Origin of the sequence: Planktothrix mougeotii LEGE 06226, from assembly GCF_015207485.1 — a bacterium.
Classification (GTDB): Bacteria; Cyanobacteriota; Cyanobacteriia; order Cyanobacteriales; family Microcoleaceae; genus Planktothrix.
In genome coordinates this window covers 1-115,343 of the sequence record NZ_JADEWU010000004.1, presented here as the reverse complement: position 1 = coordinate 115,343, position 115,343 = coordinate 1, and the positions used below count along the sequence as shown (strand labels likewise).

The following is a 115,343-nucleotide window of genomic DNA, read 5'->3' as shown; positions in this document are numbered from 1 at the left end:
AATCCATTGTTGCTGAGGGTTGTATTCTCAAAGAATGTCGGATTGATCATTCTGTTTTGGGCTTACGTTCCCGTGTGGAAGCTGGATGTGCCATTGAAGATACCCTGCTTATGGGTTCAGACTTTTATCAACCGTTTTCAGAACGTCAATCGGGTTTACAAGAAGGTGAAGTACCATTAGGGATTGGTTCTAATACCTTAATTCGTAAGGCAATTGTTGATAAAAATGCCCGCATTGGTCGCAATGTTAAAATTATCAACAAAGATAATATCCAAGAAGCCGAACGGGAAGATTTAGGATTTTATATCCGCAGTGGGATTGTTGTTGTTCTTAAAAATGCGGTGATTCCTGATGATACCGTGATTTAAGGCGACTTCAAAAATAAAACTTAACCCATTGTATTCAGAGGACTTCCTGAAAATCAGGAGTCCTTTCTTGCATAGATTCCTGTTCAAAATTGGCTGATTGCAATGACAATGCTCTACAATCAAAACAGTTTTTTTAGATAACTTTATCCTGTTGTGTTTACAACTTTTCCGTCTGAATTCTTGTTTGCCCTTGCGGAAGCGATGCCTTTACTGGGAAATGTTGGGCTAGATGTTCTGGTTCTGACCTTCATGCTGGTTCTCTCTGCCTTTTTCTCCGGTTCCGAAACGGCTATCACCGCCCTCGATAATTTAAAACTGCGAGCTTTAATTAAAGAACAAGGCGACCCCAATGGAATGTATACCTTGGTTTTGGAAAAACGGGCAAGATTTATCACAACGTTGTTAGTGGGAAACAACTTGGTGAATAATTTCTCGGCTATTCTTACCAGTAATTTATTTGCCATTTGGCTAGGGAATGCAGGAATAGGAATTGCAACGGCTGTTGTTACCTTCTTAGTCCTAATTTTTGGAGAAATCACTCCTAAATCCTTTGCCATTAACAACGTTTTACCCATTTTTAAAGCTATTGTTCGCCCGATTTATTGGTTATCGATTGTTCTGTCTCCGGTAATTGTTTTATTAGAAACCATTACTCAAAGTATTATTCGTCTGTTTAGTCCGGGTGGTGCCCAGCAGGGATTATCGGTACAAGATTTACGACTGATGATTGAAATTTTAGGGGGTCGAGGTCAGTTAGACTGGCAAAAACATCAACTTTTAAATAAAGCGTTGATGATGGATTATTTAATGGCGCGAGAAGTCGTTAAACCTCGAATTGAGATGCGAACCATTTCCCACCAAGCCACTTTACCGGAAGTGATTGAGTTATGTTTAGAAACCGGATATTCGCGAATTCCCGTTCAGGGAGAATCCAAAGATGAAATTGTGGGGATTGTTCATTTAAAACGGGCGTTACAATTGGCTCATACCCACGAGGAGGAACGCAACACCATTTCGGTTACAGAAGCCATGAGTCCTCCGGTTTACGTTCCCGAAACCAAACGGGTCGGGGATTTGCTCAAGGAAATGCTACAACAGCGCCTCCACCTGGCGATTGTGGTTGATGAATATGGGGGAACCGTTGGGTTAATCACCTTAGAAGATATTTTAGAGGAGTTAGTCGGGGAAATTTACGATGAGAGCGATTTTCCGAGCCGCACCCAACGTCCCCGCAATCCCTCCCGTCCAAACCGAACCCCTGAACAATTCCGCAGACTCCCGAATCGTCAGGGTTTTGAGCCTCCTTCCTCCTAATGAAAAAAAAGTTTTCCAAACCCCTAGACATTTCCTGAGATTGTGCTACTATATAAAATTGTTGAATAAATGGGTCGATGCCCGAGCGGTTAATGGGGGCGGACTGTAAATCCGCTGGCTACGCCTACGCTGGTTCAAATCCAGCTCGGCCCACCTCTAAAATTAAACCTTAGAGATTAGGAACTTCCAAGTTTTAGTTCTTAATTCTTAATTTTTTTTGCCCGTGTAACTCAGTGGTAGAGTACCTCCTTGGTAAGGAGGAAGTCACGAGTTCAATCCTCGTCACGGGCTTATGTTCTTTCGTTCACTCTAAGCACTTGCTGACAAGGCTGACATCCTGACTTCAGCCTTACGCAAGGGAGATTCTACCACTGTAGCCCATATTGTCTTTAAAAGCGCTCTCCCATTAACCGTTGTCGCATTCCTTCGGCGATTTTTTGGCCAAGATATTCAGGAATCAGACTTTCATTCGGCCCTAAGAGATATAAAATTAATCGGGTTCGTCCCCGCCAAACTAATAAATTGGCATTCACAACTAATAAATCTTCTTGCCAGATCGCATACATGACTTTATAAAAAAGTCCAGGTTGGTTGTCGGCTTCAATCAATAACGCTGGGAGGTGAAACACCGGGTCAACATAAAACTCCGTTGCGACATCTTCTAAACCTGCATCCAGGTTAAATTCTACCGCTAACATTTCTTCCACCTCGAAATGTCCGGCCAAAGCTTCTCGGACAGCCCGACAGACGTTTTCTGAGGTTTTCTCGCTGAGAGCTTTACCCCCACGAGACAGCACCAACTTAATAAACACCAACATGGGCGGGTAAATTTGGCCATACAAACTGAGACTGTGAATCGTCAGGCCATAAGCAGCCAAAACCCCGAAAATATCACTGAGTAAAAACGACTGATTCCGATAGGCAAAATGCAGGGCGCTTTTATTGCCATCGGGCTGAATTTCAATTACCGCTTGTTTCGTTTTATAAACTTGATAGGCGAGTTTCAAGTTTTGCAATTGAATTTCACTACTGACAAATTGCTCATAAAACTGTGGAAACGCCCGGTTGAAGCGTTTTAGGAGTTCCAAAGTTGAAGGTTTTAAGCCAGGAGCCATAATTCAGGTGAAGGTACGGGAGATATACTATCTAGTACAGTGATTCATCATCTATTACCATAACCACGCCTGCATGGGTTTTTGGAAAAACTTGTTTAGCAGTTCGGATTCCTCTTCCTCATTCTCCCAGATAGCGGAGTATGAGGCATACGAGGTTGGAGGCGAGGAGTCAGTATTTCTCAACTCTCGCCCATCATCGAATAATAATGGTCGCATTTTTTTTAGCACCGATCGGGACATTGATTTATATGAGTTGGAAGAACTTTGCAGTGCAGTCGGTTGGTCTCGGCGGCCCCTGCGTAAAGTCAAAAAAGCCATTCAGTATAGTTTCCTTGTCGTTTCCATGTGGCAAATTCGGGGCAACCAGCGACGGCTGATTGGTTTTGCTAGAGCTACATCCGATCATGCGTTTAATGCGACTCTCTGGGATGTGGTCGTTCACCCAGATTTCCAAAGTAAAGGTCTGGGTAAAGCCTTGATGAAATTTATCATCAAGAAACTCCGTAGCGATGATATCAGCAACATTACTCTATTTGCTGACCCTCATGTTGTGGATTTTTACCGAAATTTGGGTTTTATATCCGATCCAGAGGGGATTAAAGGAATGTTCTGGTATCCAGATTAGGCTGAGGGTGTTAGGTGTTAGGTGTCAGGTCTCAGGTCTCAGGTGTTAGGGAAGAAGTGTTGGGATGGGAAAAACAGCTTAAACCCGAAACCTGAAACCCGAAACCTGAAACCCAGCTTTGTGATCAATTTTGCAATTTTTAATCCCATCCGTGCAAATTTAGGTTATACTAGGAAAAGATTTAACGGGATGTAGCGCAGCTTGGTAGCGCGCCTGCTTTGGGAGCAGGATGCCGCAGGTTCAAATCCTGTCATCCCGATTCGACCACGACACCTTTAATCAAAGCAGTTACACCACCAAGCTGCGCTACATCCCGTTGCTTGTATCTAGTGTTTCTACCTTAAGGATACAAGATAGAAACAAGATAGGCAATGTTTAGCTCTCTCTGGAGTAAGGTCTCAAGCTCAAATCTCTATCACATCAATTCACAATTGTCAAATCCCATCAATATTATTCTGGGGTACAATCCCTTTAGACTCCCTAGATTTGAGTTTTGTCTGTTTTAATAATTTGGCGATCGCTGCGACTAATTTATCCGGTTCAACGGGTTTAGATAAGTGCATTTGAAATCCAGCCGTCAAAGCTTTTTTCTGATTGGTTTCTCCCGCATAAGCGGTTAAGGCGATGGCGGGAATTTTCCCCCCTTTTTCTAAAGGTTTGTTTCTAATTTCACTCATCAACATATAGCCATTCACGTCTGGCATTCCAATATCACAAATCATCACATCAGGTAAGGATTCATTTAATAACAATAAAGCCTCTTGAGCCGAATCCGCTAACTGCACAGAAGCCCCCGCTTCTTCCAAGAAAAATGCAACTAACTCCCGCATATCTGCTTCATCATCAATAGCCAGAATTTTAATCCCGGTTAAATCAATAACATCTAAGATTAATTCCCCATCAAAATCCGTCTCCTCCCCCTCCATCATTAAAGGTAATCTCACCGTAAACGTAGCCCCCTGTCCGTCCCCTGGACTTTCAGCCCAAACCATCCCCCCATGTAACTCTGTTAAATACCGAACAATGGCTAAACCCAATCCCAACCCCCCAAACTGCCGAGTAGTGGTACTATCCGCTTGACGAAAATAATCAAAAACATGGGGTAGAAAATCCGGTGTAATTCCTTGGCCCGTATCCTGAACCCTAACTTGACCCTGGTTATTCACCGTTTCTAAATAGATATCAACCCGACCCCCCGGATCGGTGAATTTAACCGCATTAGAAACCAGATTCCAAATAATTTGTTGTAAACGACCTAAATCCCCTAACACTGGGCGTACATTTGGTTCTAGGTGGGTATAAAGCCCAATTTCCTTAGCATCGGCGGCTAATTGTACCGTCTCTAATGCCGCATGAATCGCATTGTCCAAATGTACCGGAAATGTGCTTAACGCTAACTTTCCCCGTAAAATCCGAGACACATCTAACAAATCCTCAATCAGTTGCGCCTGTAACTTAGCATTACGTTCAATAATTTCTAAAGCACGATGGGTTGTTTCCTCATTAATCTTCCCCGTCCGCAATAAACTCGCCCATCCTAAAATCGGATTTAAAGGCGATCGCAACTCATGGGACAAAACCGCCAAAAACTCATCCTTAATCCGATTTGCGGCCTCTGCTTCTTCCCGCACTGTTCGTTCTCGCTTCAGAAGTTCTTCCCGTTCAATTTCGGTTTGTTTGAGTTCAGTCAAATCCAAGACAAAACAAAGCCAAGTCAGGGGATTTTCTTCTAATAAAGTTGCCCCGATTAAAATGGGAACCCGACTTCCCGACGAGTGAATATATTCCTTTTCAAAGGGAGGGCATTTTCCGGTATTGCGAAGTTCTTCTAACCCTTGTTCATCCACATCAAGATATTCAGGTGGTGTTAAATTGAGCCAACTAATTTCACCCGCTATTAATTGTTCACGGGTATAACCCACCATCTGTAAAAATACATCATTGGCTTCCACAATCTTATCTAAATTGCAAACAATCACCCCAATAATATTGGCATCAACTAAACGCTTAAACTTGGCTTCACTGACTCGCAAAGCATCTTCCAGGCGTTTGCGTTCGGTAATATCAAAGGACATTCCCCCCAGCAAATGACGACCCGCAGCATCGGTGATGGGAAATTTAAACGACATCCCATAGAACTCAACCCCATTACGGGTGATACATTCCAAGAATTCCGCCGCTTGAGCGGAACTCAGAACGGCTTGATCATGTTGTTGAAACTGGGATGCTATTTCTGGGAATAACTCAAAATCCGTCTTACCAATAATATTCTCTAGGGAACTATCGACTAATTGGGTCGCCACCCAATTCGCATAAATATAACGACCTTGTTCATCCTTGATATAAGCGATGGCTGGAATATGTCGCATGAACCCTTCAAACAAGATCTGGCTTTCTTTTAAGGCTTGTTCAACCCGTTTCCCTTGGGTAATATTCTGAAAAATAGCAACGGCGGCGACAATATCTCCTTGTTGATCTCGAATGGGAGCAGAATTCACGGAAATAAAGACTTGATTTCCATCAGTTCGTTCTAAACGGATTTCCTCGGCGGTGACAATTTCTCCCGTTGAGAGCGATCGCATTAAGGGCCATTCATCCGGTGCGTACCGTTGACCATTCGCCCGAAAACCCTCGAAATCTACAATTTGATCATATTCTTCAAGTTTGGATTCTGTCTCGTAGGAATAGCCAATAATTTGACTCACCTGTTTATTTGCTAAAATTAGTTGACCAGATTTTCCATCCGCTAGTAATACCCCCGCAGGCATTTGTTGTAATACAGCCTCAAGTCGGGTACGTTCGGTTTCTAATTGTTGTAAAAGGTTTTTTCGTTGTGTATCTTCCTGAGCAGGGGTATTAACCCGTTCTAAAGTCGTTTCCGTTACTGTTGTAAAAATACCACCAATACTTCCGGTTTCCGTCCAAATCGGACTAGAAGTGAAGGAGAAATAACAGGTTTTAACATCCCCATCTCGTTCAATTTGTAGCGGTTGGTTGAGGATTTGGGCAGTTTCTCCCGTTGTGAATACGGTCTGAAGACAGGGGTGAATATAGTTCCACAATTCCCCCTCAACTTCAGAAGCTGGTTGTCCTAAACTTAGTTTGGGATCGAGAATTTTCCATAATAAACAATAGGCATCGTTATACAGTTGAATAAAGTTTTCACCCCAAAACACAATCATGGGTAAAGGAGATGTCAAACTAATATTCAGGGCTGTGCGTAAACTCTGTGGCCAAGTCGAGATACTGCCCAGAGAGGTTCCATTCCAATCAATAGCAGATAAGAGCTTACCGATTTCACCACCTTTGGCCAAGATATCTTCAAATTGAGATATCTTTCCCCCTTGATTCACGATTGTTACTCCTGTAGTTTTGGGTTTCCGATATTAGGTGTTAGGTTTGGCGTTTTGATTCGGGTTGCAGTGGTAGGGGCGGGTTGATTAAGGTATAGTTGGTTCAGCAGGGACTCATAGAACTCGCCTGTATCAGTTAAGAGTTAAATAATTAATATATCACAATTTGCCTATTCTATTATTAACTTTTTTTGTAGCGTGGTTTACAATCAAACCGTAATTAAGCTTAAAACATTGCTGTTTATTTTTGTTTTCGGAGATCGATATACCAGAGATAAATCCGATCTTTAAAATAAACCTTATCCCCATAAATCATGATAGCTTTGGCTATCAAAAAATTGTTAATAAACTTATTTAATAATATCCCCAATTGTAGGGTGTGTAAGCGCAGCGCACGCACCATTTATACAGCATTAATTAAATCTTTTCTGTTATTGAATTCATCCTATTTTAATTAGTGCTTTTGCCTAGCTTTGACATATTGCGGCACCACCGGATTTAAAGTAAAAAAAGTTATTTTTTCCCGCTCTTGTGTCTCCAATAAAAATCGCATACACAGGGACTTTATTGCATTAATTAATTCAGAATGAGATAATTGTGTTTTGTTTAATATTTCTGCTAGAGTAACTACCTCTGTTTCTTGGGAAAGCTGAGTCATTACCGTAACTTCTTCCTCTGTTAATCTTCCCAAGAGTTGTTCTAAACGCAATTGTAATGATTGATCTAAAAGGGGCATATCATATTGCAAAAAATCAGTGACTTTACCGCTAAATAATTCTCGAATCAGGGCAGCCGTTATATTTAACCAAAGGGGGTTGCCTTGATAGATATTAATTAGAGTTTCCCAGGTTTCTGCCTCTAATAATTGATATGAGCTTAAAATCTCTTTTGCACCTAGACCTAAACTCCCTAAAACTAAAGAATGAATGGGGGAATTTGATTTTTCTAATTCAGCAATTTCTCTAGGTTTTTCGGAACTAATTAATAGAAAACAACTATTATGATTAACTTCGCTAATTTGTTTAAAAAATAACTGATAATCTTCATAGCCTAATTTATATTGTCCAGCAAGTTGATTACTGCTAAAAAGTGTCTGCACGTCATCAAGAATAATCAGACATCGGTATTTTCGCAGATAATCGAGAGTTTGGGAAATTTTGGTTTCGATATTTTGGGGTATTTCTGATGATTCGGAGAAAATTCTTAGGATTTTGGAAAGATATTTTTCTAAGGGAGGGGAAAAGCGGAGACTTCGATAAATGATGTAATCAAATTGGGTTTTGATTTGGTCTATTAGGTGAAGGGCAAGGGTAGTTTTGCCAATACCACTGATTCCTAGAAGTGCGATTAAGCGTGTACGATCTTGTGTTATCCAGTTTTCGAGGGTGGAGAGTTGGGAAGTGCGATCAAAAAAGCTGAATATTTCCGGTGCGTCGCCTAAGTCTATGTAGGGTTGTTTGGGAGTTTGTTGGGAGTTTGGGGTTTCTGTTGGACTTCGCGCCCTTTCTTGACAAACATTAAGGTTATTATTAACTGTTCCATAATTTTCACTAATAGCTGATGAATAACTATTATAAAATTTGGCTCTTTCCAGTATCGATCTCACATTAACTTTACTAACTTCTTCTCCGAATACATCTGAAAGTATGTTCCAAAGATCAGCCGCAGCAACCCTAACATAACCCTCAGTACAATCACGATCTTGGGCAATCTTGGCATATTTCCGACCGTGGAATGTTTCTTTTAAGATCGCCTCTTGCAAGTCATCTAGGTGTTTCCCGGTTTTGGCAAACACCTTTTCATCAGCAAATCTTAAAATTTCTTTAAGCTCCATAGATCGTGTTTGGGGTGATTTTTCGTTATTATAACTTATTTTTTATAACTTTTTAGATAATATTATATAACATTTTATAACACATTTAAGGTAATGGTGGTCAAAAGCGGTCATGGCAGAATGTTTCAGTAAGGTTAAAAACAGTGGGGCTTGCTGTATTACAAACTGATTGGGTCAGTCCAAAAGTAGATATTAAGCCAATGCAAAACCAGAAAAGGGATACCAAGACTTCTTCTCCAGTTCAAAGGATCTTCTGGCAATGCGCTGGAGCCAACGAGGAGATTCTAAAGAAGGAACAATGCGCTACCGATAGAGCTAAATATGCTTCTATTGGAGCCATAGTTCTGTTTATTTCAACCCTAGCCTCTTTCTCCATGGGCTACGCCATCTTTGTCGTCTTTGAAAATATAATCCTGTCAGTGGTGTTGGGTTTATTATGGGGATGGGGAATCAGATCACTTGATCGACTATTCATCATTAGTATTAAGAAAAAATATCGGGCAAATTTTGGTGAATATTTGGTTGGATCTGTAGTACAGACTATTACCGCACTCCCACGCTTAGGTCTGGCTTTGGTATTAGGTCTGGTGATTAGTAAGCCTCTGGAAATCCAGATATTTAATAAAGAACTTGAAGCCGAAATAGCCAAAGTTAATGAGGTGGAGATCAAAAATCTACGAAAAAAATTGTATGACGATGAGATGCGGGCATTAGATATAGAGAAAAAGCGTTTAGAAAACGATATAAAGCTGGAAAATGAAAAAAGGGATAAAGCTCACAATGAATATATTTGTGAAACGCGGGGCACATGTGGAACTGGCAAACCTAATGAGGGCCCAGTAGCTCTGGAAATAAAGAAAGAAGTTAAGCGAATTGATGAAAATATTGCTAAGTTAGGGCGTCAACAACAAGAGGTTCAGCAAAAAATCGATGAAGCCAACAATCGATTAAACAAGAAAATTCAGCAATTAAAGAGTAAAGATGATGGAGCAGATGGTCTTCTTAAACGGATAAAAACACTAGAAAATTTAGGTAGAGTAGATCCCGACATTGCCAATATAAATTTCTTTGTCACCCTAATTTTTATTTTACTGGAAACCTCACCTATTTTTGTCAAAATACTCTCTGGTTATGGGCCTTATGATGCCATCATTGAAAGGGAAGAACTGAAAACAGTCGGTGGAACTGCGCGAGGTATTAAAGAAGCTAAACATGAGCTAGAATTACTGGACAAGCTGTTAAAAGATAAAGGGATGATTAGATACGAAATATATCACCTCAAAAAGATAAAAAAAATTGAATTAAAGGGAAATGTAGACGAAGCACAAAGAGCACAAGATACCTTTGATGAAATTCAGGAAAAAGTATGGGAAACTTTGCAAAAACAGTTGAACCAAATCTTGGCTGAAATGGCTAAGGATCAAGGAGAAAATTTACTAGAAATTCGGAGTAAAATTTTAATAAAAATGGAGAAAAAAATCGAAGAACAACTGTTACAATTTACTGATGAAATTAGTTTGACCGGAAAAGAGTTGCATGAGATGCTCAATAAAGTTAAGACTGACCTTTTACAAGAAGCCTTGTCCAACCGAGTTAGAGGTATTACTAATGAAAAAATAGTTCAAGAGGTGGAACAACAAGTTGAGGAGTTTAAAGCTCAAGGCTTTCAAATTAAACAAGAAATTAACAATGAGAACAACGGCTCAAATCATAAATCAAACTAAGTTTTTTAGGTGATTGATGATTCAGACTAAATTCTCAAATTACTAAATAAAATGGAGACCAACAATGACTGACTTTAATGATAACTTAGAGAAATCAAGTGCTTTAGTTGCACGCAGTTTACAAGAAACTGACTCATCAACCGTGATTAAAGCTACAGAATATGCCGATCAGATTATGAGAAATCTCAAGAGTGGTCGAGGTTCTGGTATGTTGCCTGATTCAGTAAAGACGGCAATTATTCAGGGTGATGCTTCGTTAGTGCAAGCTGAATTTGAGTTTCTCAGACAAGCATTAACAATGGTTAGAAAGACGCAACTTGATAACCTGCGCGAGTCTTGCAATCAACATTTACTGAGAATGAAAGCAGACCGTCGTGGAAAGGATGCCCAGTTTTTATCCAACAGAATTACCGAACTTCTCAAAGAAATAGATCGTAATACTGATGATGTTTTCGATTTTATTGATCAGAAATTACAAGAGGCTGAGAAACTAACAAGTAGTAAACTTCGGGAGAAACGAATTAAAGAACTGGAACAAAAAATAGATGACTTTCAGGATAGTCAAAACAAGTTAGTTAAAAAGGTTTTGAGTATCACAGACGAAAGCCTTTAAACATTGACGATATCATGTTAAGCGCGATCGCCCTTAATTTTCAAAAGTGCGATCGCCTTTCTTTTCCCTTCTAAAAATACTCCCTCAAATTCTCAAATTCTCCAACACTAAAACGGTTAATTCGGGTAAAGAAGGCAACCGGGCATCATTTGTCAAAAAAAATGAAGCACCCTCACAGATAGCTGTAGCCATTTGAATAGCATCGGGCGATCGCAAACTATAAATTGCCCTCAGTTGTGCTGCTTTTTCAGCAATATCTGGAGTTAATTCAACCACAGTTAAACCTTCTTGATTGAGCAATATTTCACGATATTCTTGAGCCAAAATAGTGTTTTTTTGTTGCAGGGGATGAACTAGCACTTCCACTAGGGTTACTGTTGATGTCACCAGCCTAAAATCACCGCGATCAAACGCTCTAAAGAAAAGCCGCATCATCTCTAAATAGTTTGGATTTCGCTCAATAAAATAAATCAAAGGCGCGGTGTCTAATCCCACAACTTTTCCCTGTAACTGAGCTATCCATTCCATGAATTTCGTTCGTGATTCACATATTCTTGAGCATCAATCCCATGCCAAATTTCCTCACCCAACCCTTCTAATTCTAAAATACTACGCTTAGGTTTAGGCTGAAATCGGTGACGAACATATACTAATAATTCAGAAATGAGTCGCAGTTGCTCATCGGGTGAAAGTCTTAGAACCTCAGTCAATACTGTGTTGTAAATAGACATAAATTCTTGATTAAGATTTTTGGGTTGGTTGTTATTATAACAATTTAAGATATAGGGAAATGCGATCGCCCTTATTTCCCCAAAATGCGATCGCCCATTCTTTTACCTAATCAAATGGATTCAATATAGTTAACCCATTAACGCGCTTAAAATCCTTAGCATTACGAGTTACCAAAACACATCCTTCAACTAAAGCACAGGCTGCAATTACACCATCTCCTAGTTTCAAGCGATAATCTCGACGAATCTGGGCTGCACGATCTAAAACTGATTCTGTCAATGATACGCAGTTAAGAAGCCTCAAAAATTTTCGCATCTCATTCGCTTCTTCTTCTGTTAATTCTGGGTAACAAAGCAACTCTACCCAACTAATCGGACAGTAAAATGCCTCTGCATCTCCAGCTTCAATGTCATCAAATATAGACTGAACTTCTGACCCATCATTGAAGTAGTAAATCAAGATGTTGGTATCGAGAAGATATTTATTAATCATCCCATTCTTCTCGAATTTGCAACTGGAATTCCAAAGCATCGACACGAGATGGCAAAAAACCGCGCCATCTCTTTAAATTTTTTCCGGCTAATTTTTCACTGTTACCCTGAGTCTGGGTTATTACCCGATCGCGCATCAATGCTGACAATACTTCTAAAAGTTGTTGTTGCTCGTCAGGAGTGAGATTTTGAGCCTGACTCAGTACCTCGCTATAAGTAGACATTATGCTTGATGTTGAGATTTTTGGGCTGATTGTTATTATAGCAATTTAGGATCGAGGGAAATGCGATCGCCTTTAGTAGTAAGCCCTTTAGGGCTAGGAGGCGTGAACGCCTCACTACTTTTTAATATTTTCGTTCCTCTAGTAAGCCCTTTAGGGCTAAGAGGCGTGAACGCCTCACTACTTTTTAATATTTTCGTTCCTGGGGTTCAAATAACGTTATTTTGACCGGACGATAAGCTAAATCAATACCCGCAGGGGAATAATACGCTAAGGTATGTTTGAGGAACAGTTCATCATTGCGTTGAGGATAATCTTCTCGACTGTGAGCACCTCGACTTTCTTGACGATTTAAGGCTGAAGTTAAAATTAGATTTCCTACAATCATCAAGCTTTTTAATTCTAACGCTTCAATTAATTCGGTATTCCAACATTTGCCTTTATCATCTAAATAAATTTGTTGATATCGATTTTGTAACTCTTGAATTTGACTTAACCCTTCTCGCATGACGCTATCATTTCTAAACACACCACAATGAGTGGTCATAGCATCTTGAAATTCTTGACGCAGTTGCCCAATTCGGCAGTCTCCTGATTGATCTAATAATCCTTGTAATTGCTCTTGGGCTTCTTTTAAATACCGTTGTTCATCAATCATTGGTAACTTCCGATTTTGCACAAATTCTGCAATTGCCGCCCCGGTTCTTTTCCCATAAACCACACATTCTAATAAGGAATTACTGCCTAAACGATTTGCCCCATGTACCGAGACACAAGCCGCTTCTCCGGCTGCAAATAATCCATCCACTAAACTATCTGCACTGCTTAAAACTTGTCCATCAATATTAGTCGGAATTCCCCCCATAGAATAGTGAACCGTTGGACGCACTGGCATCGGTTCTACAACTGCATCAATGCCTAATAAACGATGAGCTTCTTCCCAACAAAAAGGAATCCGACTCATAATTTTTTCCCGTCCTAAATGTCGTAAATCCAAATAAATATAAGGCCCCCCAGCACTGCCATCGGGGTTAATTCCTCGCCCCGCCCGAATTTCTAAAGTAATAGCGCGAGAGGTAATATCTCTGGGTGCTAATTCCATCCGACTTGGGGCATAAGTCGCCATAAATCGTTCCCCATTACTATTAATTAAATAAGCGCCTTCCCCCCGTACAGCTTCGGAAATTAATACCCCTACCGGATATAAACCTGTGGGATGAAACTGCACAAATTCCATATCTTCCAGGGGTACTCCCGCCATCGCCGACATCGCCAACCCGTCCCCCGTTGAGGCGTAGTCATTAGAAGTGGTATTAAACGCCCGACCATAGCCCCCCGTTGCGAACATGACCGCCTTCGCGCGAACAACCGTTAACTGTCCGTCATTGATACGGAACATGACAACGCCCTTGGCCTGTCCTTCTTCCAATATCAACCGCATGACGTACCATTCATCATAGATATGAACGCCATAGCGTCTGAGGTTATTGACCAGTTCATGTAAAATAGCATGACCTGTTTTATCGGCGGCGTAGCAGGTACGGTTGTGGGAATGTCCGCCAAAGGCCCGTTGAGCAATACGGCCATCGGGAAGACGGGAAAATAATACCCCTAAATGTTCTAAATCAATAATCACATCCGGGGCTTCTTTCGCTAAAATTTCAACAGCATCTTGGTCTGCGAGATAGTCTGAACCCTTGACGGTATCGAAAGCATGGGCTTCCCAACTATCGCTTTCATCGATATTTTTTAATGTAGCAGCGATACCCCCTTGGGCGGCGACGGAATGGGAACGAATGGGGTGAGTTTTAGCAACAACGGCTATATTTAAGCTGGGGTTAGTGCGGGCAATTTCTACCGCCGCCCGACATCCAGCTAACCCGCCCCCAACAATAATCACATCATGTTCTAGCATCTTAATCAGTTATCAGTTATCAGTTATCAGTTATCAGTTATCAGTTATTAGTTATAGGTCTGTAAGGGTGGGGGAACCCCGCCCCTACTGGTATAGCTCTTACACTGATAACTGATTACTGTATGAGTTGAATTTATTCTAACTCGCCACTGGCACCGTTTAAGAACTGGGAAGTTCAGCGCGGCTCGGTTCGTCTTCAATGGATGGGTCTACAGATAGAATTTCGATATGGTTAAATAAAGTGGTGACAAATGCAAAGAGTAAAAAAGGTAAAGACAGCACAACAATTAAGCCCACCGTTGCTAACGCATAAATTTGACGGGTTGTACTCCACAGTGCTAATGAAGTCGCTAAGGCAATAAAGATGACAATTAGCCAGACGATAATTTGGCTATAGATATCGCCATAGGTAAGTGTGCATCGAATACGATACTTTTTCAGATCTTGCATTGGCCCTCTCTCGTAATATTCCTTTAAACTTCTAGGTTAAAGGGTTGATTCAATTTTGGAAAAATTTTAAACATTTTAATAAGAGTTGTAATTTAACTTTACGTTCGGTCATACTTCAGCAGGCAGCAAACCGGATAAAATTCTGAATTCTTGATTTTTTCAGGAATTCTTAACATTGATTGTTCAGCATTAACCCTCTTAGGGAATAGCTAAAAGCGATTTGAGAGACTCTTCCGCACCCTACGCCTGTGTTTTATCTCCTTTCTCCAAAATCAGGGAAGGGGTGAATACTCTAATCATCTGATCTAAAAAATAATAAATTCGGTAAGGCTAACCCTACCGGAATTCCTAATGTCATTAATAAGGCGGTTCCAGCCATCACTATCGTATTAGCAATTAAAGAAATATCGGAATTGATACCTAATTTCATCATTAAAATTAAACCACTTCCGGCTCGAAACATAAATATTCCAGGGATCATTCCAACAACTGCCCCAAATGCAATAGCCGCCGAAGGCACTTTAAATCGTCGAGAAAAATAAACTGTCATTAATCCCACAACCATTGAAGCCAAAAGATTTCCCCAAATAATTCCTAATCCGATATAAATCGAAAAAAATCGCATTCCATAACCGACAATTCCACAAAGAATACAAACCCAAAGAATTCCTTTAGGAACATTAAATAAAATCGCAAATCCAGCCGCCACAAATCCAGCAAATAAAATATTTTCCGGCTGTAATAGAGGGGGTTTTGTCGAATTAACGGCAACAGAAATATCCATTAAGCTTCCTGACAATAATAAGCCAAATAAAATAGAAATTAACATCACCAAACTAAAATTTAATCGAGCAATTCCTGTAATTTGATGGTTATAAACCATATCTAAAACTGCATTAATTAAATGAACCCCTGGGACTAACATCATGGACGGAACTAATAAACAGGGTTCTGGCGTTGTTGTCCAACCGAGTTTAATTCCAATTGCACTGATACACCCGCCCAAAAAAGCAGCAAAAAATGTAATAATAAACCCATTAAACTTGTGTTTAGCTAATTGTTGTCTTAAGATTAGTCCCAGGGCTGTTGCTAAACTCACAATCAAAAAAGTAGACCAATCTCCATGAAAAATTTTAGCCAAACTTCCCCCCGCAATTCCTAGCATTAAAACTAAAAACCATTGCGGATAATGATGAGGAGCATGGTGATTAATCAGTTCTAACTCATCTGTAACTTCTTCTAAAGTTTTATGTCCTTGTTGAATATCATCGACTAAGCGCATCACTTGAGTCATGACCATCATATTAATTTTCATCGCCGGAATGGGGGTACTAATGCGCGAATAAAATTGATTATGAATTTTGGTTGTTAAGGTGATAGCTTCATAAGATACTAATAACCGGGCTTCAATTCCTAAACTATCTGCTAATTGACCAGTTACCCGATGAACTCGTTCTGTTGCAGCACTATTTTGTAGAAGAAGTCGGGCGGTAAGTAGAACCAGGTGAAACTTTTGATCAATCTCTTGCAGGACTGTTGGTGTCATCTGGGTTTTTCCTTAAACGGACATCTGATGCTATTAATAGTATGGGATTTAGGCTTAATTTTATGGATAGTTGGGAATTAGTACAACGAAAAGCCACAGGGGAATGGAATTTTAAAGAGGTGGATTTAAGAGGCGCTGATTTACAAAGTTTGGATCTCAGTAAATTAGTCTTTATTGGGGCCGACTTAAGTGGGGCAAATCTCAAGGGCGCGAATTTGAGTCGTTCTTCCTTACGCGGTGCTAACTTAATGGGGGCTAATTTAAGTTATACGATTTTAGAACAAGCTAGTTTATATGGGGTACAAATGATGGGGGCAAACCTCTCCCATGCTAACTTGAATGGAGCCAATTTAACCCACGCTAATTTAAGCTATACTAATCTTTATCAAGCTAATTTAAGCGCTGCCAACCTTTACGGGTGTAATTTAGAAAATGCTTGGTTAGTCGGGGCTGATTTACGAGATACGGATTTAGAAAAAGCTAATTTTAAAGCCGTTAATTTAACCGATGCTAATTTAACGGATTCTATTGGATTTAATCAAAGCGATGCCATCATTTGTAATACGATTATGCCCAATGGTGAATTGATGTTATCCCTGCTCTAAATTAACCGTTAAAGTTTTCCCCCTAATCAATACTTGATCCCCAGTTATTAATTTTCTTCCTCGTCGAGTTTCAATTTCACCATTAACTCGAACTTCACCGGATTGAATCATAATTTTAGCTTGTCCTCCGGTAGAAGCTTCACCGATAAATTTAAGAAATTGATCGAGTTTAATGGTTTCAGACATGATTTGATAGGCTCTTAATAGAGAGTCAGGTATTTAATCTATTATAATAGAATTGAGGATTTTGAGCAAGGCTAAATCAGGTTAATTTAATAAACGTTAAATAAGGAATAAAAAAATAATTACACTGACCTAGATAATTTTGACACAGATGGGCATTCCGTCTCAAAAACTGTCATAATATAAAAACAGACGTAACATTTCTTAAATACAATGGCGAGAGACTTAAGAGGCTTTTTAAAACTGTTAGAAGAACGGGGACAATTACGGCGAATTCAAACCTTAGTTGATCCTGACTTAGAAATTGCTGAAATTTCTAACCGAATGTTGCAATGTGGTGGCCCAGGGTTATTATTTGAAAATGTTAAAGGTTCACCCTATCCGGTGGCGATCAATTTATTAGGGACAGAACAACGGGTCTGTTGGTCAATGAATATGGAAACTCCCCAAGAGTTAGAGGAATTGGGGAAAAAATTAGGAATGTTACAACAACCTAAACCGCCTAAAAAAATCTCCCAAGCCATTGATTTTGGCAAGGTTTTATTTGATGTCGTCAAAGCTAAACCTGGGCGCAATTTTTTCCCTCCTTGTCAACAGATTATCATTGAAGGGGATGATGTTGATTTAAACCAAATTCCCATGATTCGTCCCTATCCTAAAGATGCGGGGAAAATCATTACGTTGGGATTAGTGATTACGAAAGATTGTGAAACGGGAACCCCCAATGTTGGGGTTTATCGCTTACAATTACAATCTAAAAATACCATGACCGTCCATTGGTTATCGGTGCGAGGGGGTGCGAGACATTTACGCAAAGCGGCGGAGAAGGGAAAAAATTTAGAAATTGCGATCGCATTAGGAGTTGATCCCTTAATTATTATGGCGGCGGCGACACCTATTCCGGTTGATTTATCCGAATGGTTATTTGCGGGATTATATGGGGGGTCTGGGGTACAATTAGCCAAGTGTAAAACGGTAGATTTAGAAGTTCCGGCGGACTCGGAATTTGTATTAGAAGGAACCATAACTCCTGGGGAAATGTTACCCGATGGCCCCTTTGGGGATCACATGGGATATTATGGTGGCGTTGAAGATTCTCCGTTGATTCGATTTCAATGTATTACCCATCGTCAAGACCCGATTTATTTAACTACTTTTAGCGGTCGTCCTCCTAAAGAAGAAGCGATGATGGCGATCGCATTAAACCGGATTTATACCCCGATTTTAAGGCAGCAAGTCTCGGAAATTGTAGACTTTTTCTTACCTATGGAAGCCTTAAGTTATAAAGCTGCAATTATCTCCATTGATAAAGCTTATCCCGGTCAAGCAAGACGGGCTGCTTTAGCGTTTTGGAGTGCCTTACCTCAGTTTACTTATACCAAATTTGTGATAGTCGTAGATCAGGATATTAATATTCGAGATCCGCGACAAGTGGTATGGGCAATTAGTTCAAAAGTTGACCCGTCCAGGGATGTTTTTATTCTTCCTGATACGCCTTTTGATACCTTAGATTTTGCCAGTCAAAAAATTGGATTAGGGGGAAGAATGGGCATCGATGCAACGACAAAAATCCCTCCCGAAACCAATCACGAATGGGGAGAACCTTTAGAGTCAGATGTTGATGTTGCTGAAAGGGTAACCAAACGTTGGGCAGAATATGGATTAAATGATCTGAATTTAACCGAAGTAGACCCCAATAAATTCGGTTATGAGATAAGATAGTTGTAACGTGCTACTATCTAAAAAAAACTCAAATTTTTAAGGAGACAAGAATGTGGGTCGAAAGCGTAACTCTAAATAACATTAAATGCTTTAAAAACGAGGAAATTATTTTCACTCGGACTGCCGTTAATGTTTCCAATCATCGCCTAAAACCCTATTCTTGGATTTCCTTATTAGGGGAAAATGGTGTTGGTAAAAGTACATTACTGCAAGCCATTGCCTTACTTTTAGCAGGGCCAGAAGCAGCTAAAGAACTGCTACCTCGCCCTACGGGTTGGGTTTGTGATTCTAAAAAGCCGGGAAAACTAAGTATTACTTTAAATCAAGAAGAAAATGATGCTATAATTTTTGGTAAGGAAAAAATCAGAAAAAAATTTTCCTATTCTTATTTTGTTACAGCAGATAAAGCCGTCAAAGTCGGTGAAGAAACTTATACAGAACCTGCATTAATTGAAGAAAGTTCAAAAATAGTAAGTTGGTTGAGAAAGAATGCGTTTGCATCCGATACAAAAGGATGGTTTGCTGCTGGATATGGTGCATTTCGTCGTCTAACGAGAACCAGTCAAGTTTTAATTCCTAGTTTAGAACCAGCAAAACGATCTAGCAATTTTGCGACTCAGTTTAATGAAGATAGTGCTTTGAGTTCATTTGAAAGATGGATGGTTTATTTAGAATTTAGGATTGCCAAAGGAGATCCAACTGCACAAAAAATGCGAGACATCGGGATAAATGCGATTGAAAAACTACTCCCTGGAAATACAAAAATTGCTGAAGTGAGTATCGAGGGTTTAATTAAATTTGATGTCAATGGTCAAAGGGTTTCAACGATTGGTTTATCAGATGGATATCGTAGTATTATTGCCTTAGCAGGAGATTTAATTTGGCGCTTACTTCAAACCTTTCCTGATTTAGAAGATCCCACTCAAGCATCAGGTGTTGTTTTAATTGATGAATTAGACATTCATTTACATCCTTTTTGGCAACGATGGATTGCTGAATGGCTACGCGAAGTTTTTCCTAACCTTCAGTTTTTTGTTGCAACTCATAGTCCTTTTATTGCTGCCGGAGCCGGAGAAGATGCTTTAACTTTACGTTTAGATATTGTTAACGGAGAAACTAAAATTACACCCGTTGAAGACATCTCAGCTTATGATGTTGATTACATCCTCAGAAGTCCTGCTTTTGGTTTAGAGTCTACTTATTCCCCCTCCACACAGGAGAAAATTCAGCGATATCATGAACTCAGAATCAAAAAAGATAAACTGTCTAAAGAAGAAGAGCAAGAATTTAACCAATTGAAACTGTTTATGCAGGATAAACAACCTATGTCTCTGCCTGAACCCGGAAGTTTAGATGATAGAATTAATGCGTTTTTGGAGATGAATTTACCTTGATTCCCGTTTCCCGATTAACTCAAGTTCCTCAGATTTTGCAAACCAAGGCTAATCAATGGCTAACTGAACTCAAAACGATTAAGGCGAATCCTAATGCAACAAAATCACAGCGTGAGAACGCTATTAATAAATATAGACATTCTGAAGTCAAGCAGGCTTTAGTTGGAATTTTTCACGGGAAATGTGCCTATTGTGAGAGCCAGATTTTAACCGTTGGTTATGGGGATATTGAACATTTTTATCCTAAAAGCAAATACACTGATTTAACCTTTGAGTGGACAAACCTATTATTATCTTGTACCATTTGTAATAATCCTCAACATAAAGGGACAAAGTTTCCCCTAGATGTTAATGATAAACCTTTGCTAATTGATCCAACTGATGAACAAACAGATATTTTTGAACATCTTCAATTAACTTGGGATCAAACTGCTAACCAAGCCTGGATTGATGGGCTTACGGATAGAGGTAAAACTGTTGTAAATATTTTTGATCTAAATGATCAAAGAGGTACAAGGAAAGAGTTGATTCGAGAAAGAAGTAAAAAAGTTAAAACAATGCTTGCTCTTTTAACGATGGCAACCAGTGAAAAAATTGATGATATTAATAGAAAAGAGGCGATTAATTTACTCAAAGAGTCTTGTAATATTGAAGAACCCTATCTAGCTTTTGCCTTATTTTATATTTTACCATTTTTGGCTCATCACTATCAAGATTTAGATGCCATTGATTTATTAAAAAAAGTAGGTAAACGGAGTTTTGGCTATAGCCTATTTGCCAGAATTAATCAATTACCGGATTAACTGTAGGAGGGTTATTAATATTTACATCAATCTCGGTGAACCCGCCCCTACAGTCAATTAATTTCTGATCCAAAATTCTAACTTTTCACATGAGAAACCTGATGACTCAACTGTTGATAATCTGAACGAAACCACTGCGGTAAACGGGAAATATTTTGAATTTGCAATTGTCCGGGGCGACAATATAATAATACCGCTAATAGGTATTTTATCTTGTCTATTTCATTGAGTCCTTGATTCATTTTAGAAGCTAATGTTTTGATAAATTCCTGTTCTGAAGCCGTTAACACTTCTTGAGAAAAACCACTATGTAATAACGTTCGATAAGCTTGACCCACTGAACTTTGATAAATTGATTCTAATGTTGGAGATTCCAAACCCAACCAAAAATTAGCTAATTCTTGACGAATTTGACGTAACTCTTTAACAATATCAACATTAGACGGATCAATTCGATATAAATTTACACATCCGACTAACCGTTTTTGGAAAGCTTCTGTTTCAGATAACGCTTGATTTTCTGGAACAGAAACAGCCGTTTTTAATGCCGTTGATAGTTTGACTGTTTCCAGGTTTGAGGGATTTTCAAACACCCGTTTATAATCTTTCAATAACCATTCAGGTAAACGATGATCTGCATTAGCAACTAATATCTTACCCGGAGGATAATATAACATCAACACCATCAAAGAGTTTAAAGAATCAGACTGTTTGAGTCCAATCGCCTTTTGAGTTATCTCATGGAGAAACTTTTGTTCTTCTGGGGTTAAGGCTTCCCTTTGAATCCCTCGATTTAAAAGAATTTGATAACCTTTTCCTAGATTCATTCTATAGGTTTGTTCTAAATGTTCAGGTGAAATTTTTAACCAGTGCTGCGCCATAAGTTTCCGAATTTCTCGCAACTCATCAATAACGGATTCATTATTTCTTTCTAAATCATAACGATTGACTGCATTAACTAAGCAAGATAAATACTGTTGTATTCCTTCTCGGCTATTCGCTTGAATAAATTGCTGATTTTGCTGCCAATTTTGAAATAATTGCTGAAAGATTACACCGATTTTAGCCGAGTAGGTTCGACTATCCAAAAATTCAGGATTTTGCTGCATTTTGTGTTGAATTTCCTGGCGTTTTTGTTGTCGGAGTTGCGGGTTATTAGCTAAGGTAATAGCTAAGTTAATATAGGCTGCTTCGCTATTAGCAATTAAATCAGGAATAGAGAGCGATCGCAACAATGAGGCAGCCATCAAAGACCGGAAAGATCCTCCATCTCTGGGTACAATTATCTGACCTGCTTGGGACGTTTCCGAAGAATAAGAAGGAATAGAATCTCCATCTCGAACAATGGGAACTAAACCAACTTCTAAGGGATCAAGTAAAGATGTTACCCCAGAAAACGGATAGGAATCTAAATAAATATCCGCTAATTTTAAATATTCTTTAATATCTGAACGACTGGGTTGTTTTTGTAAGAAAATTAAGCGACGACTTTCTACCCCATATTGGGCAAGAACGCTTTGAAATTGTTTAATAAAAGGAACCGTTGCATAGCGAGAACTCCAGTTCGGGTTAAAGGGATATAAGACCAAGAAAGAGTTAGGAACTGCTGCTAAAATTTTAGCCCACGTTTCTTGGACTTCAGGAATAATTTTATAAAAATTTGATCCTGAAATAAACATAATGGAATCATCAGGAATTCCTAACAAAGAACGATTAGGAATGCGTTGCGGTGCTTCAGGAGGAATTGCAGAACAACTAAAACAATGGGCAGTCCCCGGAATTAACATTAATTTTTCTCGATATTGTTCTTGAGCATTTTCTTGAGGTTCGGTTAAAACGCCTGAGATATAATAATCCATACTTCCCATCCCACTGGTAACACAGGATGGAGTGGTATTAACTTGAATTCTGGCTAATTTATGTAATGCTAATAAAGTGACTGGATGAGAAACTGCGGTAATATTACTCCCAATGAGTAAAATATCTAAATCATGATTTCTAATTAAGTTTACTTGTTCAGTTACATGACTCGGAAGTGGAACTAATTGATCAACGCGACTTCTGCAATACTGTTCTAAAGGATGATTATTGGCGGTTACAGTATATAAAATTACTTCAAATTGATTTCTATCTAAATATTCAAAAGTAGGTAATATGGCATAAGTTTCTGTTTGAGGATTAAAATGATTACTGAGAATTCCTAAACGAATTTTTTGACGACTGTGAGGACGTTGAGGAAACTCATAATCTAAAGCATGACCTAAACTTTTTAGGGCGAACTCCATAATTTCTGCCCGTTTAATATAAATCTCTTTGAGATTTGCCGTATTAAAATATAACGGAATAAAGTTAGCCATTTGGGTGAATTTCCAGGCTAATTCTTTCCAAATTGGAAACTCAGGATTACTCATAAACCGCCCATGAGTATAGTTAATCCAATTTTCTACATAACGATAATAACGGTCAGCTTCTCCGACTTCCTGGAAAAATTGAGGAACTGCTAACATAAACTTAAAATAATCCTCTAAAAACCATTTAGGAATAGGAGCTTGAATATACCAGTCTTGAGGGAGGTGATACGGATAACAATATAAAGTTAGGGCTAATAAATACTGTAAGCTTTTGGGCTGGTTTAGTCCTGTTTTTAAGTAAGTACACCAGTCTTGAATGTGAGTTTTTTCTTGAGGGGTTAAAGCTTCATTTTTAAAACTACTATTCAATAAAATTTTATAAGCTTGACCGATTTCTCCTAAATAAACTTTTTCTAAATTTTGAGTTTCTAAACCTAACCAATATTGAGCCAAAATCTGCCGAATTTGACGTAAGGGATTGATAATAGTGTTTGAATTAGGATTTGTTTTATATTCTTCAGTTAAACGGAAAACTTCTGCTAAAATTTGAGCCGGAGTCAGGGTTTTTATCTCTACTTTTGGTTGTTTCGGAGGAGCAAATAAGGCAATAATTGCTTGTTTAACTATATCAGATTGACTACAATTTAAAGCGGCTTGAATTTGAGCAATAACGGCTTTAGCGTCTCCCTGAGTTAACATTTGTTGGGCGGTACTAATGGCATATAAACCATAATGCTCTTTGGCTTTATTCGATAAATCTATTGCTTGATGTTCAGGAAGATAAGATTGAGAAATTTCAATTGATTTTAAGGTATCTGTAATATTTTCTCCCCCTTGAATTAAGCGAGATGTCCAAGAACTTAAATGCAAACGGTAAGCGGCTAAAATTTGAGGTTCATAACCGATAGGATAATGAGCAGAAATTCTTGTCCACATTTCCCAATCTGCTGCTGATTTGGCTTGGGGACAAAACCCCCCTAATTGTTCATAAATACTCCGTTTTACCACCATTGAAGAGGGTTGAATGCGTTGGGAAATGGCAATGCGTTCGATCCAGTTTTCTAAAATTCCGGGTGTTTCTCGTTCTAAAGTAGAGATAGACCGTTGATGATTCTCACTATCTACATAATAATGACGACAAAATGCAGCCCCAATCTTAGGTTCTTTTTCTATAATATTTCTTAAGGTTTGATAAAATCCAGGTAAGACAAAATCATCATCATGTAATAGATGAATCCACTGTCCTTGAGCCCGTTCTAAACATAAATTAAAGATAGCCGTTTGACCAATATTAAGTTGAGAATGGCGATAAAATTTGATGCGATTTCCGCCTACTTTTTTAACAATTGCTTCTAGTTCAGCTTGTACTGCACTATCAGGACAATCATTAATCACTTCAATTTGCATTTCATCTTCCCCTGGTGCTTGTTCCAGAACACTTCTCAGGGTTTGTTCTAAATATTGAACTTTATTAAAGGTCGGAATCATCACTGACCAAAAGGGTCGCTTTAGATTAGAATTGAAAGGAGAAATCTGGGGAAAATTCCAGGGAGATTGAGAAAGACGAGTTAAACTCGGTTGAGTTTCTATTGTTTTAGGTTTTTCCTTTACAGACGTTGATTGCTGATCAATTTCTTCTAAATTTTTAGCTATTTCTAACAGGGTTGAACTCACAATATCAGCCATTTTTTTCCAAGAGAATTTTTTAGCTTGTTTAAATCCGGCTGCAATTAAAGCGTTTCGTCGTTCAGAATTCTGTATATTTTTAAGTTCCTGAGTCAGTTGATCAATATCATCTTCGTTGACATAAATAGCGGCGTTATTCGCAACTTCAACAATAGAACTATTCCGACAGGTGATCACGGGACAACCGCAAGCCATTGCTTCTAAAATCGGTAATCCAAACCCTTCATATTTTGAGGGGTAAACTAAAGCGATCGCACCACAATAAGCTAATCTTAACGCTTCATCATTTAATTTTAAAAGATGAATATTACTATCAGAAATATATCCCTGAAGTTCTTTTTCTAACTGAGTTTTTCCCCCAATACAAAGAATATCATAGTTTTGAAAATTATCTAACCGGGATAAAGCTTGAAACAATAAAATCGAGTTTTTATAACCCTTGGGACTAATGCGATCGCCAATAATAATAAAATAGGGTTTTGATACATGATATTGCTGTTTAAATTGTTCAATTTCGGTTAAAGTTGCGGGATTAAAAATTTCATCGACTGCACTATGAGCAACTTGAATGGGTTTATTAGCAACCTGTGGGAAAATTTTAACTAAATCCTGGGCGGTATTTTGAGAAATGGTAATAAACCCTGAAGCGTGTAAAATTCCACGATGTTTTTCTCGCCACATCGGTTCATCTAAATTTAGACCTATGACTTCAGGAATCATATCATAACCCATAAATACTGATGGGGTACTGATGGGAGTCGTATAATAAGTTGAAATGAATAAATCAGCTTTTTCTTGATCACAAATGGCTTGTAAGAGTTGGCGATCGCGATTTGTATTTCCATAGTCATATAAAGGAATAGATCGATACATAATTCCCGGAATTTTCGGTGCAGTTCCTTGCCGATCTAAGACAATAATTTGTTGACAAAAATCTCCGGTTGACCATTCTGTGAGTAACGCTTTCCAAACTCTGGCAATTCCGGTATTATTAAATTGAAAAAAGACCCCATCAATAATAATTTTAAATAACTTAGACTTTTGAGAAAAACCTTGATCCTTTGAACTTTCGGTTTTCATTTCAATACTATTAGAGCTACTTTCCTTGCGGAACCAAACCCCTGTATAGTCAATCTGATGAAGTCTAAAAGATTCTTGTTTGAGGTTTTCAAACTCATGAATTGCCTTTTTACACCCTTCCCAATGACCATAATCATCGATTTGAATCATTCCCAAAGGAACAACATTATCATAGAGATTATTGAAGATATCTAAAGTAGAATCATACCAATCTCCATCCGCGTGCAGAAAGGCAATATCACCAATTTCTTTACGATATAAAGGCAATGTTTCACAAAATAAACCGGGGACGGCTTTAATAATAGATTGGACATCTAAAATCTGACAAACCTTGTCTAAGTTATCCCGAATTGGAGCACCTAAAGTCCCAGCACCAAAACCTGTTTGATTGGCTGGAATTCCATCATGAAGATCAGCATCACTCGGATCGGGCATTCCTTCAAATGTATCAAAAGCATAGACAAAACGGGGGCGCAAAGTGTAACGTTTAATCACCGTTGCCAATAAAGCCGATCCTCCCCCTTTATATACCCCACATTCAACAAAATTGCCTGGAATATCTTCTAAACATACTTTTTTTGCTAAGGAATAAAGAGAAAATAATCGTTCATGACTTAACAGAGTATAAGGTCTGACAATAGACAAAATTTCTTGAAATTCCTGTTCTGAATTATCAATAGCTCTATCGCTAACCCGATAATTCATTAAATGGGTTGGCAATTGCCAATTCACGTTAGAATCTGGTTGGTGCATCACAGGTTCTACATTTCCTCGCCAAGCCACTCCCATAATTTGCATGGTTTGATATATCATCGTATTCCATCCTTTATCTCTCAAATAATGCAAGCCTTCAGCTACATCAGGAGAAGCCAAATCATGAAATAGAATCATGGCATTTTCTTCGGCATACTTTTCACAGGCGATCGCATCCTGAAGCGGGCCAGGAGATTCATGATTTCCATCAATAAAAATTAATGACCATTTCTTTTGGGATTGGTTTGCGAGTTCCTCGACTTTTTGGGGACTATAACCCGCCCATAAATTAATCTGATTTAGAACCCCACTATTTCTCAAACAACTGGTTACACTGTTATAAATCTCTGCATTATTAAGGATTGGATCAATCACATCTAATTCGACTCCAGCCAATCCTAAATGACAAGCTGACCATCCCATCCAACACCCAATTTCTAAGGCATTCTGATGCTTAAATTTTAGGGCTGTGTTGTAAAGAATATGAGCTTCATCCCGACTTAAAAATCCTATGGTTGGTTGCCGACGATCTACATACCAGTTATGAGGAATATCCCCTCGCAAATAGGGCCAAGAACATCGAGCCGGATTTCCGACTATCATATTAGGAAAATATTGATCGGGTTGAACAATTTTTAATCCAGGCGAAACATAATCTTTTTCCGGTAATAAAGCTTGTTCGATCACTGAAAGGGTTTCCTGAATCATTCTTTCTTCCTTAAACATTTTTTCGGCTCGCTTTTTACAATTCATTCCGATCATTTGGCGTAACTCTGGGTTCATTGCCCAATTTTTGAGAACGTCACCAAGCTCTCTAACCGTAGCTTTCGGGTCATGTTTTGGGTCAGCAATTAATTGACCTGTGTTTCCTAATTCTTCAGGAATTCCACTAACGGCTGTTGCAATTACAGGCAATCCTTTAGACATAGCTTCCATAACTGATAAAGGCATTCCTTCTAATTCTGAAGTTAGAATAAAAATATCAGCTACATCTAACAATTCGGAAACATTCTCTTGCTGTCCCAAAAGCTTAACTTTATCCGTAATTTTTAACCGTTTAACTGTTTCTTGAAGTTCAGTTTCAAACTCAGGTTCAAAAACCCCTCCTCCTACCCAGATAAAATAGAGATGATTCCATACAGGTGTGGATCTCAACTGTTCAATAGCTTGCAATTGATACTGATAACCTTTGCGTTTTTCGATCCGGGCAGAGGTCAAACAAACCACCGCATCTAAAGGAATTTCCAGTTTTTGGCGTAAATTTTCATTAATTAATGCGTTACGAGGGGTAAAGTAATTTGAGGGTCTGCCGTAGTAAATCACTTGCCCTTTATTTTCGGGAAGCCTAAACAGTTTGTGGAGTAAACTTAGATTATTCTCAGAAACAGCAATAACGAATCGAGCTTTGTTGTAGTGATAAAATAATTGATCTAACTGGTGATTAACTTGAACGGCTAGATGAGGGTCAACCAATCCTTCTACAATAATATAAGGAAGATTGATTTCTATAGCAATCTGTTTTATAATTAAATTAGAAAAAGGATTAGAATTACTACAAATCAGTAAATCGGTTTTTTCAAGTTGTTTTCGGATTATTAATCGTAAATTTTGACTGTCCTGAGATAAATTGGAATAATCAATCCCAATCTGTTTAATACCCAGTTCTTGCTGTTGAGTTACCAATGGAGTATAGGTTTGATGGTAGGGTGAAGCGTGTAGAGATGTGACCTCAAAACCGGTTTTAGCTAATTCACATAAAAGCGAGTGATTATACTGAGCAACGCCACCGACTCCGGGATCATCTGTAGATAATAAAATTCTCTTCATGCCCACACCTACTCAAAAAATTTGCTGAATCATTGAAAACTGAAAACCTCAAGGGAAATTAATGGACAAAAAATTGCTCCATCCCCACCCTATATCTTAAATGAAGCTCACATCCCCTGATCACAGGATCTCTAGCCTTACCCCCTACCTGGATGAAAAATACGTTAAGATTAGTAACAATAGCATAACAATACCAGAGTCCTGTGGACTCAGAGCAACAGTAGGAGGATAGACCTCGGTGAACAAACGCTGGAGAAATGCAGGGTTATACGCCCTGCTCGCCATTGTCGTCTTAGCATTAGCAACCGCCTTTTTTGACAAACAGCCCCAAACGCGGGAAAGCTGGAAGTATAGTACCTTTATTCAAGAAGTCAAGAGTAATAAAGTTGAACGGGTCAGTCTGAGTTCTGATCGTTCCAGAGCCTTAGTCACGGCTCAAGATGGGAATAAAATTTTAGTGAACCTCCCTAACGATCCTGAACTGATCGATATCCTGACTCAAAATAATGTTGATATTTCGGTTCTACCCCAGAACGATGATAGCTTTTGGTTTAAAGCCCTCAGCAGTCTGTTCTTCCCCGTTTTGCTCTTAGTGGGTTTATTCTTTTTATTGCGTCGCGCTCAGAATGGCCCTGGTAGTCAAGCCATGAACTTTGGCAAGTCCAAAGCCAGAGTGCAAATGGAACCCCAAACCCAAGTCACATTTGGGGATGTGGCAGGTATTGAACAAGCCAAACTCGAACTCAGCGAAGTGGTAGACTTCCTGAAAAATGCTGATCGGTTTACGGCTGTCGGTGCGAAAATTCCCAAAGGGGTGTTATTAGTCGGCCCCCCAGGAACTGGGAAAACCCTGTTAGCTAAAGCGGTTGCGGGGGAAGCCGGAGTTCCCTTCTTCAGTATTTCCGGTTCAGAATTTGTGGAAATGTTCGTCGGGGTCGGGGCGTCCCGGGTTCGTGACCTGTTTGAACAAGCCAAAGCCAATGCACCTTGTATTGTCTTTATCGATGAAATTGATGCCGTTGGTCGTCAACGGGGGGCTGGTTTAGGCGGCGGTAACGATGAACGGGAACAAACCCTGAACCAGTTATTAACAGAAATGGATGGGTTTGAAGGCAATACGGGAATTATTATTATTGCCGCGACCAACCGCCCCGATGTCTTAGATGCTGCTTTAATGCGTCCGGGTCGCTTTGACCGTCAAGTTGTGGTTGACCGTCCCGACTATAACGGCCGTTCAGAAATTCTCCGGGTTCATGCCCGGGGTAAAACCTTGGCTAAAGATGTGGACTTGGACAAAATTGCCCGTCGGACGCCTGGGTTTACCGGAGCGGACTTATCCAATTTGTTGAACGAAGCCGCCATTTTAGCCGCCCGTCGCAACTTGACGGAAATTTCAATGGATGAAGTTAATGATGCCATTGACCGGGTGTTAGCGGGGCCAGAGAAGAAAGATCGGGTAATGAGCGAAAAACGCAAAACCCTGGTGGCTTATCACGAAGCGGGTCATGCTTTAGTCGGGGCCTTAATGCCAGACTATGACCCCGTACAGAAAATTAGCATTATTCCTCGCGGTCGGGCTGGGGGTTTAACTTGGTTCATGCCCAGTGAAGAACGCATGGACTCCGGTTTATTCAGTCGCTCTTATTTGCAAAATCAAATGGCCGTCGCCTTGGGCGGTCGGGTGGCTGAAGAAATTATCTTTGGGGAAGAAGAAGTTACGACAGGCGCTTCTAATGACTTACAACAAGTCACTCGTGTTGCGCGTCAAATGATTACTCGTTATGGGATGAGCGATCGCCTTGGCCCGGTGGCATTAGGTCGTCAACAAGGTAATATCTTCCTGGGACGGGATATTATGTCAGAACGGGATTTTTCCGAAGAAACCGCCTCGGCCATCGATGAAGAAGTTCGTCAACTGGTGGATGAAGCTTATAAACGGGCTAAACAAGTATTAGTAGAAAACCGCCATGTTCTGAATCAATTAGCGGATTTGTTAATTGATAAAGAGACGGTAGATGCGGATGAACTGCAAGACTTATTAGCCAATAATGATGTAAAAATGGCTGCGATCGCTTAATTCAAAAGTTTACTATTAAAGCGATTTAAAAAGAACAGGGCTGGATTTTTCAACCGAAAAACAGCCCTGTTTTTTATTAAAATTAGTCGGGGGTTTTGATCAGACTTTAACCGCGTTTGAATTAACGTAGAAAGCAACTCACAAGCCACAAAATCGTAAAAGTGATTAGAGAAATAAACTGTTCTACTGCTAAGGGTGTTCCAATCAATGAACTGAGTAAACTCCCCAACAACAACCCCGTAATTAAACCTGTCACCGTTAATAAAACGGCTCGACCAAACTTATTTTCTTTGCGGTTAAGAAAATACAAACAAGATCCAACCCCCAAGGCTAAGGTCAGCGTTAAAATTGAGTCGGGCGAACCGGGATATAAACTTAAACCCCCTAACGCTGCATAAATTCCCGATGGCCATAGCAGATCAGCACGGCTAGGAGTATCCAGCAGTTGTTGTAACCAATTGGGTTTTTTGTTCGCTGGAGGTTGCAAACCGGGCGGGGGAGTTGGGGTCGCTCGTTCAGGAAAACGAATCCGTTCAGGGACTTTAATTTTGCCCTCTTGTCGCAGTTTTAGCCGATCCATCAAAATGGCATCATAAGCTGCTTCAATGGATTCCAGCAGCTTACGTTCACCACTATATTGTTGTTTTAGGCGATCCCGGGCTTCCTGAATTTCATCAAAGGAGGCATCAACGGTAACCCCAAGCTGTTCGTAGGGACTTTGCTCGCTCATCGGACTTTATATTTATACCGTTTTATTAACTGTAAGCTTAACTCAATCTCTCTCCAAAGCGTTGCTCTGTTCAGAGACTTTCTACTCTGATTTCCATATTAAATGATTTTGCCGTAGGGGTGGCGTCCCTCCCAACCCTCTTGACCTTTGGGGTGGAAGCAACGCTCCTATATTATTGACTGACAATTCCTGACCATTGCACTTTTTTTAAGTTGTCTCGGCGGTAGGAAAAGAAGGCATTGGGGTCTTGATAGGTACAATAGGGAGCGATGGCGATTTGGTCGGGTGTAATCCCTAACTGTTCTAGTTGTAAGCGATTAAACCGTCGTACATCTAAGCGAACTTTATGGGGTTCAGGGTCGGGAAGTAAGGGGGAATTGGGGAGTTGATAGATGGGTTCTAATCCTTCTGCTTCGGTGTCGAAAGCCAGACTTTGAGCTAACTGTGTGGCGACATCTAAAGAAACTTGATACACTTCCCCGGAAATAGCTGGGCCTAATGCTACTCGTAAATCCTCTAATTGACTGCCTTCTGTTTGGAAATTAGCGATCGCTTCTGGAACAATTTTAGCAGCCGTTCCTCGCCATCCGGCATGAACCGCCGCCACTTTTCCGGTTTGAGCATCCGCAATTAACACCGGAACACAGTCTGCTGTCGCCACCCAAACCGCTTCTGAGGAATTTTCGGCAAATAAACCATCGGCTTCCAAAAGGGGAAGATCTTCTGCGGAAGAAGGCTCCAGAGGGTCTACCGTTCCCGTTTTTAATACTACATTTCCATGCACTTGTTTAACTCGATACACGGGAATTGCAGGTTGTAAAACATTCACTAAATCGGAGGGTGTGCGAGGACTAAAGGAACGGGTAAAAAAGCCATGTTGCCAATCTTTAAGCAAATTACAAGTTAAATAAGGTAATCCATCCCAGCTTTGCCAGTGCCAAGTGTGCATAAAATTACGATTAGGAGATATTGCTACTAAAAACTGCTTTGATTTTAACTGAAGTTAAACAATTTGCTGTGACCCTAAATTTATCCCGTTTACAATCCGCTTTACAAACTCTTATGGAGACGCGCCATGGCACGTCTCTACCGAGAATTCATTATTTTGATACCTTAGTTTCTACGAATCAAACGGCTTGGGAACTGTTAGAACAAGGTGAACCAGCAGGAACCGTTGTCATCGCTGGACAACAAACCGCCGGACGGGGACAATGGGGCCGACAATGGCAGTCGAGTCAGGGGGGGTTATTTTTATCAAAAACCTTGGATCTCAAGCTTTCTGTGACTCAACAAGCCCAATTAACCATCTGTTCTGCGTGGGGTATAGCAACTATTTTGCGCGATCGCGGTTGTCCGGTTCAACTCAAATGGCCTAATGATTTAATTTTAAATCAGCGCAAATTGGGGGGAATTCTCACCGAAACCAAAATTTCTCAACATTATATTACTCAAGCGGTGATCGGAGTTGGCATCAACTGGAGTAACGTTGTTCCTGAAATCGGGATTAATTTACAAAGGTTTTTTGCTGATTCTGCAACAGCCTCTTCGATTCAATCCCTAGAATTTTTAGCAGCATTAGTTTTACTGGGATTAGATTTAGGCATTCAACAATTATCTAGTGCTACTATTAACAAAGTCTTAATGGATTATACCCATCTGTTAACCTGTATCGGCAAGCCGATCTCGATTGCAGATCAACAAGGTGTGATTATCGGGATTTCGGAACAGGGAAACCTGCGAGTGGGTCTGTATCCCCAAACCGAAATCGGGTTTTCTCAAGAAATTGACCTGAAGCCCGGTACAATAAGTGTCGGCTACAGTTAAAACGGTTAGATCATCATTGGTTGTGTGAGGACGATGACGGAACCCAGTTACCCCCCTAAAAAATATTCATCCCCCAAAACCCGACCAGGGCATTTACAGCAGTGGTCAGGACGTTATGCTCTCTTGGGTTTAAGTTGTCTGAGTGGTTTAGTGCTCTTGAGTAGCCGTGTCATTGCTACGGATGAGTTTTCGATTCCTGTAGAGAGTGAACCGATGGAAACCGTTGCTCCCGTAGCACCTGAAACGACTACAGAATATAGTGATCCTGCCTTTGTTCCTGATGCTGAACCCCCGGTTGAACCGGAAGTCACTTATAGTGAACCTGCACCCGTTACCGATAACTTTATAGAACCTGATCCCTATTATTCTGAACCCGCCCCAGAATCAACTTATTATCCTGAAACCGAATATAATTCCGAACTATCGGAACCGGAAATTCCTAATATTGTCCCGCCACCGCCAGAAGAAATTGTTTTACCAGACCCACCCCCCGCAGCAGATTCTCCGGCGAATGCTTATATTGATCCAACGGAGTACCAAGTGGGTGCAACGGATGGGTATGAAGCTCCCTCTAGTGTTGTATTTTCAGAACGTTCAACCGGATGTGAAACGGCGTTACAGTTGGGACAATCGGCGGGAGATTTATGCTCCCCAGTCTACCCGTCTGAACTTTATCAAGCAGAAAATAATCCAGTTCCCAATATAGAAAATAGTCCCTATATTGGTAATACTCCCTATATTGGTAATACTCCCTATATTGGCAATACTCCCTATATTGGTAATAGTAATAACTCAATTCCTAACCCCTTAGTTAATCCGGGAACGGTCGCTTCTGACTCTAATGGGTTTGTTGCTAACTCCTCACCGACGTTTGCGGGAGGTTCTGAAGAAAGTTATACCTCTTCTTGGCAACCTGAACCTGTTGATTATGGTTATGGTGGGTCATATTCTGGAGAAGTTGCTGTTAGTGGGTTTAGTCCGATTCAAGTCGGCCCACTTGCAGTCAGCAGCATGAGCAATTCGGGTTTGGCTTATTATAATCGCACCCAACGACCTGCGGCGGTTCGGGGAAATGGCGATACTAGCGTTCTTTTTCCCTTGAGTATTCCAGCACCGATTACTTCGTTGTTTGGTTGGCGAGAACATCCGGTTCTCGGTTATGGCCGTTTTCACACGGGGATTGATTTAGGGGCTGATGAAGGCACTCCTGTTGTGGCGTCCTATTCGGGTCAGGTATCCATTGCAGATTGGTTAGGCGGTTATGGGATGGCTGTTGTCCTCAATCACAGGGAAAAGTCTCAAGAAACCCTCTATGGTCACTTATCCGAACTGTTTGTGAAACCGGGAGAAACCGTTAAACAGGGGGAAGTGATTGGACGAGTGGGAAGTACCGGGATGTCAACGGGGCCCCATTTACACTTTGAGTTGCGGAAACTGACCAGTCAAGGATGGGTTGCTATTGACCCGCGTAATGATATTGAAGTGGCACTGGCTCAATTATTAAATACGATGAAGGTGGCGGAAGTTCCTTCGTCGGAGTTTATTGCCAAATTAGCAGAAAAAACGAAGGATGCAGAAACCGGAACACCTAAATTACCGCCTCTACCTCCTGGTATTGATGTGATGATTCCTAATTTAGAGCCTCCAACCCTTAACTTTGGATTTGCCGAAAATATTAAAAGTCCAGGGTAGAGTTTAAAAATAAATCTCAATACTGCATTGGTACTAATCAGTCCTTAAAACCCTTAATTTTTAATCTTTTCGACATAACCCCATAAACTATAATCCCGACTTAACCAACCGTGAAAAAATGCCATTTGACTGGGATTTTCTTGAACCCGTTTATAACGATATAAAATCCGTTCATTCACGATTTGTAAGGCTGTATATTGGTTATTGCCACGTTCTAAAGCTTCGCGGGTTTGTTGATCAAAGGTTCCGGTTTGAGGCAGTCCTAATGCTTGTTGTAGAAAGGTAATTGAGTTATTAATTCCAAAGTTAACCGCAGTATCAAACATCACAATTGCTAAAGCCGGGTGCATTTTTGCCGATTCACTTCCCTGCCAATAACTATTATAAATTTCGATTAATTCAGTTTCGGACATTTGGCTGACATCTAAGCCCGGTAAACCTCGGCGAGACCGATAAGCATCATATTCAGCTTGGGTAATTCCTCGGTAAGTTCTCCCCCCAATATCGGCGGGATGGTCGCTTAATCCCCCTTCAAAATAAAGGGTAAATCCTAACGCTGCATTGAATAATTTGGTTTCATAATCACTTCTAATTTTATTCCTAGCCCAACTTTGGCTCCCAATCGCTACGGAAAATGCTAAGGTGAGTAACACCATTCCGGCGATCGCTTGGGGTTTGAGTTTGGCTTTGAGTTGTTTAGGAAGCATTTGCTGCCAATTCCAATTCATCAGTTTAGAGGGGATCAAAGTTACCATAATCCTATTTAGCGCAGTCCAGACCGACAAGTCACAGTCTAGGATAACAGATCCGTGGACAGTTAGCTGTTAACAGTTGACCGTGTACATTAAAAATCGTGATAACTGTAAAAAATGAGCCAGACAGTAGTATCCTAGTTTCTACACTAGGGTCAACCCACGAGTGTCAATAACTGATAACTGATACAAGAGTGCGGAGTGCGAAGAAATAACGCGCCCCGCACTCCGTACCTTGCACTTCGCACTCTTACTGATAACTGATAACTGATAACTGATAACTGATAACTGATAACTAAATGTCCGTGAATCCGAATCAATCCTCTGATCCCGTTATTATGCAGCCTAATAGTCCCCAAGGGTGGACAGAAGTGGCGGAACGTTATTATGCTCAGAAATTGTATGCTGAGGCGATTACCGCTTGTCAACAGGCGATCGCGATGGAACCGAACTGGGCGTTAGCTTATGTGACGATGGGGAATATTTATCAAGCCCAAAGTCAACTGCAAGAGGCGATTCGCTCCTATCAACAAGCTTTACAAATTAACCCGAATTTAGCCCAAGCCCATGCTAATTTGGGCAGTATGTTTTACCGACAAGGACAACTGGAATTAGCGATTAAAAGTTATCGCCAAGCGGTGAATTTACAACCGGATTTAGCTGCTGTTCATTGGAATTTAGCTAAAGTTTTAAAACACTTAGGACAGGATGCAGAAGCTCAAGTTTCAGAACAACGCGCTTTAGCTTTAAATCCGCAGTTGGGTGGGGCTGAAGTTCTATTTAATCAAGGGAATCAATTGGCGCTCCAAGGAAAAGTTGAAGAGGCGATCGCAACTTGGAAAAAAGTGATTGAATTGAAGCCGGATTTTGCAGAAGCCTATGGTCAAATGGGAATGGTGTTACGACATCAAGGCAAATATAAAGAAGCCATTCCGGTCTTGGAAAAAGCCATAGAACTCAAACCGAATTTGCCCTTAGCTCATCAACATTTATGTGGAATTTACCGCGATAGTAGTAATTTAGCAGCCGCCCGAAAAGCGGTGGATCGGTATGTGGAATGTTGTGGTGAAATTGACCCGATCATGGCGGCAATTTATAATATTAGTACCTATCAAGTATCGGGGTTAAATTATATTGCTAAAGAGCGTTTTTTGAAGTTAGAATCTCAACTTTATTCTAAATTAGATCGAACGACATTAGTAGAAATTAAATCTCTATACTCTAATTTACTGTTTAGTATGCCCTATTTAAGGGATGATTTGAATAAAAATATTAAGCTTCATCATCGAATTACGAAACGATATATTGAGACCATTCTTAAACCGAAATATCCACAAGTTTCGGATCAGATTCCTGCATCATTTCCCCACTCTCCCTTAAGAATTGGGATTTTATCGAGCCATTTTAATCGCCATTCGGTCGGGTGGTGTAGTTTAGATGTTTTGCGGGAGTTATCGAATTTATCGGTTAATCTTTATCTCTATTGTACGGATCGCCTACAAGCAGATGATCGCACACCGTTATTTGAAGCGATCGCCCATAAATTTTTTATCCCCAAATATTATCCCAATGGATTACCCACACCGGAAGAAATTATTCAAGAAATTAAGACGGATGAAATTGATATTCTGTTAGATTTAGATGCCTTAAGTTTACCGATTCATGCTGATATTTTTTATCAAAAACCCGTCCCTATTTGTATTTCTTGGTTAGGGTTTGATGCGTTACAAATTTCTAATCAAACTTATTTTTTAGGGGATTCCTATACTCATCCTCAAGGCACTGAAAAATATTATACAGAACAATTGTTACGGATGCCGCATTCGTTTATGGCGGTTTCGGGTTTTAATCGAGATTTAGTTGAACCGATTAAAGTTCGACAATCTTACCGCATTAGTTCTGATCAAATTGTTTATTTATGTGTAGCATCGGGTCGGAAATTTAATGCTGAATTAGCAAAAGCTCAAATTGAAATTCTCAAACAGGTTCCTGATAGTATTTTAATTTATAAAGGTTTGGCGGATCAAGACGTTGTGATTTCAACCTATCGCCAAGTTTGTGATGCGGTGGGGGTAGGGAAACATCGAATTAAATTCTTACCTCGTTTTCCCCAAGAGGAAGAACACCGAAAAATTTATGCGATCGCCGATATTCTGTTAGATTCCTATCCCTATAATGGCGGAACTCATACCTTAGAAGCATTATGGTTTAATGTTCCGGTGGTGACTCGAAAAGGAGAACAATTTTTATCCCGGATGGGTTATTCTTTCTTACAAGGATTATCAATTCCAGAGGGAATTGCTGAGTCTTGGAAAGACTATATTAACTGGGGGGTACGTTTAGGTCAAGATGAAGGGTTGAGGAAATCCGTTCAAGAAAAGTTAATTCAATCTAAGCAATCTGAACCTTTAGCTCCGCTTTGGAATCCTCAACAATTTGCTCAGGATTTATATGATATTTTACAGCAATTAACGGTTAAAAAATCCTAGGGTATGGCGGATTGATCCTGGCATTTGTTCGGTTCTCAATTCCGCCTAATGTACCCTAGCGTTAATCTGGATTAAGAAGCAAGGGCTATCTTTAAGTGGATTAAGCGTTCACGGGACTCTTGTTTAACTAACCCATCAATCGCTGCATTTTGTAATCGAATAAACGCTTCAAAATCTTCTTGGCTATATTTAGTTGTTTGTAACAATTGTCTAAGTTCTTCTTCAACTTTGAGGGTTAAATAACCTTGTTCTAAGGCTTGGTTAACCAGCTTATGAATTGCACCCATACTCAATAATTCTCCTATATCTCAAAAAAAGTTAACCCCTGAAATCAGGTCAGAATAATTAAAAGGGACAGGCACATTTAGATAGAAATACGAGGAACTCAAAAAATTGTTTGTTTTTCGGTGATTTTCAAGGGTTTAAAACCTGTAGTTTTATTGTGATCAATTACAGAAACAGTAGAAAAAAGATGTTAAATTATTCCAGGCTTATAAATTGCTGTATGAAAACAGACATTTCCTGAACAGGCAGTTTTGTGGGTAGAGGGTATCTTTAGTTTATCTCAATTTTTCTGAAATGGCGAGTCTAACTCCAATAAACTCATAATGATGAGTTCAGGAAATTAAGGTTGATTCCAAACCTTCACTTGTCCATCCCATCCGCCACTAACTAAAGTTTTACCATCAGGACTAATAATCACTGCATTAATGTAACCAGAGTGACCTTTTAAATTGCCTTTTAATTGACCCGTTGCTAAATCCCATAGTTTCACCGTTTTATCCCAACTTCCACTAATTAAGGTTTTACCATCGGTGGTGATGACGATTGACCAAACTCCGTCGGTATGACCGCTTAAACGACGAATCGGTTGACCTGTTTTTAATTTCCATAAAGCAATACTTCCATCTGCACTTCCACTGGCTAAGGTTTCCCCATCAGCACTAATTGCTAAGGATAAAACCGATAATTCATGACCTTTTAATGTCCGAATTAATTCTCCGGTTTCGATATTCCAAAGTTTAATACTACTATCTTTACTCCCACTGGCTAAAATTTTACCATCGGGACTAAAGGCGATCGCATCAACTAACTGTTCATGTCCGATAAACGTTTTCAAGAATTGACCCGTTTTAGCATCCCAAAGTTTAATGGTTTTATCCCAACTTCCACTAGCGATTTTTTGACCATCAGGACTCAACCCAACAGCTAAAACCGCACTATTATGGGCTGGAATCGTTTGAATTAAGGGTAATGTTGCTGATTTTAATCCGGTGGCTAAATCCCAAATTTTGATGAATCCATCTTCCCCTCCCGTGACTAAATATTGACTATCTCGACTGAGGCTAATACTATGAATAGATCCTTGATGAGCACTTAGGGTGCGAGTTAATCCACTGGTGGTCACATTCCAAATCGAAAGGGTGCCATTACTATTTCCAGTAATAATATAAGGAAAAGATAACGCTAAGGCTAAAATTTCTCCTGATTGTTCTGTGATTGTCGTTGCTAAAGAAAAAGAATTATTCACCGCAGCAACGGTATTAGGAGAGTTGGCGGGAGAATTTAGATCACGATTAGTGGTGACAGGTGCAGAATTGTTTGGGGGGGTGGGAATTGCAGATAATCTTGCGGTTTTTCGCCAATCTAAAAAATAATTAATCGGGATTCCCGCCGAAACAATTTTATCTGGATTGGTAGCTAACTGAACAATTCCATTGACTCCTATTACCTTTCCTTCTTGATCTAAAATCGGGCCGCCACTCATTCCACTTCTGACTAAATTCGTGTAAACTAAACTATATCCTAAACGAGGTTGTTGACGTTCGCTTAGGGTTCCATTGGTACTTAAAAAAAGTCGCTGTCCGAGGGAACTTCCTGAACGGGGCCATCCGGCTACATAGATGGAACTCCCCGGCTGAATTTGATTAGAATCGGTAGAAATTGCCACGGGATAGCGTTGGGAACTACTAAAGGGAATTAAGGCTAAATCGAGGTTAGGAAGTTGTTGAATTAAACTATAATAAACAAAGTGGCGTTTACCATCGGAGGTGACAATTTCATAGTCTCCCACCCGATTAACAACGTGCCAATTGGTTAACACATAATAAGTATTTCCTTGCTTTTCCACAATAAAACCCGATCCGCCTTTTGGCCCATCAATTCTAACGGTAATTTCTCCCGCAATGGTATTGACTTCGGCGGGAGATAAGGCAATTTCTTGAGGGGTAGAGAGGGGGAAAGGAAAAGATTGAGGAAGAACAGGAATCCCAAGACTCATTAAGGGAATACTGAGAATAATTGCACTCCGGTTTGGATGGAAAATTTTAATAAAATTTTTCAGTAAATTCATATTAAATCGAACTTATTCAATCCTAAGATATGATCGAGTTTAACGTAAGATCGGCGTTGATTGCGACAACCCTGATTAGCACCTTGTTGGGATGTGCTTCGGGACAATCTTCTTCAACCTCGGATTCAAAAATTCCCCAAAAGTTTGTGGCTGTGACTCAAATTGTAGAACATCCGTCTTTAGATGCGACCCGCAAGGGAATTCAAGATGAATTAGCAGCGGCTGGATTAAAAGCGGGAGAAACTTTAAAATGGGAGTGGGAAAGTGCCCAAGGCAACCCTTCAACCGCAACCCAAATTGCCAATAAATTTGTGGGGGAAAACCCGGATGTAATTGTGGCGATCGCGACTCCTTCCGCTCAAGCTTCCGTGGCGGTGGCGAGAAATATTCCGGTAATTTTTTCAGCCGTTACTGACCCTTTAGGGGCGAAATTAGTGAATAATTTAGAAAAACCCGGCGGGTTAGTCACGGGAGTAACGGATTTATCTCCGGTTAATAAACAGCTTGATTTAATTCAAGAAATGACACCAACGGTGAAACGATTAGGGGTAATTTATAATGCTGGGGAAGCGAACTCGGTTTCCTTAATAGACTTATTGAAAATAGAAGCAACAAAACGGGGATTAACGGTGGTGGAAGCGACCGCAAATCGCTCAAGTGATGTGGCAACTTCTGCTCGAAGTTTAGTCGGGAAAGTGGAGGCAATTTATATTCCAACGGATAATACCATTGTATCAGCTTTAGAGTCCGTCATTCAAGTGGGAATTGACAATAAAATTCCGATTTATGCCGCCGATACGGATTCAGTGAAACGCGGAGCAATGGCAGGATTAAGCTTTAATTATTATGATGTCGGACGACAAACGGGAAAAGTCGTCTTACAAGTTTTAAAGGGGGAAAGTCCGGGGAATATTCCGGTAAAATCTGTTGAGAAACTCCAACTGTTTATTAATATGAAATCAGCGACAGCAATGGGGGTAAAAATTCATGAATCTGTATTAAAAAAGGCAGATCAAAAGATTGAATAGAGTTTCCTAAAGTTCATGAGCTTTGATCAGAGGTAAACGGACAATAAAGGTGGTTCCAATTCCGATTTGACTATCAACCCAAATTTTACCTCTGTGAGCCTCTACACAATGTTTAACAATGGCTAAACCTAACCCTGTACCGGGAATAGACCCCACATTTTTAGCGCGATGGAAGGGTTCAAAGAGTAGGGGAAATGAATCGCTCGGAATTCCAATGCCTTGATCTTGAATACAGAAATCAATGGTTTGATTTTGAACCACTACATCAAATTGAACGCTCTGAGATTGCGGAGAATATTTAACGGCATTTTCTAATAAATTCATTAAAATTCTTCTTAATAAATTAGAATCCACAACAACGTCTTTAAAACTCAATTTTAAATCCAGATTAATTTGATAGTTTTCACCCGAAGTTAAGTGTATTTCTTCAACTAATTGGTGACAAAAAACCTCTAAATTGATCACACTCGGTTGATATTGAAGTTGACCGGAATCCGCTTCTCCAATTAATAAAACTTCATCCAATAATTGAGCCATATTTTTACTAGCAGACCGAATCCGTTGAAATAAAGTCACTTTTTTTTCTTGGGATAATTTCTGCTCATAATCTTGCAGTAATACGGTGGAAGCCAAAATCGTATTTAAAGGATTTTTAATATCATGAGAAATCATCGAAACAAATTCAGATCTCAGTTGATTTTGTTCCTGAGCTTTTACTAATTCTTGGGTACTTTCTTGAACCCGCATTTCTAAAGCTTGATTCATCGCTTTTAAACTTTCCAAGGTATGCTTTCGTTCAATAGCATACCGCAAAGAACGCACTAAAACGGTTCCATTGATTTGTCGTTTAATTAAATAATCTTGTGCCCCCTGACGCACCGCCCTAATGGCTAATTCATCGTCATTGGTATTCGTTAAAACGACAATCGGTAAACTGGGTATTTTTTCAATCAAACGCGCTAAAGATTCTAACCCTTGACTATCGGGAAGGGTTAAATCTAATAAAACGACATCAAAAATCGTGTTCTCTAATTCCTTTAAGGCTTCTCCTAGACGTTTAACATGAACCACACTGAAGGGTTGACACAGAGAATCTTTCAACAATTCCTGCAAGAATCGCGCTTCAGCGAGGTTGTCTTCAATCAACAAGATTTTCACTGAACTAGCGGGCCTCATCGTTGAATTGCTCCCCTCCCTTCCTAATGAGGAGAAAGATGAACCAGAATGGGCAGAATAAAGAACATAGGAACTTAGATTTTTTACAGGTTCACAATAGCGAGGTAAACTTTCTGAATCTACGGAAAATACATACTGAGCTTCTTGTTTCTTCCAAGTTCCTTCAGGGTTCCAAATTTGCCGCATTATTAATCCTTCTCCTACTTAAAAGGATAATTTAATCACAAGGTAAGGTAACAGTTTTCAGCCAAAATTCTTCTATTCCTCGCACAATTGTAAAAAGTTGGCTCAAGTTACGAGATTTTGTAATATAACAATTGACATGAAGGTTATAGCTGTGATGAATATCCTCTTCATTGTGGGAAGTTGTCAAGACAACAACCGGAATTCGTTTTAAGCTAGGGTCAGCTTTAATCTCGGCTAAAACTTCACGCCCATCCTTTCGGGGTAAGTTTAAATCCAGAAGAATTAAATCGGGGCGAGGTGCATCGACATATTCTCCTTCTTGGCGAAGATATGCCATGGCATCAACCCCATTTCTAACGGTTACAACTTCATGCGGGAGTTGGCTATCTTTTAAGGCTTCTTGGATGAGACGGATATCGGCTTTATTATCCTCGACCAAAAAGATCATTTTGGATTTTTCGTCCATTTCGGCGCTCACGTTCGCGTCCTCCTACAGGAATTGTAAAGTAGAATGTTGAACCTAAATCAAGTTCAGATTCAACCCAGATTTTCCCCCGATGGCATTCTACAATTTTTTTACAAATTGCTAATCCCATACCTGTACCGGGGTATTCATCTCGCGTGTGCAGACGTTGGAAAATGATAAAAATTCGTTCTGCAAATTGCGAATCAATGCCAATGCCATTATCCTGAACTGAGAACAACCAAGCATCTTCAATCCGTTGTGCTCCGATATGAATTTCTGGCGGTTTATCACTCCGAAATTTAATCGCATTGCCAATTAAATTTTGAAACAATTGCATCAGTTGAGTGCTATCCGCCATCACCGTTGGCATAGGGTCATGGGTAATGATAGCGCGACTTTCTGCAATGCGTTTTCGTAAGTTGGATAACGCTCGATCTAAAGCGGTTTCAACTTCAGTAAATTGAAACTCAATCCCCTGCATATCCACTTTAGAATAGGCTAACACATCATCAATTAGAGTTTGCATTAAACTCACCCCTTCAACGGCATAGGTAATAAATTCCTTAGCATCGTCATCAAGGGCTTTTTGATACCGCATTTCTAACAGTTGTACATAGTTTGCCACTTGATTTAAGGGCTCTTGCAAATCATGGGATGCAACATAAGCAAACTTTTTCAACTCGGCGTTAGACCGTTCTAAATCATGGGCTAATTGGGCTAATTCATCCGCTTGTCGCAGGACAATATTAATAATGGCTTTTCGTAATTCTAAAGCCATTTTAATTTCAACTTGTTTCCAAGGGAGAGATTTTAAGCGAACGGTTTCTTTCCACTGTTCAAAGGATTTTCGAGGAGAAAGAAAAACTTGACCGTCGCTGTGGGTGGTTTCAAAGGCTTGACTTGGATTTCCCCCCCATTTTACCGTTTGAATGACTTCGGGACGAAACCACAGGACATAATTTTTATTAGAAATGGGAATGGCTAACACCCCACTTCCAACAGCTTTAAATCGTTCAGCATCGGAATAAATTCGAGGCAAAGAATCGGTATAAAAAGCTTCTTCATCTCCCTGTTTCCGCAGCCATTGAACTAAGAAATTTAAGTCTTCTTCAGAAGGGGTTTCACCGATTAAAGTAAATTGTCCTCCAAAGTAAATGGCAGCCCCTTGAGCATTGGTTAAATCTAATAAATTGGGTTGATGTTTAATTAAACCATCAATGAAGTTTTCTTCCTGAGCCATATAATCAATCAAGGCTGATTGAATATAGGTTAATTGAATCCGATAGTCATAATCTTCTGTTTCTTCCCGTTCAGAAAGTTCAGAAAAAATTACTCGTCCTAAAAATTCGCAAGCTTTCCGTAGTTCATAGGAAACATATTTAGGGGTGAGGTGATGACAGGCAATTAATCCCCAAAGTTTTCCTTCTTTAATTAAGGAAATCGTTAAGGAAGAACCGACTCCCATATTGTGTAAATATTGGAGATGGCAAGAAGAAGGACTGCGAAGAATAGAACAAGTTAAATCCGTCGGTCGATGGCTGATGGGATTGACTTCTGGAAACAGTTTAACGGGTTCGGTAGACGCATCAGGAATTAAACGAATCCAATTGGAACTAAACATCCGTCTTGCGGGTTTAGGGATATCTGATTCAGGATAATGTAGCCCTAAATAGGGTTCCATTTCCTCCCGTTTTTCTTCAGCAATAACCTCTCCATGTCCATCTTCATCAAATTTATATAACATCACCCGGTCAAATCCGGTGACTTTCCGCACTTCCTTGACAATAATTTGACAAAAATCTCGTAAATTTGCAGAAGCTTCAAGTTGATTAATCGAGACTCTGGCTAAATGATAAAAACTTAAGAACGGAATATTTTCTTGGGACGTTGTGGGTTCTAATTCCAAAACTAAATACCCTTCGGAATTGCGATGAAAGACCCCATCAAAAATCACATAATCATCGCCTTTAACTCGGAACCAAATTTTAGTCGGGTTAATAAAATCGAGGTTATCTTGTTTGAGTCCAGTTTCTATTCGTTCCATTTGAAACGGATCAAGTAAATCCGACAAATGGTTATGAACCATTATTTCAGGAGAAATCCCTAAAATTGACTCAATATTACTACTGACTTGTAAAATTCTGAGGTCGGGTTCTTCTAAAACGAATAACACGCCATGAGGTTGAATTTGGCTTAAAATATGGATGGGTTGTTCATCTAAATTTCTTAAGCTCAACCGATTGTCTTGTATGTTTATCTCTACCATAACGATTCTCCTGAATCCATATTGACCGGGAAATGAAGGTTATCCTGATGCAGATTCCCTCTCCCTTCTTTTTGAATCCCTGGCGTTGAATTTGATTTTGCCTCAACGAGTGGATTTATAAATCTCAGAAACAAAAGGCGATTTTTGGTAAATTCCTCCCCTTAGACTTAACTTGATCAAGGCTTTCAAGGAATTGAAAAATGCTTCAAACCGAACGGTAGAACTCCTATTTGCTTATAAACGTAACTCATCCATTTCCCCGCCGAAGTCAACCTGATCTGATTTTTGATTTAAAGATTGCACGTTGAGGGTTTAAGATGATTTTCCTCGGCCCTTATAGGCTGTTATCTCCTTAGTATAGCATTTGTTCAAGCTGTCAAAAAGGATTGAAATAATACTAATTTGAGATATTTCCCTATAATTCTTTATTTTTGTTTAAAAAAGTATACATACTCACCGAAGGAGTCAGGAGAAAGGAGATAAAAATCAAGGATTAGCCAGATTAAAACCTTTAATTTTTTTAATCTAAAGAATTCGCTGTTTAATTCTCTAGGTCTCCTGACATAGAAAAAAAAGTCTTGAGTCCAGGCTTAATATCTGAACTCAAATCAAACTTTATAGTTTAGTTTCTTAAGGGCTCATAACGGTTGATTGATTCAAAACCCACTCCATTAATCCAGGGAATAATCGATAGGTTTCTGTCGCTAAAACAGCAGGGCCAACGATCACTTCATTTTGTTTTTTCTCAACCGCATTCCAAATGGCTTGAGCAATATCTTCCGGTTGACTCACCCAGGTAGACGCTAAAGCAGAGTCCAAACGTTGACGCAATTGTTCAACTTCTAACTCATTTTCCCCTCTAAATTGCGCTCGTTCCATAAAATTACTATTAATAATACCCGGATGAACAGCACAAACCTGAATCCCCTTTTTCTGTACTTCTAATCTCAAGGATTCCGTTAATCCAACCACAGCATATTTACTCGCACAATAGGCAGCCATTTGCGGAAAAGGAATTTTCCCTCCAAAGGAACCTACATTCACAATAGTTCCCTGTTTTTGAGCCAAAAAATGGGGTAATAAAGCGTGAATTAAATTGACATAACCAAAGAAATTAGTATTCATTAATAAATGCCAATCTTCTAAGGTTGTATGTTCAACGGATGCGGTCAAACAAATCCCAGCATTATTTACTAAAACATCAAGGGTTTCATAATAATCTAAAGCTTTTTCGACTAAATAGCGAACCTGATCAATATCGGTGACATCCGTAGGAATCGCTAAGGTTGAAACCCCTAAAGATAAAACTTCCTCCGCAACAGCTTCTAAACGTTCGGGTTCCCGTGCTGCTAAAATCACATTGTAGCCCTTCTGTGCAAATAATAAAGCGGTTGCTTTACCAGTTCCTTGAGACGCGCCTGTAATTAAAACGGTTGATGTCATAGGATAAAATAATGGGTTTATGCTTTATAAAGTAACGCATAAATTAACAAATGAGCAAAACTTAGGTTAAACTTTAGAGATTAATTCCTTGATTTTATTAAATAGAAATGCAGCGTTTTTATTACCCATCTCCTAGGTTCGTTTGGGGAGTGGTTATAGTTGGGGTCATGGCGATTTCAGTCGGTTCGATTTTAGTGCGGCTTGCTTTAAATGCTGCGGATCAAAGTGGTATTGGTTTTAGTTTAGTGATGGCAGCGATTCGCTTAACGGGAGCAGCTTTAATTGTATTACCAACCGCCTTAAAAGTTCAATGGCGATCGCTTTCTTTCCAAGCTTTTAGTTATGCCGTCGCAGCCGGATGTTGTTTAGCGTTTCATTTCGCTACCTGGATTACCTCTTTATCCTATACTTCCATTGCAGCTTCTACAACTTTAGTGACCACGACTCCAATTTGGGTGGCAATTTTATCGAGATTTTGGTTAAAAGAAAAACTCTCTTCCCTAAAAATTTTAGGAATTGCAATTGCATTTTTAGGGGGAATTATGATTGGCTTGAGTGAGACTCAAGGAGGGGGTTTTTATTCTAATCCTTTACTGGGGAATAGTTTAGCATTAATTGGAGCTTGGGCAGTCAGTTTTTATTTAATGTTTGGGCGAGAAGCTCAACAACGGGGATTTTCCGTTGGGGGTTATGTCATCGTTGCTTATACTGTTGCATCAATGATTTTATTACCCTTACCGTTGATGTTGGGTGTGGGTTATACCGATTATCCCGCTACGGTTTATTTATATCTTTTATTAATGGCAATTGTACCTCAATTAGTCGGTCATACCAGTTTTAATTGGGCCATTAATCAAATCTCTCCTACTTTAGTCACGTTAGCCATTTTATTAGAACCTATGGGAGCTAGTTTTTTAGGCTATTTATTCTTTAATGAAGTTCCCCCCTTAGCGGTATTAATTGGGGGAATAATTGTTTTAACAGGAGTTGCGATCGCGGTGATTAATTCTGAGTTAAAATCAGGAATATAGGGCGGTGCGTGCGCGGTGCTTACGCACCCTACCCTGGTCAATTATCTTCTGTTATTACATTTGACTCGTTGGCTTTCTATTGTGTAATCTCGTGGAATTGTACTTAAGTCCATTCCCGGTCGAAAAATTGTTTTTGCATCCCATAATTTAGCTCCCGTTAAGTTAACTCCGTCTAAATTTGTTTGAGCATCAATAATGACCCCACTTAAGTCAGTTTTACTTAAATCTGCTCCACTTAAATCTGCTCCACTTAAGTTAGCATCAACAAAATTAGCAAAGGAAAAATTAGTATTCTTTAAATTGGTATTCGATAGGTTAGCACAGGTAAAAAATGCGCCTCGGAAATTACCACCACTGAGGTTAGCATTACTCAAATCCGCTTGTCGTAATTGAGAATTCACGCGGCTTTGATTACTTAAATCTGCCCCTTGTAAATTACATCCTTGACAAGAACGAGCTTGACCGCTTAAGAAAACAGCCGGATCTGTTGTGTTAAATTGAGCCACCGTTGGTGCGACAAAAACAACAGGGGCAAATAAAGCCAAAATTCCCCAATATTTATACTTCATGGATCATAATCCTCAGCTATTATGATTTAATTACTAACATATAAAATTCATGATGTCAATTTTAAATCTGATTTCCGATGCCCTAATATTCTAACGAGTTAATTTAATCATCGATTTAGCTGATTTAAAGATAAAATAGAAACAATAATTATAATCTCTTTAATGGGATTGCGGATCTAAAGCATCCCTTAAACCATCCCCCACTGCATTGATACTCAAAACCGTTAAAAAAATCGCTAACCCTGGAAATAAAGCTAAATAGGGGGCGGTTTCTAAATAATTTTGAGCATCATAAAGCATTCTTCCCCAGGTGGGAACATCGGGGGGAAATCCTAATCCTAAAAAACTTAAGGTGGATTCTGTAATAATCGCAGTTCCCACTGATAAAGTCGCTGCGACAATGACAGGACTCAAAACATTAGGAAGAATATGCACCCAAATTAATCGATTAGAAGATGCACCGATCGCTTTAGCAGCCGTAATAAAATCGCGTTCTTTTGTGGTGAGAAAACTCGCCCGAACTAATCGCGCCACCGACATCCAATTTAACGCCCCCACAACCATAATAATTAATAGGAAAATACCCACTTCTGGCCCCGCAATTTGTTTCAGAGGTTCTCGAAATAGATAAATTACTAATAGTAATACGGGGAGTTGAGGCAAAGAAAGAAATAAATCGGTTAATCGCATTAGTATACTATCGAGAATTCCTCCATAAAATCCAGCGATCGCCCCGACTAATATTCCTAATAAAATTGCTACTATCATGGCAGCCACACCAACGGTTAAGGAAACCCGTCCTCCGATTAATAAACGAGCTAATTGATCTTGTCCTAAATCATTAGTTCCTAATAAATGTTTCCAACTGGGAGGAGAAAGGGAACTGACAAAATCAATTTCTGTCGGACGAATTCTATAAATCCAAGGGCCAATGATCACAGCTAAAATAATGAACAGCAAAATTAGTGTTCCTAAAACCGCTATTTTATCACGTTGAAATTGTCGCCAAGCAGTCTGAATTAAAGTTCTAGGTTGGGTGGTTTTAGCGATGGGTTCAGACGGTTTAATTAAAGCCATATTTTTGGGTTAATGATTAATATTGAACTCGTGGATCTAAGAATCCATATAATAGATCAGCCAATAAGTTAAAAAGTACCACTAAAATAGCATAAACCATTGTAATCCCCATAATAACCGGGGTATCACTCCGAAAAATCGAGTCAATTAATAATGCCCCAATCCCCGGAATTCTAAACACTTGTTCTGTGACTAATGATCCCGCAAATAAACCGGGAATTTCTAAAGCCATTAAAGTTACTACTGGAATTAAAGCATTTCTTAAAATATGACCGTTAATCACATTCAATTTTGGTAAACCTTTGGAATAAGCTGTGCGAACATAATTTTGATTCAATTGTTCTAAGAAAGAAGACCGAATAAACCGCATTAAAATTGCAGCTTGATAGAAACCTAAAACACAAACGGGCATAATAGACTGTTGAATTTGTTGCCAAAAGGTTTGTAAATTAGTCACTTGTAAGGTACTATTATAAATGAAGGGAAACCATTTTAACTGCACGCTGAAAATAATAATAAATAGTAATCCGGTAAAAAATGTCGGTAAGGAAAACCCAATAAAGGAAACGGTTGTTACGATTTGATCTAAAATAGAATAGCGTTTTAATGCTGAAATAATTCCCAAAGGAAAGGCGAGTATAACTGCTAACAGATAAGCTAATCCCATAATCCATAAAGTTGTGGGTAAACGTTGTAAAATTAATCCTAAAACCGGGCTGCGACTGGTAAAGGAATAACCTAAATCTCCGTGTAAAAATGCCCAAACCCATTTTAAATACCGAATGGGAATGGGTTGATCTAAACCCAAGGATCTACGAATATTTTCTCTGACTTCGGGTGTAATTGAAGGATTGGTAGCAAATTCTCCCATGGGATTTCCGGGGGCTAATGCTAAGATTAAAAATACAACAAGACTAATGGCAATTAGGGTGGGAATTGAGGTTAGAATGCGGTTGATGAGGTATCGGGTCATGGGGAATATAAAGTAATAAAAGATAGCCCTGAAGGGCTTACTACGAGCTTACTACGGGGTCTTTTTCCAATCTTTGATGTTCCAGACGGTTAAATCCCAGGGAGTTAATTCTACACCTGTTAAGTTTTGATTAACTCCTCCCACTTCGGCGCGGTGAACTAAGGGAATTACAATCGTATTATTGACTAACATATCATTCATTTTAATCCAGATTTGTTTTTGCTTTTCGGGGTTAATTTCAGTGGTGGCTTGTTCCCAAAGCGCATCATAAGCTGGATTACAATAGCGAGAAACATTATCCCCTGTCCAGTTATTTGCTTTTTGAGGAATGTCATCACAGGTATAGGTTTTTAAATAGGATGTGGGATCAGGATTGGTATTTCCGGTACTATATAACTGTAAATCGGCTGCAAATCGTTCTGTGGTATCAGGATTAGCAGGATCACCCGAAAAATAAACACTGGGATCAATACTTTTGAGTTCGACTTTCATTCCTAATTGTTCTAAAGATTGTTTAATGACTTCTTGGGTTTTTTGACGTAAGGGATTGACAGAGGTTTGAAATACTAAATTCATTTCTATCCCATTTTTATCTCGAATTCCATTATTATTGGTATCTTTCCATCCCGCCTCATCTAATAGTTGGGCAGCTTTTTCTAAATTAAATTCATAACGGGTATTGGGAGATACCACTTGAAGGGGATTAACCACAAAATTAGAGGTGGGTTTTCCTAAAATTCCATAGAGTTGATTGGCAATAATCTCTCGATTAATCGCTAAACTTACAGCTTGACGAACTTTAGGATCACTAAAGAAAGGATGGGGGAATTTTAAACTGGATCGTTCGCCGTCGGGGGTGGTTTTATTGGGATCGGTTTGATTAAGCAGAATCCGTTCCATTAACGTGCCAAAATTAGATACAATTTTACCTTTTCCCGATGCTTCTAAGGGTTTTAAAATATTAGATTCTACCTGAAGATTATAGGCATAATCCGCATCTCCCGTTTGTAAAACCGCTCTGGCTGCGGAGGTTGCATCTCCTCCTCCTTTGAGTTCTAGCCGTTCAAATCCTAACAATTTAGCCTCTCGAAAATTAGGATTAGCTTCATAAACTACCACATCCCCTGGCTTGAATTCTACCACTCGATAGGGCCCTGTTCCCACAGGTTTTAAATTCCCCGGTGCTTGTCGGGAATTTTCCCCATTATAGGCTTCAAAAATATGGCGGGGTAAAATCATTCCTTCCGTTCCCACAAACACCGAATACCATCCCGGTGTAACGGCTTTGAAATTGATTTTTATCGTGTGATCATCAATTTTTTCAATATTTTTAATAATTTCATAAGTCCCGGATGTAGTGGTTCCTACTTTAGGATTACTAATAAATTCAAACGTAAAAATAACATCATCCGCCGTAAAGGGTTTTCCGTCCGACCATTTCACATCTTTTTTGAGTTTCCAGGTGACGGATTTTCCATCTTTGGCAATTCCTCCATTTTCTACGGTGGGAATTTCGGCAGCTAAAAAGGGAACTAATTTTAATTGATTATTAAAACTGGCTAAGGGTTCTAGGGTAATACGGCTGGCTTCGGAATCTTTGAACCCGGTTGATAAATGGGGATTGAGAATAGTTGGAGCTTGCCAATATAATAATTTTAAGGTTTTTTCTGGGGGTTGCTGATTAGAATTGCTCGGATTAGTTGAGGTAGAATTGGGGGAAGACCCACAGGCGGTTAGAGTTAAACTAATCAGCGAAACGAACAACGAAAACCGATAAGACTTCAGATAAATTGAATCAAAGAGTGATCGCATCCTGTACTGAGTAGATTTCATAAAAACTTCAAACTGACGATAAACAACCCTAGAGAGGCATTCATGCCTGTATTTAGTATCACTCGATTATTGAATTTCGTTAATTTTATTACAAAATCTTACAAAAAGACCGATTACACTTGACAAAAGCATAATGTTTTGCACTGTGAGGACGATACTATGGGTCTGATCCGCCAAGTTGAAGTTCGCAGACTCAACGCCATGAAGTCGGGAAGGGTTGAGTTTTTTACTCCCCAAACCAGTCAAGAAACAATGATGGTTAGAGTAGAAGCGGGTGCAATTGAACAGCTATTTGTTCATCATTTTCAAACCGATCAACTGTTAGTTGTTCGGGGTCAGTTTGTGATCGTGATTTTACAGAATCGTCAATATTTTTATATTCCTCTGAGTGAAAAGATTCCAACTGTGATTACGATTCCTCCTGGGGTTCCTCACAGTACGATTAACTTAAGTGATGAACCTTGTTTGATAGTGAATGCGGTACTGCGACATGGAGAACCCCACGAACGAGATTATCGCCCTTTAAAACCGCCTTTTCCTTATGATTTAGTTGCTGCAAAACAAGCCTTAGAAACCTTAACCTTAGATTATCCCAGAACGGCATAAGGTTGAGGCAGGGAGTATAGAGTTTATCGTCTTGAAGTTGGGGGTTTAATCTAATAATATTAAGATTGACGATTATGATTTTATAAAGCCTTGACACTCTTAAAAATTAAAGTTAAACCCAATTCTAAACAGCAAGCTCTCCAAAAAGAAGTTGATGGAAGTTTTACTGTCCATCTGAAATCTCCCCCGGTGGAGGGAAAAGCCAACCAAGAATTAATTCAATTTTTAGCAAAATACTTTGGAGTCCCCAAATCTCAGATTACCATTAAATCGGGTTTATCCTCCCGCCATAAATTTGTAGAAGTTCCCGACGTTAACCCCTAGTATAATAAGTGAGTCTGCACCATCAATTTCAGTTTTTTGCCAATGGATGCGTTTCAACCCACCCCACCAGATTGGACTACCGATGCCATTCACGCTTCTGAGTTTTGCTGTCCTCAATGTTCTGCGAGTAGTTTAGAAGCTCAACAGGTTTGGATTAATCGTCGTTCTCCCGTTTACAGTGAAAATAATCGTCGCAAATGGCAGGAATTTTATACCTGTCAATGTGGTTGTGTTTGGTGGGCTTGGAGTAGCGATCGCCATCCTTCTAACCTCGTTTCTCAAACCGAAGATTCTGATATTTTTTGATACTATAATATCTAAGTTAGAGGAGGCTTGAGTTTAAGATAATTTTATTATATCGAGAACTTGGGGAATATAAAGATTTTTATACTTTCCTTGCTTCGGTTTAGGGCAGTTAATATCATTAATGGTGAAAATTGTGCCCAGTCTTCATAACACTCCTAAAAAGAGTCGATTGAAATCAACGAAAAGCCAGATAAGGAACTAAAGCCAATGTACATTTATAACTGTATTTTTACAGGAAAAGAGGTGTTCTCGGATGCCTACCAACACCAAGCAGAAGACGATTTTGTTTGGATTGTTGAAGGGAAATACGAAGAATTAAGTGATCCGATATTCGATGAGTCGTTATTCGGAGAATATAATTCTGAAGAAGAATCATCCGTGGTAAGTGAGTATAAACCTGTTGTGAATACTCTGATCAGAGCTTTTCGCTTGGAAGAACCTGTTACAATTACAAGTCTAAACGATTTTAAAAAAGCCTTGAAGAAATACACAGTTAACTTGATTGCTAAACTTAATGATTCAAATCCTGATCGTGTTGCAGTTCTTAAAGCCAAACTGCCAAAATATGCCAAACAATGGGCAGAAACGTTCGATAAGATTAGAGTATATGTAACTGAGGGAGATGGCTTTGAGGTCGAGGGAACCCTTATCATATTAACGCAAGATGTTCCATTTGGTGAGGAAAAGCCTAATGACAAATGTAGAATGACTGTTTTAACAGATTCGTTGGTCAAAGAGAAGTTTTGATAGGTAAAAACAACTTTTTGGGGTAGTTTGAGGTGCGATCGCTGAATTACATTGGTGAAGATGTAAGAATTGTATTTGGTGGGCTTGGAGTAGCGATCGCCCCCCTCTAACCTCGTTTCTCAAACCGAAGATTCTGATATTTTTTGAGCGTTTAATCTGTAAGTTAGAGGCAACTTCTGTAACTAACGCCCTTATCATTCCAATGCAAGCCATTGGAATGATAAGGCTAGTTAAAAAGCGATCGCTTATCCTTTTAAAGTTGTTCAGGATCAATTCCTAATTCTCGGAGTTTAGCAGCTAACTTATCAGCACGTTGAGTTTCATTTTTAGCCACTTCTTCAGTCGTTAAAACTAATTCACCTCCTGCTGTAAAAAATCGTAATTTATGATCAAGAATGCCTAAAAATAGGTCTAATTGTTGACTCCATAACCAGCCGTTTTCATTGGGTGAAATCGGTTGATATTGACCCTCAACAATATGAAATCCGGCAAATTCTAAAGTTTTTGGATCAAACCAAAAATAGTCAGGAGTACGAAAAACATCCTGATAGATTTCTTTTTTTTCTCCGCGATCCGTATCAGCCGTTGTTTTAGATAACATTTCAATGATGACATTAGGATATTTGCCATCTTCTTCCCAAACAACCCAACTATTACGGGGTTTTCGTTCAGTTCCCAAAACCACAAAAAAATCTGGCCCGCGAAATTCTTCGGATTTTTTTTGACGTTGACTATAATAAATGGTTAAGTTACCAATGGCATAAAAATCATCTCGATTTTGCCATAACCATTCTAAGGAGTTAAGTAAAAGTAGAATTTGGCGGAGATGGAGTTCGCTTTCCAAGGGGGGCTCCTGACTCAATAAATCACTGGGCGGAAATTGTACTTCATTGAGAAGTGTTGGGGTTTGGATTTGTTCTTCAACAATAGACATTATTGAATATCCGTTAGGATGAGTATTTTTTGATTATAGTTTAAAAAAATAGCGATCGCTTCTTCGTAGTGAGTCCTTCAGGACTCTCAGCCCTAAAGGGCTGACTACGGTTTCTTGTCGTACTAAGTTTTTCGCTTATAATAGTTTTAATCTCTAATCAATCTAAGATGAATCACAATGACTCAATTTACTTTAAATTTAGAAACTATTGATTTAAGTGATGAGCAATTTTTTCAATTGTGTCAGAATAACCGAGATTTAAGATTTGAACGTAATGCGAATGGAGAGCTAGTAATTATGTCACCCACTGGAGGAGAAACCGGACATCGTAATGCTGGATTAACGGCACAACTTTGGATTTGGAATCAACAATATCAACTCGGAAAAGCCTTTGATTCATCCACCGGATTTAAACTTCCTAATGGTTCTGATCGTTCTCCTGATGCGTCATGGATACCGTTAGAAAAATGGAAGCATTTAACTCCTGAACAGCAGAAAAAGTTTTTACCTTTATGTCCTGATTTTGTCATAGAATTACGGTCTGCAAGCGATAACTTAAAAACCCTACAAAATAAAATGAAAGAATATCAAGAAAACGGAACTCGTTTAGGATGGTTAATTGATCCGCAAAACAAAACCGTAGAAATTTATCGTTCTAATCAAGAAGTCGAAATATTAGAAAATCCGTTAACCCTATCAGGAGAAAATATATTACCCCAATTCACCCTAAACTTAGAACAAATTTGGTAAACTTCGTTGTTGTGCTTCAGCACAATCAGAAAACTATAATAAAAACAATTAACCCCAATCTCCTCGTTTCTAGGTAGAACCTAGAAATGCTATTCATGGAGGCTCCGCCTCCTGTTATTTGAGGCAGAGCCTCACTTTTATCATTCCAATGCAGAGCATTGGAACGAGGGACGAGGGACGAGGCAAAAAAATATTAGCCACTTAACATTGTCACCCAATTATGAGGATCTGATAAAAAATCATGACTTATAAATACTTAGGCTGGTATAGCAATCCTAAATAGGTTGTAATATTTTATCGTAGGGGTGGCGTCCCTCCCAACCCAGACAGCAAGAGGGTTGGAAGACCCAACCCCTACAGAACTTTTTCACAAATCATTTAGACTTGCTATATAATATTCTTAAATAATAATCAAAGTGGATCTAAATTTTGATTATCTTTTACATTGATATAAATCAATGGGTTCTTTCCGTAGCATTATCTCGATTGATATGACTGATGCCAACTGGGATACAATTTTAGACAATATACCTGATCTAGCTTCTGAAGCTATTGTTAGTGATTGTTTTGTTAAGCCATTGTTAAAATATCTAGGGTTTACGATTCAGGAACAGTACCCCGAATTTAACACAGGTTGTGGAAATGTAGATTTTGCGGCTCGAAAAAATCTAGGCAGCGATATTTTTAATCAGTCAAAAACTAATCCTTATCTGTTAGTAGAAGTTAAAGGTCGAGCGATTAGTTCGGGAAACCGAATAAACCTCATGGAGAAAACACCACAATATCGCAATGCTCAAAATCAAATTAAACAATATTTACTATCCCCTAACTGTAAAACGGCTCAATGGGGAATTATTACCAATTCAGTCCATATTAAACTTTTTCGGCGACATGGTAAGGTTGTTCATCCTGCTACACCTTGCTGGCTAATTAAAAAAGATAATATCCTAGATATTGTTAATCGCATTAAAGATTTGATCGACAATCCCTTACCTGCTTTAGTTGTTAGTCTTTATAATGATAAGGGAGGTGTTGGTAAAACAACAACTACAATCAACTTAGCTTCTATCTTACGGAAACAGAAAAAAAATGTTTTAGTGATAGACTTTGATCCTCAACAGCGAGATTTAACAGATTCACTGGGTTTACAACCTACAAAAACCAAGTTATCTGATTGTTTAATTGATCGATCTTTAAATATTAAAGATGCCATTCAACCTTTTAAAATTAAAACTAAATCTGGAGATGTTCGAGTTTTTGACGTTATCCCTTCAGATTCCGGTTTAGGTAAATTTATGCTGTATGAACAACAAGCTAAAGTTCAAAAAGGAGCAGCAAGGTTAAAAGATTTATTAGAGAGTTTGAAACTTCATTATGATTATATTTTAATCGATGCACCGACAAACTGGACGTTTTTTAGCCAAACTTGTGTTTATGCCTCGGATGTTGTTTTAATTCCAACTAAACACACCAACTTTGCCTCATTAAAAAATGCTAGGAAAGTGATCCTAGAATTTATTCCTGAAATTCAAGAACTCAGGGATAAAAAAGGAGAGTATGGCCCCATTCCCCTACCTATTTTTTTCAATGAACATAAACCAACAGATTCTTCATTGAAACGAGCTAACACTGAAATTAAGTCGATCGTTTCCTTAAAGCAAGGTGATAAATTAATTTTGAATCCTGATTTATTACCCTACTTTTATCCCAAATATACAAAAGGTAATCCAGATCAAACAATATTCAGTATTCCAGAATATGCTATTGTTGAAAGTGCAGCCTTTGAACGCATACCCGCCGTATTTAAACATAAAACTGCAATGGCTTATTATCTTTCTTTAGCACAGGAGTATTTTATTTATGAGTGATTTTGATAATATTGGTAAATTAATGCACTTGCCTTTAATTGATATTAAACCCGGAGAAGAAATTACAGGACAGGAATTTTTGGTTGCAGGTGCAGCCGAAGCTATTTTACAAGCAAATGGACGAAATTGGGTTCCGGTGATTGTGCAGGAAATTGCAGATTATCAGTATCAAACGGTGAGTAATCATTTTGTCTATGCAGCCGCTCAAAAAGCACAATTAGAGCGGGTTTGGTGTATTGTTATTGATCCCAAACCTTCTAATATTGAACAAGCTAAAATTTTAACGAGAGAAGCTAATCCGGTTGTTAATGTTAATTTATGTACAGCTTCCAGAGATACAATTCTAGCAGCACTCGGCTATTTACAATCTGAACCTGGAAGTCCTTTAAAAAAAGTAGATTTAATTAAAGTAACAGACCGTATTCTTGAATCTAATCGAGAAACTTGGGCTGATTTCAATGAACTTACAAAGTTAAAATGTGGAATTACAAAAGGGAACAAATTAGACTGTTTAAAACAAGTCTTTTACTGTAAACCAGAACCTCTGCCACCGCCACCACCTGCACCTGAACGTGTATCTATTAAAAAAGCCAACCGAGATGAAATTTTTGAGCGTCTCAATTATTTATCTATTAATAAAATAGATGGTTTTGATAAAATAGATCCGGATCAATTAGCGGATACTCTGTTTACAACTCCTAAAGGGAAATGGAAAAGTTTAAATCCTATTTCAACCCTTGACTGTGGAGTCAGTAAAAATCAGATTCAAAAAACTCTAAAAACTGTATTTTCTTTATAAATAATGAGGAAATATCTTACCAGGATTTACCTTAACCTTAGAACAAATTTGGTAAAAATTATTTTGGTGAAGATGTAAGAGTTTATCTAGCTTCATGGTAACCTTTTAGTTAATAAAGTTTTAATGAGCATAGTTAAATGGCAAAAAAATATTTGATTATTGCTGGTGTACTAATAGTTACTTTTGGTGCTGCCGTTTTTGGATTAGATAAATTAGCTGACCAAAAAGCAGAACAGGAAATTGAACAAAAACTTAGTTTAGGTACAGGTTTAGGTATAGATTGTACAAAAGCGAATGTAAATTTATTCCAGAATAATGTCCAATTCATGGATATTAAGGTTGATAATATAGATGGTTTTGCTAGTCCTTATATTTTTAGAATTAAAAGTATGAATTTTCAAGCTAAATCATTAGTACAAAAGCCTTTAGAAATTGAAAAAATTGTTGTTGAGGATATAGCAGTTAATGTTGATGTGCGGTTTGATAATAATGCCACTACACCTGAATCCATGATGGCAATTAACCTAAAAAAATTATCTGAAAAAGGAAAAAATAACCCGAATCAAGATTCAGATAAACCAGAGGATTTGACCATTAATCAAATGCAATTTAATAACATAATTTTTACGATTAATTTACAACTTCCTGATGGTAAAAATGTTCCTATAACTAAAGAATTTAAAATTGATCAAATCACTTTAGAGCAAGTTACCGGAAAAAATTTACCTGTTCAATTATCTTCTGCATTACAGGAGAAAATATTAACAGAAATAACGGGCTTAATTAATGAGCAAAATTTACCTCAATTAAACTCAATTATAGAAAAATCAAATAAAATAAAACCACCCTCTCCACCCTCTCCACCCTTTCCCCCTTCTCCACTGAAAAAACCCTCTCCACCCTCTCCAGCAATATAGAAGCAATATAGAAGGTTTGTAAATCGTAATATGAAATCCCTAAATGTTTGCTACAAATCCTGCCCTGTAGAGACGTTGCATGCAACGTCTCTACAGGGCGGTTAGGGGGGATCATCTGTAGCATCTATAATGGGATTTCATATAAATTTACTGAATTGGCGATCAATACAGAAACCGGGTTTTTTGAGGTGTGGGTAAATCCTAAAAAAAATAAGGTGAGTTCCGAAATTCGTAAACCCACCTTAAAATCAAGATTAAATTAGGGTTTAACCCTTCAATGCTTCTGCACCACCCACCACTTCCAGCAATTCCTGGGTAATGGAGGCTTGACGAGCTTTGTTGTAGGATAACGTCAGGGATTTAATTAACTCTCCAGCGTTGTCACTGGCGTTACTCATGGCGGTCATCCGAGCAGCTAACTCACTGGCGATGGATTCTTGCCAAGCGCGTAACAATTGGTTGGTTAAAAACAAAGGTAATAACGCATCCAAAATTTGGGCAGGATCTTGTTCAAAAATCATATCTCTCGGTAAATCCGAAAGATTATTTTTGACTTTCTCCCGTGTCACTTCAAATTGACCATTTTTTGTGGTCAAACGGAAGATTTCATCATCTGTGGGTTCTAATCCTTGAGGATCAAGGGGTAACAGAGTTTGAATTACTGGACGAGAAGCAATTAACGAAACAAATTTCGTATAAATTAACTCAATCCGATCCAATTCCCCAGATAAAAATAAAGCCAAAAGATTTTCCGCCGAATCCCGTACTCGGTCTATAGTGGGATTTTTTTCAGGGTTTTCCACCGTTGCGCGGATATCAACATCCCGTCTTTGGAAATATTGAATCGCTTTGCGTCCCACTAACAAATAAGTGCATTTCACACCTTCAGCTTCCAACTCTTTTGCACGAGTTTCAGCCCGTTTGATAATGCTGCTATTATAGGTTCCACATAAGCCACGATTACCCGAAATTACCAGTAATCCGACTTTTTTAACTTCCCGTTGTTTGAGGAGAGGCAAATCTGCTTCTTCAAATTTTAAACGGGATTGTAACCCATAAAGAATTCCGGCTAACCGATCAGCAAAGGGGCGAGAAGCTAAGACTTGTTCCTGGGCGCGACGCACTTTTGCAGAAGCCACCAGACGCATCGCTTCTGTAATTTTCTTGGTATTTTTAACCGAATCAATGCGATCGCGGATCGCTTTTAAATTTGACATAGTTTTGTCAGATTTGCAGTATTAAGTCAGTAGAGACGCGCCTGTTTATGCCGTCAGGCTATTGGCGCGTCTGTACAGGAGTTAGGTGTTAGTTAACAGTTAACCAACAATTCCCGACACCCATTAAGCTGAAACTAAAAAGGTTTGTTTGAATTCTGCGATCGCTTCTTTCAACAGACCTTCAGCTTCATCGTCAAGGAGTTTTTTGCCTTGAACGATTTCGACGTATTTGGGTTTGCTATTTTTCAGATAGTCCCGCAGTCCGGCGGCAAAAGCCACGATTTTTTCAACGGGGATCTCATCGAGATAACCGTTAATTCCGGCATAAATTACGGCTACCTGTTCAAACAATTGCAGGGGAGAGTTTTGAGGTTGTTTTAACAACTCTTGCAGCCGTTTACCCCGTTCTAATTGGTTCCGGGTAGCTTGGTCTAAATCGGAGGCGAACTGAGAAAATGCCGCCAACTCAGCATACTGAGCTAATTCTAATTTAACTTTCCCAGCGACTTTCTTCATGGCTTTGGTTTGAGCCGCAGAACCCACACGGGACACGGAAATCCCGGCGTTCACGGCTGGACGTAAACCGGAGTTAAATAAGTCAGAAGATAAGAAGATCTGACCATCGGTAATGGAAATTACGTTGGTGGGAATATAAGCCGAAACGTCACCCGCTTGAGTTTCAATCACGGGTAAAGCCGTCATGCTACCGCCGCCGAGTTCATCGTTGAGTTTGGCAGCCCGCTCTAATAACCGAGAGTGGAGGTAGAACACATCCCCAGGATAAGCTTCCCGTCCGGGGGGACGACGCAGTAACAGGGACATTTGACGGTAGGCTTGAGCTTGTTTCGATAAGTCATCATAGATGACCAGGGTGTGCTTGCCTTTATACATGAAGTATTCCGCCAAGGTTGCCCCTGTATAAGGAGCGAGGTATTGCAGGGTGGCGGAGTCACTGGCGTTGGCTGCGACCACAATGGTATAATCCATTGCACCTTTTTCTTCCAAAACTCCCACAACTTGGGCAACGGTGGAGGCTTTTTGACCAATAGCCACGTAGACGCAGATCACGTCTTCGCCTTTTTGGTTAATGATGGTGTCAATGGCGATGGAGGTTTTTCCGGTTTGACGGTCGCCAATGATTAATTCCCGTTGACCCCGGCCGATGGGAATCATGGAGTCAATAGCGGTAATCCCCGTTTGCATGGGTTCGCATACGGAACGACGGGCGATAATCCCAGGGGCGGGAGATTCTAATAAACGGCTATCGGTGGTTTTGACATCTCCTTTACCATCAATGGGACGGGCTAAGGCATCGACAACCCGGCCTAACATGGCGTCCCCAACGGGGATTTGAGAAATTCTTCCGGTGGCGGTCACGGCAGATCCTTCTTGGATGTCCCGGCCTTCACCCATTAACACCGCACCGACGTTATCTTCTTCTAAGTTCAAAGCAATGCCGATGGTGCCTTCGGCAAACTCTAACAGTTCACCGGACATGACTTTATCTAAGCCATAAATCCGGGCAATTCCGTCACCGACTTGCAGAACAGTCCCGACGTTGGTTTCTTTAACGTCTTGGTCGTACTGTTCAATTTGCTGCTGAATAATGCTGCTAATTTCGTCAGGTCTGATCGCTACCATTGTTCTTGTCAGTAGTTAGGGGTTATGAGTTAAAACAGATCCCATCTTTATGATGACGGGTCATAACGATTATTGGGCCAATTTCATGCCAATGCGACGCAGTTGTCCGCGCAAACTGGCATCCACCACGCGAGATCCAACTTTGATAATCACACCGCCCAATAAATCCGGCTCAAGGGTGGTGGAAATTTCCACCGAGCGGGCATTGGTCATGGCTTTGACTTTTTCAGTCAAGGTATTTTGTTGAGCTTCGGTTAACGGATGGGCGGAGGTGATTTCTGCCAATACCGTTTGATTGAGTTTCCGCAGTAATACTAGATACTGTTGACCAATTCCCTGTAAGAATAAAATCCGTCCCCGATCCACTAACAGCATCAAGAAATTCCGTAATAAGGGATTAACTTGATCTCCTGTAATGCGTTGCAGAACGGCTTTTTTATCCTGGGGTTTAATCACAGGATTGTCTAAAAAGTTTTTTAATTCTGCGGAATTTTCCAGTAATTCGAGTAATGAGCGGATCTCATTGCCGAATTCTTCGGTTAAATTTCTCGATTGAGCCAAGGACATTAACGCCGAGGCGTAAGGCTCAACAATTTCTCCTGCGATCGCACTCATATTCAACCTCCCAGCAGCGTTAGACTCCGATCAATTAACCGTTCCTGAACAGTGTCGTCAAGCTGTTGTTTGAGTTGAGCTTCTGCCCGTTCAATGGCTTGAGTGGCAATCAGAGAACGCAGTTGAGAAATCACTCGTTCGCGATCTGAATCTAACTCAGCGCTTGCGTTTGCTTTCATGCGTTCTACCTCTTCGGCAGCTTTAGCTAGAATTGATTCTCTAACGGTTTTTGCCCGTTCTTCGGCTTCAGCTAAAATTCGTTGCGCGTCCGTTTGGGCGGCGGTTAATTTTTGCTGTTGTTCTGCTAGAGATGCTTCTGCTTGTTTTTGACGCTGTTCAGCTTCTTGAATCGCTTCTTCAATGGTGGAGCGTCTTTCATTTAGGATTTTTCCTAAAAAGCCTCGCCCAAAGTAAACCAGCACACCAATCAGAATGGCTAGGTTAATTAGGTTCGTCTCAAAAATATTGGTATTGAGACCGAATCCAGCTTCAGAGCTAGCTTCTGTGGCTAGTAATAAAACAGTCTCCATGATGTTCTTCTCATAAATGCGCGGCTTAAGGTTTAACTCCCTATAGGGGGCGTTATCATCTAGCCTGGGCTGTCTTCAATCCGAATTTTCCGCAGTTTCACAAGCTGAAAACAATCTTGTGATCAGCTTTAACGCATCCAAGATTATCTAACGAACTCAGCCCCTAATAATTTTTCTAAAATTTGGCGACTGAGAGGTTCAACTTGTTGCTCTAAAGCTTGCAGGGCTTGTTGTTTTTCCTGCTCAATTTCTTGAGCCGCTTTGTCTCTCAATTTTTGCGCTTCTTGTAATGCTTCTGCCACTTTTCCAGTAGCAATTTTCTGGGCTTCCGCTTGAGCATTTACAATCGTCGCTTGAGCTTTTTTGCGAGTTTCTGCTAACTCTAATTCGTATTGTTTGGCTAATTTTTCAGCTTTAGCCAGACGGTCTTTGGCGTTGACTTCGCGATCGCGGATATAATCCGCCCGTTCATCAATTGCCTTTCCTAATGGTTTGTAGAAAACCTGGTTTAAAATTACTGCCAGAATTACGAACTGCACTGCCATTAAGGGCAAGGTGGCATCCAGATCAAACAGTCCTCCTTCTTTAGCAGCCTCTTCAACCGCAAATAAAATTGTCCAGTGCATTATTGTCCCTTGAAGAGTTGAATTGAAGATGGATTTTAGACCCAGAGTTTCAGAGCACCTGAAACCTCAAATCTAAAATCCATGTTTGGATTACTGTTTAGGCGAAGGGGTTAGCAAACAGCAGTACCAGAGAAACGACCAGACCGTAAATCGTCAGTGCTTCCATGAAGGCCAAACTTAACAGTAAAGTCCCACGAATTTTACCTTCTGCTTCGGGTTGACGGGCAATCCCTTCCACTGCTTGACCAGCAGCAATCCCTTGACCAATTCCAGGGCCGATCGCGCCTAAACCAATAGCTAAAGCAGCAGCAACAACGGAAGCAGCAGCAATCAGTGGATTCATGATGATTTTCTTCCTTCTAAATACAAAACAGTTAACAAACAATCAATTAGACAAAATGTGAATTCAATCCCTATCAGCATTTATAAAACTAGGAGATTTGAAGAAAACAATTTTCTTCTTTGTCCCGTTATCAATGCCAGATTCGTTTAATGGATTGGAGTCCCCAAAACGTTATTTTACCAATAAAGGGGATCTAGTTTAACCCAACAGCACATTTTGGAAAAATCAAGATCTTAAGAAAAGAAATCTTCAAGGATTTGTTACTTTTCTTAGTCGTGATGTTCCGCACCATGTCCTTCTAAGGCTTCACCAATATAGTTCGCTGCCAGCGTCGCAAAAATTAGCGCTTGAATGGCACTCAAGAATAAACCTAAAACCATCAGGGGCAGAGGAATAAACAGAGGCACCAGGAATACCAACACGGCCACCACCAGTTCATCCGCCAAAATGTTACCAAACAAACGGAAACTCAGTGAGAGGGGTTTGGTAAAATCTTCAATCACCCGAAATATAGCGAGAAACGCCAGGGGTTGAGCGTAATCAGCAAAATAACCGACAAAGCCTTTTTTACTGATTCCGGCGTAGAAATACGCTAAGGACGTTAACAGGGCTAAGGCCACTGTCGTATTGATATCGCTGGTGGGCGCTGCTAATTCCCCTGAAGGCAGTTCGATCAGCTTCCAAGGAATTAAGGCACCTGACCAGTTAGAGGCAAAGATGAATAAGAACAGTGTTCCAATGAAGGGAACCCAAGGACGATATTCTTTTTCCCCGATTTGGTCTTTAGCAAGGTTGCGAATGAATTCTAGGGCGTACTCCATAAAATTCTGCATCCCATTGGGAATTCGCTGCACGTTGCTGCTGGCTAACACTGAGACAAGAATCAGCAAACCGATTACAAACCACGAGGTCAGAAAAATCTGACCATGCAATTTTAAACCGCCGACTTCCCAATAGAGGTGCTGGCCAACTTCCAAACTAGCAAGGGGAAGAGGATTGAAGATGTTTAAAACAGTCAGCATTTCCATTCAAGAGGCTTCCTCTACAGATTGAGGACTGGAGGATTCCGAAAACCACGTGACCTACTTCGGCTTCAAGGTGAACGTTGTCATCAGAACATAGGACAGGAGGGCGACTTTGTAGGTGAGAAATCCTAAGAAAATCGGTAAAATCTGGAGTTGATGCCATCGAGTGGCTAAAATCATAAAACCCGCTAGGATTAAAATCCGATTTGAGCCTAGTTTTTTCTTCTCTCTACCCAGTTTTTCCACATCCTGGCCGAGCATTCGCAAGTAGACTATGCCCACGCTCGCCCCGATTAAATAGTTGCAAGCAACTTCCAGGGAATAAAAACAGCAAACCGTAACAAAAATTACCCCCGTCGCCGCGAGTGTCATCAGCAGTAACTGACGTTGCAACTGATAATACTCCAGCATGGAAGGGTCGGGTTCTACAGCAAGCTTAGACCCGGATTCGACTGTTTCCTCTGCGTTTGTCATAGTTACTTGGACAAGTTCACCTATTTTGAGTTCAGTCACAACTGATTGATCCGCTCCGAAAAGCGGGCAGTTCTAACTTTCCCCAAGTTCACGCACAGGCGCATAACACGCTCTGTAAGCCACAATGAATCATATCATGTTGTGGTGACAGAACTTAAAAGAAATTTAATAGGGCAGTAGATGATCAAGTAGGGTGCGTAAGCCCCGCGCACGCACCCCCAAAAACTTAATTCCCCAATGCGTCTTGAATCTTCTGTTTAAGGGTAGTAACAACGTCCTCAATGGCGATTTCTTGGGAGTTGTGAGTCGCTCGTTCTACCCATTCCACCTTACCCGATTTAATCGAACGTCCCGTTACAATGCGATAGGGAATCCCAATCAGATCTGCATCTTTGAATTTTACCCCGGCTCGTTCATCTCGATCATCTAATAACGTTTCAATTCCCGCTTGCTTTAATTCTGTATACAATTTTTCGGCTATTTCCACCTGTTGACCATCGGTAATATTAGGAATGGCAATAATTACTTGATAAGGTGCGATCGCCACAGGCCAAATTATCCCATCTTTATCATAGGATTGTTCAACGGCCGATTGGGCTAACCGAGACACCCCCACCCCATAACATCCCATGACTAAGGGTAATTCTTCTCCCTGTTCATTGGTGAAAGTTGCCCCCATGGCTTGAGAATATTTAATTCCCAATTGGAAAATATGACCGACTTCAATTCCTCTAGCACTGTCTAAAATTTGGCTAGGATCATGTACCGCGCGATCGCCTTTTTTCGCTTTTCTAATATCAACAATACGTTGAGGTAAGGTAAATTCTTTACCCCAATTTGCCCCAACAACATGATATCCTGATTCATCCGCACCCGTGACAAAATTATTTAATTCAACAGCAGTTTGATCGACCATTCGCAGGAATTTTGAGTAAACCCCGTCCTTCGTTTGGGGAGTAATATAACTATCTTCTAAATTCGGAGACATATAACCTAACGGTAACGGTTTTGCTGCCCATTTTTGTTGCGCTTCTTCATCAGGAACCGTTAACGATAATATCGTTTTTGCGCCAAATTCAGGAGCTAATTTTGTTAATTCATTTTGCAATTTAACATCATTAACTTCCTGATCTCCTCGAATACTGACTAAAACTAAAACCGTTGTGCCATTATCATAAACGACTTGATACAGAACATTTTTAACAATTTGGGTCGCAGAACATTTCAAGAAATTGGCTAAAGTTTCAATGGTATTTGTATTCGGGGTTTCTACCTTTTTATATTCAGTAAAACTAGACAGTTCAGCATCAACCGGAAGAGATACAGCTTTTTCTGTATTAGCTGCATATTTGCCATCTTCAGTATAGAGAACTTCATCTTCTCCCGCTTCTGCTAAGACCATAAATTCTTGGGAACCACTTCCGCCAATAGCTCCAGAATCAGCTTCTACCGCCCGATATTGTAACCCACAACGACGCAACATATTGCGATAAGCTTGATCCATATCTCGATAGGTTTTCTTCAAACTTTCCTCATCGCTATGGAAAGAATAACCATCTTTCATAATAAATTCTCGTCCCCGCATTAACCCAAACCGAGGGCGAATTTCATCTCTAAATTTCGTTTGAATTTGATATAAATGTAAGGGTAATTGTTGATGGGAACGGATCATATCTTTCGCAATAGTGGTGATCACTTCCTCATGGGTTGGCCCTAATGCTAATTCCCGTTTACGACGGTCAGTCAGGGAAAACATAATTCCCTCGGCTTTAGTATAGGTATCCCAGCGTCCCGACTCCCGCCAGAGTTCTGAAGGTTGGACTTGAGGAAGCAGACATTCTTGGGCTCCGGTGGCGTTCATTTCTTCTCGAACAATTTGAGAGACTTTTTGCAAAACCCGCCACATCAAAGGAAGATAAGCATAAATTCCACTTCCGATGCGTCGGATATATCCCGCCCGGACTAATAGTTTATGACTGGGAATTTCTGCTTCTTTGGGATCTTCCCGCAGGGTGACAAATAGCATTTGAGACAGTCGCATCGTTTGGTTTCCTGAAATTAAAGACTAATTTATTATTATTGCAGAATTGTGTTCAATTTCACTCTAAAAAATAAAGATCAATCCCCGTAGGGGCGAGGTCTCCTCGCCCATCATCTGATTTAAGTTTAAATCGTTATTTTTTTATTTAACTATTTTTAAATATAACCAAATTAATTAATTTTAGGAGGAAATACTTGAGTTAAATCTAAGGTTAAATCGGGAAAACAAGGTAAAGTTATAGACTCGTTAGGTAAATAAATTGATTTATTCCGATAGCCAAACTCTCCTTGTAATTTTTGATACGGTTCCCGATAACATTCTAAACACAAATCGACTAAATTAAAAATCCAATAATCGCTAATATTATTTTCAGCATAAACCGATAGCTTGGTTGTTTGATCATAATCTAAAGAGGAATCAGCAATTTCAATTAATAGTAAAATATCTTCCGGGTGAGGATGAGAACTTAAATAGTCATCTGCTCGATTTTTAACAATCACTCGATCCGGTTCAGGTTCACTATGAGATGATAAAATAATCGGTTGTTGTCCTCTTAAGGTTGCCCGTTCTCCAATGAGTTTATAAAGTTCCCGTTCTAAGCGAGTCTCGCAAACCGAGTGGGGAGTTCCTTTTGCAGCCATATAAATCAGTTCTCCGCGAATCAATTCTACTCTATCATCTTCTTGGAAAAAGCCTAATTGAGTTAGACGGTGATAGTCTTGGATGGTGAATTTTTTAACAGTTGCGATCGCCATATCTTAAATATCAATAATAATTTTCAGTCTATTATAGCAATTCTCAATCGGTTGTCATATTTGATTGTAGGGGTTTGGTTTCCAAACCCTCTAGGTACAAGGATTAATTAAAAGACTTCTGCCCCTTCAAACTGTTTAATATTTTGCAGTTTAGCAGATTCTCCGCAGGTGCGAGGAGTGGGTAACATTTTACCAGGGTTTGCTAAACCTTTGGGGTTAAAAACCGCTCTCACCCATTGCATAGTTTCTAAATCAATATCGTTGAACATTTGCGGCATATAACATTTTTTGTCCGCACCAATACCATGTTCACCGGATAAACTTCCGCCTACTTCAACGCAGATTTTTAGAATTTCTCCGCCAATTTCTTCAACAATTTCTAACGCGCCTGGAACGGAGTTATCATATAAAATTAAAGGATGTAAGTTGCCATCTCCCGCATGAAACACGTTAGCAATGGGATAACCATATTTTTTACTTAACCCTTCAATTTCTTTTAAGACATAAGCCATTTTTGTCCGAGGAATTACCCCATCTTGAACATAATAATCAGGACTGACATGACCTGCGGCTGCGAATGCGGCTTTGCGTCCTTTCCAAATTTTTAACCGATCTTCGGCGTTACTAGCTGTAGTAATATTTCTCGCCCCATTGTTTTTACAAATTTCCGCAACTCGTTGTTTATTCGTATCCACTTCCACTTGTAACCCATCTAATTCTACCAGTAAAATTGACCCTGCATCACGGGGATATAAACCAATTTTTACCACGTCTTCAACCGCATTAATACTGAGATTATCCATAATTTCCATTCCCCCTGGAATAATCCCCGAACTGATAATATCAGAAACCGCAGATCCCGCCGCTTCTAAATTGATAAAATCGGCTAATAAAACACAAATTGATTCTGGTGCTTTGAGAATTCTTAAAGTGATTTCCGTAGCGATGCCTAATGTCCCTTCTGAACCGACAAATAATCCTGTTAAATCATATCCCGGCATTTCAGGAATATCGCCACCAATATCGACAATAGAGCCATCGGGAGTGACAATTTTTAAACCTAGAATATGATTAGTTGTAACCCCATATTTTAAACAATGAACCCCACCCGAATTTTCGGCAACATTTCCCCCAATAGAACAAATAATTTGGCTAGAAGGGTCTGGCGCATAATAAAATCCAGCCCCACTAACCGCTTGTGTCACCCAATTATTAATAACGCCGGGTTGTACCACAACTTGTTGATTTTCTAAGTCAATCTTCAGGATTTTTCGCATTAAAGCGGTGACAATTAACACACAATCTTCGACGGGTAAAGCACCGCCAGAAAGTCCTGTTCCTGCACCTCTAGCAACCCAAGGAATTGAATTTTTATCGCAAATTTTAATAACTTCTGCTATTTCTTCTGTGGTTTTAGGAAGTACCACTAAAGCGGGACGTTGACGATAGCTGGTCAGTCCATCACATTCATAAACCAGTAATTCTTCACGGCGTTGAATCACCCCTTTTTGACCAACAATTGTTATAAATTGTTGAATTAGGGGTTTCCAGTTTCGGGTTGGTTGTGATTTTTGAGCCAGCATAGGAATAACGATGAGAAGAACTTAGGATTTTTATATTATATCGCTTTGATCCTAATTATTAACCCCCATATCTTTCATTTGAGTGGGTAAATCAATGATGAATTCACATCCTTCTTCTTGGCTAGAGTTAAAACTGAGTTTTCCTTGATGTTTTTGGACAATAATTTCATAGCAGGTCGTTAAGCCTAAGCCAATTCCTTGACCGACAGGTTTTGTTGTAAAAAAGGGATTAAATAATTGAGATTTGACTTCCTCTGACATTCCTACACCGTTATCTTTAATCCGAATTCTGACTTCATTAGGATTAATAGATTCTGTGATAATCCAAATTGTAGGGGACAGATTGGGTGAGGTTTTTGCTCCTACTCCTAATTCCAAAGCATCAATAGAATTTGTTAATAAGTTTAAAAAAACTTGATTAATTTGGCTGGCGTAACAGGTAACACGGGGTAAATTATCATAGGATTTAATAATTTCAATTTCAGCCCGTTGTCCCTCAGCACGCAGCCGATATTGGAGAAGTAATAATGTACTATCTAGTCCTTGATGTAAATCTACGGGCTTAATATCCGATTCTCCCAACCGAGAAAAAATTCTTAAGGCGAGGATAATTCTTCTAATTCGTTCTGTTCCTCTTTGCATCGATCCCAAAATATTTTGGAGATCATTAATCATAAACTCTAAATCACATTCTTGTAAAAAAGATTGGATGGCTATACTCGGTTGAGGATATTCGTTTTGATATAAATAAATTAATTTTAATAAATCTTGAATATATTCTTGAGTCGGAACTAAATTTCCTGAAATAAAACTAATGGGATTATTAATTTCATGAGCAATTCCAGCCACAAGCTGCCCTAAACTCACCATTTTTTCCTTTTGAATCAGTTGAGCTTGAGTGGATTTTAATTCTTTGACGGTTAATTGAAGTTGAGAATTTTGTTGTTTCAGTTGACTTTGTAACTGTTGAATTGTCAGTTGATTTTGAATCCGAATTAAAACTTCTTCAAATTGGAAGGGTTTAGTAATGTAGTCTACACCTCCAACTTGAAACGCTTTGACTTTATCTAAAATATCATCTAAAGCACTGAGGAAAATGATCGGAATATTTTGGGTACGTTCATCTTTTTTGAGTTGTTCACAGACTTGATAACCATTCATTTCCGGTAAATTAATATCTAATAAAATCAAATCGGGGATGATGGTTTTGACGGCGGTTAAAGCCATTTGACCGTTAATCGCTTTACGAACATTATATCCTTGGTCTACCAACATTTGGGATAAAAACCGCAAATTAGCAGGAGTATCATCAACAACAAGAATATCGGCTTTGGGTTGATTGTTTAAAGTATGGTTCATAATTAGAAATAATCAGCCATTTCTATTCTAATAAAAAGTGAAGTAGAACCGATCCTCATGGGTTAGGAACATCACGGAATGTTAAAAAGCACATTGGGTTAATTATACTAATTTTTTTACCAGTGTGGGCAAGATTGAATCAAATTAGTGGCTATTTTACTATTAACAGGTTTAGAAAAAAAATATCCCTGACCTGCATTACAGTTCAATTTTCGTAATTGAGCCAATTGTTGTGCAGTTTCTATGCCTTCTGCAATCACTTTCATTCCCAAGGTTTTGACTAAACTAATAATGACAGGAACTAAGCCCAAATTTTGAGGATTATCGTCAATAGGGCTAATAAAAGACCGATCAATTTTGAGAATATTGACGGGAAAAGAATGAAGATAACTCAGGGATGAATAACCTGTCCCAAAATCGTCGATACTTAAATTGATTCGTCGTTGTTTTAACTGTTTTAATATCTCGGAAGCATTTTCAGGGTGATCTAAAATCGCACTTTCTGTAATTTCTAGGTTTAAATATTGAGGTTCAAGTTGGCTTTCCTCTAAAATCTGATCAATTTGTTGAATTAAATTTTGTTGAGCAAATTGTAAAGCCGATAAATTCACACTCACGGTTAAGGGATAATCTGTTAATTTGTGTTTTTTCCAAGTGGAAATTTGATGACAAGATTCTCGTAATACCCATTCCCCCAGACGAGAAATTAAACCCGTTTCTTCAGCAATGGGAATAAATAAACCCGGAGATATTAAACCTTGGGTTGGATGATACCAACGCACTAAGGCTTCAAACCCAATAATAATTCCTGAATCTAAGGAAATAATCGGTTGATAGTGGACGCTAAATTCTTGATTCGTAAGAGCTTTTCTGAGGTCGGTTTCTAATTGTAAGCGTTGCAGAACTGCTTGATACATTTCTGGCTCAAAAAGTTGATATCGACCTTTTCCTAATGCTTTCGCTTGATAAAGGGCTGTATCCGCATCTCGCAATAAATCTTCGGGTTTTTGATAGCGGGTATTAGAAATAGCAATCCCTATACTTAAATTAATAAAAATATTCCTAATTCCTAGGGTAAAAGAATGGGAAAATGAGTCTAAAATTTGGCGGGCAATTTGTTGCGGATTACGGGAGTTGAGCGGATTTAATAAAATTACAAATTCATCTCCTCCTAAACGGGCAATTAAGTCCGGTGGATCAATAAAACTTTGTAATCGTTCTGCGATCGCAATCAACAACTCATCCCCGGCAAAATGACCTAAAGAATCATTGATTACTTTGAAGCGATCGCAGTCTATACATAAAATAGCATACTGCTGATCTGGGGACTCTTGACTGTGTTGAAAGCCTTGTTTTAATTGTTCCATAAACGCGCCTCGGTTCCATAACCCAGTTAAAGGATCATGAAGAACAATTTTTAACAGTTGATTATTGGCTTGTTCAAGCTGTAATGTTCTTTGTTTTACCCGTTCTTCTAGTTGTAAATTCAGGTGAATCAGTTGATTTTGAATTTGATTTAATTCTAAATGATGCTCAACTCGGACGATGACTTCTTGATATTGAAAGGGTTTAGTAATAAAGTCTACCCCTCCCATTTGAAAAGCTTTAATTTTATCATCCACATGAGATAATCCACTCATGAAAATAATGGGTATATTAGAGGTGGGTGCATGGGATTTTAAATAATTACACACTTCATAACCATTCATCGGCGACATCATAATGTCAAGTAAAATCAAATCAAGGGAATGATTCATCGCGATGGAAATAGCACTTGGCCCATCATTGGCGATGTAAACACAGTATCCTTTACTTTCTAAAATTGAAGATAAAAAAATTAAGTTGTCTAGGGTATCATCTACCACTAGAATCTTTTGATTTTCACCTGAACTTAAGACATTCTTCATAAAGGATAGATTACTAAAATGAGCTTTATAAAGGACAATTTAAACGGAGATATAATAGCTCTATAGCATTTTGATTCCCGATTTACAATCTTTCTAATGGCTGTTTTTTATTTGGCAAATTCAGGCATCCCCTCCCAACATTCATCACCCAAAGACTTATGATTATATTGATCTTAATCAATTTTCTGGATTGAGAAATAGCTGAAAAATAATAAAATATTAAAATAAGGATAATCAAAATTTTAATATTAAGGGTTAAGCTGATCATATAACTTAACCTGAATCAGTGGGAGTCGGACAAGTCTGATTTCAATTTTAAACTTGATTCGGGAAGATTGGGATGGATAAAAATCCTTTCTCCCATAGATTAAGGTACAAATCTCCACTTTAACAATTTACTACATTTACATTAACTGTTATTTTTGATATAATTTATCCATCCTATCTCCTAAGTTCTGTCAATATGTAATATCAGCTTTTACTATTTTTTGTTAAAAGATTAATAGTTTAAGACCCAAGGCAATAAAAAAATTACTCCTCATCCTCCCAAAGCCTGTATTCCTTTATACTTAAAATAAGGCTTTAAAGTAAAGTCTGCCAGTTTCTTCCCATATTTACTCAATGACAATCGACGATGTGATTCTAGTCTTGAACGCCATGCTTCCTAAGCCCTTGACCCGACTTCAAGAGCTCATTTTGCGACAAGCATGGGAAGGTAAAACCTACACTATCATTGCTCAGGAAGCTTACTATGGCCCTGAACGAGTTAGAAAAGTTGCAGCAGACTTGTGGATTTTACTGAGTCAGGTTTTGAATGAGTCTATCAATAAAAGCAACTTTCGCAAAATACTAGAATCCCGTGAACTCACCCTCGCTCAACAGCAATTAATCTGGCAAACGTCTTCCCAACCCAGCCTCAACCGCAAAATCCCCCTAGAATTTCCTGACGGCCCTTTATCCTTAAGCTCTCGCTTCTATATTTCCCGTCCTCCTATTGAAGAACTCGCTTTTACAGAAATTATGGAACCGGGTTCTGTATTGCGGATTAAAGCTCCTCAAAAAATGGGAAAAAGCTCATTATTATTAAGAATAATAGCTTATGCAAATGAACTGAATTATCGAAGTGTTACTTTAGATTTTAATCAGGCAGAAGAAAGTTTATTTATCGACTTAAATAAATTCTTGCGTTGGTTTTCTGCCAATGTGGGTCACGCTTTAGATTTAGAATCCCAATTAGAAAATTATTGGGATGAAGATATTGGGAGTAAAGTTAGTTGTACTATTTATTTTCAAAATTATATTCTCGAACGAATTCAAGAACCGATTGTATTGGTATTAAATGAAGTTAATCGAATTTTTGAATATCCTGAACTGGCTAAAGAATTTTTTCCGATGTTGCGAGTTTGGTATGAAGAAGCGCGTAAAATAGAAATCTGGCAAAAACTTCGCTTAATTGTTGCCTATTCCACAGAAATTTATGTACCCCTTAACTTAAATCAGTCTCCCTTTAATATTGGATTACCCTTAAGCTTACCTTACTTGACTCACGAACAAATTAAAGAACTAGCAGAATGTTATCAATTAGACTGGGCCAGTGATTCAGAGATTCAACAGTTAATGGCAATGGTGGGAGGACATCCGTATTTAGTCCAGTTAGCGATGTATCATCTAGTCTCTGTATCGAGTGCAGCATTTTGTAATATTTATACATCCGTATCCCAACTAGGACTGGAGTGCCCTTTAACACCCAAAGCCCAACTGCAAGAACTCCTAGAACAAGCCCCCACAAACGCGGGAATTTATAAAAATCATTTGCGTCGTCTGTTGTTTTCTTTGAATCAATATCCTCAACTGAAAGCCGCTTTTCAACAGGTGATTCAGACCGGAGGTTCAGGTAAAATTGACTCGACTTTAGCGTATAAATTAGACAGTATGGGTTTAATTACATTTAATGGTGATCACCTTGAACCCAGTTGTGAACTCTATCGCCGTTATTTCCAAGAAGAATTACAGTAGTTCCCAATTCCCAATTCCCAATTCATAATTCGTAATTCGTAATTCGTAATTCATAATTCCCTACTCTAATATAAAAAGCCACCCCTAGGGTGGCTATAAAAAACTCAAACGAGTTCAAAACAATTAACAGTCGTAATAAAGGGCAAACTCGTAGGGAGTCGGACGTAACCGAGTGGGGTTAACTTCGTTATCGAGTTTGTAGGAAATCCAGTTAGCAATAAAGTCTTCGGTGAACACACCCGGTTCTGTTAAAAAGGCGTGATCTTGCTCTAAAGCTTCCAACGCTAATTCCAGAGAACCAGGGGTTGAAGGAATTTTCCGCAATTCTTCAGGACTGAGATCGTAGATATCCACATCCAAGGGTTCACCGGGATCGATTTGGTTCTTAATCCCATCGATTCCAGCACAGAGCATCGCTGCAAACGCCATATAGGGGTTAGCCGTCGCATCAGGACACCGGAACTCTAAACGCTTGGCTTTGGGGTTGTTTCCAGCCAGAGGAATCCGCACCGAAGCCGAACGGTTACCTTGGGAATAAGCCAAGTTCACCGGAGCTTCATATCCAGGAACTAAGCGTTTGTAGGAATTGGTGCTGGGGTTGGTTAAGGCCAACAACGCCGGAGCGTGTTTGAGAATACCGCCGATATACCATAGCCCCATGTCGCTGAAGCCCGCATATTTATCCCCAGCAAACAACGGTTGACCATCTTTCCATATGGATTGGTGAGTGTGCATCCCAGAACCGTTATCTGCAAAAATCGGTTTGGGCATGAAGGTGATGGTTCTGCCGTATTTTTTACCGACATTTTTGATCACATATTTGTAGATCATCAAGTTATCGGCGGCTTCAATCAAGGTTCCGAATTTGAAACCCAGTTCGCACTGTCCACCTGTGGCCACTTCATGGTGATGTTTTTCAATGGGAACACCACATTTGGCCATTGTTAACAACATTTCAGTACGGATATCTTGGAAAGTATCCGTGGGCGCAACGGGGAAATACCCTTCCTTGTAGCCCGGTTTGTAGGCTAAGTTTCCACCGGGTTCTTCCCTTCCTGAGTTCCAACGACCTTCAACAGAATCGACATAGTAATACCCACAATGTTGGGTTTGGTCGTAACGAACATCATCAAAAATGAAAAATTCCGCTTCCGGGCCAAAGAACGCCGTATCCCCAATTCCCGTCGAAATTAAATAATCAACGGCTTTTTGGGCAATCACACGGGGACAACGACTGTAGGGTTCTCCGGTGCGGGGCTCTTGAATACTACAAATGATGCTGAGAGTCGGTTCTGCCATGAAGGGATCGATCCAAGCTGTTTTGGGATCTAACACCATTGACATATCGGATTCATTAATGGCTTTCCAACCTCGGATGCTGGAACCATCAAACGGTACACCATCTGTAAAGGAGGATTCATCGATTTGGCTGTTGTGTACCGTTAGATGTTGCCAGGTTCCTAGCATATCCACGAATTTCAGGTCAATCATTTGAATCCCTTGGTCTTCGATCATCGATAAGACCTCTTGGGCAGTCTCAGGCATGAATGAATATCTCCTCAAAAATCTTGATTATCTCTGAAGGGCTTGGCAGTTAGTCTGACAAAGCGACTGGCTGATCATAGTGACTCAGATTGATTAAGTTTTGTATTGAGTGCTACAATACAGCACGTCGCGGCTTCAGAATAATTGAAAGATATTATAAAGGAGATAGCCTTCATGCGAGACGCCGTTACAAGCTTAATAAAAAATTACGACAGAACGGGTCGCTATTTGGATCGAGATGCCATCGATCAATTAAAGTCCTATTTTTCGACGGGCACGGCACGGGTGCAAGCGGCTGCGGTGATTAATAGCAACGCGGCTACTTTGGTTAAACAAGCGGGTTCTACTTTGTTTAGCCAAGTTCCTGAGTTGATTCGTCCCGGTGGCTATGCTTACACCACCCGTCGTTATGCAGCCTGTTTACGGGATATGGACTATTATCTGCGTTACGCTACCTATGCTCTGGTGGCTGGAGATATGGATGTTTTAGATGAACGGGTACTCCAAGGATTACGGGAAACTTACAATTCCTTAAATGTTCCCGTTGGCCCAACTGTGATCGGCATCGGTATTCTCAAAGATTTAGTGGCTGAACAAGTTGCAGCCGCCGGACTGCCTACTGGAGATTATTTAGAACAACCTTTTGAGCATTTAATTCGGGAATTGGGTGAACAGGATATTTAATCCGTACAGACGCGCCATGGCGCGTCTCTACATTTTTTCGGCGATTGCATTGGAATCACGCTCATTTCCTTTTGGCTCCCTCATGCCCGTAACCCCTCCGATTAGATGAACTTCACGGGTTTGTCTGTCAGGGGTTTCTGGGCTAATGCCATTTTTACATCCAGATTATTTGACTGCGACGGGAGGAAAATCTTCACTACACCAGAGCAGGTGCTAGGGTGGACTGGAATCCCGAAGCCTTCATGTTGAAACATAAATCTTTAAAAGTCTTCAACTCGACCCCACACGATACAGGTTTTCAAATGGTGTTGACTTCTATTTTCCTGAACATTTTCTGGGGTTATGAGTTCTACTTTGCCATTGGGATAAATAATATGAATCATTTCTCCACTTAAAATAGCAACGGTTAAGGGTTGGCTAGTTTCTTGATTAGCAAGGGGAAAAAAATTAAGGGTTTTCATCAAGACCTCCTAGAGGTGGGAAACCTTGTCTCTTCAGAGCAAGGAGGAAAACCGATTAGCGGCTTTAGCCGCCTAGTTATTAGATTGTCAACACCAAAATCTACTTTCGCTATATAATAGCTGTAGGCAGAGGACTAATTGATGTATCTGACTCAAAAATGTCAAATTCGTGACCTCAGTAAGCAAGAGTTCCTTGCCTTGAGAGAACTGTGTAGATTGAGTAAAAACCTTTACAATGTAGGTCTTTACTCGGTTAGACAGTTCTATTTTTCTGAGCAGAAATACTTGAGATACGAATCGAACTACCATCAATGTAAGGATAACGAGAATTACAAACTTCTCAATACCGATATTGCACAGCAAACATTGAAAGTGGTAGATCGGTCGTTCCGTTCTTTTTTTAACTTGATTAAAGCAGCAAAACAAGGATTGTATCGATTTGAGCAAATTCGTTTGCCCAAATACCTTCCAAAAGAAGGTTACTTTCCGTTGATTATGCCACGCATCAAGGTAAAAAATGGAGGGTTTGAAGTCCCTATGTCTAACGCATTCAGAAAGGAATTCGGTTCTATCCATCTTCCCTTTCCTGAACGGTTGAATGGGAAGACATTGAAAGAGGTGCGAATTCTGCCCAAATACAATGGGCGATTCTTTGAAATTGAATATGTTGTAGAAGCAGAACCCGAACCTCAAGAGGTCAACCCTGACCACGCTATTGCAATTGACTTGGGACTTGATAATCTTGCTACTTGTGTCAGTACCGTTGGGGCATCCTTTCTTTTGGATGGTAAACCACTTAAAGCCGTTAACCAATGGTTCAACAAGGAAAATGCAAGATTGCAGAGTATTAAAGATCTGCAAAAAATCAAGGGAACCACAAAACGTCAAGCTAGATTGACGCTTAACCGCAACAATTTTGTCAGAGATTATTTGAACAAATCGGCTCGATACATGATTAATTGGTGTATTGAACACAAGATTGGAACGGTAATTGTTGGCGTTAATCCCGGGATCAAACAAGAAATCAATATCGGAGCGAAAAATAATCAGAATTTTGTTCAAATTCCATACTGGAGTTTGAGACAAAAACTCAAAAACTTGTGTGAACGATATGGATTGAAATATCAGGAGCAGGAAGAATCTTATACCAGTAAGGCAAGTTTCTTGGATGGTGATGATATTCCAGTCTACAATCCTGACCCGTCCCAGAAATATCAATTCTCTGGAAAACGGGTTAAACGTGGATTGTATTGTTCTAAACAAGGACATTTGATTAATGCTGATTGTAATGGTGCTGCCAATATTGGAAAGAAAAGTAGCCACAATGGTTTTACCGGAGTGGGTAGGGGTTGTTTGACTCAGCCTTTAAGAGTGAAAATCTCTTAAGAATCCCCGTCTCTTCAGAGCGGGGAGTGTCAAGGATTAATCCTAGTAAATTTAATACAACCTCTAGCTTTCTCTATTAACCTCTGATTTTTCTTGGCAAACAGTGATATTTTGAGGGATTAATTAAGATAAATCTCAATTCCTGATGTGATTAAGATCATCGACTTCTACCGTAAAGTAGTACAGACACTGAATCTCGATAACCGTTTCTTAATTCCCTATATCCTGCTCTATCGTTCTCAATTTTTGTGAAACAACGACTTGATACGTTATTAGTAGACCTCAATTTATGTGAGTCCCGCCAACAGGCTCAACGATTAATCCGGGCGGGAGAAGTTTTGGTGAATCGACAGGTTATTGATAAACCAGGTACTGAAATCAATACAGAAGCAGAGATTCAAGTGAAACAACGAGCCCCTTTTGTCTCCAGAGGGGGAGAAAAACTGGCTAAAGCTTTGGCAGAATTTAAGATTGATGTGCGCGATCGCATTTGTCTCGATGGGGGGATTTCAACCGGAGGGTTTACTGATTGTTTATTAAAAGCAGGGGCAAAACAAGTTTATGGCGTTGATGTCGGCTATGGACAATGCGACTGGGGGATTAGAAATGATCCGCGAGTGATTTTATTTGAACGCACCAATCTGCGCTATTTAACGCCTAGTCAATTGTACTCAGAGTTAACGGTTGAAACAGATACACCTTCAGAACAATATGCAGATTTTGCTGTTGTCGATGTATCCTTTATTTCCTTAACCAAAATTCTACCTCCGTTATGGCAACTGTTAAAGCCGAATCGGGAAGTGGTACTGTTAGTAAAACCTCAATTTGAAGTGGGGAAAGAACGGGTGGGCAAAAAAGGCGTTGTCCGAGATTTTCAAGATCAAGCCCATGCTATCTTTCAAGTCGGTTGTGCCGCCCTAACCTTAGGCTGGCAATATCGAGGTTTAACTTGGTCGCCGATTCAAGGCCCTGCTGGGAATATTGAATATCTGTTATGGTTACACAGTGAAGGTCAACCCCTGCCTTCGGAAATAGCCATCGCCCAAATCACCCAATTAGCCCAGACAATCCTAGCATCTTCCTCTGCTTAACCTTAACCTCCTAAATCCGTTCAATGAATTTCTTCAAACTACTGAGGCGCATTACGGTTTATATCTTATGCGCTTTCATGTTTGTCTTCTGTGTCGTTGTCCTCGCAGGAGTGGCAATTGCAATTAAAGTTTTAGTCCTGAAACTCGCCCATAAATTTATTTACCCTATTTTTATGTTTGGCGATTTACTTCGGGGTTTAGAAATTATTGATTTACTCAATATTTTGGTATTTGCTCTTGTGGGGATGGGATTAGGATTAGCAACGGGTTTATTACCCACTCCTAATGCTCGAAAAATTAGTACATTTTTTCTAATTGTTTCAATCCCCCTGATTTTAGCGGTTCCTCAGATTGTGAAATACAATCTTTGGGTGGGGGATATTGCTCAGGATGATAATATTCCGGTTCCCCAAGCCCAAACCGTTGCTGATGACTTTTTAAAACGCAGAATTAATCGAGATGGAGTTTTTGGTTTCTATGTATATACGGGACAATTTCCGATGATTCCGACGCGACAAGTTCAGATGCAGGAATTGGAACGGTTAGAAAAACAAGTGAACTCTAAATTTGTTCGGGTGAGTGGGATTCCACCAACTTTAATTACAATTATTATGGGGGTTTGTTTTTGGGGGATTCGGGTGTTTTATTTTGCCGTTGCTGTGATTACGGCGATCGCTCATTATCGAGAAGGATTGAGAATTGTCGCTAAGTAATTTTGGATTTATCTCCAGTAAGTTCTCCCTTTCCAAAACAAACCCATTAAAATTCCCATAATTGTGATTTGAGATGTACTTAATAAAAGAACGGGCGGGAAGATGGATTTATAAATTAATAAAGTTATTAATAAACAGGGGAAAAGTACCCACAGACAAGTTGTATTTAGGAAAACTTGGGAGGGAAGAATTTCGATGAGATAAATGACTAAAGCTCCTACCCCAACGCCGACACCGAATAAAATTAATAAGTCTAAGGGTGGGGCGTATAAAATTTTGATCATTTTTCGCAAGGCTAGGGATTGAGTGATTCCCCAAATCATTAAAACTTCTGCGATCGCAACGATTAAATAAGTCAAGGTGACACTTTGCCACAAAGCCATCCAAGGCAAATTCTTAAAACGTTGTATAAATTTATTCATAGTGATTTTAATAAAAGATGTAACGGTTAACGAACTTGCCAAATTAAACGGATTTTACCAAAGGATTAACAATCCCCCATTTTTGATTATATTGAACTCACGTTAGAATTTTGGATCAGGAACTTCACAAGGTTCAGAACCCAGAGCCTTAACCCCGAAGCAAACCCAAATCTCAAACCGATCAACTTGGAGCGGAAAAACCGATGGAACCATCATCAATTAATTGTGCAGAAGCTTGTGTCAATGGCTGTGTTTTAGGGGATAAATGTCCCAATCGTGACTATATCCCAGAAACTGAAAATTTTATCAGCAATACCTCCTTAGACCAAATGTTAGAAATGGCAGAGGAGGCTGTCCGTAAGAAAAGAATGCAGCCCCCTACCTGGGTTTTACCGGATTTTCCTGAGTCATTTAAAGATTAATCAGCCCCAACAATTTAAAAGATGACCAGGGGAGTCAATGGCACTCTCAATAGGGTGTAGGGTGAACGGGTGGACACGTCTAAATCATGAAACCTTTTCTTTCCCTGTTCCCTGTTCCCTCCCTCTATAACCTTATAAAGATTAGGATATCTCCTAATTTGTGGCGTTTAATACACTCAAGGGCTTGGTTTCTCGACCAACTTACCCTATAGTAGTTTTGTTTCTGTGGTTTAAAGTTATAGAACCGTTATTCATCTACTTCCCCTATTAAAATGACAGTTAAGAATAATCTGGGGTCTACCCAAGGCAATTCTGATGCTGAAGGAAAAGCGAATCCCTGGTTGTCAGCAGATTCAGCCAATCCATTCCGTAGAAATGAACGAATAGTTAACCCTAATAATGATTCTAAAGATATGCCCCGCGAAGAATCTTGGAGTGGCGATATTATTCCCAGCAATGCTGCAAAGATCAAAGTAATTGGTGTGGGTGGCAGTGGCGGTAATGCTGTTAACCGGATGATTGACAGCCAGGTAACAGGTGTTGAGTTTTGGTCAGTGAATACCGATGCTCAAGCTTTAACTTTATCGAAAGCTCAAAAACGGTTACAAGTGGGTCAGAAATTAACTAGAGGCTTAGGGGCGGGTGGAAACCCTGCCATTGGTCAAAAAGCGGCGGAAGAATCACGGGATGAAATTCTTCATGCTTTGGAAGGGGCAGATTTAGTTTTTATTACCGCCGGATTAGGCGGTGGAACCGGAACGGGTGGAGCCCCGATTGTGGCAGAAGTCGCGAAAGAAATCGGTGCGTTAACCGTTGGGGTCGTCACTCGTCCGTTTACCTTTGAAGGACGCCGACGGATTTCTCAAGCGGATGAGGGAATTGCCGCCTTACAATCCCGTGTGGATACGTTAATTGTGATTCCCAATAATAAATTGTTATCGGTGATTAATGAACAAACCCCCGTACAGGAAGCGTTTCGCTATGCCGATGATGTCTTACGTCAAGGGGTACAGGGAATCTCAGATATTATTACGATTCCGGGTTTAGTCAACGTGGATTTCGCCGACGTCCGGGCGGTGATGGCCGATGCCGGGTCGGCTTTATTAGGCATTGGCATTGGTTCGGGCAAATCACGGGCTAGAGAAGCGGCCGTTGCTGCCATCGCCTCTCCCTTGTTAGAATCCTCCATTGATGGGGCGAAGGGGGTTGTATTTAATATTACTGGCGGTACGGATTTAACCTTACATGAGGTGAATGCGGCTGCTGAAACGATTTATGAAGTGGTTGATCCTAATGCCAATATTATCTTTGGGGCTGTGATTGATGAACGGATGCAGGGAGAAGTAAAAATCACGGTAATTGCTACTGGGTTTTCAGGAGACAATAAACAAGCTATCCCCGTAACCCGTGAAGTTAATGTACAACGGGGGAATACCATTCCGGTGATTCCGGCTCCAGGGAACCCACCCCAACCCCAAACTCCGTCTAACCCAGCCCAACCCGGATTAGATATTCCTGATTTTCTCCGTCGGCGCAAACCCCCTACTCGTTAGACCCATCAGGGGAGCACCGGAAGCCGAACACTCGGCATTTGGTACTCTCCACTTGACAACAGCCCACACTCAGCAGTTAATCGTTAACCATTAAGGTTTAGTCAGGCTGTACCCTGGCAGTGGCAATTGTGGCGCATCTCTGCCTTAAGAAGGATATATTTTTAACTGTACAACAGAGTAAACTTGATGTAACTTCTCCATTAGAGCACTCCTTAACTATCGGTAAAGGACAAAGGTTCGTCGGGCATTTTTACCCGTTTATTTACCTCTTTTAAATACCATAAACAAGAGCTAAAACAACGCCTAAAAATACCCCAATCAGTTAACCCATCCATCCATCTCGAATCGAAGCTTCTTTGCGCGAGTAATTATCGGCAAAAGCACGATGACGATGCACCACTTTTTGATCAAGATTAGGCGGTGTATTTTCCCAGGGTTCAGAGCGCGGTACATTTCTTTTGGGAGCCTCTTGTTTCTGAATCTCTTGATTAACCTCTGTGGCTTCTTCTGGAGATAAAGGAGTTGAATGTCGCAGCAAGTCTCTTTGTACCGCCGCGATCGCTTGTCGCACGGCGGTTTTGATCGAGGGGGAAAACTCTGCCTGTCCCCGTTTGAGTTGCTGCATCCAACCTTCTTTACTGGAAGCGTAAAGTGGCGGTAAACGATTGAGCGCGTAGGTTTCCACTTCAACCCGCTTAATATATTGGGAAAGTCGTGGCGGAAGAGAAGCTAATTGACGTTTGACTTCCTCAGTTACTAAGTCTTCCATTACGTTGTGATATCTGCGGTTAGAACCTATAGCCATAGTATTGACCGAGCCAGATTCGGTATTCAGTGTTGTCACGGTGATTCTCCTCTAGTTTCTAGTTTAACGATTTTGAAAGTCTGTGAGATCCTCCCGAAAAGATAGGGAATGACGGGGGACTTTATAACGGAAGGAGGAGAAAGGCATTCGGGAACAGTAACCGTTACCCCTGAACCGTAATTCGCTATAGGGGACACATTCTGAGTCTTGCGAGGTTCTGACCTCGGCAGGTTTATGGGGTGCCGGAGTTTTGGGCTTGGGTGAGGGTGATTAAATCTTCAATCTGTTTAAGATTGGGATCACCGGCTAGGTAACTAATTCCTCGATGGAGGTGTAGGCGAAACTGGGTGGCGAGGGTTTCGGGATCGGTTCCTAAGTGATCATTATGGCAACGTTGCTTGAGGGCAAGAAGTAATAAATCACACATCTGACCCCCAAAAACTTGCCATGTCATTTCAACATTACTATCGCTAGGTATGGGAACTGGGGAAGGAATTGTTGACTCTGCTAGTGAACGACACAACGCCCAACGACACAGGATATTCCAATTCTCTATTTTGGTGACTCGCTTAAGTTTCGTCAGTTGCTCCTTCGCCGTTAGGGATAGGCGAATTCGCTCTAAGGGGGGTTCCATTCTGATTCAAGAGACAATTCAGGAAATCCACAGATCTTAAATCTATATATAGAAAATTTTATACCGAAATACTGAAGAATTGTAATCTAGGTAGGGTATTTTTTTACAAAACCTTGATTTAAACTGAAGTTTTATAAAGCTCTGGTAAAGAAACATTGCAGACTCAACCTTATCTTCTTAAAAGAAATAACCGGGCTCAATGCGGGTTTGGCGTTGTTTTGGATCATATTTGAGTAAATACTCACGGGCGATCGCATCTTGTTCGCGTAAACTGTTGACTTCCTTTTCCGCAATTTCCGTATCCGTTGAGAGTAAAATAACTTGATGGCTGGCTGCGGGAAAATACCGTTCAATTAAGTTTTGACGGTGGGAGGAGTCTAAACGGCCTAATGGGGTATCAATGGCAATGGGTAAATTGCGACCGGAAACCCTCGCTAACCCCCATAAAAAAGCGATCGCTAACAGTTGTTTTTCTCCGGCTGAAAGGCGGTGTTTCTCAACAGGTTGTCCTTGGGGATCATAGAGGGATAAACTAAAATCTTCTGTTTGGATAATAACTCGATGCACTAAGTCGGATTTATGTAATAAATAACGAAAACATTCTGTTACTTCTACTTCTAATTTATTCAGTTTTTTCAAAGTTAATTTCTCTTTAAAAACCTTCAATGTACTTTGAACTTTAGCCACGCTATCAATAATATGATTAACATTTTTTCGATCAATCGTATTTTGACTATATTTTTCTAAGTCTTTTTTAGCTTTTTCATACTGAGCTTGACATTTTTTACACCGTTCTTCTGCCTCTTCAATAGCCGTTTCTAGTTTGGTTAATTCTGTTTGGGCTTGGGATACGGTTTCTAACAGTTGTTCATAGACCTCTGGAGGCGCGGCGACAGCTAATTGTCTATCCAGACTCGAAATAGCATCTTCAATACTTCTTAAGGCTTCTACCCTATCCTGAGAGGATTGAATTTGACTCGGAAGTTGATGTTCTAAAACGGTTTTTAACTGCTGGAGAACTTTATCATCCAGTCCTAAAAAAAGGGTTTCTTGATTTTCGGGATTATCGGTTAATTTGTGATAATCATCTTCTAAATATAACTTAATATTTTCTAATTGTTTTAGAGTAATATTAAGCTGTTCTAAATATTGAAATAAACGTTGATCTCGTTCTTTAATAACATCTTGAGCAACTTTTGCTTTTTGCCAATTTAACTCTTGTTCTCCTTGGGTTTTAGCTTGTAATAATAGAGGAGTAATTAACGCCAAAGGTAAATAATCTCCAGCTAATTCACAAAGATTATCTCGCTGTTGTTTAGCTTTCTCTCGTTCATGTTCTAACTGTTGTTCTAATTGACTACGTTCTCCGGCAATTTTTCCCCCTTCGAGTTTAAATTTTTCCTTAGCCGCATATAACCTTTTTTTAGCTATTCCTGCCTTTTCCTTCAAGTTTAATATGGCTTTTTCAGCATTTTCCCATTCTGATTTATAGCGGTTTAACTTGTTTTCAATTGCTTCTAAATCCGCTAATTCTTTAGAGTCTGCTAACTGTTTACGTTTGCGGTTTGCTAAAATATCTAAATCTAGGGCTAACCGTTCTGCTAATTCTAACCCTAATAAAGATTGAATAGCCTGAACTACAACAGTAGGAGGTGTGTCTAAATCTGCTAATTCTTTAACTTGTTCCCCATCAAATAAAAATAAATTAGAAATCCCAATGGGAAAAAAATCTTCTATCCGTTCATCCCAGGTTTCTAACCAAGCGGAGTCAGGCCAATCATCAATTAAAATTCCTAGAATATCTTTACCATTTTTCGGGTTTCTTGTCCAGCGACGTTTGACCCGAAATTGAACTTGCATATTTTGAACGATATGTTCAAATAACAGTTCGACACTGGTTTCTTCATGGGGTAGGGTATGTTTATTAACCGCTTGTTTGAGAAAGTCAGGATAACTTAAACTTCCCCGTGTTGAACATTGAGCCCGTTGTCCATAAAGTGCCAGTCGCATCGCATCCATTAAAGTTGTTTTCCCACCCCCATTCATACCACCGAATAACACAATAGGGCTAATAACATTATCATTAATTTGAGGACGTAAATCAATGACTTGTTTACCTCGATAGGGGCCAAAGTTTTCGACTGTTAATTCTAGGAAAATCATAATTAAAATAAGGATATGTGGAACAGGCATCTTGCCTGTCAACCTGTCAACCTGTCAACCTGTTAACCTGTTAACCTGTCAACCTGTCAACCTGTTAACCTGTTAACCTTAAGAAGGGTTTTGAAATTTCAAAGTTGCCCAACTTAACTGTTGAGGAGGGTCGGCTTTTTTGCCCTCAACAGCTTGCTTAACTTGTTCAACACTTCCGGTTTTTGCGGCTTCTTTTAAATTGCGTTCATAATGAGCATTCTCAATAGCATCCTGTTGCGGTCGAGAACTGGTTTCAAAACAGCGTTCTAAATCATCATATATTCCCGTCCGTCTCGCCATTGTTTTATACTGACGTTCAGTATCCATTAATTTTGCCATTAGTTCCATATACATCCCATCCCCTTCACTGAGTTCCTCTAAAATTTGCCATTCATCTCCACCGAGGACATGATTTCCCGCACCGATACGGGGGTCTTCAAAGGCTTCTCCCATAACTTCCTCATAAATTTTGGGTAAACTATCATCAAATTCATGTTTTTCCTCTAACCATATTCGCCGAATTTCACTCAATTCTCCTATTGTAATTAAGGTAATATCTCGATATTCTTCGGGTGCTGTTTGTCTAATTTGTTGTTGTGCTTCTAATACCCTTCTTAACCAATGTTCTCGCCATTTTTTAGTATATGGCCCCGGAATAGGTTCAACAGATATTTCACCGTTAACATTACGTTCAAACAGTTGAACTTTTCCAAATAATCGTCTAAAATCCCGTTTATCTCGATCATTGCTAGGATCTAGTTCATTACGGAGATTTAATAAGGGTTGCATCCATTCTTTAGCTTCATCATTAATAATCATTGCCTCCATTGATTTATCTTTGGTCACCAAAGTACAAACCCAACAACCAAACCGAGAACTTCCACAGCTAGGAGTAGAAGTATCTACAACCAGGGGACAATCATTATCTGCGGTTGCACCTCGATACATCGCAAATAATTCTTTATTATCCAGACCCCAAGGGTTTTCCCATTGCATTAAATACATCCAAACTTCGTCAGTTCGCCAATCTTCAATCGGAGAATAAACTAAGCAATCAGGACGACGAGGATTTGTATTTAAGCGATCGCGAACCCTTCGTTGTCGATGCTTTGCCATATTCATTGATCTTTGAATACTTTCAGTTTTGCGAGTTCCTAAAACTAAGATCGCTTCACGATTGGTTTTAAGAACTTCTTGAATAAATGAATCTGCGGGCTGTATTTTTAAGCGATCTGTACACCATCTAAATCGTTGTCTAGGAGTCGGATAACCTTTCCCAATTAAACAGACCCAAAATGTATCTTGAATGGCTGGATAAGTTAGATGTGTTTCTATGGGCATTTCTTGCTCTTTAGCTGCTAATTGCATTTGTTCTAAAGATCTTTTCACCCAAGTAGAAATTATTGGATTTTCAACCAAGGTATCATTGGTAATAACATGAATTGTTTTTGTCCGTTGTTCAACGGGTAATGCTGCAATAGAATTCCAAATAAGCTGAAGTACAGAAGTGCTGTCTTTTCCTCCACTCCATCCTATAATTAAAGGACATTGTTCTTGCAAGTATAAATCTTGGATTTCTTGAGTTAATGTTTCAACAGAATCAATAAATTGTTCAACTGTGCTTTTAGATTCAAGGTTAATTAGAGTTTCTGTCATTTTAACACCACCTCCGTTGTAATACGAAACCTTTAATTATGCTCTAAATATATTCTGACGATGCCATATTAGTGAATCAATACGAGGAAAACTTAATTCGGAATCAGGCAAAAGAATTAACTCCCCATTAAATTCTTTCATAGGTCTATTATAGGGTGAATCTTCGTCTAAATCCTGAGCAATTAGAATTTTATAATTATCATCTATTGTAAACCATCCTTGATCAAAAGCCCAATGATGATTTTTACAAAATGAAATTCCGTTTTTGATATTACTATCATAAAATTTAGAAAAGGGTTTAATATGTGCACCATCTACAAGGCTTTGGCTAAGAGAACGAGTAACCCGTAATCTACAGAAAGCGCATCTATAATCATAAAGATGTACAACAGCTTTACGAAAGAATGCCTCTCTAACAACTGACTTCTTAAGGTAAAATTTTATTTTTTTTTCATGTGTATTATTGGATTCAGAAGTTTCTTCTAAATCATCTGAACTAGAATCTTCTAAATCTTGGTTAATCTTCAATATTTCTTCTATAGCTTTTTGGCTAGAAGTAAACCAAGCATTGATTAAACTATCGATCAATTCCTTTCTACTATTTGTATCTTGAATAAAGTTAAAAAGCTCCTGATCTAAATAAGCATAATCAACATCTTTTCGGATTTTGGGAATTGTTTGGGGTCTTCCTCCGTCATATTCTGAACTAAATTGAAGATGCCAAAACTTATACTTACCATTTTTAAGATGAAAAAAGGGTAAAGCGAAATCACTACCTTTAAATGGGTCAGAAGCTAAAACATACCAATATTTTTTAAACGTATCAATCAAATCGTCAGAGATAAAAATACGATTTTCTGTAATTAAACCTTGTGAAATTGCATCAATCACAGATAATAATAAAATAGGCTGATTGAGAGCTTCACCGCCTCTTTTGTTATTTTTGTAGACTTGAATTTGAGAAAAACAATTCCTATAGTAAACTAGATTTTTGCTTTCTTGTTGTCCTCCTGTAATCATTGTTTTTCCCCTCCAGTCATTACAAATATTCCCAAAACCTTACCATTTCAGTAAAATAGGACTCAGAAAGTGGTTTTTAAAAACCTTAGTTAAATTTTTAAAAACCATTTTTAGTTACTATAGCATTTATTGACTCATTTAGCAACATATCTCTGATGGATACTGAAACCCGACTTAACTCCGAAGCCCAAGAAACAATAGCAAAACTGCTGAAACCCTATCTACAACAAGCAGATAGCCTACTGGTTCAAAAAACCCAAATGGCCGGAACCGAAACCTTTATCAGTTCTGTTACCCTAGAATGGATAGCCGCCAAAGTCGGTTTTGCGTCCCAACTCCCCTTATTTCAACCTCATTTAGACGCAACAGTTAACGTCAAACGCGACGCTGAAACCGTTGATGAAATTTTCCAACGTCCCCTCGACTGGTCACGTCAAGCCACCTTAACCCAATATCTCACTAACCATAAAGACCATAAATTCCCTGCGGTGTTAGTTGTCCTCAGTCCCGCCTGGGTCGATAACCCCAAAGCCGCTCAATGGGATAAACACGGACGGGCCATCGAGTCCGCCATCGAATTTCTCCCCCTCGACAGCCAAGGAAAACTGGGACTATTGCAGATGTCGAGTGATGTATCCGTGTTTGCTTTAGATGGACAACATCGCTTAATGGGGATACAAGGGTTAATGCAACTCCTGCGGACAGGACGTTTACAACCCTACACTAAACAGAAAAAACCCATCGGGGATGCTATTACCGTTAAAGAACTTAGCCAAAAATTCGGTATCACTCCCCAACAATTACAACAGTTATCCCAAGAAACCATCGGAGTTGAATTTATTCCCGCAGTGGTGAAGGGGGAAACTCGCGCTGAAGCTAGACAACGGGTAAGGTCTATTTTTGTTCACGTTAACTTAATGGCTGTCAAACTTAGTAAAGGACAGTTGGCACTATTGGATGAAGATGATGGGTTTTCTATTGTTACTCGTCAGGTGGCTGTTTCCCATCCTTTATTTTGCGATAAACCCGGACGCAACCCTAGAATTAATTGGGATAGTGCCACAGTCGCCTCTAAGTCAACGGTCTTAACCACCCTGCAAGCGTTAACCGATATGGGTCAACGGTATTTAACCCCCAAATTTCCCCACTGGAAAGCTGCAAAATCTGGGTTAATTCCCCGGCGACCCACCGAAGCAGAATTAGAAGCAGGTATTGAGGAGTTAAAACAATTTTTTGATGGCATGGCGAGTTTACCCAGTTATCAAAAGTTAGAACAAGGTTGGGAAACTCCAGCTTTGCGTCGGTTTAGCTTTGAGAAACCTGGAGGGGAGGGAAATTTACTGTTTCGTCCTGTGGGTCAAGTGGCGGTAGCTGCGGCGTTGGGGGTGTTGGTGTTTTATCAACAACGGTCGGTAACAGAGATTTTTGAGAAATTGCAAGAATTTGATAACGCTGGCGGCTTTAGTGGCATGGAATATCCTGACTCGCTGTGGTATGGGGTATTATATGACCCCAATAAACGCCGGGTGAGGGTAGCGGGAAAAGAGTTGGCGGCGAAGTTACTCATTTATTTATTAGGGGGAATGCAGCAACCGATGGAATGCGCTGAGTTACGCAAAGCCTTAGCGGATGCTAGGACGTTTGAGAATAAAGCCGTGAGTTTTGAGGGTCAATTTGTCAAACCCAGAGAAGTCGGTTTACCCGAAATTTTGTAGCGGTTTTCTGTGAAAAAATTTTGTTTGTTGGGGGAGGGGTTGACAAAACCCCCGGCACAAGAGACAATGTTGTAAGGGGGAGTTTGTACATACGCTTGATTAATTAGTCAATTCTTAAATTATAGTGCTACAAATTACAGTTAGGACAATTCTAAATACGGATATTTTATATTTTAAACAAGTAACTCCGTAAATATTCGCATACTTTTGAAAACCTTGATGTTCAATAAAGAAGGTTTTTTTAGGGAATTAAAAAAGCAACTATTTTGTATAAATGTCAGAAAAAGATTTAAAATAAAAAAGTAATCGTATTTATCGACTCGTTAAAATGAATACAGACAACCCTGATATTTCGGAATTAACCCAAGCCATTCGTTCCGTATTAGAACATCTTTTTAGTCAAAATTATCGCCAGCAGTGCTATCTGGGTTTAAGTTTGCAGCAAGGCAAACGCCAAATGATTCAAATTAACGTTCCAGCCCGTGATTTAGCAACCTTATTACAAGCAAAACCTTCATTAAATAATGATCCAGATTCTGGAAAAAATCGCCCGGAAGTTAAAGGTCATGCGGAAGAAATTAAAGACTATATTAAAAAACGAGTCAGCCAAGATAAACCTTGGATTATTGGAACCTTAACCGCTAATGTTGATCCTGAAAAAATTGAAATTATAGAATTAGGTCGAGGGATATGTTTTATCATTATTCCCCGAACAACAAAACTCGATATTACCGATGGTCAACATCGCAAACGGGCAATTCATGAATTAATCGAAAATATAGCTACAGCCGAATTTATTGCTGATCATGATTTTCCCATTACTTTAGTATTAGAAAGTGATTTTAATCAATGTCAAACGGATTTTCGAGACATGGCACAAACCAAACAGCTAGATAAATCTTTATTAGTTTCTTTTGGAGAGTTTTCCGGCAGAATTGGGATTACCAAACACTTAGTTGAGTCTGTATTGATCTTTAAAGAAAAAACCGAAAGAATTAAAGCAAGTCCTGCGAATAAAGACAGGTTAATTTATACAATGAATTATATTGTCCGCTTTGTCAGTTGTGTTTTTACTGATAATCCTAGTGATGAATTAACGGATTATAATGTAGATTTAGCTTCAGAACAATTAGCAAGTTGTCTAAATCAATTCTTTGAAGAATGTCCTTATACTCAACACATTGCAAAAACTCCTAAAGATGATTTAACGATTGATGAAGTCGCTATTTTTAAAGATAAATGCCTTTTAGGGGTGAGTATTGGATTAGAAATTTTAGGACGGTTGCTTCATGTAACCTATGATCAATATAGCCATACCTTTGATTTAGAAAAAGTCTCTGAATTAGCAGCCCTTGACTGGTCAAGAGAAAGTGAACTTTGGAGAGGTAATGTGATTACAATTGATCCGACTCCCAAAAAGCCAGATAATCCTTACAAAATTTCACTGAGTTCTACTAATATTAAAATAGCGGTTAATACAGCTAAAGCTCATTTAGGTTGGATTTAATCAAAAAGGTCGGTAAAAGTAACGCATTAAGTCCCCTGCCAATATCTTGATAGGCGTAACAAACTATCAACTCTTCCCTTGCTGTCGTCAGATTTCTAATTAGGCTGATGTCTAAAGAGAAGAATGCAGGGGGTTGACAAAACCCGCCGCCGAGGAGATAATATTGAAAGGGGTAATTCGTCTATACACTTGACTATTTAATCAATACGCAAAACCGTAGGGGTTTGGTCTCCAAACCCGATTCCGGTGACAAAAATTAACTGGGTAAATATTCGGAGAAGTTGAAAGGTTGGATATACTGCCGATGATCCCTAAATCCCAGGTAGAGACTAAGCATGGCTAGTCTCTACAGGAGCCTATTATTCATCAGACTCAATCTTTCCAAGAATACGACCTAACTCGCTCTTTTCATTCACCGCAATCCGGGTCGGAGAACCACTAATAATCCGTTCATAATCTCGGAAAGAATCAGTAATCAGAGGGCCGTGATCACTAATCGTATATTCTCGAATCCCTTTATCATGCCAAGATCCTCTCATCTTAAACACGTTTAAGGCACGGGACATTTCTCCGCGAATTTCCACATATTGCAACATCAAAATCGTATCCGTAATCGTTGAAATATGAGAATCCGTAATCGAATGGGAACCCATAAATTGATCCGTTGTATTCGTGAAAAAGCCTGTAATTTCCTCCTGTTTGGCATAACCCGTTACCCCGATTACAAATTGACGAAAAGCGTTATTACTCACCCCTCGTGCTAAAGCCGATAACGAATCAATCGCAATTCGAGCGGGTTTAAACTCAGAAATTTCCGATTTAATAATTTGTAAATGATCTTCTAATCCCGCAGATTCAGGATAACTACATAAAATTTTCAGTAAGCCTTTGCTTTCCATTTCTTCAAAATCAATCCCCCAGGAACTCGCATTTCTAAATAACTGAGCGCGAGATTCTTCATAAGCAAATAGCATGGCTCGTTGACCATTTTTACAGGCATCCTGTAGGAAAATACTAACTAATAAGGTTTTACCCGTACCCGTTGCTCCCGTCGCCAAAATAATTGAATCTTTGAAGAACCCACCCCCACACATCAGATCGAGGGTGGGATTTCCCGAAGAAACCCGGGCATTGGAAGAGCGTTGAGTCAGGCGCATCGCCCCCAGAGGAAAGATCCCAATCCCATTATTAGTAATCGTAAACGGATATTCCCCCTTCATGTGGGTTGTCCCCCGCAATTTGAGAATTTCCGCCGTCCGTCGTCGCCGTTCTCCCTCTAAAACGTTCCGAAAGATAACCACATTATCGGAAACAAATTCTTCCACCCCAAATCGCGCCACCGGGCCATATTCTGCCTCCCGTTCCGTTGTCATAATCGTGGTCGCTCCCACCTGTTTCAATCGCGCCACCAGGCGGAAAATCTCTCGTCTAACCACTCCTGCGGCTTCATATTGTTGGAAAACAGCCGTTACCGAATCAATCGAAACCCGTCGAGCTTTATATTTACGAATAGCATATTGAATCCGCTCAATTAAAGCTGATAGGTCAAAATTTCCTACAATATCTTGCCCCTCTGGGTCAGGAGAAGCATCTAAAATAAATAACTTTCCTTCATCAATAAATTGTTGGAGATCCCATCCAAAACTAGAAGCATTTTTAATAATATCTGTAGGTGATTCTTCAAACGTGACGAAGATCCCAGGTTCATCAAAATAGGTAATTCCATTGTAGAGAAACTGAACCGCAAACAAGGTTTTTCCGGTTCCTGATGTCCCGCTCACTAACGTTGTTCTGGCAATGGGCATTCCGCCATGACTAATATCATCAAAACCTTCAATCATGGTGCGGATTTTCTGCACCCCTATCAGTTTACGTCCATTGCTTTTGGTTTCCTGAGAACTTTCACTCATAATTTTTATCTTAAAGGATAGGGCTCTGATCGATGAACCTGTGAGACTTTTGCTACATTTACCACAAAATCTGGAACAGTAGGGGATCAAGTCATCATTCTCAACCAAGAGTTCCCAGCAGTTGGTAAGGGTGGATCAGAATTGACGGACATCAGTAATCTATTTTACCTTGTCCTTACCCTCCAGAATCGATTTTAAGTCCAGATTTACTCATCCATTAGTTCTTCATAGAGAAGATCGAGTCCAATTAAGACTTTTTCTCGATCTGAGAGATCCCCAATAATTTTCCGCACCGGAGGAGGCAAGATTTTAGACAGGGTAGGAGTCGCTAAAATTTTATCTTCCTCTGCCAGTTGCGGATTTTTGAGAACGTCAATGACTTTTAAGGCATAAACCCCTTGAAATTCCTGTTCTAAGATGTCTTTAAGGGTTTTCAATGCTCGGACTGAGTTGGGAGTATTCCCCGCCACATACAGTTTGAGGACATAGGTTTTTTTAAGAGGACTCATAGATGTTGATTGACCGGTGTTAGATGGGGTAGGAAAAACTTATTTTATCGTTAAAGATCAAGGTTCAATTACTATTTCTAGGAATCTCTAGGAATTGATCGGCGATACATTTCACATAAATGGGCAATGGTGTCAATTAAAGTTAAGCGGTAGTCTAATAAAACATCTTCGCTTCTTCCTTCTAATTTAAGCTGTTTAGAAAAATTATCCATTAACTCCATGTGAATTTCCACAATTCGGGTGACAGGAACATCAGCAAAAAAAGCCAAATTTACATATTCATCAATTTTATTATTCAAACTTTGATCGGCTGAAAAATAACTGAGAACAATTTGGCGATATTTGGTCTTGAGTTGATCAATAAATTCCTGCCGTTCAGCAGGGGCCATATTACGAATAAAATTTTGGGGGCTTCTTTTATAGTACACACCCAAGTATCCTAAACGCTCATGGAGTTTACTCACTAGGCGACGTTGTTGACGAATGATAAAATTCGTTAGCTCTGTCGGTGCGTCACCACTGGCAGATTGTTCGGTGAGGCGAGTTGTAATCGCATTGGTAATAAATTGACTAATCGCTTTATCAATATAAGCGGGAATCTGATTGAGTTGATTGTCCCCGATTCGTACCTCGGTACACTGGTAGAAATAAGGTGAGGATACTCCCTGTAATGGAGTTTCATCTGAAGAATCTGATAGGGTCGTTAAACGCTCTATCAGTTGGGGTTGTGCTGTGATAATCACCGCAGGTACAGAAATAGACTGATTGTGGAGATATTGGCTCAGAGCCAGCAAATCGGAATTATCCTCAAGAACGATACAATCGAGTTGCTGTCTTTCTTGAGCCATGAATTGGACAAAGGCTTCAACAGACTGAATCTGCACTGCTGTATAACTATCATTCTGTAAATGGGACATGACAATATTAGCCAGTCCCACAGTCGGCACAAAAACACCGATGGATAGCTGTGGACGCCACACAGTTGGGGAGGTTGGGACTAAGTTTTCACCGAACAAATCAGTCAGAGCCAATTGCTCCATTACTAAGATTGTTTAATCCTATATAATATTTAATCACGAATTGTAACTATTTTTTAACGATTCCCTAGAAAAATCCTACTTCTGAGATCAAGAAACGGTTTTCACCTCCCGGTGAGTCAAAGGTTGATAAAATTTGGCCGCGATGGGTTTAATCCGAGTTAACGCTAAATTTTCTGTAACATGATCTACGGTTTTCATTCCCACTAAAGCCGTCAATAAGCGGGGACAGGAACGGGTAAACTGAAGGGCCTGTAGGGTCGGGGTTAAGGAAGTCTGATGGAGTCCCTGTTGCAGGACGTCTGGAATGTGACCAATGGCTTTTGTTTGGCCAAGGGAGGCACTAGAAATCACTGATAATCCTAAACGATGGGCAGCCTCTAAAGTCGGAAGCCATGTCCGTTTAACGTGCTGAGTCGGTTCAACCAAGGCCTCTAGCATTGTTGCATTAATCGGTAACTGAATAAATTTGAAATGATCCTGGCCTTCAGAGGTGACTTGACTTGCTAATGCTTTAGCCTTGGCTAAATCTAAATAGTTGAATGCGGTGGGTGGCACTCGCAGGCCATCCCAAGTGGCTAACCCATAGGCACTAATTTTGCCTTGGCTGACGGCTTTTTCTAATACTTCAAAGGCAAGTTGGAGACGGTGATAAAAAATTTCTGGTGAGACTTCCGAAAGTTGCATTTCCGGGTTATGGAGATAATAAATATCAATGGTTTCTACCCCTAAATTATCTAAACTTCGTTCCAGTTGATCCCAAATATATTCCGGGTGTAAACAGTGGCATTCGGCAACTAAATCCTGGGGTTCAATGGAAAATTTACGGTTTTCAATATATCGAGAATAAAACCAACTAATGCGCTCATCATCAGGAATAAACCCTGCTTTTGTACAAATTACTAATTCATCCCTGGATATGGTTTCATCCCGGATTAAAGCCAATAACGCATCACTAACGCTCCATTCAGCGTGCATATAGCGATAATTAATTGCCGTATCAATCAAGTTAATTCCATTTTCAACTGACTCGATAATGGCATCAGTAACGAGATCATCGGTATGAGAGTCCGGCACACCTAAATAAGTGCCAATCCCAATTGAACTAACAACCCAATCATTAGCTTGTCGAAAATGAGCCGCTACACAGTCTTGCTGATGTCGGTCTCGATATCTTTGGGTTCCTGCTAAAGTCGCTTTCCCTAAAATTTTCATACGGTTCTAGGTTGAATAAAAGCTTGAAACTTGGGTTATATTCTCTATTTTAAACGTTTCCTTTCGGTCTTCTCGTTTTATTACTATTTTGTTACTCATGAAGATAAAATCCTTCAATTCGGCACCCATCCCTTGTGAGGGAGTGAAACCTTAATCGAAAAACACCCCAACGCCTCAATTCTTAATTCTTCATTCTTAATTCCCCCTATCCTCGTCAGTACAAGAGATGATGGAAGATCAAGGGCGATTTCCAATGCCCCTGTCGTTAGTAGAGAAGGTTGTTTCTATGCCATCCTTGAGATATGCCTATTTTCCCGGCTGTGTTGCCCAAGGAGCTTGTCGAGAACTGTATCAGTCTACGCAAGTCCTCGCCCAAACTTTAGGCATTGAACTCATTGAACTGAAAAAGGCATCCTGCTGTGGTTCGGGAACCTTTAAAGAAGATTCTCGGCTCTTAGAGGATACCGTCAATGCCCGTAATATTGCTTTAGCAGAAGAATTAAATTTACCTTTACTCACCCATTGCAGTACCTGTCAAGGGGTGATTGGTCACGTTGATGAACGGTTAAAGGACTTTCAAAATACAGATCCGGCTTATATTGAAAAGGTGAATGGATTACTCAGTAAAGAGGGATGTTCCCCCTATCAGGGGACAACGGAAGTTAAACACCTGCTTTGGGCCTTAGTCGCCGATTATGGTTTAGCCGAAATTCAACAAAGAGTCAAACGCACACTCTCCGGTTTGAAGTGTGCTGCCTTTTATGGCTGTTACCTCTTACGCGCTCAAACCCATCTCCCCTATGATGACCCCCATCAACCGGAATCTATGGAAAATTTGTTTCGGGCGGTTGGGGCGACTCCTGTTTATTATCGGGGTAGAACCCAATGTTGCGGTTGGCCTTTGTCGAGTTACGCCACAGAATCAGCTTTTCAAATGGCCGGAAAACAAATTCAAGATGCCATTGACAACGGTGCAGATTGTTTGGTCACACCTTGTCCCCTCTGTCATCTTAATTTAGATTCCCGCCAACCGGAAGTGGAAAAAGTCATCGGTCGTCCCTTGGGTTTACCCGTTCTCCATCTTCCCCAATTAGTGGCCCTTGCCCTGGGTATCGACCCTAAACAACTGGGTTTAGACCGCCATGTTGTCTCCACCCAGTCGGTTTTAGAGAAAATTCGGTGAGGGCTATTTCCCTCTGAGGGTCAAGGGTCAAGGGCCAATAGTCAACCAAAGTATTACATTGTTTAAAGTTTTATCGCCTTATGTGTATTGGACGTGAAACACTGGGGTATTGTGATGGAATATATGGGATGATTCCGCTCATAGAAAAATAGCCACGATGGTTTTACCAAAGTGGGTACTAGCTGGTTGGCATCGTCTTTAGGAGTAAAACTCTTTTAAGAATCCCTCGAAGTTAATTCGCAGGAGTGTCAAGTTAAGCTGGACTTCTAACCTGTATTCAGGGCAGAACTTGTAACATTTTGATATCTACTGGAGAAATCATTCAATGTCTCATTCAGTCAAAATTTACGATACCTGTATCGGCTGTACCCAATGCGTTCGCGCTTGTCCCACTGACGTCCTTGAGATGGTTCCTTGGGATGGCTGCAAAGCGGGTCAGGTTGCTTCTTCGCCCCGCACCGAAGACTGTGTAGGTTGCAAACGGTGTGAAACAGCTTGTCCGACAGACTTTTTAAGTATTCGGGTTTATCTCGGTGCTGAAACAACTCGTAGCATGGGTCTAGCTTACTAAACTCTGCCCAAAACCGGGTGTTTTTATCAATTCTAACTCCTGACTTCCACCGGGAAGATTCCAGGGAGTTCAATCTTCACAGAGGGCGGAATTTACCCCCTCTTTTTTCTTTTTTTATGAATTCTAATTCTAGTTTAGACGCCATTTCTCGTTTTTTTAACTTTCAAGAACTCCAGACTAATTTTAGGATTGAAATTTTAGCCGGAGTCACAACTTTTGTAACGATGGCTTATATTTTAGTCGTTAATCCTGCTATTTTATCTAATGCTATTTTTCTCCAAACATCGGGGGATTTATTTGGAGAATTAGTCATCGCAACGGCGTTAGCTTCTGCTTTAGCAACGTTAGTTATGGGGTTATATGCTAAATATCCTTTTGCATTAGCACCGGGAATGGGATTAAATGCCTATTTTGCCTTTTCTGTGGTCTTAGGATTAGGTATTCCTTGGCGAGTCGCTTTAGCTGCTATTTTAATTGAAGGCTTAATTTTTATTGCTTTAACCCTGAGTCAATTTAGAACTCAAATTGTCACTGCTATTCCTGAAGGTATTAAACACGCCGTCGCCGCCGGAATTGGTTTATTTATTGCCTATATTGCTTTAACAGGTGCAAAAATTATTGTCACGGATGCAGCTACAACTACAACATTAGGGAACTTAAATGACCCGACTGTATTAATTACAATGGCTGGAATTTTAATCACGGCGGCTTTAATGGCTCGTCGAGTTACCGGAGCTTTATTATTAGGAATTTTAGCGACAGCCGGGTTAGGATGGATTTTAGGAATCGCCCCCTGGCCTAAAGGAATTATCGGTTTACCTCAATTACCTGTTGATTTATTCGGTCAAGGAATTATGGGGTTAAAAGAAGTTTTACAAGTGAATTTTTTACAGATTTTTACGATTACTTTTGTCTTTTTCTTTGTGGATTTATTTGATACGGTGGGAACCCTAACGGGATTAGGAATGAAAGCAGGTTATATTAACGAACAGGGGGAATTTCCGCGTGTTACAGAAGCGTTTATGGCTGATGCAGTAGGAACAACTACGGGGGCAATTTTTGGCACGTCTACGGTAACAACTTATATTGAATCTGCATCGGGAATTTCTGAAGGCGGAAGAAGTGGATTAACGGCTGTTGTTGTAGCTATTTTATTCATAATTTCAATATTTTTTATTCCCCTATTATCCGCAATTCCTAGTTTTGCAACGGCACCGACTTTAATTATTGTCGGGGTGTTAATGATGGGAAGTGTACGATATATTCATTGGGATGACCCCGCAGAATCAATTCCGGCATTTCTCACGATTTTTATCATGCCCTTAAGTTATTCCATTGCAGACGGTTTAGGAGTTGGTTTAATTACTTATCCCCTAATTAAATCCTTTCAAGGCAAGTTCCACGAAACCAATATAGCAATGTGGATTTTAGCAATTATTTTTATTTTAAAGTTTGTTTTTGTGGGAAAATAAGCCGGGGATATAAGGTTAAAGTTTTATCTGTCACAATTTCAACCAAATACTTAAACCCCAAACTGATAACTGAGTACGGGCGGGGGAACCCCGCCCCTACAACTGATAACTGATAACTGATAACTGATAACTGATAACTGATTTTCAAGATTTCCCCCCAATATATTTTAATTTCCATAAACAACCGGACATAAAATTAGTCAAAACATGGGCAATAATTGGAACTAATAAATTACCCGTTGCGATCGCACTATACCCCAACAGAAACCCGACAATAATTGCCCAAATTACATAGGGCCATTGTTGAGAACCGCTAAAATGTAAAACCCCAAAAGCAATACTTGAAACCACTAATGCTAAAGGCGTTAATCCCAAATCCGATAACATTACCCCTCGGAATAATAATTCCTCACTGAGTCCGGGTAATAAACCTAACCAAATTAAATCCGGCCATAATAAAGGACTCAGGACTAATTTTAAATAAATATTCGCACTGCGACTATAAGCCGGCCAGATACGATACAGGATAAAACTGGCAATTGTAATGATTAACCCGACACCTAAACCCCACCCTAAACTAATTGCAGAAAAAGTCACAGGTAAAAGGGTCACACGACTCAAATGTAACCAAGCTTTAGCGATCGCTAATAAGACAATAGCGGTTCCCCCCATCGCTACTAAAACTTGAGTTCGGGTTAAAGGTTCGAGTTCAAAATTGTTCGGTGTTTTTTGTTCTACCACGCTAGTTAAAAATCAATAATATTTAAGTTGCCTTAAGGATAATAAATTCGGACGCAAGGCGTTTGGATCAACTCCCGCTTTATGCGCCACTAAAATTCCTAAAGCCTCTAAATAAGAGTTTACCTGTACGGCTTGAATTCCTAACCGTTCTGGGGTGACTTGCATTCGGGTTTTATTTTCCCCAACGGTAATAATTTGAGGGGTAGAGACGTGCCATGGCGCGTCTCTTGGTGCGTCTCTTGGCGCGTCTCTACGGCTCAAACTCAGGATAGCAGACCCTCCACAAGCTGTTGCGGGAACCACCACCGCATCCACTTGATCCGCCCAAATTGTCCCAGAAGTGGCAGAAGTTACGAACTGGGGGGCGCGACTTAACCCGACTAATACACAGGGGAGAAAGGTATATCCCAGTTCCTCCGCCGCCGAACGAGGGGATAATTCAGGATCAAGGGGGAGAGGAGAAAGGGCTGGAGCATGGGCACAGGGAATTTGAAAGGTGCGGACAATTAAATGGCTGATCACTGCTTCTGCTCCCGCTAAGGGATCAACGCCCTGTCCATGACGATAGGCTTCTAAAACACTACTATTTTCGGCTTCGGGAAAACGGGCGACAACAGCAATGGCCTCCGCTTTGGCTTCTGTAATTAACCGCTCTGCGCCTCGTAACAAACTGTCCGGGTTGCCAATAGTTCCCCAGGAAGCACCGGACTCGGAGGTTCTCAGTTCCACATTCAGAGGCGCATCTGTCATTACATAGTCTGTTAAGCTTAAGCCTAATGTGGCTCTAGCTGCGTCAGCCACTTGTAAATGTCTGAGCCGTAATTCCGGTTCAATGGCTTGATCTAAAAGTAACCCGACTCGGTTTTGATGAACAGCTTGAAGTCCCCAAGTTCCCGCCGCAAACTGATCCAAAGCATATCCTTCCACATACAAACTATTGGGTATGGGCCAATAAAGTTGAGCACCATTGAGAACGTTGGGATGGGTAATTAAGGTATCTGCAACTTGAGCCATCGCCCTAGCAACGGGTAAACCATCCCCTGCATACCCTCCAATGGCCGCACCGATGCCTGTTGGGATGATTAAAATAACGGTATAAGGACGAGGCATGATCAGATGTTGTAGGGTTTAGGATGTTGGGTCTGTCGAAACCTATTTTAAGGGATTAACAATCGCTGTGTTACCAACAAACTTTATTTAGGGGGTTTGGTTGCAGAATGAAAAATTGTGTTATAATAGTCAATGACCTGGACTTATGCGATTGGAACGCCCAAACCTTGTCAGAACCGGAAGGTGGCAGCAATACGGGATGCTTCTGATAGGCGTAAACTCCGGGTCACTTTTTTTACACGATTTTATGGAATCTGTAATTAGTAATATTTGTTTTAGAAAGCTGGAGTAGTTATGCCGGGTTTCGGAGATCTTTTCCAAAAAGCCGTTTACTTGGGGGTGGGTTTAGCCTCCTATGCTGGCGAAAAAGCCAGTAAAACCCTAGCAGAATTACGCACGGATGCCCAGAAATTAGCCGATGAACTCGTGAAACGGGGCGAAATGACAACGGAAGAAGCCCGTCGTTTTGTGGAAGATACAATTCAGCAAGTTCAACAACCGCCAACTGAACCGCCGCTTTCATCTCCTAAGCCTGAACCCCGTCGCATTGAAATTTTAGATGATGAGGAATCCCCTCCCGTCGATGAAGGGGTGGAAAAGTTAAGAAAACAGGTGCAAGATTTACAAGACGAATTGCGACGCTTACAGCAATAGTCAAGGGATAATCAAGCTCACCCCTACATAAAAATCTTACTGAATGGTTAATTCATTCGCGCTATACTAGAAATATAGTATAGCTATTTTTTGCTATATTTTATAATTTTATTCAGACAACTGGTTAATCAGTCTCATGGAAGAGTGGTCAAAAAGTATTGTAGAAGCACTAGAAACAGCAGTTTCAGACATGGAGAAATTTTTTGCAGACGTGACTGAAGAAATTAACGAAATGTTTAACGAACTCACCAAGATCTCGGAAGAAATTACCGATGAGGTACAAAATAAAATTCTTCCTGAACTTGATGAATGTATGAATGAGATCTTTGAACCCATTCTCGATATTTATTTTGATCTGGATTCAGGTCTGGATTTAGGTTTAGATCATGAGGGAGAACATTTTGATCCCTTTGTCACTTATGTTCAACCCACAGAAACAGAACAACCCGCCTGTCGAGGATGCAAACATTATCACGGACAAGTTTATGGGGGAAATTTATTAGTTTGTGGAATGCACCCAACGGGAGCCGAAGGTGAAACTTGTTCTGATTGGGAAGGGGAATAGGGAATTTAGTTAATAAATTAACCGTTAATTATTAACTCTTACACTGATAACTGTTAACTGATAACTGATAACTGATGACTGATGACTGATAACTGATGACTGATAACTGATGACTGATAACTGTATTCCTCAAATTCCAGCCTCATTGCATCTACGAGCCTATCAACAGCAAGCGGTTAATAACTGGTTTGTTAATCGGGGACGGGGAACCTTAAAAATGGCAACGGGAAGCGGTAAAACCATTACAGCTTTAGCGATCGCCACAGAATTATATCAGAAAATTGGTTTACAAGCATTAATTATTGTTTGTCCCTATCGCCATTTAGTAACTCAATGGGCAAAAGAGGCAGAAAAATTTAATTTAAATCCAATTTTAGCTTTTGAAAGTGTCAGGTATTGGCAAAAACAATTATCTACAGAATTATATCAATTAAGAGCCGGACATCAAACTTTTATAACGGTTATTACGACTAATTCTACCTTAATTTCTGAAGGATTTCAATCTCAAGTTCGTTATTTTCCTGAAAAAACGTTAATCGTGGGAGATGAAGCTCATAATTTAGGAAGTCCTCGCTTAGGAGAAAGTTTACCGCGAAATATTGGCTTACGATTAGCCCTTTCTGCCACTCCTGAACGACATTTTGATGACAATGGAACAGAGGCAATTCTTAACTATTTTGGCCCTGTTTTACAACCGGAATTAACCTTGGCAGAAGCCATTCGTCAAGGCGCATTAGTTCGCTATTTATATTATCCAATTTTAGTCGAATTAACAGAAGCAGAAAGTCGAGCTTATCATCGGTTAACGACTCGCATCGGTTGGGCGTTAATGGAGGACGAGAAAAACTGGGAAAACAATGAAACCGTTACAGCTTTATTAATTCAAAGATCTCGATTAATTGCATCAGCAACCAATAAATTAGATGCGTTACGCCAGTTAATGAAAACACGATTAAATACAACTCATACTTTATTTTATTGTGGAGATGGAAGTATAGAAACCTTAGAAGATTATTCCCCACGACAATTAGAAGCCACTGTGGAATTATTAGGGTCAGAATTAGGCTATCGGGTGAATACTTATACCGCAGAAACCCCTTTAAGTGAACGGGAAAAATTACGTCAACAATTTGAACAAGGAGAATTACAAGGATTAGTAGCAATTCGGTGTTTAGATGAAGGCGTTGATATTCCCGCCATTCAAAATGCTGTGATTTTAGCCAGTAGTTGTAATCCTCGACAATTTATTCAACGACGGGGAAGAATTTTAAGACCCCATCCGGGGAAAGAACGAGCCACGTTATTTGATATGATTGTTTTACCTCCAGATTTAGATCGAAATACCTTAGAAGTTGAACGCAATTTATTAAGAAAAGAGTTAAAACGGTTTTTAGAATTTGCCAATTTAGCCGATAATGCCGGGGAAGCCAGATTAAAATTACTTCAGTTACAAAAACGATATGGGTTATTAGATTTATAGCAACCCCTGGCTTTCATCCTAACTTAAGTGAAATAATGGCATCACTAACTTTTATCATCAGTATCATCGGATCGATCTCTGAGGCAGCAAACCCATACTTCTGATAAAAGAGCTTTGCCTCTTCCGAGATAGCATGGACGAGAATTGCTCGTATTCCCGCAATTTCAGCCGCTTGTAGCGTGCGAAGAATCGCATCTCGTAGCATAGCACGCCCGATACCTTGGTTTTGCCACTGGCGATCAACGGCCAATCTTCCGATCACCATAACCGGAATTGGATCGGGCATATTACGCCGAACTCGTCCTGTAGCAATAGTTTGAGCTACTGCGCTGTTGGCAAGACAGTAGTATGCAACGACGACTGCACCCACAGAAAGAACATAAGTGCGGGAAGCCCCTTCTAACTCATTTTTCCAAGCACGACGCTTGAGCCAGTCATCTAACTGACTGTTACCCGAATCAAAGTTGCCAATTTGATGTGACGGATTTAGTTTTTCAGGAGGGCTGAGTTTGTCTCGATCTCGATCTAATCCCACGGCGATTTAGTGGTTAATAATGCCTTTAATTTCTCATTTTGCATAGGTGGCGCATCTAACAGATCCACGAATTTCTGAAATTTACCCTCATCTAGCTCAAAAAAACGGCGACTTAAAATCACATCTTGGGCTTTTTGGTAAGCTGTTTGAAGCATGAACTCTGATCGGCTTTTGCCTTGTATTTTAGCAGCTTGATCGATAAAATCCCGTTGACTCTGCTTGGCTCGGATATTGATTGTTACCTCGCGGGTTGGGTTGACTGACTCTTGAGATTCTGACTCACACATAACCGATACCTCTGTGAGAGCTAAACTAAATTGCCGATTGCTTGATTCCAGATTAACAGCTTTGTATACACATTGTCAATACATTTTCAACCTCTAATAGTCATTAGGTGACCAGCTCGATATTTTATCTTAACAACAAGCAAAGATAAATTTTTGTTAAGACTAATCAACTCTTGTCGTTTAAAACTCAGCTTTGTCGCACTCTTTTGTCGATTTCAGATTAAAATGATCACAATTGCCATTTTACGCCCATTAAAATGTTTAAATATTCTGAAAGTATTATTACCACTATTGCTAATGTTTTCTCTGAAAAAAAGTCTACCTACGGAGATAACATTAATCCGAAAGAAGCTCAAGATCCAATTACCAATGCTTCCCCGGAAGTTCGAGAAATTATTGAACGAGTTTTACAAGCCGAACGAGATAAATTATATATGAAAAATCCCCGTAATATTAATGATGATATTCTCAAAATTATTAAGGATGTGGTGCAATGAGATTAATTTCAATTCAACTCTGCAATTTTCGGCAATTTTATGGGAAAACCCCAGAAATTATTTTGGGTTATGGAGAGAGAAATACAACGGTTATTCATGGTAATAATGGAGCCGGAAAAACCACATTAATGAATGCGTTTACTTGGGTTTTGTATGAAAAGTTTAGTGCCGCCTTTGCCATTTCTGAACATTTAGTCAATAAACGAGCATTAAATGAATCTGAACCCGGAAAAGGGGTAGGATGTTGGGTAGAATTAATCTTTGAACATGATCATAAACGATATTTAGTCAAACGGATTTGTCGAGCGTATAAAAATGGTAGTGAGATTGAACAAACAGCCAGTCAATTATATATGCAAGTGGCGGGAGATGATGGACGCTGGGGAATGCCGCCTCACCCTCCAGAGGAAATTATTAATCGAATTTTACCGTTAAGTTTACATCAATATTTCTTTTTTGATGGAGAGAGAATTGAGCAGATTGTTAGAGATGAACGTAAAGTAGAAATTGCGGATGCAACAAAAGAGTTATTAGGCGTTGAAGTCTTAAATCGAGCTATTAAACATTTAGGGGAAGCCAAAAAATCCTTAGAAACAGATTTAGGAATGATTGGAAATCCTGAAACCAAAAAATATTTACACGAAAAGAAAAAAGCGGAACAGGAAATTGAACGTTTGTTACAAAGACAGACTGAAATTACCCAAGAGTTAGACCACCAAAAGCTGGTCAAATCAACCTTGAGTGAGAGATTAATGGAGTTAAGTGGTGCGGCTGAATTACAACAATTACGGAATGAATTAGACCTAAAAAAACAATTACTCCGAGAACAACTCCATCAAGGTCATGTTGCTATTAATCGAGGAATTTCAACCAAAGGCTATACGGTTTTAATTCCCGAATTAACGGCAGAATTTAGAACAATATTTTCTCAAATGCGAGAACGGGGGGAGTTGAATACCGGAATTACCAAACAGTTTTTGCAGAGTTTATTAGCGGAAAAAAAATGTATTTGTGGGGCTGAATTAATTCCTGGAAATACGGGATGTGGACAAGTTGAACATTGGTTAAATCAAGCGGGAACGGCTGATATTGATGAAACAGCAATTCGGTTAAGTAGCCAAGTCGATGAATTAGATAAACAAGCCACTGAATTTTGGGACGAAATTAATCGCCAACAACTGAATATTCAAACTTATCGAGAAGAATTACAACGGATTGAAAATGAACTCGATAGTATTACCAATAAACTGAGAAAGTTTCCTGATGAGAATATTCAAGAGTTACAAAAACGGTTAGATGAAATTGAACTCAAAATTAGTGAGTTAAATCGAGAAACAGGTTCAAATCAACAACAAATTGAGAATTTTAAAGCAACGGTTGAGAGTTTGTCTCGACAAGTTGATAAACAACAAATGAATGAAATTAAACAAGTGTTAATGCAGCGAAGAATTGCAGCAACTCAGGATGCAATCTTACGTTTAACTCAAGTTAAAGACCGTTTAGACCAACAATTTCGCTGTCAGTTAGAAAAGCGAGTGCAAAAATTATTTAGTCAAATTTCTTTTACGCCTTATTTACCCAAATTAACGGAAAAATATGAATTAAAATTAGTGGAGACTACCGCCGGAGAGGAAGCAGAAGTTGCGGCTTCAACGGGGGAAAATCAGATTTTAAGTTTATCGTTTATTGGGGGAATTATTGATGGGGTGAGAGAATGGAGTCAAAAAAATACCTTAATGGGCCCTGATAGTAGTACCTTTCCCATTGTTATGGACTCGCCTTTTGGTAGTTTAGATGAAATTTATCGGCGACAAATTGCAAATATTATTCCACAATTAGCCAATCAATTAATTGTTTTAGTCACCAAAACCCAATGGCGGGGAGAAGTCGCAGAAGAAATGGAAAAACGCATCGGACGGGAATATATTCTATCCTACAATTCTCCTAAACCTGATTGTGAGGAAGATTGGATAGAATTAGGAGGACAGCGTTATCCTTTAGTGCATCAAAGTTCCAATGAGTTTGAATATACGGAAATTTTAGAAGTGGAATATGACTTTTAAAGGAATAAAAAATACTCAATAGGAGTTAGGAATATGGTAAGGGGATTATATCACACCACTGGTATTAATCCCTTAGTTCCTACTATTCCCTATTCCCTGTTCCCTCTTTGACCCTAGGGATTGTTTTGCCAGATCTACTTATTATATAAGATAATTTTATTATTTTCTAAACGAAAAATATAATTCTTTCCAGAATATACGTTATACCTTTTCTCCTGAATTCCTGGTACATTAATATTTTCATCAATTACTACAACTCTAGTAGAACGGTTTGAACCTTTTAGAGTCCAAATCCATGTTTCATTATTGGGAAGGTATTGATCTTGTGTAGTTCCAAAATCGTAGTATATACCAATTCCTGTAGTGTTTTCTAATGAAACTTTATCACTACAGACATTTTCTTGACTTAAATTGAACCCTTGAGGACTACAAGGAGCGGCATTAGGTTCACTTAAGTTAAACCCATCATCTGCTAGAGCTTTTTGAATATTTATTTCAACACTAGAATAAGTGATAACACTAAAATAAGTTAGTAAAGTCAAAATAATTTTTTTTGACTTTTTGGAAATTGGGGCTTTATTAATACAAAATTTACCACTTGACATTTTGGTGAATCCTATATTTAAATACTTAGCACTTAGTATTTTAACACTTCTGCTCGCTTTTGTCTAGGGTAAATTGTACTTATTTTTTATGATATATCCCTTTGACGTTAAAACGTTTACAAAATTTTATACTCAAGCTTTCATCCTAGGGTTACGCTTAAAAATCCGCAGTTGCAATGAGAGAGAAATGGACTATTTAACAGAGTGGACAGAAAGTGGCGTTGATGAAGAACTAACCCAACTTAACGTGATTCCTCTGGATGGGTATCGTCCGTTAGATTATCTTCTCTATGCTGATACCCTTCCGCGATTAAATACGGGTCGTTTATCAGAACCTATTCTTAACCGCTATAAACATCTTTATGATGGAGGTTGGTGGTGTTCTGGGATTGATATTTTGACTGGAAACCCTGATTTATGGGGATGTTTTAAACCGATTAAGCCTCGTTTAACCTCAGATCAAAGTAAATGTATTAAATATGAACATCCTCCTAATACACCTATGGGAATTTTTGCCCTTAGAATTTCTCGCAAAATATGGGAGAGAATTGCAAAAAAATATAACGTTAAAATCAATCCTGATGATCTCCAACCCCATCAACCGGATTTAGGATTCTGGCGTTGGGTAATTCATCATCCTGAACTACCTTTATGTATTACTGAAGGAGCTAAGAAAGCCGGTGCATTACTAACAGCCGGATATATTGCGATCGCCCTTCCTGGGATTCATAGTGGCTACCGAGTTCCCCGTGATCAATATGGAAATAGAATTGCTAAACCTGCTTTAATTCAGCAGTTGCAGCAGTTTGTGAATAAAAATCGGAAGATTTATATGGTCTTTGATCAAGATAGTAAACCAAAAACAATTAAAGCCGTTAATTCAGCCATTCAGCAAACGGGATACTTATTAAAAGAGGCGGGATGTTCAGTTTATGTTGTCAATTGGAATCCTCAGTTGGGTAAAGGAGTTGATGACTTAATTGCAGAACAAGGACAAACAGTATTTGATCAGGTGTATGAAACAGCAACTCCCTTAGAAACCTGGAAAGCATTGTCTTATAATCGTTTAACTTATTCCCCAAATATTAGCCTCAATAGTCGCTATCTATCCGATATAAAAATACCTCAAACTGCTAAACTTATCGCCATCAAATCTCCTAAAGGAACCGGAAAGACAAAAATATTAGAAACCCTAGTTCAAGATGCACTTGAAAAAAAACAATGGGTTTTAGTGATTGGTCATCGAATTCGACTCATTGAAGCGTTATGTCAACGGTTTGCATTACAATACATGAAATCTGCCGTTGAAACCCCTGATTCTGCTTTTGGGTATGGATTATGTATTGATTCATTACATCCTAATTCTAGCGTTAAATTTGAAGCCAAAGACTGGTCAAATGGACTGATTATTTTAGATGAAGTTGAACAAGTATTATGGCATGGATTGAACTCAGAAACCTGCCAAAATCATCGAGTTTCTATTCTAAAATCCTTCAAAACTCTCCTGCAAAATGTCTTGGGAGGAAACGGTCAAGTGGTGATTTCTGATGCTGATTTAAGCGATACCTCTATTGATTATTTAACCGCCTTATCCGGTATTCATCTGCAACCTTTTGTGATTCAAAATCAGTGGCGACCTTCACCCGATGAAGCTTGGACAATTTATAACTATTTAGGAAATACCCCTGACCAACTGGTGAAAGACTTAGAACAACATATTGCAGAAGGGGGGAAACCTTTTGTTTGTTTATCCGCCCAAAAATTAACAAGTCAATGGGGAACTCGTACCCTAGAAACCTATTTAAAAACTCAATTTCCAGATCGTTCTATCTTGAGAATAGATTCTGAATCTTTAGCTGATCCAACTCATCCCGCCTATGGTTCAATTGCTAACTTCAATCAAGAGCTAAAATCCTATGATATTGTGTTAGCATCTCCCTCGATTGAAACGGGAGTTAGTATTGAAATCAAAAATCATTTTACCTCAGTTTGGGGAATCTTTCAAGGCATTCAAGCGGAAAATTCTGTCCGTCAAGCCTTGGGACGAATTCGAGAGAATATTCCCCGATTTATTTGGATGGCAAACCGAGGATTTAATCAAGTAGGAAATGGCGCAACTTCTATGAGTTCTTTACTCGGTAGTGGACAACGATTAACTCGCTTAAATATTCGGCTGTTGCAACAATCAGATTTTGCAGGATTAGATGATTTAGGAATGGGATTTCAATCTGAATCTTTAGTCTGTTGGGCAAAAATGGCAGTGCGATTTAATGCAGGAATGGATCATTATCGGCAAACAATTTTAACAGCGTTAGCAGGAGAAGGTCATCAGATTATTGAGGTTCCCGAAGCAAAAAAAATACCCAAAAATGCAATAAAATCGACGCAAAAATTTAAACCCAAAAATTCAGAGCGTCCAACGCTTAATGAACTGATTTTAGCGGTTAAGGATCAGAATTACCAAGCGGAAAGTTTGGCTGTGATTCATTCTATGGATTTAAGCGATTGTCAATATTATTATGTCCAAAAAAAATTAGCAAAAACTCCAGAAGAACGTCGCGCAATCCGTAAATATGAGTTAAAATTACGCTATGGGGTAGCTGTGACCTCGGATTTAATTGCTAAAGATGATCAAGGATGGTATGAACAACTCCGAATTCATTATTTCTTAACCGTAGGTCGTCCCTATTTAATGGGTCGAGATGCGTTAATTGCAAGACGGTTAATGGAACAAGGACAGGGTAATATTTTTGCTCCAGATTTTAATCGTTCTCAGTTAGGTGCTATGATTGGAATCATGGAATTATTAGGAATTCCTGCCTTACTGAAAAATCCTGAACGGGATTTGAAAAATACCGATGCTGACTTACAAACCATTACTGAAATTGCCCTTAAAGATAGAAATGCCATCAAAACAATTACAGGAATTGGACTCGCTAAAAATTCTAGTCCTATTACGATTTTACAACGTTTTTTAGATAAAATTAGTTATCGTTTAACCTGTGTTCGGGTGCAAAGTGAAGGGAAAAAACGGGTTAGAGTTTATCGGGTTCTAAATCCCCAAGATAACCGAGAACAAATCTTTCAACATTGGTTAAAATTAGAAGGTCAATATCCGGGTCAATTAGACACAACCATTCCTGAAAATAAGTTCATTTCAACTCCGTTTCAATTCACACCAGACTATATCCAGCTTTCCCTATTCAACTCTTAGTTAATCCAGAAACCGGGTTTGTGCTCAAAATCTTGTTAACTATCCCCAATTTTCCGATAAAAACCCGGTTTCTTTTAGGCGTGGGATAGGTAAAATTCAGAAACCGGGTTTTTACTTAAAATCTTGTTAACTATCCCCAATTTTCCGATAAAAACCCGGTTTCTTTTAGGCGACAAATCAGTTAAAATAAATAAAGTTGAGATTATTTCTGAAAATGAACACCCTATCAACTCCTAAAATTCAACCCCAAACCCTGACAAAAATTGGTGTAATTGGAGGGGGACAACTTGCTTGGATGATGGGAATGGAAGCCGCATCTTTAGGGGTTTCTTTATTTGTTCAAACCCCCCACAGCACTGACCCAGCAGTTCCTTTCTCCTCCGAAACCATTTTAGCTGCTATTGATGACCCGACAGCCACCGCAAAATTAGCAAAATATTGTGATGTTATTACTTTTGAGAATGAATTTGTTGATTTAAACGCTTTATCTAAACTTGAAGAACAGGGGGTTTGTTTTCGTCCTCGCTTACAAGCTTTATCCCTTTTATTAGATAAATATGATCAATTAAGTTATTTAGAAAAAATCGGTTTACCCGTTCCAGAATTTCAACTTTTAACTCCCGAAAACGGTAAAATAATTAATCATAATCTGGGCTATCCCGTGGTTTTAAAAGCTTGCCGCTACGGATACGATGGACAGGGAACTTTTATTATTAAAACTGCGGAGGAATTATCCCAAACCTGGGCAAAATTTAATTATCCTCCCATGTTATTACAAAAATTTGTTCCCTTTGAACGGGAATTAGCCGTTATTGCAGCACGTTCTGTTGAAGGAGATGTGGCAGTTTATCCGATAGTAGAAACGGTGCAGAAAAATCAAGTTTGTCATCGGGTTATTGCCCCAGCTAATATTAATAAAAGTAGAGCAGAACAGGCAGAAACAATTGCAACAACGTTATTGAATAGTTTACAAGTGATTGGGCTATTTGGAATTGAATTGTTTTTAACATCTGAAGGGGAACTCTTAGTGAATGAAATTGCACCCCGCACCCACAATTCGGGTCATTTTAGTTTAGATGCTTGTGAAACTTCCCAATTTAAACAACATTTAAGGGCGGTGAGTGGTTTACCATTAGGTAATACCGCCTTAAACTGTAGTGGGGCGGTGATGGTGAATTTATTAGGGTTTGAAACCGCTAATTGTGACTATTCTGAAAAACGCCAAAAAATAGCAGAAATTCCTAATTCCTTTATTCGTTGGTATGGTAAAACAGAATCTCGCCCCGGTCGAAAATTAGGTCATGTTACCGTATTAATTCAGACAGAAAATAATGAAAATATAGAAGAAAAAGCCAATAAAATAGCTGATGAAATCGAATCAATTTGGTACTCGTAGGGTGCGTAAACTCCGCGCACGCACCAAAAACCCATGATTCCTCAAAAAATCTAGTCTATAAATGACTTTTCATGATATATTATTAATGATAAGGGATATTCGCACTCAGTACACATGGCGACTTCTATCTATTATATTCCGATTGAGTCATCATTAGGAATTGCTAAACATTATTTTATTTCCTCCGATGGAACCTTGGAGAATTCAATTGGTTGGGGGCCTAATGGTGTTGAATATAAAGGCAAAGCCCCAGAATTAACTCCTGAACAAGAACAACGGATTTTCGACTATCCCAAGTTATTTGGAGAGTATAATAGACATCTCCGAAAATTCGCAAATGCCCTCTATCGCTACTTTTTAAATCTCTAGCACTCCTGTGCCAGGTTCTCTAAAAGTAACGTATTCATAGGCTTTTTTAGCTATACTAATAATAATTAAT

99 protein-coding genes, 3 tRNA genes and 1 other RNA gene (1 of these 103 running past the window's edge) are annotated in these 115,343 nt (G+C 39.6%); 47 read left to right on the top strand and 56 right to left on the bottom strand.

The window, feature by feature from the left end:
- The 4 genes from IQ236_RS03290 to IQ236_RS03275 all read left to right on the top strand — a co-directional run.
- Positions 1 to 368 carry the 3' end of a glucose-1-phosphate adenylyltransferase gene (locus tag IQ236_RS03290; RefSeq protein ID WP_190517458.1) on the top strand. The gene continues 922 nt to the left of window position 1, outside the view, so only the last 368 of its 1,290 coding nucleotides appear in the window; the start codon falls outside the window, past its left edge; it ends in the stop codon at positions 366 to 368.
- A 201-nt stretch (positions 369 to 569) separates the two neighbouring features.
- A complete protein-coding gene (locus tag IQ236_RS03285; RefSeq protein ID WP_193867987.1) occupies positions 570 to 1,682 on the top strand; it encodes a hemolysin family protein in 1,113 nt (370 codons plus the stop codon).
- A gap of 71 nt (positions 1,683 to 1,753) precedes the next feature.
- Positions 1,754 to 1,835: transfer RNA gene (locus IQ236_RS03280), tRNA-Tyr, on the top strand.
- 66 nt (positions 1,836 to 1,901) lie between these two features.
- Positions 1,902 to 1,973 (top strand) — tRNA-Thr (locus tag IQ236_RS03275).
- A gap of 98 nt (positions 1,974 to 2,071) precedes the next feature.
- Here the strand turns inward: IQ236_RS03275 and IQ236_RS03270 are convergent.
- Positions 2,072 to 2,797 (bottom strand): ACT domain-containing protein, encoded by a 726-nt coding sequence (locus IQ236_RS03270; RefSeq protein ID WP_190517460.1) that lies wholly within the window; start codon positions 2,795 to 2,797, stop codon positions 2,072 to 2,074.
- 73 nt (positions 2,798 to 2,870) lie between these two features.
- Between IQ236_RS03270 and IQ236_RS03265 the strand changes: the two genes are divergently transcribed.
- Together IQ236_RS03265 and IQ236_RS03260 are read left to right on the top strand one after the other, a co-directional pair.
- Positions 2,871 to 3,422: a GNAT family N-acetyltransferase gene (locus IQ236_RS03265; RefSeq protein ID WP_190517461.1), complete on the top strand. Its 552-nt coding sequence runs from the start codon at positions 2,871 to 2,873 to the stop codon at positions 3,420 to 3,422.
- A 185-nt stretch (positions 3,423 to 3,607) separates the two neighbouring features.
- Positions 3,608 to 3,681 (top strand) — tRNA-Pro (locus IQ236_RS03260).
- Positions 3,682 to 3,856: 175 nt separating this feature from the next.
- Here the strand turns inward: IQ236_RS03260 and IQ236_RS03255 are convergent.
- Positions 3,857 to 6,775: a PAS domain-containing hybrid sensor histidine kinase/response regulator gene (locus IQ236_RS03255; protein ID WP_193867938.1), complete on the bottom strand. Its 2,919-nt coding sequence runs from the start codon at positions 6,773 to 6,775 to the stop codon at positions 3,857 to 3,859.
- Positions 6,776 to 7,229: 454 nt separating this feature from the next.
- Complete coding sequence (locus tag IQ236_RS03250) at positions 7,230 to 8,609, bottom strand: ATP-binding protein (protein ID WP_193867937.1); 1,380 nt, start codon at positions 8,607 to 8,609, stop codon at positions 7,230 to 7,232.
- Positions 8,610 to 8,752: 143 nt separating this feature from the next.
- On the opposite strand from IQ236_RS03250, the gene IQ236_RS03245 reads away from it, so the two are divergent.
- Both IQ236_RS03245 and IQ236_RS03240 read left to right on the top strand, forming a co-directional pair.
- Entirely contained in the window at positions 8,753 to 10,333 is a 1,581-nt protein-coding gene (locus IQ236_RS03245) for a DUF4407 domain-containing protein (RefSeq protein ID WP_193867936.1), read from the top strand.
- Positions 10,334 to 10,397: 64 nt separating this feature from the next.
- A complete protein-coding gene (locus IQ236_RS03240; protein WP_193867935.1) occupies positions 10,398 to 10,946 on the top strand; it encodes a hypothetical protein in 549 nt (182 codons plus the stop codon).
- Between the two features lie 84 nt (positions 10,947 to 11,030).
- Here IQ236_RS03240 and IQ236_RS03235 read toward each other — a convergent pair whose 3' ends face one another.
- The 7 genes from IQ236_RS03235 to IQ236_RS03205 form a co-directional block, all read right to left on the bottom strand.
- Positions 11,031 to 11,474, bottom strand: coding sequence for a type II toxin-antitoxin system VapC family toxin (locus IQ236_RS03235; protein WP_193867934.1), 444 nt, complete (start codon positions 11,472 to 11,474; stop codon positions 11,031 to 11,033).
- Entirely contained in the window at positions 11,462 to 11,677 is a 216-nt protein-coding gene (locus tag IQ236_RS03230; RefSeq protein WP_193867933.1) for a hypothetical protein, read from the bottom strand. The genes IQ236_RS03235 and IQ236_RS03230 overlap by 13 nt, the downstream gene beginning before the upstream one ends.
- Before the next feature lie 106 nt (positions 11,678 to 11,783).
- Positions 11,784 to 12,170, bottom strand: coding sequence for a type II toxin-antitoxin system VapC family toxin (locus tag IQ236_RS03225; RefSeq protein WP_193867932.1), 387 nt, complete (start codon positions 12,168 to 12,170; stop codon positions 11,784 to 11,786).
- Positions 12,163 to 12,393 (bottom strand): hypothetical protein, encoded by a 231-nt coding sequence (locus IQ236_RS03220; RefSeq protein WP_193867931.1) that lies wholly within the window; start codon positions 12,391 to 12,393, stop codon positions 12,163 to 12,165. Before IQ236_RS03220 ends, IQ236_RS03225 begins: the two co-directional genes overlap by 8 nt.
- Positions 12,394 to 12,577: 184 nt before the next feature.
- Complete coding sequence (locus IQ236_RS03215) at positions 12,578 to 14,305, bottom strand: succinate dehydrogenase/fumarate reductase flavoprotein subunit (protein WP_193867930.1); 1,728 nt, start codon at positions 14,303 to 14,305, stop codon at positions 12,578 to 12,580.
- Between the two features lie 159 nt (positions 14,306 to 14,464).
- Positions 14,465 to 14,755: a hypothetical protein gene (locus tag IQ236_RS03210; RefSeq protein ID WP_190517478.1), complete on the bottom strand. Its 291-nt coding sequence runs from the start codon at positions 14,753 to 14,755 to the stop codon at positions 14,465 to 14,467.
- A 292-nt stretch (positions 14,756 to 15,047) separates the two neighbouring features.
- The gene (locus IQ236_RS03205; protein ID WP_193867929.1) at positions 15,048 to 16,301 is read right to left on the bottom strand and encodes a threonine/serine exporter family protein; all 1,254 of its coding nucleotides are present in this window, start codon (positions 16,299 to 16,301) and stop codon (positions 15,048 to 15,050) included.
- Positions 16,302 to 16,363: 62 nt separating this feature from the next.
- On the opposite strand from IQ236_RS03205, the gene IQ236_RS03200 reads away from it, so the two are divergent.
- Positions 16,364 to 16,906 carry a pentapeptide repeat-containing protein gene (locus IQ236_RS03200; RefSeq protein WP_193867928.1) on the top strand — a complete coding sequence of 181 codons (543 nt, stop codon included), beginning with the start codon at positions 16,364 to 16,366 and terminating at the stop codon, positions 16,904 to 16,906.
- Here the strand turns inward: IQ236_RS03200 and IQ236_RS03195 are convergent.
- Entirely contained in the window at positions 16,892 to 17,092 is a 201-nt protein-coding gene (locus tag IQ236_RS03195) for an RNA-binding S4 domain-containing protein (protein WP_193867927.1), read from the bottom strand. The genes IQ236_RS03200 and IQ236_RS03195 overlap by 15 nt on opposite strands.
- 210 nt (positions 17,093 to 17,302) lie before the next feature.
- Here IQ236_RS03195 and IQ236_RS03190 point away from each other — a divergent pair, with 210 nt between their 5' ends.
- The 3 genes from IQ236_RS03190 to IQ236_RS03180 are packed head-to-tail and all read left to right on the top strand — an operon-like array spanning position 17,303 to position 21,008.
- Positions 17,303 to 18,811, top strand: a complete 1,509-nt coding sequence (locus IQ236_RS03190) for a UbiD family decarboxylase (protein ID WP_193867926.1) — start codon at positions 17,303 to 17,305, stop codon at positions 18,809 to 18,811.
- A 50-nt stretch (positions 18,812 to 18,861) separates the two neighbouring features.
- Positions 18,862 to 20,205 (top strand): AAA family ATPase, encoded by a 1,344-nt coding sequence (locus IQ236_RS03185; protein ID WP_193867925.1) that lies wholly within the window; start codon positions 18,862 to 18,864, stop codon positions 20,203 to 20,205.
- Positions 20,202 to 21,008: a retron system putative HNH endonuclease gene (locus IQ236_RS03180; RefSeq protein ID WP_193867924.1), complete on the top strand. Its 807-nt coding sequence runs from the start codon at positions 20,202 to 20,204 to the stop codon at positions 21,006 to 21,008. Before IQ236_RS03185 ends, IQ236_RS03180 begins: the two co-directional genes overlap by 4 nt.
- A gap of 77 nt (positions 21,009 to 21,085) precedes the next feature.
- Here the strand turns inward: IQ236_RS03180 and IQ236_RS03175 are convergent, their stop codons facing one another.
- The gene (locus tag IQ236_RS03175; RefSeq protein WP_193867923.1) at positions 21,086 to 28,705 is read right to left on the bottom strand and encodes a glycosyltransferase; all 7,620 of its coding nucleotides are present in this window, start codon (positions 28,703 to 28,705) and stop codon (positions 21,086 to 21,088) included.
- A 238-nt stretch (positions 28,706 to 28,943) separates the two neighbouring features.
- On the opposite strand from IQ236_RS03175, the gene ftsH3 reads away from it, so the two are divergent.
- Positions 28,944 to 30,782, top strand: a complete 1,839-nt coding sequence (gene ftsH3, locus IQ236_RS03170) for an ATP-dependent zinc metalloprotease FtsH3 (RefSeq protein WP_190517492.1) — start codon at positions 28,944 to 28,946, stop codon at positions 30,780 to 30,782.
- A 121-nt stretch (positions 30,783 to 30,903) separates the two neighbouring features.
- On the opposite strand, the gene IQ236_RS03165 is transcribed toward ftsH3, so the two are convergent.
- A complete protein-coding gene (locus tag IQ236_RS03165) occupies positions 30,904 to 31,512 on the bottom strand; it encodes a CPP1-like family protein (RefSeq protein ID WP_190517493.1) in 609 nt (202 codons plus the stop codon).
- A 172-nt stretch (positions 31,513 to 31,684) separates the two neighbouring features.
- Positions 31,685 to 32,461, bottom strand: coding sequence for a peptidoglycan editing factor PgeF (gene pgeF, locus IQ236_RS03160; protein WP_193867922.1), 777 nt, complete (start codon positions 32,459 to 32,461; stop codon positions 31,685 to 31,687).
- A gap of 38 nt (positions 32,462 to 32,499) precedes the next feature.
- Between pgeF and IQ236_RS03155 the strand changes: the two genes are divergently transcribed.
- Positions 32,500 to 33,336 (top strand): biotin--[acetyl-CoA-carboxylase] ligase, encoded by an 837-nt coding sequence (locus IQ236_RS03155; protein WP_228041399.1) that lies wholly within the window; start codon positions 32,500 to 32,502, stop codon positions 33,334 to 33,336.
- 33 nt (positions 33,337 to 33,369) lie between these two features.
- Positions 33,370 to 35,028: a M23 family metallopeptidase gene (locus tag IQ236_RS03150; protein WP_193867921.1), complete on the top strand. Its 1,659-nt coding sequence runs from the start codon at positions 33,370 to 33,372 to the stop codon at positions 35,026 to 35,028.
- A 53-nt stretch (positions 35,029 to 35,081) separates the two neighbouring features.
- Here IQ236_RS03150 and IQ236_RS03145 read toward each other — a convergent pair whose 3' ends face one another.
- Complete coding sequence (locus IQ236_RS03145) at positions 35,082 to 35,783, bottom strand: glycoside hydrolase family 108 protein (protein WP_407676134.1); 702 nt, start codon at positions 35,781 to 35,783, stop codon at positions 35,082 to 35,084.
- Positions 35,784 to 36,079: 296 nt separating this feature from the next.
- Between IQ236_RS03145 and IQ236_RS03140 the strand changes: the two genes are divergently transcribed.
- Positions 36,080 to 38,269, top strand: coding sequence for an O-linked N-acetylglucosamine transferase, SPINDLY family protein (locus tag IQ236_RS03140; protein ID WP_193867920.1), 2,190 nt, complete (start codon positions 36,080 to 36,082; stop codon positions 38,267 to 38,269).
- A 71-nt stretch (positions 38,270 to 38,340) separates the two neighbouring features.
- On the opposite strand, the gene IQ236_RS03135 is transcribed toward IQ236_RS03140, so the two are convergent.
- Together IQ236_RS03135 and IQ236_RS03130 are read right to left on the bottom strand one after the other, a co-directional pair.
- Positions 38,341 to 38,556: a hypothetical protein gene (locus IQ236_RS03135; protein WP_193867919.1), complete on the bottom strand. Its 216-nt coding sequence runs from the start codon at positions 38,554 to 38,556 to the stop codon at positions 38,341 to 38,343.
- A gap of 338 nt (positions 38,557 to 38,894) precedes the next feature.
- A complete protein-coding gene (locus IQ236_RS03130) occupies positions 38,895 to 40,622 on the bottom strand; it encodes a trypsin-like peptidase domain-containing protein (RefSeq protein ID WP_193867918.1) in 1,728 nt (575 codons plus the stop codon).
- A gap of 29 nt (positions 40,623 to 40,651) precedes the next feature.
- On the opposite strand from IQ236_RS03130, the gene IQ236_RS03125 reads away from it, so the two are divergent.
- The gene (locus IQ236_RS03125) at positions 40,652 to 41,650 is read left to right on the top strand and encodes an ABC transporter substrate-binding protein (protein ID WP_193867917.1); all 999 of its coding nucleotides are present in this window, start codon (positions 40,652 to 40,654) and stop codon (positions 41,648 to 41,650) included.
- A gap of 6 nt (positions 41,651 to 41,656) precedes the next feature.
- Here the strand turns inward: IQ236_RS03125 and IQ236_RS03120 are convergent, their stop codons facing one another.
- The 4 genes from IQ236_RS03120 to IQ236_RS03105 form a co-directional block, all read right to left on the bottom strand.
- The gene (locus tag IQ236_RS03120; protein WP_228041398.1) at positions 41,657 to 43,012 is read right to left on the bottom strand and encodes a hybrid sensor histidine kinase/response regulator; all 1,356 of its coding nucleotides are present in this window, start codon (positions 43,010 to 43,012) and stop codon (positions 41,657 to 41,659) included.
- Positions 43,013 to 43,043: 31 nt separating this feature from the next.
- Positions 43,044 to 43,460 carry a response regulator gene (locus tag IQ236_RS03115; protein WP_228041397.1) on the bottom strand — a complete coding sequence of 139 codons (417 nt, stop codon included), beginning with the start codon at positions 43,458 to 43,460 and terminating at the stop codon, positions 43,044 to 43,046.
- Positions 43,438 to 45,744, bottom strand: a complete 2,307-nt coding sequence (locus IQ236_RS03110) for a sensor histidine kinase (RefSeq protein ID WP_193867916.1) — start codon at positions 45,742 to 45,744, stop codon at positions 43,438 to 43,440. The genes IQ236_RS03115 and IQ236_RS03110 overlap by 23 nt, the downstream gene beginning before the upstream one ends.
- A gap of 630 nt (positions 45,745 to 46,374) precedes the next feature.
- The gene (locus IQ236_RS03105) at positions 46,375 to 47,187 is read right to left on the bottom strand and encodes an SDR family NAD(P)-dependent oxidoreductase (protein ID WP_193867915.1); all 813 of its coding nucleotides are present in this window, start codon (positions 47,185 to 47,187) and stop codon (positions 46,375 to 46,377) included.
- A 167-nt stretch (positions 47,188 to 47,354) separates the two neighbouring features.
- Here IQ236_RS03105 and IQ236_RS03100 point away from each other — a divergent pair, with 167 nt between their 5' ends.
- Positions 47,355 to 48,218, top strand: coding sequence for a DMT family transporter (locus IQ236_RS03100; RefSeq protein ID WP_407676133.1), 864 nt, complete (start codon positions 47,355 to 47,357; stop codon positions 48,216 to 48,218).
- 41 nt (positions 48,219 to 48,259) lie between these two features.
- On the opposite strand, the gene IQ236_RS03095 is transcribed toward IQ236_RS03100, so the two are convergent.
- From IQ236_RS03095 to IQ236_RS03080, 4 genes are all read right to left on the bottom strand, one after another.
- The gene (locus IQ236_RS03095) at positions 48,260 to 48,787 is read right to left on the bottom strand and encodes a pentapeptide repeat-containing protein (RefSeq protein WP_193867913.1); all 528 of its coding nucleotides are present in this window, start codon (positions 48,785 to 48,787) and stop codon (positions 48,260 to 48,262) included.
- Positions 48,788 to 48,946: 159 nt separating this feature from the next.
- Positions 48,947 to 49,864, bottom strand: coding sequence for an ABC transporter permease (locus IQ236_RS03090; RefSeq protein ID WP_193867912.1), 918 nt, complete (start codon positions 49,862 to 49,864; stop codon positions 48,947 to 48,949).
- Between the two features lie 16 nt (positions 49,865 to 49,880).
- Positions 49,881 to 50,837 (bottom strand): ABC transporter permease, encoded by a 957-nt coding sequence (locus IQ236_RS03085; protein ID WP_193867911.1) that lies wholly within the window; start codon positions 50,835 to 50,837, stop codon positions 49,881 to 49,883.
- Between the two features lie 51 nt (positions 50,838 to 50,888).
- Complete coding sequence (locus tag IQ236_RS03080; RefSeq protein WP_228041396.1) at positions 50,889 to 52,670, bottom strand: peptide ABC transporter substrate-binding protein; 1,782 nt, start codon at positions 52,668 to 52,670, stop codon at positions 50,889 to 50,891.
- A gap of 159 nt (positions 52,671 to 52,829) precedes the next feature.
- Between IQ236_RS03080 and IQ236_RS03075 the strand changes: the two genes are divergently transcribed.
- From IQ236_RS03075 to IQ236_RS03060, 4 genes are all read left to right on the top strand, one after another.
- Entirely contained in the window at positions 52,830 to 53,276 is a 447-nt protein-coding gene (locus IQ236_RS03075) for a cupin domain-containing protein (protein ID WP_193867909.1), read from the top strand.
- A 90-nt stretch (positions 53,277 to 53,366) separates the two neighbouring features.
- Positions 53,367 to 53,600, top strand: a complete 234-nt coding sequence (locus IQ236_RS03070) for a DUF167 domain-containing protein (protein ID WP_193867908.1) — start codon at positions 53,367 to 53,369, stop codon at positions 53,598 to 53,600.
- A 42-nt stretch (positions 53,601 to 53,642) separates the two neighbouring features.
- Positions 53,643 to 53,906, top strand: coding sequence for a hypothetical protein (locus IQ236_RS03065; protein WP_193867907.1), 264 nt, complete (start codon positions 53,643 to 53,645; stop codon positions 53,904 to 53,906).
- Positions 53,907 to 54,113: 207 nt separating this feature from the next.
- Positions 54,114 to 54,653 (top strand): hypothetical protein, encoded by a 540-nt coding sequence (locus tag IQ236_RS03060; protein ID WP_193867906.1) that lies wholly within the window; start codon positions 54,114 to 54,116, stop codon positions 54,651 to 54,653.
- Between the two features lie 253 nt (positions 54,654 to 54,906).
- On the opposite strand, the gene IQ236_RS03055 is transcribed toward IQ236_RS03060, so the two are convergent.
- Positions 54,907 to 55,587, bottom strand: coding sequence for a Uma2 family endonuclease (locus IQ236_RS03055; RefSeq protein ID WP_193867905.1), 681 nt, complete (start codon positions 55,585 to 55,587; stop codon positions 54,907 to 54,909).
- 177 nt (positions 55,588 to 55,764) lie between these two features.
- Here IQ236_RS03055 and IQ236_RS03050 point away from each other — a divergent pair, with 177 nt between their 5' ends.
- From IQ236_RS03050 to IQ236_RS03035, 4 genes are all read left to right on the top strand, one after another.
- Complete coding sequence (locus IQ236_RS03050) at positions 55,765 to 56,337, top strand: Uma2 family endonuclease (protein WP_193867904.1); 573 nt, start codon at positions 55,765 to 55,767, stop codon at positions 56,335 to 56,337.
- 458 nt (positions 56,338 to 56,795) lie between these two features.
- Positions 56,796 to 58,205, top strand: coding sequence for a ParA family protein (locus IQ236_RS03045; RefSeq protein ID WP_228041395.1), 1,410 nt, complete (start codon positions 56,796 to 56,798; stop codon positions 58,203 to 58,205).
- Positions 58,198 to 59,004 (top strand): ParB N-terminal domain-containing protein, encoded by an 807-nt coding sequence (locus tag IQ236_RS03040; RefSeq protein ID WP_193867903.1) that lies wholly within the window; start codon positions 58,198 to 58,200, stop codon positions 59,002 to 59,004. Before IQ236_RS03045 ends, IQ236_RS03040 begins: the two co-directional genes overlap by 8 nt.
- Positions 59,005 to 59,141: 137 nt before the next feature.
- Positions 59,142 to 59,921 carry an AsmA family protein gene (locus tag IQ236_RS03035; protein WP_193867902.1) on the top strand — a complete coding sequence of 260 codons (780 nt, stop codon included), beginning with the start codon at positions 59,142 to 59,144 and terminating at the stop codon, positions 59,919 to 59,921.
- 266 nt (positions 59,922 to 60,187) lie between these two features.
- Here IQ236_RS03035 and IQ236_RS03030 read toward each other — a convergent pair whose 3' ends face one another.
- The 13 genes from IQ236_RS03030 to IQ236_RS02970 form a co-directional block, all read right to left on the bottom strand.
- Entirely contained in the window at positions 60,188 to 61,138 is a 951-nt protein-coding gene (locus IQ236_RS03030) for a F0F1 ATP synthase subunit gamma (RefSeq protein WP_193867901.1), read from the bottom strand.
- Between the two features lie 123 nt (positions 61,139 to 61,261).
- Positions 61,262 to 62,779 carry a F0F1 ATP synthase subunit alpha gene (gene atpA, locus IQ236_RS03025; protein WP_193867900.1) on the bottom strand — a complete coding sequence of 506 codons (1,518 nt, stop codon included), beginning with the start codon at positions 62,777 to 62,779 and terminating at the stop codon, positions 61,262 to 61,264.
- 69 nt (positions 62,780 to 62,848) lie between these two features.
- Positions 62,849 to 63,394, bottom strand: a complete 546-nt coding sequence (atpH, locus tag IQ236_RS03020) for an ATP synthase F1 subunit delta (RefSeq protein ID WP_193867899.1) — start codon at positions 63,392 to 63,394, stop codon at positions 62,849 to 62,851.
- 2 nt (positions 63,395 to 63,396) lie between these two features.
- Entirely contained in the window at positions 63,397 to 63,924 is a 528-nt protein-coding gene (locus tag IQ236_RS03015) for a F0F1 ATP synthase subunit B (protein WP_072717041.1), read from the bottom strand.
- Between the two features lie 143 nt (positions 63,925 to 64,067).
- The gene (locus IQ236_RS03010; RefSeq protein WP_193867982.1) at positions 64,068 to 64,553 is read right to left on the bottom strand and encodes a F0F1 ATP synthase subunit B'; all 486 of its coding nucleotides are present in this window, start codon (positions 64,551 to 64,553) and stop codon (positions 64,068 to 64,070) included.
- Positions 64,554 to 64,647: 94 nt separating this feature from the next.
- A complete protein-coding gene (gene atpE, locus IQ236_RS03005) occupies positions 64,648 to 64,893 on the bottom strand; it encodes an ATP synthase F0 subunit C (RefSeq protein ID WP_026786419.1) in 246 nt (81 codons plus the stop codon).
- A gap of 269 nt (positions 64,894 to 65,162) precedes the next feature.
- Positions 65,163 to 65,921, bottom strand: coding sequence for a F0F1 ATP synthase subunit A (atpB, locus tag IQ236_RS03000; protein ID WP_072717043.1), 759 nt, complete (start codon positions 65,919 to 65,921; stop codon positions 65,163 to 65,165).
- Positions 65,922 to 65,975: 54 nt separating this feature from the next.
- On the bottom strand, positions 65,976 to 66,392 hold the full coding sequence (locus IQ236_RS02995) for an ATP synthase subunit I (protein WP_228041393.1): 417 nt from the start codon (positions 66,390 to 66,392) through the stop codon (positions 65,976 to 65,978).
- 226 nt (positions 66,393 to 66,618) lie between these two features.
- Positions 66,619 to 68,433 carry a proline--tRNA ligase gene (proS, locus tag IQ236_RS02990; protein WP_193867898.1) on the bottom strand — a complete coding sequence of 605 codons (1,815 nt, stop codon included), beginning with the start codon at positions 68,431 to 68,433 and terminating at the stop codon, positions 66,619 to 66,621.
- 170 nt (positions 68,434 to 68,603) lie between these two features.
- A complete protein-coding gene (locus IQ236_RS02985; RefSeq protein ID WP_193867897.1) occupies positions 68,604 to 69,188 on the bottom strand; it encodes a Uma2 family endonuclease in 585 nt (194 codons plus the stop codon).
- A 107-nt stretch (positions 69,189 to 69,295) separates the two neighbouring features.
- Positions 69,296 to 70,771, bottom strand: coding sequence for a glycolate oxidase subunit GlcD (gene glcD, locus IQ236_RS02980; RefSeq protein ID WP_193867896.1), 1,476 nt, complete (start codon positions 70,769 to 70,771; stop codon positions 69,296 to 69,298).
- Between the two features lie 51 nt (positions 70,772 to 70,822).
- Positions 70,823 to 72,130: a sensor histidine kinase gene (locus IQ236_RS02975; protein ID WP_193867895.1), complete on the bottom strand. Its 1,308-nt coding sequence runs from the start codon at positions 72,128 to 72,130 to the stop codon at positions 70,823 to 70,825.
- Between the two features lie 116 nt (positions 72,131 to 72,246).
- Positions 72,247 to 74,037, bottom strand: a complete 1,791-nt coding sequence (locus IQ236_RS02970; protein ID WP_193867894.1) for an EAL domain-containing response regulator — start codon at positions 74,035 to 74,037, stop codon at positions 72,247 to 72,249.
- 621 nt (positions 74,038 to 74,658) lie between these two features.
- Between IQ236_RS02970 and IQ236_RS02965 the strand changes: the two genes are divergently transcribed.
- Positions 74,659 to 76,053: an AAA-like domain-containing protein gene (locus tag IQ236_RS02965; RefSeq protein ID WP_193867893.1), complete on the top strand. Its 1,395-nt coding sequence runs from the start codon at positions 74,659 to 74,661 to the stop codon at positions 76,051 to 76,053.
- Between the two features lie 123 nt (positions 76,054 to 76,176).
- Here IQ236_RS02965 and glnA read toward each other — a convergent pair whose 3' ends face one another.
- A complete protein-coding gene (gene glnA / locus IQ236_RS02960) occupies positions 76,177 to 77,598 on the bottom strand; it encodes a type I glutamate--ammonia ligase (protein ID WP_190517545.1) in 1,422 nt (473 codons plus the stop codon).
- A 174-nt stretch (positions 77,599 to 77,772) separates the two neighbouring features.
- On the opposite strand from glnA, the gene apcB reads away from it, so the two are divergent.
- On the top strand, positions 77,773 to 78,282 hold the full coding sequence (gene apcB, locus IQ236_RS02955; RefSeq protein ID WP_190517547.1) for an allophycocyanin subunit beta: 510 nt from the start codon (positions 77,773 to 77,775) through the stop codon (positions 78,280 to 78,282).
- Between the two features lie 260 nt (positions 78,283 to 78,542).
- Here apcB and IQ236_RS02950 read toward each other — a convergent pair whose 3' ends face one another.
- Complete coding sequence (locus tag IQ236_RS02950) at positions 78,543 to 78,743, bottom strand: hypothetical protein (RefSeq protein WP_193867892.1); 201 nt, start codon at positions 78,741 to 78,743, stop codon at positions 78,543 to 78,545.
- A gap of 141 nt (positions 78,744 to 78,884) precedes the next feature.
- Here IQ236_RS02950 and IQ236_RS02945 point away from each other — a divergent pair, with 141 nt between their 5' ends.
- From IQ236_RS02945 to IQ236_RS02935, 3 genes are all read left to right on the top strand, one after another.
- Positions 78,885 to 80,129, top strand: coding sequence for an RNA-guided endonuclease InsQ/TnpB family protein (locus tag IQ236_RS02945; RefSeq protein ID WP_193867891.1), 1,245 nt, complete (start codon positions 78,885 to 78,887; stop codon positions 80,127 to 80,129).
- Positions 80,130 to 80,377: 248 nt separating this feature from the next.
- Positions 80,378 to 81,220 carry a TlyA family RNA methyltransferase gene (locus IQ236_RS02940; RefSeq protein WP_193867890.1) on the top strand — a complete coding sequence of 281 codons (843 nt, stop codon included), beginning with the start codon at positions 80,378 to 80,380 and terminating at the stop codon, positions 81,218 to 81,220.
- A gap of 23 nt (positions 81,221 to 81,243) precedes the next feature.
- Positions 81,244 to 81,933, top strand: a complete 690-nt coding sequence (locus tag IQ236_RS02935) for a hypothetical protein (protein ID WP_193867889.1) — start codon at positions 81,244 to 81,246, stop codon at positions 81,931 to 81,933.
- A gap of 8 nt (positions 81,934 to 81,941) precedes the next feature.
- Here IQ236_RS02935 and IQ236_RS02930 read toward each other — a convergent pair whose 3' ends face one another.
- Positions 81,942 to 82,355, bottom strand: coding sequence for a peptide chain release factor 1 (locus tag IQ236_RS02930; protein WP_193867888.1), 414 nt, complete (start codon positions 82,353 to 82,355; stop codon positions 81,942 to 81,944).
- A 203-nt stretch (positions 82,356 to 82,558) separates the two neighbouring features.
- Here IQ236_RS02930 and IQ236_RS02925 point away from each other — a divergent pair, with 203 nt between their 5' ends.
- Entirely contained in the window at positions 82,559 to 82,777 is a 219-nt protein-coding gene (locus IQ236_RS02925; RefSeq protein ID WP_190517554.1) for a hypothetical protein, read from the top strand.
- Between the two features lie 272 nt (positions 82,778 to 83,049).
- Positions 83,050 to 84,330: a cell division protein FtsZ gene (ftsZ, locus tag IQ236_RS02920; RefSeq protein ID WP_072717056.1), complete on the top strand. Its 1,281-nt coding sequence runs from the start codon at positions 83,050 to 83,052 to the stop codon at positions 84,328 to 84,330.
- Positions 84,331 to 84,652: 322 nt separating this feature from the next.
- On the opposite strand, the gene IQ236_RS02915 is transcribed toward ftsZ, so the two are convergent.
- The 5 genes from IQ236_RS02915 to IQ236_RS02895 all read right to left on the bottom strand — a co-directional run bounded on the left by IQ236_RS02915 (position 84,653) and on the right by IQ236_RS02895 (position 90,638).
- A complete protein-coding gene (locus tag IQ236_RS02915) occupies positions 84,653 to 85,174 on the bottom strand; it encodes a late competence development ComFB family protein (RefSeq protein WP_309235790.1) in 522 nt (173 codons plus the stop codon).
- A 193-nt stretch (positions 85,175 to 85,367) separates the two neighbouring features.
- Complete coding sequence (dndE, locus tag IQ236_RS02910) at positions 85,368 to 85,769, bottom strand: DNA sulfur modification protein DndE (RefSeq protein WP_072717058.1); 402 nt, start codon at positions 85,767 to 85,769, stop codon at positions 85,368 to 85,370.
- Between the two features lie 177 nt (positions 85,770 to 85,946).
- Positions 85,947 to 87,932, bottom strand: coding sequence for a DNA sulfur modification protein DndD (dndD, locus tag IQ236_RS02905; protein ID WP_193867887.1), 1,986 nt, complete (start codon positions 87,930 to 87,932; stop codon positions 85,947 to 85,949).
- Positions 87,933 to 88,040: 108 nt separating this feature from the next.
- On the bottom strand, positions 88,041 to 89,618 hold the full coding sequence (dndC, locus tag IQ236_RS02900; protein ID WP_193867886.1) for a DNA phosphorothioation system sulfurtransferase DndC: 1,578 nt from the start codon (positions 89,616 to 89,618) through the stop codon (positions 88,041 to 88,043).
- A 36-nt stretch (positions 89,619 to 89,654) separates the two neighbouring features.
- On the bottom strand, positions 89,655 to 90,638 hold the full coding sequence (locus IQ236_RS02895; protein ID WP_193867885.1) for an HNH endonuclease: 984 nt from the start codon (positions 90,636 to 90,638) through the stop codon (positions 89,655 to 89,657).
- 155 nt (positions 90,639 to 90,793) lie between these two features.
- On the opposite strand from IQ236_RS02895, the gene IQ236_RS02890 reads away from it, so the two are divergent.
- Both IQ236_RS02890 and IQ236_RS02885 read left to right on the top strand, forming a co-directional pair.
- The gene (locus IQ236_RS02890; RefSeq protein ID WP_193867884.1) at positions 90,794 to 92,353 is read left to right on the top strand and encodes a DGQHR domain-containing protein; all 1,560 of its coding nucleotides are present in this window, start codon (positions 90,794 to 90,796) and stop codon (positions 92,351 to 92,353) included.
- A 328-nt stretch (positions 92,354 to 92,681) separates the two neighbouring features.
- On the top strand, positions 92,682 to 93,860 hold the full coding sequence (locus tag IQ236_RS02885; protein WP_193867883.1) for a DNA sulfur modification protein DndB: 1,179 nt from the start codon (positions 92,682 to 92,684) through the stop codon (positions 93,858 to 93,860).
- A gap of 359 nt (positions 93,861 to 94,219) precedes the next feature.
- On the opposite strand, the gene kaiC is transcribed toward IQ236_RS02885, so the two are convergent.
- The 4 genes from kaiC to IQ236_RS02865 all read right to left on the bottom strand — a co-directional run bounded on the left by kaiC (position 94,220) and on the right by IQ236_RS02865 (position 98,531).
- Entirely contained in the window at positions 94,220 to 95,770 is a 1,551-nt protein-coding gene (gene kaiC / locus IQ236_RS02880) for a circadian clock protein KaiC (RefSeq protein ID WP_193867882.1), read from the bottom strand.
- A gap of 206 nt (positions 95,771 to 95,976) precedes the next feature.
- Entirely contained in the window at positions 95,977 to 96,279 is a 303-nt protein-coding gene (kaiB, locus tag IQ236_RS02875; protein WP_072717063.1) for a circadian clock protein KaiB, read from the bottom strand.
- A 77-nt stretch (positions 96,280 to 96,356) separates the two neighbouring features.
- Positions 96,357 to 97,238: a circadian clock protein KaiA gene (locus IQ236_RS02870; RefSeq protein ID WP_407676136.1), complete on the bottom strand. Its 882-nt coding sequence runs from the start codon at positions 97,236 to 97,238 to the stop codon at positions 96,357 to 96,359.
- Between the two features lie 168 nt (positions 97,239 to 97,406).
- Positions 97,407 to 98,531, bottom strand: a complete 1,125-nt coding sequence (locus IQ236_RS02865; protein WP_193867881.1) for an aldo/keto reductase — start codon at positions 98,529 to 98,531, stop codon at positions 97,407 to 97,409.
- A gap of 286 nt (positions 98,532 to 98,817) precedes the next feature.
- On the opposite strand from IQ236_RS02865, the gene IQ236_RS02860 reads away from it, so the two are divergent.
- The 3 genes from IQ236_RS02860 (at position 98,818) to IQ236_RS02850 (ending at position 101,757) form a co-directional block, all read left to right on the top strand.
- Positions 98,818 to 99,714: a CoB--CoM heterodisulfide reductase iron-sulfur subunit B family protein gene (locus tag IQ236_RS02860; RefSeq protein ID WP_193867880.1), complete on the top strand. Its 897-nt coding sequence runs from the start codon at positions 98,818 to 98,820 to the stop codon at positions 99,712 to 99,714.
- 325 nt (positions 99,715 to 100,039) lie between these two features.
- On the top strand, positions 100,040 to 100,285 hold the full coding sequence (gene psaC, locus IQ236_RS02855) for a photosystem I iron-sulfur center protein PsaC (protein ID WP_072717065.1): 246 nt from the start codon (positions 100,040 to 100,042) through the stop codon (positions 100,283 to 100,285).
- 116 nt (positions 100,286 to 100,401) lie between these two features.
- Positions 100,402 to 101,757 (top strand): NCS2 family permease, encoded by a 1,356-nt coding sequence (locus tag IQ236_RS02850; RefSeq protein WP_193867879.1) that lies wholly within the window; start codon positions 100,402 to 100,404, stop codon positions 101,755 to 101,757.
- A gap of 144 nt (positions 101,758 to 101,901) precedes the next feature.
- On the opposite strand, the gene IQ236_RS02845 is transcribed toward IQ236_RS02850, so the two are convergent.
- Positions 101,902 to 102,498 carry a CPBP family intramembrane glutamic endopeptidase gene (locus tag IQ236_RS02845; protein ID WP_309235793.1) on the bottom strand — a complete coding sequence of 199 codons (597 nt, stop codon included), beginning with the start codon at positions 102,496 to 102,498 and terminating at the stop codon, positions 101,902 to 101,904.
- A 12-nt stretch (positions 102,499 to 102,510) separates the two neighbouring features.
- Complete coding sequence (locus tag IQ236_RS02840) at positions 102,511 to 103,608, bottom strand: DUF3326 domain-containing protein (RefSeq protein ID WP_193867878.1); 1,098 nt, start codon at positions 103,606 to 103,608, stop codon at positions 102,511 to 102,513.
- Between the two features lie 134 nt (positions 103,609 to 103,742).
- Here IQ236_RS02840 and ffs point away from each other — a divergent pair.
- From ffs to IQ236_RS02820, 4 genes are all read left to right on the top strand, one after another.
- Positions 103,743 to 103,839, top strand: an RNA gene (gene ffs, locus IQ236_RS02835) — signal recognition particle sRNA small type.
- 63 nt (positions 103,840 to 103,902) lie between these two features.
- A complete protein-coding gene (locus IQ236_RS02830) occupies positions 103,903 to 104,262 on the top strand; it encodes a phasin family protein (protein ID WP_193867877.1) in 360 nt (119 codons plus the stop codon).
- 136 nt (positions 104,263 to 104,398) lie between these two features.
- Positions 104,399 to 104,827: a hypothetical protein gene (locus tag IQ236_RS02825; RefSeq protein WP_193867876.1), complete on the top strand. Its 429-nt coding sequence runs from the start codon at positions 104,399 to 104,401 to the stop codon at positions 104,825 to 104,827.
- Positions 104,828 to 104,936: 109 nt separating this feature from the next.
- Positions 104,937 to 106,307, top strand: coding sequence for a DNA phosphorothioation system restriction enzyme (locus IQ236_RS02820; RefSeq protein ID WP_193867875.1), 1,371 nt, complete (start codon positions 104,937 to 104,939; stop codon positions 106,305 to 106,307).
- A 13-nt stretch (positions 106,308 to 106,320) separates the two neighbouring features.
- Here the strand turns inward: IQ236_RS02820 and IQ236_RS28140 are convergent, their stop codons facing one another.
- Together IQ236_RS28140 and IQ236_RS02810 are read right to left on the bottom strand one after the other, a co-directional pair.
- A complete protein-coding gene (locus tag IQ236_RS28140; protein WP_193867874.1) occupies positions 106,321 to 106,842 on the bottom strand; it encodes a GNAT family N-acetyltransferase in 522 nt (173 codons plus the stop codon).
- A complete protein-coding gene (locus IQ236_RS02810) occupies positions 106,833 to 107,129 on the bottom strand; it encodes a type II toxin-antitoxin system TacA family antitoxin (RefSeq protein WP_193867873.1) in 297 nt (98 codons plus the stop codon). Before IQ236_RS02810 ends, IQ236_RS28140 begins: the two co-directional genes overlap by 10 nt.
- A 257-nt stretch (positions 107,130 to 107,386) precedes the next feature.
- On the opposite strand from IQ236_RS02810, the gene IQ236_RS02805 reads away from it, so the two are divergent.
- Together IQ236_RS02805 and IQ236_RS02800 are read left to right on the top strand one after the other, a co-directional pair.
- A complete protein-coding gene (locus tag IQ236_RS02805) occupies positions 107,387 to 107,626 on the top strand; it encodes a hypothetical protein (protein WP_193867872.1) in 240 nt (79 codons plus the stop codon).
- Positions 107,623 to 109,689, top strand: a complete 2,067-nt coding sequence (locus IQ236_RS02800; protein ID WP_193867871.1) for an AAA family ATPase — start codon at positions 107,623 to 107,625, stop codon at positions 109,687 to 109,689. Before IQ236_RS02805 ends, IQ236_RS02800 begins: the two co-directional genes overlap by 4 nt.
- Before the next feature lie 134 nt (positions 109,690 to 109,823).
- Here IQ236_RS02800 and IQ236_RS02795 read toward each other — a convergent pair whose 3' ends face one another.
- A complete protein-coding gene (locus IQ236_RS02795; RefSeq protein ID WP_193867870.1) occupies positions 109,824 to 110,294 on the bottom strand; it encodes a hypothetical protein in 471 nt (156 codons plus the stop codon).
- Between the two features lie 187 nt (positions 110,295 to 110,481).
- Between IQ236_RS02795 and IQ236_RS02790 the strand changes: the two genes are divergently transcribed.
- The 3 genes from IQ236_RS02790 (at position 110,482) to IQ236_RS02780 (ending at position 115,273) form a co-directional block, all read left to right on the top strand.
- On the top strand, positions 110,482 to 113,508 hold the full coding sequence (locus IQ236_RS02790; RefSeq protein WP_193867869.1) for a plasmid replication protein, CyRepA1 family: 3,027 nt from the start codon (positions 110,482 to 110,484) through the stop codon (positions 113,506 to 113,508).
- 214 nt (positions 113,509 to 113,722) lie between these two features.
- Positions 113,723 to 114,904 (top strand): 5-(carboxyamino)imidazole ribonucleotide synthase, encoded by a 1,182-nt coding sequence (locus IQ236_RS02785; RefSeq protein WP_193867868.1) that lies wholly within the window; start codon positions 113,723 to 113,725, stop codon positions 114,902 to 114,904.
- A 114-nt stretch (positions 114,905 to 115,018) separates the two neighbouring features.
- Entirely contained in the window at positions 115,019 to 115,273 is a 255-nt protein-coding gene (locus tag IQ236_RS02780; RefSeq protein WP_193867867.1) for a hypothetical protein, read from the top strand.
- Positions 115,274 to 115,343 lie beyond the last annotated feature (70 nt).

Excerpts from the sequence above, each read along its gene's own strand:
- glnA (WP_190517545.1), bottom strand. The coding sequence starts at position 77,598 with ATGCCTGAGACTGCCCAAGAGGTCTTATCGATGATCGAAGACCAAGGG.
- IQ236_RS03120 (WP_228041398.1), bottom strand. The coding sequence starts at position 43,012 with ATGCGGCAAATTTGGAACCCTGAAGGAACTTGGAAGAAACAAGAAGCT.
- IQ236_RS02930 (WP_193867888.1), bottom strand. The coding sequence starts at position 82,355 with ATGAATAAATTTATACAACGTTTTAAGAATTTGCCTTGGATGGCTTTG.
- IQ236_RS02890 (WP_193867884.1), top strand. The coding sequence starts at position 90,794 with ATGGATACTGAAACCCGACTTAACTCCGAAGCCCAAGAAACAATAGCA.
- IQ236_RS02795 (WP_193867870.1), bottom strand. The coding sequence starts at position 110,294 with ATGTCAAGTGGTAAATTTTGTATTAATAAAGCCCCAATTTCCAAAAAG.
- IQ236_RS03190 (WP_193867926.1), top strand. The coding sequence starts at position 17,303 with ATGGCGAGAGACTTAAGAGGCTTTTTAAAACTGTTAGAAGAACGGGGA.
- IQ236_RS03090 (WP_193867912.1), bottom strand. The coding sequence starts at position 49,864 with ATGGCTTTAATTAAACCGTCTGAACCCATCGCTAAAACCACCCAACCT.
- IQ236_RS03250 (WP_193867937.1), bottom strand. The coding sequence starts at position 8,609 with ATGGAGCTTAAAGAAATTTTAAGATTTGCTGATGAAAAGGTGTTTGCC.
- IQ236_RS02975 (WP_193867895.1), bottom strand. The coding sequence starts at position 72,130 with ATGAACCATACTTTAAACAATCAACCCAAAGCCGATATTCTTGTTGTT.
- IQ236_RS03110 (WP_193867916.1), bottom strand. The coding sequence starts at position 45,744 with ATGGTAGAGATAAACATACAAGACAATCGGTTGAGCTTAAGAAATTTA.
- ftsZ (WP_072717056.1), top strand. The coding sequence starts at position 83,050 with ATGACAGTTAAGAATAATCTGGGGTCTACCCAAGGCAATTCTGATGCT.
- IQ236_RS03080 (WP_228041396.1), bottom strand. The coding sequence starts at position 52,670 with ATGAAATCTACTCAGTACAGGATGCGATCACTCTTTGATTCAATTTAT.
- dndC (WP_193867886.1), bottom strand. The coding sequence starts at position 89,618 with ATGACAGAAACTCTAATTAACCTTGAATCTAAAAGCACAGTTGAACAA.
- IQ236_RS02970 (WP_193867894.1), bottom strand. The coding sequence starts at position 74,037 with ATGAAGAATGTCTTAAGTTCAGGTGAAAATCAAAAGATTCTAGTGGTA.
- IQ236_RS02850 (WP_193867879.1), top strand. The coding sequence starts at position 100,402 with ATGAATTCTAATTCTAGTTTAGACGCCATTTCTCGTTTTTTTAACTTT.
- IQ236_RS03105 (WP_193867915.1), bottom strand. The coding sequence starts at position 47,187 with ATGACATCAACCGTTTTAATTACAGGCGCGTCTCAAGGAACTGGTAAA.
- IQ236_RS02790 (WP_193867869.1), top strand. The coding sequence starts at position 110,482 with ATGGACTATTTAACAGAGTGGACAGAAAGTGGCGTTGATGAAGAACTA.
- IQ236_RS03135 (WP_193867919.1), bottom strand. The coding sequence starts at position 38,556 with ATGGGTGCAATTCATAAGCTGGTTAACCAAGCCTTAGAACAAGGTTAT.
- IQ236_RS02945 (WP_193867891.1), top strand. The coding sequence starts at position 78,885 with ATGTATCTGACTCAAAAATGTCAAATTCGTGACCTCAGTAAGCAAGAG.
- IQ236_RS02985 (WP_193867897.1), bottom strand. The coding sequence starts at position 69,188 with ATGGCGATCGCAACTGTTAAAAAATTCACCATCCAAGACTATCACCGT.
- IQ236_RS03200 (WP_193867928.1), top strand. The coding sequence starts at position 16,364 with ATGGATAGTTGGGAATTAGTACAACGAAAAGCCACAGGGGAATGGAAT.
- proS (WP_193867898.1), bottom strand. The coding sequence starts at position 68,433 with ATGCGACTGTCTCAAATGCTATTTGTCACCCTGCGGGAAGATCCCAAA.
- IQ236_RS03175 (WP_193867923.1), bottom strand. The coding sequence starts at position 28,705 with ATGAAGAGAATTTTATTATCTACAGATGATCCCGGAGTCGGTGGCGTT.
- IQ236_RS02865 (WP_193867881.1), bottom strand. The coding sequence starts at position 98,531 with ATGAAAATTTTAGGGAAAGCGACTTTAGCAGGAACCCAAAGATATCGA.
- IQ236_RS03085 (WP_193867911.1), bottom strand. The coding sequence starts at position 50,837 with ATGACCCGATACCTCATCAACCGCATTCTAACCTCAATTCCCACCCTA.
- IQ236_RS02935 (WP_193867889.1), top strand. The coding sequence starts at position 81,244 with ATGAATTTCTTCAAACTACTGAGGCGCATTACGGTTTATATCTTATGC.
- IQ236_RS03055 (WP_193867905.1), bottom strand. The coding sequence starts at position 55,587 with ATGTCTATTGTTGAAGAACAAATCCAAACCCCAACACTTCTCAATGAA.
- pgeF (WP_193867922.1), bottom strand. The coding sequence starts at position 32,461 with ATGCACACTTGGCACTGGCAAAGCTGGGATGGATTACCTTATTTAACT.
- IQ236_RS02840 (WP_193867878.1), bottom strand. The coding sequence starts at position 103,608 with ATGCCTCGTCCTTATACCGTTATTTTAATCATCCCAACAGGCATCGGT.
- atpA (WP_193867900.1), bottom strand. The coding sequence starts at position 62,779 with ATGGTAGCGATCAGACCTGACGAAATTAGCAGCATTATTCAGCAGCAA.
- IQ236_RS03145 (WP_407676134.1), bottom strand. The coding sequence starts at position 35,783 with ATGGTAACTTTGATCCCCTCTAAACTGATGAATTGGAATTGGCAGCAA.
- psaC (WP_072717065.1), top strand. The coding sequence starts at position 100,040 with ATGTCTCATTCAGTCAAAATTTACGATACCTGTATCGGCTGTACCCAA.
- IQ236_RS02965 (WP_193867893.1), top strand. The coding sequence starts at position 74,659 with ATGACAATCGACGATGTGATTCTAGTCTTGAACGCCATGCTTCCTAAG.
- IQ236_RS03150 (WP_193867921.1), top strand. The coding sequence starts at position 33,370 with ATGACGGAACCCAGTTACCCCCCTAAAAAATATTCATCCCCCAAAACC.
- IQ236_RS02995 (WP_228041393.1), bottom strand. The coding sequence starts at position 66,392 with ATGACAAACGCAGAGGAAACAGTCGAATCCGGGTCTAAGCTTGCTGTA.
- apcB (WP_190517547.1), top strand. The coding sequence starts at position 77,773 with ATGCGAGACGCCGTTACAAGCTTAATAAAAAATTACGACAGAACGGGT.
- IQ236_RS03035 (WP_193867902.1), top strand. The coding sequence starts at position 59,142 with ATGGCAAAAAAATATTTGATTATTGCTGGTGTACTAATAGTTACTTTT.
- IQ236_RS02800 (WP_193867871.1), top strand. The coding sequence starts at position 107,623 with ATGAGATTAATTTCAATTCAACTCTGCAATTTTCGGCAATTTTATGGG.
- dndE (WP_072717058.1), bottom strand. The coding sequence starts at position 85,769 with ATGGAACCCCCCTTAGAGCGAATTCGCCTATCCCTAACGGCGAAGGAG.
- IQ236_RS03220 (WP_193867931.1), bottom strand. The coding sequence starts at position 12,393 with ATGTCTACTTATAGCGAGGTACTGAGTCAGGCTCAAAATCTCACTCCT.
- IQ236_RS03045 (WP_228041395.1), top strand. The coding sequence starts at position 56,796 with ATGGGTTCTTTCCGTAGCATTATCTCGATTGATATGACTGATGCCAAC.
- IQ236_RS02810 (WP_193867873.1), bottom strand. The coding sequence starts at position 107,129 with ATGTGTGAGTCAGAATCTCAAGAGTCAGTCAACCCAACCCGCGAGGTA.
- IQ236_RS03015 (WP_072717041.1), bottom strand. The coding sequence starts at position 63,924 with ATGGAGACTGTTTTATTACTAGCCACAGAAGCTAGCTCTGAAGCTGGA.
- IQ236_RS03115 (WP_228041397.1), bottom strand. The coding sequence starts at position 43,460 with ATGATCTTTTTGGTCGAGGATAATAAAGCCGATATCCGTCTCATCCAA.
- IQ236_RS03205 (WP_193867929.1), bottom strand. The coding sequence starts at position 16,301 with ATGACACCAACAGTCCTGCAAGAGATTGATCAAAAGTTTCACCTGGTT.
- IQ236_RS03185 (WP_193867925.1), top strand. The coding sequence starts at position 18,862 with ATGTGGGTCGAAAGCGTAACTCTAAATAACATTAAATGCTTTAAAAAC.
- IQ236_RS03240 (WP_193867935.1), top strand. The coding sequence starts at position 10,398 with ATGACTGACTTTAATGATAACTTAGAGAAATCAAGTGCTTTAGTTGCA.
- IQ236_RS03125 (WP_193867917.1), top strand. The coding sequence starts at position 40,652 with ATGATCGAGTTTAACGTAAGATCGGCGTTGATTGCGACAACCCTGATT.
- IQ236_RS03235 (WP_193867934.1), bottom strand. The coding sequence starts at position 11,474 with ATGGAATGGATAGCTCAGTTACAGGGAAAAGTTGTGGGATTAGACACC.
- IQ236_RS02825 (WP_193867876.1), top strand. The coding sequence starts at position 104,399 with ATGGAAGAGTGGTCAAAAAGTATTGTAGAAGCACTAGAAACAGCAGTT.
- kaiC (WP_193867882.1), bottom strand. The coding sequence starts at position 95,770 with ATGAGTGAAAGTTCTCAGGAAACCAAAAGCAATGGACGTAAACTGATA.
- IQ236_RS03065 (WP_193867907.1), top strand. The coding sequence starts at position 53,643 with ATGGATGCGTTTCAACCCACCCCACCAGATTGGACTACCGATGCCATT.
- IQ236_RS02780 (WP_193867867.1), top strand. The coding sequence starts at position 115,019 with ATGGCGACTTCTATCTATTATATTCCGATTGAGTCATCATTAGGAATT.
- IQ236_RS03215 (WP_193867930.1), bottom strand. The coding sequence starts at position 14,305 with ATGCTAGAACATGATGTGATTATTGTTGGGGGCGGGTTAGCTGGATGT.
- IQ236_RS02820 (WP_193867875.1), top strand. The coding sequence starts at position 104,937 with ATGACTGATAACTGTATTCCTCAAATTCCAGCCTCATTGCATCTACGA.
- IQ236_RS02805 (WP_193867872.1), top strand. The coding sequence starts at position 107,387 with ATGTTTAAATATTCTGAAAGTATTATTACCACTATTGCTAATGTTTTC.
- IQ236_RS02925 (WP_190517554.1), top strand. The coding sequence starts at position 82,559 with ATGGAACCATCATCAATTAATTGTGCAGAAGCTTGTGTCAATGGCTGT.
- kaiB (WP_072717063.1), bottom strand. The coding sequence starts at position 96,279 with ATGAGTCCTCTTAAAAAAACCTATGTCCTCAAACTGTATGTGGCGGGG.
- atpH (WP_193867899.1), bottom strand. The coding sequence starts at position 63,394 with ATGAGTGCGATCGCAGGAGAAATTGTTGAGCCTTACGCCTCGGCGTTA.
- IQ236_RS03060 (WP_193867906.1), top strand. The coding sequence starts at position 54,114 with ATGTACATTTATAACTGTATTTTTACAGGAAAAGAGGTGTTCTCGGAT.
- IQ236_RS03195 (WP_193867927.1), bottom strand. The coding sequence starts at position 17,092 with ATGTCTGAAACCATTAAACTCGATCAATTTCTTAAATTTATCGGTGAA.
- IQ236_RS03230 (WP_193867933.1), bottom strand. The coding sequence starts at position 11,677 with ATGTCTATTTACAACACAGTATTGACTGAGGTTCTAAGACTTTCACCC.
- atpE (WP_026786419.1), bottom strand. The coding sequence starts at position 64,893 with ATGAATCCACTGATTGCTGCTGCTTCCGTTGTTGCTGCTGCTTTAGCT.
- IQ236_RS03130 (WP_193867918.1), bottom strand. The coding sequence starts at position 40,622 with ATGAATTTACTGAAAAATTTTATTAAAATTTTCCATCCAAACCGGAGT.
- IQ236_RS03100 (WP_407676133.1), top strand. The coding sequence starts at position 47,355 with ATGGCGATTTCAGTCGGTTCGATTTTAGTGCGGCTTGCTTTAAATGCT.
- IQ236_RS02885 (WP_193867883.1), top strand. The coding sequence starts at position 92,682 with ATGAATACAGACAACCCTGATATTTCGGAATTAACCCAAGCCATTCGT.
- IQ236_RS03265 (WP_190517461.1), top strand. The coding sequence starts at position 2,871 with ATGGGTTTTTGGAAAAACTTGTTTAGCAGTTCGGATTCCTCTTCCTCA.
- IQ236_RS03285 (WP_193867987.1), top strand. The coding sequence starts at position 570 with ATGCCTTTACTGGGAAATGTTGGGCTAGATGTTCTGGTTCTGACCTTC.
- IQ236_RS03030 (WP_193867901.1), bottom strand. The coding sequence starts at position 61,138 with ATGTCAAATTTAAAAGCGATCCGCGATCGCATTGATTCGGTTAAAAAT.
- IQ236_RS03140 (WP_193867920.1), top strand. The coding sequence starts at position 36,080 with ATGTCCGTGAATCCGAATCAATCCTCTGATCCCGTTATTATGCAGCCT.
- IQ236_RS02785 (WP_193867868.1), top strand. The coding sequence starts at position 113,723 with ATGAACACCCTATCAACTCCTAAAATTCAACCCCAAACCCTGACAAAA.
- IQ236_RS03075 (WP_193867909.1), top strand. The coding sequence starts at position 52,830 with ATGGGTCTGATCCGCCAAGTTGAAGTTCGCAGACTCAACGCCATGAAG.
- IQ236_RS03095 (WP_193867913.1), bottom strand. The coding sequence starts at position 48,787 with ATGAAGTATAAATATTGGGGAATTTTGGCTTTATTTGCCCCTGTTGTT.
- dndD (WP_193867887.1), bottom strand. The coding sequence starts at position 87,932 with ATGATTTTCCTAGAATTAACAGTCGAAAACTTTGGCCCCTATCGAGGT.
- IQ236_RS02830 (WP_193867877.1), top strand. The coding sequence starts at position 103,903 with ATGCCGGGTTTCGGAGATCTTTTCCAAAAAGCCGTTTACTTGGGGGTG.
- IQ236_RS02950 (WP_193867892.1), bottom strand. The coding sequence starts at position 78,743 with ATGAAAACCCTTAATTTTTTTCCCCTTGCTAATCAAGAAACTAGCCAA.
- IQ236_RS03050 (WP_193867904.1), top strand. The coding sequence starts at position 55,765 with ATGACTCAATTTACTTTAAATTTAGAAACTATTGATTTAAGTGATGAG.
- IQ236_RS03210 (WP_190517478.1), bottom strand. The coding sequence starts at position 14,755 with ATGCAAGATCTGAAAAAGTATCGTATTCGATGCACACTTACCTATGGC.
- IQ236_RS03165 (WP_190517493.1), bottom strand. The coding sequence starts at position 31,512 with ATGAGCGAGCAAAGTCCCTACGAACAGCTTGGGGTTACCGTTGATGCC.
- IQ236_RS02895 (WP_193867885.1), bottom strand. The coding sequence starts at position 90,638 with ATGATTACAGGAGGACAACAAGAAAGCAAAAATCTAGTTTACTATAGG.
- IQ236_RS03225 (WP_193867932.1), bottom strand. The coding sequence starts at position 12,170 with ATGATTAATAAATATCTTCTCGATACCAACATCTTGATTTACTACTTC.
- IQ236_RS03270 (WP_190517460.1), bottom strand. The coding sequence starts at position 2,797 with ATGGCTCCTGGCTTAAAACCTTCAACTTTGGAACTCCTAAAACGCTTC.
- IQ236_RS02860 (WP_193867880.1), top strand. The coding sequence starts at position 98,818 with ATGCCATCCTTGAGATATGCCTATTTTCCCGGCTGTGTTGCCCAAGGA.
- glcD (WP_193867896.1), bottom strand. The coding sequence starts at position 70,771 with ATGCTGGCTCAAAAATCACAACCAACCCGAAACTGGAAACCCCTAATT.
- atpB (WP_072717043.1), bottom strand. The coding sequence starts at position 65,921 with ATGGAAATGCTGACTGTTTTAAACATCTTCAATCCTCTTCCCCTTGCT.
- IQ236_RS03040 (WP_193867903.1), top strand. The coding sequence starts at position 58,198 with ATGAGTGATTTTGATAATATTGGTAAATTAATGCACTTGCCTTTAATT.